The sequence below is a fragment of the Microbacterium paulum genome, assembly GCF_015707995.1.
GTDB lineage: Bacteria > Actinomycetota > Actinomycetes > Actinomycetales > Microbacteriaceae > Microbacterium > Microbacterium paulum.
In genome coordinates this window covers 1-115,343 of record NZ_JAAGRY010000001.1, presented here as the reverse complement: position 1 = coordinate 115,343, position 115,343 = coordinate 1, and the positions used below count along the sequence as shown (strand labels likewise).

At 66.6% G+C, this 115,343-nt stretch carries 109 protein-coding genes, 1 tRNA gene and 1 pseudogene (1 of these 111 running past the window's edge); 57 read left to right on the top strand and 54 right to left on the bottom strand.

Annotated features, from left to right (window positions below; all coding sequences use genetic code 11):
* The 8 genes from G3N18_RS00545 to G3N18_RS00510 all read right to left on the bottom strand — a co-directional run.
* Positions 1-1,731, bottom strand: the 5' portion of a protein-coding gene (locus G3N18_RS00545) for a hypothetical protein (RefSeq protein WP_196382373.1). The gene continues 48 nt to the left of window position 1, outside the view; 1,731 of the gene's 1,779 nt are visible here — the first part of the coding sequence; its start codon is at positions 1,729-1,731; its stop codon lies beyond the left edge, outside the window.
* The gene (locus tag G3N18_RS00540; protein WP_196382372.1) at positions 1,731-2,423 is read right to left on the bottom strand and encodes a prepilin-type N-terminal cleavage/methylation domain-containing protein; all 693 of its coding nucleotides are present in this window, start codon (positions 2,421-2,423) and stop codon (positions 1,731-1,733) included. Before G3N18_RS00540 ends, G3N18_RS00545 begins: the two co-directional genes overlap by 1 nt.
* Positions 2,420-3,772: a carboxypeptidase regulatory-like domain-containing protein gene (locus G3N18_RS16400; RefSeq protein WP_196382371.1), complete on the bottom strand. Its 1,353-nt coding sequence runs from the start codon at positions 3,770-3,772 to the stop codon at positions 2,420-2,422. The genes G3N18_RS00540 and G3N18_RS16400 overlap by 4 nt, the downstream gene beginning before the upstream one ends.
* Positions 3,773-3,870: 98 nt before the next feature.
* Entirely contained in the window at positions 3,871-4,329 is a 459-nt protein-coding gene (locus G3N18_RS16380; RefSeq protein ID WP_196382370.1) for a type II secretion system protein, read from the bottom strand.
* 137 nt (positions 4,330-4,466) lie between these two features.
* Complete coding sequence (locus G3N18_RS00525; RefSeq protein ID WP_196382369.1) at positions 4,467-5,711, bottom strand: type II secretion system F family protein; 1,245 nt, start codon at positions 5,709-5,711, stop codon at positions 4,467-4,469.
* 2 nt (positions 5,712-5,713) lie between these two features.
* A complete protein-coding gene (locus tag G3N18_RS00520) occupies positions 5,714-7,345 on the bottom strand; it encodes a type IV pilus twitching motility protein PilT (protein WP_338038081.1) in 1,632 nt (543 codons plus the stop codon).
* A gap of 113 nt (positions 7,346-7,458) precedes the next feature.
* Complete coding sequence (locus G3N18_RS00515; protein ID WP_338038080.1) at positions 7,459-9,285, bottom strand: GspE/PulE family protein; 1,827 nt, start codon at positions 9,283-9,285, stop codon at positions 7,459-7,461.
* Between the two features lie 603 nt (positions 9,286-9,888).
* The gene (locus tag G3N18_RS00510) at positions 9,889-10,185 is read right to left on the bottom strand and encodes a DUF1905 domain-containing protein (RefSeq protein WP_196382368.1); all 297 of its coding nucleotides are present in this window, start codon (positions 10,183-10,185) and stop codon (positions 9,889-9,891) included.
* Between the two features lie 105 nt (positions 10,186-10,290).
* Here G3N18_RS00510 and G3N18_RS00505 point away from each other — a divergent pair, with 105 nt between their 5' ends.
* Positions 10,291-11,793, top strand: a complete 1,503-nt coding sequence (locus tag G3N18_RS00505) for an HNH endonuclease signature motif containing protein (RefSeq protein WP_338038079.1) — start codon at positions 10,291-10,293, stop codon at positions 11,791-11,793.
* A 161-nt stretch (positions 11,794-11,954) separates the two neighbouring features.
* Here the strand turns inward: G3N18_RS00505 and adhE are convergent, their stop codons facing one another.
* The gene (gene adhE / locus G3N18_RS00500; RefSeq protein ID WP_196382367.1) at positions 11,955-14,672 is read right to left on the bottom strand and encodes a bifunctional acetaldehyde-CoA/alcohol dehydrogenase; all 2,718 of its coding nucleotides are present in this window, start codon (positions 14,670-14,672) and stop codon (positions 11,955-11,957) included.
* A gap of 154 nt (positions 14,673-14,826) precedes the next feature.
* On the opposite strand from adhE, the gene G3N18_RS00495 reads away from it, so the two are divergent.
* Entirely contained in the window at positions 14,827-16,218 is a 1,392-nt protein-coding gene (locus tag G3N18_RS00495; RefSeq protein WP_206692814.1) for a flavin monoamine oxidase family protein, read from the top strand.
* 51 nt (positions 16,219-16,269) lie between these two features.
* Positions 16,270-16,695 carry a class Ib ribonucleoside-diphosphate reductase assembly flavoprotein NrdI gene (gene nrdI, locus G3N18_RS00490; RefSeq protein WP_196382366.1) on the top strand — a complete coding sequence of 142 codons (426 nt, stop codon included), beginning with the start codon at positions 16,270-16,272 and terminating at the stop codon, positions 16,693-16,695.
* A 41-nt stretch (positions 16,696-16,736) separates the two neighbouring features.
* Here the strand turns inward: nrdI (G3N18_RS00490) and G3N18_RS00485 are convergent, their stop codons facing one another.
* Positions 16,737-17,210 (bottom strand): MarR family winged helix-turn-helix transcriptional regulator, encoded by a 474-nt coding sequence (locus G3N18_RS00485; RefSeq protein WP_196382365.1) that lies wholly within the window; start codon positions 17,208-17,210, stop codon positions 16,737-16,739.
* 48 nt (positions 17,211-17,258) lie between these two features.
* Here G3N18_RS00485 and G3N18_RS00480 point away from each other — a divergent pair, with 48 nt between their 5' ends.
* Positions 17,259-17,954 (top strand): NADPH-dependent F420 reductase, encoded by a 696-nt coding sequence (locus G3N18_RS00480; protein WP_338038077.1) that lies wholly within the window; start codon positions 17,259-17,261, stop codon positions 17,952-17,954.
* Between the two features lie 28 nt (positions 17,955-17,982).
* A complete protein-coding gene (locus tag G3N18_RS00475) occupies positions 17,983-19,020 on the top strand; it encodes an LLM class flavin-dependent oxidoreductase (protein ID WP_196382363.1) in 1,038 nt (345 codons plus the stop codon).
* A 6-nt stretch (positions 19,021-19,026) separates the two neighbouring features.
* Here the strand turns inward: G3N18_RS00475 and G3N18_RS00470 are convergent, their stop codons facing one another.
* A complete protein-coding gene (locus G3N18_RS00470) occupies positions 19,027-20,004 on the bottom strand; it encodes a zinc-binding dehydrogenase (protein ID WP_196382362.1) in 978 nt (325 codons plus the stop codon).
* A gap of 59 nt (positions 20,005-20,063) precedes the next feature.
* Entirely contained in the window at positions 20,064-20,450 is a 387-nt protein-coding gene (locus G3N18_RS00465; protein WP_196382361.1) for a DUF1304 domain-containing protein, read from the bottom strand.
* Positions 20,451-20,549: 99 nt separating this feature from the next.
* On the opposite strand from G3N18_RS00465, the gene G3N18_RS00460 reads away from it, so the two are divergent.
* The 3 genes from G3N18_RS00460 to G3N18_RS15935 all read left to right on the top strand — a co-directional run bounded on the left by G3N18_RS00460 (position 20,550) and on the right by G3N18_RS15935 (position 22,379).
* Positions 20,550-21,158, top strand: a complete 609-nt coding sequence (locus G3N18_RS00460; RefSeq protein WP_196382360.1) for a TetR/AcrR family transcriptional regulator — start codon at positions 20,550-20,552, stop codon at positions 21,156-21,158.
* Between the two features lie 93 nt (positions 21,159-21,251).
* A complete protein-coding gene (locus tag G3N18_RS00455; protein WP_338038075.1) occupies positions 21,252-22,148 on the top strand; it encodes an epoxide hydrolase family protein in 897 nt (298 codons plus the stop codon).
* 18 nt (positions 22,149-22,166) lie between these two features.
* A complete protein-coding gene (locus G3N18_RS15935) occupies positions 22,167-22,379 on the top strand; it encodes a hypothetical protein (protein ID WP_230403652.1) in 213 nt (70 codons plus the stop codon).
* A 58-nt stretch (positions 22,380-22,437) separates the two neighbouring features.
* On the opposite strand, the gene G3N18_RS15930 is transcribed toward G3N18_RS15935, so the two are convergent.
* The 3 genes from G3N18_RS15930 to G3N18_RS00445 all read right to left on the bottom strand — a co-directional run bounded on the left by G3N18_RS15930 (position 22,438) and on the right by G3N18_RS00445 (position 24,761).
* Positions 22,438-22,698, bottom strand: coding sequence for a hypothetical protein (locus tag G3N18_RS15930; RefSeq protein ID WP_230403651.1), 261 nt, complete (start codon positions 22,696-22,698; stop codon positions 22,438-22,440).
* Positions 22,683-23,615 carry an MFS transporter gene (locus G3N18_RS00450; protein ID WP_338038072.1) on the bottom strand — a complete coding sequence of 311 codons (933 nt, stop codon included), beginning with the start codon at positions 23,613-23,615 and terminating at the stop codon, positions 22,683-22,685. The genes G3N18_RS15930 and G3N18_RS00450 overlap by 16 nt, the downstream gene beginning before the upstream one ends.
* A gap of 444 nt (positions 23,616-24,059) precedes the next feature.
* The gene (locus G3N18_RS00445; protein ID WP_196324998.1) at positions 24,060-24,761 is read right to left on the bottom strand and encodes a GIY-YIG nuclease family protein; all 702 of its coding nucleotides are present in this window, start codon (positions 24,759-24,761) and stop codon (positions 24,060-24,062) included.
* A gap of 326 nt (positions 24,762-25,087) precedes the next feature.
* Here G3N18_RS00445 and G3N18_RS00440 point away from each other — a divergent pair, with 326 nt between their 5' ends.
* The gene (locus G3N18_RS00440) at positions 25,088-28,051 is read left to right on the top strand and encodes a PKD domain-containing protein (protein ID WP_196382359.1); all 2,964 of its coding nucleotides are present in this window, start codon (positions 25,088-25,090) and stop codon (positions 28,049-28,051) included.
* A 342-nt stretch (positions 28,052-28,393) separates the two neighbouring features.
* On the opposite strand, the pseudogene G3N18_RS00435 reads toward G3N18_RS00440, so the two are convergent.
* Both G3N18_RS00435 and G3N18_RS00430 read right to left on the bottom strand, forming a co-directional pair.
* Positions 28,394-28,771, bottom strand: a pseudogene (locus G3N18_RS00435) (integrase core domain-containing protein); the annotation flags it as partial.
* 626 nt (positions 28,772-29,397) lie between these two features.
* Positions 29,398-29,745, bottom strand: a complete 348-nt coding sequence (locus G3N18_RS00430; RefSeq protein WP_196382358.1) for a hypothetical protein — start codon at positions 29,743-29,745, stop codon at positions 29,398-29,400.
* A gap of 239 nt (positions 29,746-29,984) precedes the next feature.
* On the opposite strand from G3N18_RS00430, the gene G3N18_RS00425 reads away from it, so the two are divergent.
* The 4 genes from G3N18_RS00425 to G3N18_RS00410 are packed head-to-tail and all read left to right on the top strand — an operon-like array spanning position 29,985 to position 32,168.
* Positions 29,985-30,476 (top strand): transporter substrate-binding domain-containing protein, encoded by a 492-nt coding sequence (locus tag G3N18_RS00425; protein WP_206692812.1) that lies wholly within the window; start codon positions 29,985-29,987, stop codon positions 30,474-30,476.
* Positions 30,473-31,444: a cation diffusion facilitator family transporter gene (locus tag G3N18_RS00420; protein WP_338038071.1), complete on the top strand. Its 972-nt coding sequence runs from the start codon at positions 30,473-30,475 to the stop codon at positions 31,442-31,444. The genes G3N18_RS00425 and G3N18_RS00420 overlap by 4 nt, the downstream gene beginning before the upstream one ends.
* Positions 31,445-31,491: 47 nt before the next feature.
* Complete coding sequence (locus G3N18_RS00415; RefSeq protein WP_206692811.1) at positions 31,492-31,734, top strand: hypothetical protein; 243 nt, start codon at positions 31,492-31,494, stop codon at positions 31,732-31,734.
* On the top strand, positions 31,731-32,168 hold the full coding sequence (locus G3N18_RS00410; RefSeq protein WP_196382356.1) for a PIN domain-containing protein: 438 nt from the start codon (positions 31,731-31,733) through the stop codon (positions 32,166-32,168). The genes G3N18_RS00415 and G3N18_RS00410 overlap by 4 nt, the downstream gene beginning before the upstream one ends.
* 37 nt (positions 32,169-32,205) lie before the next feature.
* Here G3N18_RS00410 and G3N18_RS00405 read toward each other — a convergent pair whose 3' ends face one another.
* Complete coding sequence (locus G3N18_RS00405) at positions 32,206-32,835, bottom strand: hypothetical protein (RefSeq protein WP_196382355.1); 630 nt, start codon at positions 32,833-32,835, stop codon at positions 32,206-32,208.
* Between G3N18_RS00405 and G3N18_RS00400 the strand changes: the two genes are divergently transcribed.
* Both G3N18_RS00400 and G3N18_RS00395 read left to right on the top strand, forming a co-directional pair.
* Positions 32,836-33,183: a hypothetical protein gene (locus G3N18_RS00400; RefSeq protein WP_196382354.1), complete on the top strand. Its 348-nt coding sequence runs from the start codon at positions 32,836-32,838 to the stop codon at positions 33,181-33,183.
* A gap of 153 nt (positions 33,184-33,336) precedes the next feature.
* On the top strand, positions 33,337-34,221 hold the full coding sequence (locus G3N18_RS00395) for a hypothetical protein (protein ID WP_196382353.1): 885 nt from the start codon (positions 33,337-33,339) through the stop codon (positions 34,219-34,221).
* Positions 34,222-34,880: 659 nt separating this feature from the next.
* Here the strand turns inward: G3N18_RS00395 and G3N18_RS00390 are convergent.
* From G3N18_RS00390 to G3N18_RS00370, 5 genes are all read right to left on the bottom strand, one after another.
* Entirely contained in the window at positions 34,881-38,657 is a 3,777-nt protein-coding gene (locus G3N18_RS00390) for a YobI family P-loop NTPase (RefSeq protein ID WP_196382352.1), read from the bottom strand.
* Positions 38,658-38,931: 274 nt separating this feature from the next.
* Entirely contained in the window at positions 38,932-40,026 is a 1,095-nt protein-coding gene (locus G3N18_RS00385; protein WP_196382351.1) for a BsuBI/PstI family type II restriction endonuclease, read from the bottom strand.
* Entirely contained in the window at positions 40,023-41,774 is a 1,752-nt protein-coding gene (locus tag G3N18_RS16395) for an Eco57I restriction-modification methylase domain-containing protein (RefSeq protein ID WP_196382350.1), read from the bottom strand. Before G3N18_RS16395 ends, G3N18_RS00385 begins: the two co-directional genes overlap by 4 nt.
* A 125-nt stretch (positions 41,775-41,899) precedes the next feature.
* Positions 41,900-43,186 carry an RNA-binding domain-containing protein gene (locus G3N18_RS00375; RefSeq protein ID WP_196382349.1) on the bottom strand — a complete coding sequence of 429 codons (1,287 nt, stop codon included), beginning with the start codon at positions 43,184-43,186 and terminating at the stop codon, positions 41,900-41,902.
* 127 nt (positions 43,187-43,313) lie between these two features.
* Positions 43,314-45,320 carry an ATP-binding protein gene (locus G3N18_RS00370; RefSeq protein ID WP_196382348.1) on the bottom strand — a complete coding sequence of 669 codons (2,007 nt, stop codon included), beginning with the start codon at positions 45,318-45,320 and terminating at the stop codon, positions 43,314-43,316.
* Positions 45,321-45,667: 347 nt separating this feature from the next.
* On the opposite strand from G3N18_RS00370, the gene G3N18_RS00365 reads away from it, so the two are divergent.
* Both G3N18_RS00365 and G3N18_RS00360 read left to right on the top strand, forming a co-directional pair.
* Positions 45,668-46,375: a hypothetical protein gene (locus G3N18_RS00365; RefSeq protein ID WP_196382347.1), complete on the top strand. Its 708-nt coding sequence runs from the start codon at positions 45,668-45,670 to the stop codon at positions 46,373-46,375.
* A 39-nt stretch (positions 46,376-46,414) separates the two neighbouring features.
* On the top strand, positions 46,415-46,915 hold the full coding sequence (locus G3N18_RS00360; RefSeq protein ID WP_196382346.1) for a hypothetical protein: 501 nt from the start codon (positions 46,415-46,417) through the stop codon (positions 46,913-46,915).
* Positions 46,916-47,216: 301 nt separating this feature from the next.
* Here the strand turns inward: G3N18_RS00360 and G3N18_RS00355 are convergent, their stop codons facing one another.
* From G3N18_RS00355 to G3N18_RS00335, 5 genes are all read right to left on the bottom strand, one after another.
* Positions 47,217-47,546 (bottom strand): hypothetical protein, encoded by a 330-nt coding sequence (locus G3N18_RS00355; protein ID WP_196382345.1) that lies wholly within the window; start codon positions 47,544-47,546, stop codon positions 47,217-47,219.
* Between the two features lie 203 nt (positions 47,547-47,749).
* Positions 47,750-51,238 carry a MobF family relaxase gene (mobF, locus tag G3N18_RS00350; RefSeq protein WP_206692810.1) on the bottom strand — a complete coding sequence of 1,163 codons (3,489 nt, stop codon included), beginning with the start codon at positions 51,236-51,238 and terminating at the stop codon, positions 47,750-47,752.
* 372 nt (positions 51,239-51,610) lie between these two features.
* Complete coding sequence (locus G3N18_RS00345; protein ID WP_196382343.1) at positions 51,611-52,453, bottom strand: hypothetical protein; 843 nt, start codon at positions 52,451-52,453, stop codon at positions 51,611-51,613.
* A gap of 12 nt (positions 52,454-52,465) precedes the next feature.
* The gene (locus G3N18_RS00340; protein WP_196382342.1) at positions 52,466-53,338 is read right to left on the bottom strand and encodes a hypothetical protein; all 873 of its coding nucleotides are present in this window, start codon (positions 53,336-53,338) and stop codon (positions 52,466-52,468) included.
* Between the two features lie 156 nt (positions 53,339-53,494).
* Positions 53,495-54,463, bottom strand: coding sequence for a quinone oxidoreductase family protein (locus G3N18_RS00335; RefSeq protein ID WP_196382341.1), 969 nt, complete (start codon positions 54,461-54,463; stop codon positions 53,495-53,497).
* A gap of 84 nt (positions 54,464-54,547) precedes the next feature.
* Here G3N18_RS00335 and G3N18_RS00330 point away from each other — a divergent pair, with 84 nt between their 5' ends.
* Entirely contained in the window at positions 54,548-55,555 is a 1,008-nt protein-coding gene (locus G3N18_RS00330) for an aldo/keto reductase (protein ID WP_196382340.1), read from the top strand.
* On the opposite strand, the gene G3N18_RS00325 is transcribed toward G3N18_RS00330, so the two are convergent.
* The 9 genes from G3N18_RS00325 to G3N18_RS00285 form a co-directional block, all read right to left on the bottom strand.
* A complete protein-coding gene (locus G3N18_RS00325; protein ID WP_196382339.1) occupies positions 55,552-55,905 on the bottom strand; it encodes a 4'-phosphopantetheinyl transferase family protein in 354 nt (117 codons plus the stop codon). The genes G3N18_RS00330 and G3N18_RS00325 overlap by 4 nt on opposite strands.
* 338 nt (positions 55,906-56,243) lie before the next feature.
* A complete protein-coding gene (locus G3N18_RS00320; protein ID WP_196382338.1) occupies positions 56,244-56,750 on the bottom strand; it encodes a MarR family winged helix-turn-helix transcriptional regulator in 507 nt (168 codons plus the stop codon).
* Positions 56,751-56,814: 64 nt separating this feature from the next.
* Complete coding sequence (locus tag G3N18_RS00315; RefSeq protein ID WP_196382337.1) at positions 56,815-57,828, bottom strand: 3-hydroxyacyl-CoA dehydrogenase NAD-binding domain-containing protein; 1,014 nt, start codon at positions 57,826-57,828, stop codon at positions 56,815-56,817.
* Positions 57,825-58,529 (bottom strand): HAD family hydrolase, encoded by a 705-nt coding sequence (locus G3N18_RS00310; RefSeq protein WP_196382336.1) that lies wholly within the window; start codon positions 58,527-58,529, stop codon positions 57,825-57,827. Before G3N18_RS00310 ends, G3N18_RS00315 begins: the two co-directional genes overlap by 4 nt.
* Complete coding sequence (locus G3N18_RS00305; protein WP_196382335.1) at positions 58,526-59,758, bottom strand: beta-ketoacyl-[acyl-carrier-protein] synthase family protein; 1,233 nt, start codon at positions 59,756-59,758, stop codon at positions 58,526-58,528. The genes G3N18_RS00310 and G3N18_RS00305 overlap by 4 nt, the downstream gene beginning before the upstream one ends.
* Positions 59,758-60,009 carry a phosphopantetheine-binding protein gene (locus G3N18_RS15920; protein ID WP_196382334.1) on the bottom strand — a complete coding sequence of 84 codons (252 nt, stop codon included), beginning with the start codon at positions 60,007-60,009 and terminating at the stop codon, positions 59,758-59,760. The genes G3N18_RS00305 and G3N18_RS15920 overlap by 1 nt, the downstream gene beginning before the upstream one ends.
* 25 nt (positions 60,010-60,034) lie before the next feature.
* Positions 60,035-61,033: a beta-ketoacyl-ACP synthase III gene (locus tag G3N18_RS00295; protein ID WP_196382333.1), complete on the bottom strand. Its 999-nt coding sequence runs from the start codon at positions 61,031-61,033 to the stop codon at positions 60,035-60,037.
* Positions 61,030-62,115, bottom strand: a complete 1,086-nt coding sequence (locus tag G3N18_RS00290) for a beta-ketoacyl-[acyl-carrier-protein] synthase family protein (RefSeq protein WP_196382332.1) — start codon at positions 62,113-62,115, stop codon at positions 61,030-61,032. The genes G3N18_RS00295 and G3N18_RS00290 overlap by 4 nt, the downstream gene beginning before the upstream one ends.
* Entirely contained in the window at positions 62,112-63,101 is a 990-nt protein-coding gene (locus tag G3N18_RS00285; RefSeq protein WP_196382331.1) for an AfsA-related hotdog domain-containing protein, read from the bottom strand. Before G3N18_RS00285 ends, G3N18_RS00290 begins: the two co-directional genes overlap by 4 nt.
* 247 nt (positions 63,102-63,348) lie before the next feature.
* On the opposite strand from G3N18_RS00285, the gene G3N18_RS00280 reads away from it, so the two are divergent.
* From G3N18_RS00280 to G3N18_RS00250, 7 genes are all read left to right on the top strand, one after another.
* A complete protein-coding gene (locus tag G3N18_RS00280) occupies positions 63,349-64,896 on the top strand; it encodes an FAD-dependent monooxygenase (RefSeq protein ID WP_196382330.1) in 1,548 nt (515 codons plus the stop codon).
* Positions 64,897-64,927: 31 nt separating this feature from the next.
* Complete coding sequence (locus tag G3N18_RS00275) at positions 64,928-66,367, top strand: MFS transporter (RefSeq protein WP_206692809.1); 1,440 nt, start codon at positions 64,928-64,930, stop codon at positions 66,365-66,367.
* 10 nt (positions 66,368-66,377) lie between these two features.
* Positions 66,378-67,046, top strand: a complete 669-nt coding sequence (locus tag G3N18_RS00270; RefSeq protein ID WP_230403649.1) for an NADPH-dependent F420 reductase — start codon at positions 66,378-66,380, stop codon at positions 67,044-67,046.
* Positions 67,047-67,072: 26 nt separating this feature from the next.
* Positions 67,073-67,489: a GlcG/HbpS family heme-binding protein gene (locus G3N18_RS00265; RefSeq protein WP_196382328.1), complete on the top strand. Its 417-nt coding sequence runs from the start codon at positions 67,073-67,075 to the stop codon at positions 67,487-67,489.
* Positions 67,490-67,672: 183 nt separating this feature from the next.
* Positions 67,673-68,509, top strand: a complete 837-nt coding sequence (locus G3N18_RS16390) for a helix-turn-helix domain-containing protein (protein WP_196382327.1) — start codon at positions 67,673-67,675, stop codon at positions 68,507-68,509.
* A 473-nt stretch (positions 68,510-68,982) separates the two neighbouring features.
* Positions 68,983-70,059, top strand: coding sequence for a DNA-methyltransferase (locus tag G3N18_RS00255; protein ID WP_087137369.1), 1,077 nt, complete (start codon positions 68,983-68,985; stop codon positions 70,057-70,059).
* A 110-nt stretch (positions 70,060-70,169) separates the two neighbouring features.
* Positions 70,170-70,850 carry a metal-dependent transcriptional regulator gene (locus G3N18_RS00250; protein WP_087137371.1) on the top strand — a complete coding sequence of 227 codons (681 nt, stop codon included), beginning with the start codon at positions 70,170-70,172 and terminating at the stop codon, positions 70,848-70,850.
* Positions 70,851-70,855: 5 nt separating this feature from the next.
* Here the strand turns inward: G3N18_RS00250 and G3N18_RS00245 are convergent, their stop codons facing one another.
* Genes G3N18_RS00245 through G3N18_RS00225 form a run of 5 tightly spaced genes read right to left on the bottom strand, consistent with a single transcriptional unit; the run spans position 70,856 to position 74,422 of the window.
* Positions 70,856-71,548, bottom strand: coding sequence for a metal-dependent transcriptional regulator (locus G3N18_RS00245; protein WP_087137374.1), 693 nt, complete (start codon positions 71,546-71,548; stop codon positions 70,856-70,858).
* Positions 71,549-71,559: 11 nt separating this feature from the next.
* Positions 71,560-72,435, bottom strand: a complete 876-nt coding sequence (locus G3N18_RS00240) for a metal ABC transporter permease (protein ID WP_196382326.1) — start codon at positions 72,433-72,435, stop codon at positions 71,560-71,562.
* Positions 72,435-73,175: a metal ABC transporter ATP-binding protein gene (locus tag G3N18_RS00235; RefSeq protein WP_206692824.1), complete on the bottom strand. Its 741-nt coding sequence runs from the start codon at positions 73,173-73,175 to the stop codon at positions 72,435-72,437. The genes G3N18_RS00240 and G3N18_RS00235 overlap by 1 nt, the downstream gene beginning before the upstream one ends.
* Positions 73,172-74,113 carry a metal ABC transporter substrate-binding protein gene (locus G3N18_RS00230; RefSeq protein ID WP_275952049.1) on the bottom strand — a complete coding sequence of 314 codons (942 nt, stop codon included), beginning with the start codon at positions 74,111-74,113 and terminating at the stop codon, positions 73,172-73,174. Before G3N18_RS00230 ends, G3N18_RS00235 begins: the two co-directional genes overlap by 4 nt.
* A 45-nt stretch (positions 74,114-74,158) precedes the next feature.
* Positions 74,159-74,422 (bottom strand): hypothetical protein, encoded by a 264-nt coding sequence (locus G3N18_RS00225; RefSeq protein WP_196382403.1) that lies wholly within the window; start codon positions 74,420-74,422, stop codon positions 74,159-74,161.
* Between the two features lie 171 nt (positions 74,423-74,593).
* On the opposite strand from G3N18_RS00225, the gene nrdI (G3N18_RS00220) reads away from it, so the two are divergent.
* The 27 genes from nrdI (G3N18_RS00220) to G3N18_RS00090 all read left to right on the top strand — a co-directional run bounded on the left by nrdI (G3N18_RS00220) (position 74,594) and on the right by G3N18_RS00090 (position 100,070).
* Positions 74,594-75,097 carry a class Ib ribonucleoside-diphosphate reductase assembly flavoprotein NrdI gene (gene nrdI / locus G3N18_RS00220; RefSeq protein WP_196382324.1) on the top strand — a complete coding sequence of 168 codons (504 nt, stop codon included), beginning with the start codon at positions 74,594-74,596 and terminating at the stop codon, positions 75,095-75,097.
* The gene (nrdE, locus tag G3N18_RS00215; protein WP_121657691.1) at positions 75,094-77,250 is read left to right on the top strand and encodes a class 1b ribonucleoside-diphosphate reductase subunit alpha; all 2,157 of its coding nucleotides are present in this window, start codon (positions 75,094-75,096) and stop codon (positions 77,248-77,250) included. Before nrdI (G3N18_RS00220) ends, nrdE begins: the two co-directional genes overlap by 4 nt.
* 32 nt (positions 77,251-77,282) lie before the next feature.
* The gene (gene nrdF, locus G3N18_RS00210) at positions 77,283-78,308 is read left to right on the top strand and encodes a class 1b ribonucleoside-diphosphate reductase subunit beta (RefSeq protein ID WP_087138240.1); all 1,026 of its coding nucleotides are present in this window, start codon (positions 77,283-77,285) and stop codon (positions 78,306-78,308) included.
* Between the two features lie 47 nt (positions 78,309-78,355).
* On the top strand, positions 78,356-78,931 hold the full coding sequence (locus G3N18_RS00205) for an NADPH-dependent FMN reductase (protein WP_087138242.1): 576 nt from the start codon (positions 78,356-78,358) through the stop codon (positions 78,929-78,931).
* 136 nt (positions 78,932-79,067) lie between these two features.
* Positions 79,068-79,781 carry a helix-turn-helix domain-containing protein gene (locus G3N18_RS16385; protein WP_196382323.1) on the top strand — a complete coding sequence of 238 codons (714 nt, stop codon included), beginning with the start codon at positions 79,068-79,070 and terminating at the stop codon, positions 79,779-79,781.
* A 65-nt stretch (positions 79,782-79,846) separates the two neighbouring features.
* On the top strand, positions 79,847-80,350 hold the full coding sequence (locus G3N18_RS00195) for a hypothetical protein (RefSeq protein WP_143822699.1): 504 nt from the start codon (positions 79,847-79,849) through the stop codon (positions 80,348-80,350).
* A 180-nt stretch (positions 80,351-80,530) separates the two neighbouring features.
* On the top strand, positions 80,531-81,889 hold the full coding sequence (locus G3N18_RS00190) for a hypothetical protein (protein WP_196382322.1): 1,359 nt from the start codon (positions 80,531-80,533) through the stop codon (positions 81,887-81,889).
* Positions 81,890-82,134: 245 nt separating this feature from the next.
* Positions 82,135-83,022 carry a bifunctional DNA primase/polymerase gene (locus G3N18_RS00185; protein ID WP_087138250.1) on the top strand — a complete coding sequence of 296 codons (888 nt, stop codon included), beginning with the start codon at positions 82,135-82,137 and terminating at the stop codon, positions 83,020-83,022.
* A 77-nt stretch (positions 83,023-83,099) separates the two neighbouring features.
* Positions 83,100-83,834 carry a DUF2637 domain-containing protein gene (locus G3N18_RS00180; RefSeq protein WP_338038067.1) on the top strand — a complete coding sequence of 245 codons (735 nt, stop codon included), beginning with the start codon at positions 83,100-83,102 and terminating at the stop codon, positions 83,832-83,834.
* Positions 83,827-84,273, top strand: a complete 447-nt coding sequence (locus G3N18_RS00175) for a hypothetical protein (RefSeq protein WP_143822701.1) — start codon at positions 83,827-83,829, stop codon at positions 84,271-84,273. The genes G3N18_RS00180 and G3N18_RS00175 overlap by 8 nt, the downstream gene beginning before the upstream one ends.
* A gap of 262 nt (positions 84,274-84,535) precedes the next feature.
* On the top strand, positions 84,536-85,384 hold the full coding sequence (locus G3N18_RS00170; protein ID WP_087138254.1) for a hypothetical protein: 849 nt from the start codon (positions 84,536-84,538) through the stop codon (positions 85,382-85,384).
* Complete coding sequence (locus G3N18_RS00165) at positions 85,381-86,502, top strand: ParB N-terminal domain-containing protein (RefSeq protein ID WP_087138256.1); 1,122 nt, start codon at positions 85,381-85,383, stop codon at positions 86,500-86,502. The genes G3N18_RS00170 and G3N18_RS00165 overlap by 4 nt, the downstream gene beginning before the upstream one ends.
* On the top strand, positions 86,489-86,953 hold the full coding sequence (locus G3N18_RS00160; RefSeq protein ID WP_087138258.1) for a hypothetical protein: 465 nt from the start codon (positions 86,489-86,491) through the stop codon (positions 86,951-86,953). Before G3N18_RS00165 ends, G3N18_RS00160 begins: the two co-directional genes overlap by 14 nt.
* Before the next feature lie 76 nt (positions 86,954-87,029).
* Entirely contained in the window at positions 87,030-87,728 is a 699-nt protein-coding gene (locus G3N18_RS00155; protein ID WP_087138260.1) for a hypothetical protein, read from the top strand.
* 13 nt (positions 87,729-87,741) lie between these two features.
* Positions 87,742-88,908 carry a M23 family metallopeptidase gene (locus G3N18_RS00150; protein WP_087138263.1) on the top strand — a complete coding sequence of 389 codons (1,167 nt, stop codon included), beginning with the start codon at positions 87,742-87,744 and terminating at the stop codon, positions 88,906-88,908.
* Between the two features lie 76 nt (positions 88,909-88,984).
* Positions 88,985-89,284, top strand: a complete 300-nt coding sequence (locus G3N18_RS00145) for a DUF6112 family protein (protein ID WP_087138266.1) — start codon at positions 88,985-88,987, stop codon at positions 89,282-89,284.
* An 86-nt stretch (positions 89,285-89,370) separates the two neighbouring features.
* Complete coding sequence (locus tag G3N18_RS00140; RefSeq protein ID WP_087138268.1) at positions 89,371-89,694, top strand: DUF6112 family protein; 324 nt, start codon at positions 89,371-89,373, stop codon at positions 89,692-89,694.
* Between the two features lie 36 nt (positions 89,695-89,730).
* Complete coding sequence (locus tag G3N18_RS00135) at positions 89,731-91,155, top strand: TrbL/VirB6 family protein (RefSeq protein WP_183086099.1); 1,425 nt, start codon at positions 89,731-89,733, stop codon at positions 91,153-91,155.
* A 181-nt stretch (positions 91,156-91,336) separates the two neighbouring features.
* Complete coding sequence (locus tag G3N18_RS00130) at positions 91,337-92,800, top strand: SCO6880 family protein (protein WP_196382321.1); 1,464 nt, start codon at positions 91,337-91,339, stop codon at positions 92,798-92,800.
* Positions 92,801-92,857: 57 nt separating this feature from the next.
* Entirely contained in the window at positions 92,858-94,381 is a 1,524-nt protein-coding gene (locus G3N18_RS00125) for an ATP-binding protein (protein WP_196382320.1), read from the top strand.
* 77 nt (positions 94,382-94,458) lie between these two features.
* Complete coding sequence (locus G3N18_RS00120; protein WP_143822628.1) at positions 94,459-94,890, top strand: hypothetical protein; 432 nt, start codon at positions 94,459-94,461, stop codon at positions 94,888-94,890.
* The gene (locus G3N18_RS00115; RefSeq protein ID WP_143822627.1) at positions 94,887-95,432 is read left to right on the top strand and encodes a hypothetical protein; all 546 of its coding nucleotides are present in this window, start codon (positions 94,887-94,889) and stop codon (positions 95,430-95,432) included. The genes G3N18_RS00120 and G3N18_RS00115 overlap by 4 nt, the downstream gene beginning before the upstream one ends.
* Positions 95,433-95,513: 81 nt before the next feature.
* Entirely contained in the window at positions 95,514-97,280 is a 1,767-nt protein-coding gene (locus tag G3N18_RS00110; RefSeq protein ID WP_196382319.1) for a type IV secretory system conjugative DNA transfer family protein, read from the top strand.
* Between the two features lie 89 nt (positions 97,281-97,369).
* Positions 97,370-97,861, top strand: a complete 492-nt coding sequence (locus G3N18_RS00105; RefSeq protein WP_196382318.1) for a single-stranded DNA-binding protein — start codon at positions 97,370-97,372, stop codon at positions 97,859-97,861.
* A gap of 121 nt (positions 97,862-97,982) precedes the next feature.
* On the top strand, positions 97,983-98,654 hold the full coding sequence (locus G3N18_RS00100) for a hypothetical protein (protein ID WP_196382317.1): 672 nt from the start codon (positions 97,983-97,985) through the stop codon (positions 98,652-98,654).
* Complete coding sequence (locus G3N18_RS00095) at positions 98,651-98,860, top strand: helix-turn-helix transcriptional regulator (protein ID WP_196382316.1); 210 nt, start codon at positions 98,651-98,653, stop codon at positions 98,858-98,860. The genes G3N18_RS00100 and G3N18_RS00095 overlap by 4 nt, the downstream gene beginning before the upstream one ends.
* Entirely contained in the window at positions 98,847-100,070 is a 1,224-nt protein-coding gene (locus tag G3N18_RS00090) for a tyrosine-type recombinase/integrase (protein WP_196382315.1), read from the top strand. Before G3N18_RS00095 ends, G3N18_RS00090 begins: the two co-directional genes overlap by 14 nt.
* A 190-nt stretch (positions 100,071-100,260) precedes the next feature.
* On the opposite strand, the gene G3N18_RS00085 is transcribed toward G3N18_RS00090, so the two are convergent.
* Positions 100,261-100,334 (bottom strand) — tRNA-Pro (locus G3N18_RS00085).
* Positions 100,335-100,519: 185 nt separating this feature from the next.
* Here G3N18_RS00085 and G3N18_RS00080 point away from each other — a divergent pair.
* From G3N18_RS00080 to G3N18_RS00070, 3 genes are all read left to right on the top strand, one after another.
* A complete protein-coding gene (locus G3N18_RS00080; protein ID WP_196382314.1) occupies positions 100,520-101,098 on the top strand; it encodes a GNAT family N-acetyltransferase in 579 nt (192 codons plus the stop codon).
* A 49-nt stretch (positions 101,099-101,147) separates the two neighbouring features.
* Complete coding sequence (locus tag G3N18_RS00075) at positions 101,148-101,510, top strand: S4 domain-containing protein (RefSeq protein ID WP_196382313.1); 363 nt, start codon at positions 101,148-101,150, stop codon at positions 101,508-101,510.
* 91 nt (positions 101,511-101,601) lie between these two features.
* A complete protein-coding gene (locus G3N18_RS00070; protein ID WP_196382312.1) occupies positions 101,602-102,348 on the top strand; it encodes a lysoplasmalogenase family protein in 747 nt (248 codons plus the stop codon).
* On the opposite strand, the gene G3N18_RS00065 is transcribed toward G3N18_RS00070, so the two are convergent.
* On the bottom strand, positions 102,314-102,733 hold the full coding sequence (locus tag G3N18_RS00065) for a ribosomal maturation YjgA family protein (RefSeq protein WP_338038065.1): 420 nt from the start codon (positions 102,731-102,733) through the stop codon (positions 102,314-102,316). The two genes, G3N18_RS00070 and G3N18_RS00065, sit on opposite strands and share 35 nt — an antisense overlap.
* Positions 102,712-103,614 carry an NUDIX domain-containing protein gene (locus tag G3N18_RS00060; protein ID WP_196382311.1) on the bottom strand — a complete coding sequence of 301 codons (903 nt, stop codon included), beginning with the start codon at positions 103,612-103,614 and terminating at the stop codon, positions 102,712-102,714. Before G3N18_RS00060 ends, G3N18_RS00065 begins: the two co-directional genes overlap by 22 nt.
* Positions 103,615-103,805: 191 nt before the next feature.
* Here G3N18_RS00060 and G3N18_RS00055 point away from each other — a divergent pair, with 191 nt between their 5' ends.
* Both G3N18_RS00055 and G3N18_RS00050 read left to right on the top strand, forming a co-directional pair.
* Positions 103,806-105,662, top strand: coding sequence for a ribonucleoside triphosphate reductase (locus G3N18_RS00055; RefSeq protein ID WP_196382310.1), 1,857 nt, complete (start codon positions 103,806-103,808; stop codon positions 105,660-105,662).
* Entirely contained in the window at positions 105,637-106,377 is a 741-nt protein-coding gene (locus tag G3N18_RS00050; protein WP_196382309.1) for an anaerobic ribonucleoside-triphosphate reductase activating protein, read from the top strand. Before G3N18_RS00055 ends, G3N18_RS00050 begins: the two co-directional genes overlap by 26 nt.
* Positions 106,378-106,409: 32 nt before the next feature.
* Here the strand turns inward: G3N18_RS00050 and der are convergent, their stop codons facing one another.
* The 9 genes from der to G3N18_RS00005 all read right to left on the bottom strand — a co-directional run bounded on the left by der (position 106,410) and on the right by G3N18_RS00005 (position 115,249).
* A complete protein-coding gene (gene der / locus G3N18_RS00045) occupies positions 106,410-107,933 on the bottom strand; it encodes a ribosome biogenesis GTPase Der (RefSeq protein ID WP_196382308.1) in 1,524 nt (507 codons plus the stop codon).
* Positions 107,923-108,621 (bottom strand): (d)CMP kinase, encoded by a 699-nt coding sequence (gene cmk, locus G3N18_RS00040; RefSeq protein WP_196382307.1) that lies wholly within the window; start codon positions 108,619-108,621, stop codon positions 107,923-107,925. The genes der and cmk overlap by 11 nt, the downstream gene beginning before the upstream one ends.
* Complete coding sequence (locus tag G3N18_RS00035; protein ID WP_196382306.1) at positions 108,618-109,739, bottom strand: prephenate dehydrogenase; 1,122 nt, start codon at positions 109,737-109,739, stop codon at positions 108,618-108,620. Before G3N18_RS00035 ends, cmk begins: the two co-directional genes overlap by 4 nt.
* Positions 109,740-109,748: 9 nt before the next feature.
* On the bottom strand, positions 109,749-110,570 hold the full coding sequence (locus G3N18_RS00030) for a pseudouridine synthase (RefSeq protein ID WP_196382305.1): 822 nt from the start codon (positions 110,568-110,570) through the stop codon (positions 109,749-109,751).
* Complete coding sequence (scpB, locus tag G3N18_RS00025; protein ID WP_196382304.1) at positions 110,567-111,193, bottom strand: SMC-Scp complex subunit ScpB; 627 nt, start codon at positions 111,191-111,193, stop codon at positions 110,567-110,569. Before scpB ends, G3N18_RS00030 begins: the two co-directional genes overlap by 4 nt.
* Positions 111,183-112,016: a segregation/condensation protein A gene (locus tag G3N18_RS00020; RefSeq protein ID WP_196382303.1), complete on the bottom strand. Its 834-nt coding sequence runs from the start codon at positions 112,014-112,016 to the stop codon at positions 111,183-111,185. Before G3N18_RS00020 ends, scpB begins: the two co-directional genes overlap by 11 nt.
* On the bottom strand, positions 112,000-112,833 hold the full coding sequence (locus G3N18_RS00015; protein ID WP_196382302.1) for a ParA family protein: 834 nt from the start codon (positions 112,831-112,833) through the stop codon (positions 112,000-112,002). The genes G3N18_RS00020 and G3N18_RS00015 overlap by 17 nt, the downstream gene beginning before the upstream one ends.
* 120 nt (positions 112,834-112,953) lie before the next feature.
* Positions 112,954-114,039 (bottom strand): hypothetical protein, encoded by a 1,086-nt coding sequence (locus G3N18_RS00010; RefSeq protein WP_196382301.1) that lies wholly within the window; start codon positions 114,037-114,039, stop codon positions 112,954-112,956.
* A gap of 1 nt (position 114,040) precedes the next feature.
* Positions 114,041-115,249 (bottom strand): aminotransferase class V-fold PLP-dependent enzyme, encoded by a 1,209-nt coding sequence (locus G3N18_RS00005; protein WP_196382386.1) that lies wholly within the window; start codon positions 115,247-115,249, stop codon positions 114,041-114,043.
* Between the last annotated feature and the right edge of the window lie 94 nt (positions 115,250-115,343).

Below are 115,343 nucleotides of genomic sequence, written 5' to 3'. Positions count from 1 at the left end.
CGTCGTGACGCCGTAGGTCGTCGTCGTCGGATTCAAGAATTTCGGCGGTGCCATGTACTTGAAGCGAGTGTCGTAGTTGTAGTCCTTTGCGAAGCCCGCCGAGCCACGCCGGACGACACCGCGATACTTCTGAGCGATAGCTCCGTTGACGGTGAGCTGACCGCGGGAGGAGCCGACCGCGTAGTTCTGCACCTGGAAAGTGTGCGCGACCGAGAGGATGGCGGCATCGATGCGGCGGTTCTGCGACGTGTCGATGAGGTTCCCTGCGGCGTTGGCCGGGTTCCACACCCAGACGGCGTTGTTGCCGACGAGGCCCAGGATGTCGCGCTGGTCGTCGACGTACTTCAGGTTTCCGACGACGAAGATGAAGTTCTCCGCGGCGACGGTGGCGGCGCCGGCGAAACTCCCCTTGACGAAGACATCGCCCGCGCGGCAGCCGTACGTCGTCGTGGTGGGCGGCTTCTCCGTCGTGCTCGTGCTGGGCGTCGTCTGAGGGTAACCGCTCTTGACGGTTCCGCTCTCGAGCTTCCACCCGCTGTTCGTGGTGCACGTGAAGTTCTTCGGCCAGGTCCCCGCCGCCGTGTAGTTCACATCGGTGGAGATCGAGGGCACGTTCTGCACATAGATGACGTTGTTCTCGGGAACGGCGATCGTCGCGCCGTTCACCGACGTGAGGGCGGTGATCGACCCGCAGGCCGCGGGGGTCGATCCCGTCGTCGCCGCGGCGTTCCCGATCCGCGTCTTCTTGGTGAAGGGCGACTTGACGTTCATCGTGCCGTCAGCGAGGAACGTGATCTGGGTAGGGCCCGTATAGAGGCATCCCGGTCGCGGGACATCCGTCGCCGTGAGGTCGGAGCGCGTCTCTTTCTTCAACTCGGCATTGGTGGCGGGCATCGGCATGTTGCCCGTGTGCGCGGGGTAGCCGGCGAGGGCGAACGTCGGCGCGGTGCACAGGGTGCCGTTCGAATCGCGCCGCACATAGAAGGGACTGCGCGTGTCGGCGCTCGTGACCGGGCCCGTGAACGTCGAACCGCAGGCGCGGAGCGTGTCGTTGGTGTGGACAGGTCCGCCCTGGGTGTCCGTCTCGCCGAAGGCGATCTCATTGCAGGTCGTTCCCATCGGGCGACCCTCGTAGCTGTACTTCATGACGGTCTTGGCCGAGTCGGTGTAGCAGCTGGCGTCAGGCACGCCCACGACGGCGGGATCCTGGACCTCGTAGTCACTGAAGTACAGGAAGTCGATGAACCCTTGCTGTTTGAGGTCGGCGACGATCGTCCGCGTCGCCTGGCCCACGCGCCCCGTCGCACGCAGGCGGATGCGGCCGCTCGTCGAGTACTTCGAGTTGTCGACCTCGTAGCGGTACTGGGCGCGCGCGTCACTGTCGGACACGGTCGCCCAGGACCCTGCGGTTCCGACGCCGAACGCGGGATTCACGGGCGACGTGGGAAGCACGACCGAGCTCCCGCTGCTGAAGGGGGCGGCCGAGTTTCCGAAGCGGTAGTAGGTGGTGTCGACGGCGAGCCGGCTCTGGTACTCGTCGATGCCGGCATAGGCGGCCGCGAGCGCGGCGTTCCAGTCGGCGTCGGTGCGCGCCTGCCGCATGCCGTTGACCGACACGACGACGAGCATGGACATGAGCATCGCGAGGATCATGCCGACGCCCACCACGAGGATGAGGGCGGCGCCGGTGTCGTCGCCGCGGGGCAACCGCGCAGCACGGATGCGGATCATCATTTCACCTCCACGCGGGCGACCCCGAGGTTCGGCAGGCCCACCATGTTCTGGATCGAGACCGGCGCGACGCGTCCGCTCCCGTCGGATTGCACGCGCATCGTCACCTGGACGCTCACGATGTTGCGGATCTGCGCAGCGGAGAGACTGGAGTTGGAGGCCGGCAGGAGCTCGCCACCGTTCTTGTCGAAGTAGCGGAACAGCGGACTCGAGGCCGTCGCGGGGAGCAGCGAGCGCGCGACTGTGCGCGCATAGGTGGAGGTCGTGTTGAACTTCCAGTACGTGCCGTGGTCGTGGTACGCGGTCCAACGCGTCTCCACGAGCTCGTTCCCGCTGTTGCGCGCGAACTGCACCCGGAGCGGTGCAGGGTCGGCCGACGATTCCGCGTCGATGAAGGAACGCATGAGGATCTTCTCCGCTCCGGCGTACTCGAAGACGGCCTCGTTCGTCGCGACCCCATAGACGGGGATCTCCGTGCCTGCGCGGAGGATGCGGGTCACCTCGTTCATCGCGGTGGAGGCGAGTCGGCTGTTGTCGACGGAACCCTGCTGGTCGTTGAACGACCGCGTCGTGCTCACGAAGAGCGTCACGATGAGGGCGATGAGGATCGAGGAGATCCCCATCGCGACGACGAGTTCGATGAGCGTCATCCCCGATTCGCGGCCCGCGCCCGTGGCGCGCCGGGCGCTCACGGCGCGACCCGCGGGTCGAGGGTCACGACGGTGGCCGCGCCGGTGCCGGTGACGGCGCCCGTCGTGGCCGGCGTGATGCCGCTCTTGAGTTGCGTGCCGAGGCTTCCGGAGGAGCTGCCCCGGTACAGCTTCCAGGTGCCGTAGGGAAGAGCGATGGTCGCGGTGCCGGAGGAGATCGTGCCGTTCGCGAAGGTGTACGTCGGCTTCGGCGAGTAGCCGCAGCCGGGGTCGCCGGCCCCGCCGCCGGCATAGACGGCCGTGAGGTAGGGGTTGGTTGTGCCGGTGAGCCCCGTCAGGCGCACGACTCCCATCGCGACGGAGGCGTTCACCGTGCCGCCCGGAGCGCCGGCGACTGCATCCGGGCGCTTCCCGACGAGCGGCGGCGCCTCGAGCCACTCCCCGGGGTCGGGGGCGAGGCAGGTCTTCGTCACATCCTCCGCGGGCGGCGCGTAGCCGCCCGCGACCAGGCTGTACCCCGACGGGATCGGGTAGAGCGAGAAGGTCTTCGGGTTTCCGGTGGTCGCCGGTAGCTGGGAGTTGCCGTACGTCGACATGGCGGTCGTCGTGAGGTTCGTCGGCAGAGCGACGGCTCCCACCACGTTGTTCGCGTAGGTCAGGCGGAACGTCGTCGCCTTGTCGTACGCGAAGCTCGCCTGCGAGGTGCTCCCCGCCGATACCGTGACCGTCGCCGTGGGGGACGCGAGGTGCTGTTCGTTGACGTAGTTCGACTTCGAGACGCCGACGGTGTAACTCGCCGCCGGAGGAACCTTGAGAAGATACGCACACCCGTCGCTGTCGGTCGTGACCGAGGCGACGCCGTTCGAGGGGCTGAGGCTCACGGTGGCACCGCTCACGCCGACACCGGCGGAGTCGATGACGCTCACGAGCACCGTGCCGCGCGAGGGATCGTTGATCTTGCTGCTCGGGGCGAGAGACGTATCACTGTAGACGGGCCGTGCGCCTGCGGCCATGTTGTCCCAGGTCACCTTCACCGTCACCTGGCGGTAGGCGAGCGCGTCGGTGGATCCGGTCGTGTCGCAGGAGGCCGTGGCGCCGGATGCGGTGGCCCACGTGGACTCGACGTCGACGTGGAAGGTGTCGCCGTTGAGAGTGATGTCGCGCGTCGAACTCGTGACGTCGAAGACGTCCTGGGAACGGATGAGGTCGATCTGCTGCGAGGCGAGGTTGGCGGCGACGATGCGGGTGCGCGTGTCGCGGGTAGTCACGAGTCCGGCAGTGAGCGTCATGAGGAACCCGGTCGCGATGATCGCGAACACGAGCATCGCGACGACGACCTCGATGAGGGTGAAGCCTGCGTCCTCGTTTCGGGCCGAGAACTGTTCGTGCACGAGATCCTCCCTCCGTGTCGCACCGTGGATAGACGTTGTGCCTGCGCGGGCGGAGCCGCGCAGGCACAACGTGGGTCAGGCCGTCAGGCCGAGCGGAACTAGTTCCAGGTGCTCTTGCCGTCCGTGCTGGTGAACTTGTAGGTCTTCGATGCGAGTTCGCTCGTGTCTGTGCGGGAACCAACGATCTCGTAGGTGTTGCCCGTGACCGTGACCGTGACCGTGTTTCCGTCGGACACCGTGAACTTGCCCACCTCGGTGGTGGTGCCGCTTCCCGTGGTGATCGAGCCCGAGTTCGGACCCACAGTGGAATCAGGAATCGTCAGAGTCGAAATGCTGCCGTTGTTGCTGGTGGCAGCCGACTCGACCGCGAGTGCAACATTGCGAACGTCGGACTCGACCGACGACTTCCAGGCACCCTCCCGCATGTTCAGGAAGACGGGGATGGCGATGGCGGCGAGGATGCCGATGATGATGACGACGACGAGGAGCTCGATCAGGGTGAAGCCCTTCTCGCCGTTCTCCTTCTTGGCCATCGTCTGAGCGACGAGCTTGTTCATGAAGATTCCTTCGATTCCAGGGGGATGGTGCGGGGTACTGCGGTCGTGCTCCGACCTCCGGGGATTGGTCGGCATCCGTGATGCTAGCGGTTACGGAAGTAAATGAGAAGTCTTTAATGTGAAAATTGTGAAAAAAGTTACATGTTCTGGATCGACTGGAAGACCATGAACATCGGCATGTACAACGCGACGATCATGAAACCCAGCAGCCCGCCCATGAAGACGATCATCAGGGGCTCGAGCATCGCGGTGAGCTGCGAGCTCATGGTCTCGACCTCGTCGTCGTAGAAGTCGGCGGTCTTCTCGAGCATCTGGTCGATCGAGCCCGACTCCTCGCCGATCCCGATCATCTGCACGAGCATGTCGGGGAAGATGTCGGCTGTGGCCATCGACTCGGCGATCGGCCGGCCCTCTCGGACACCCGCCTGGACGCTGTCGAGCGAGGAGGTGATGACGTAGTTGCCACTCGTCGCACCGACGATCGACAGCGACTGCAGGATCGGCACGCCAGACGCCAGCATGGTCGCGAAGTTGCGCGTGAACCGCGTGAGCGCGATCTTCTTGTTGAGCTTGCCGAAGACCGGCACCTTGAGCTTGATCGGATCGACGACGCGGCGCACCGCCTCGGTGTTCTTCGCGCGCCCCCACCAGATCGCGAACGCGATGCCCGCGACGGCGACCACGGGCACGACGACCGGCATCGCGTTGGAGAGGTTCACCAGCAGCTGCGTCGGAGCCGGCAGCTCACTGCCGAGATCCGCGAACATCTTCTCGAACACGGGCACAATGAAGATCAGCATCGCCGCGACACCCAGGAGTGCCACGATGAGCACGACCACCGGGTAGGTGAGCGCCGCCTTCACCTTGCTGCGGAGCTTCGTCTCCGCCTCGAAGTTGTCGGCGACCATCACGAGCGATTTGTCGAGGAAGCCGCCGGTCTCGCCCGCCCGGACGAGGTGCACCATGATCGGCGGGATGACGAGGGGGAACTCCTCCAGCGCGGTCGACAGCGCCGTGCCGCTCTCGACCTTGGTGGCGATCTCCCCGACGGTGCGTTTCAGCTTCGGGTTGTCGATCTGGTCGCCCACGATCGACAGGGCGCGGAGGATCGACACGCCCGCCCCGACCATCGTCGCCAGCTGCCGGGTGAGGAGCGCCAGGTCCTTCAGCGAAGGCCCGCGCTCGAGCCCGGGAATCGTGATCTCCTGCTGGAGGCCGGTCGCCGCGCCCTTCTCGGCGAGCTTGTCGGGGATGACTCCCCGCGCCTTGAGCTGTTGGATCGCGGATGCCTCGTTCGAGGCATCCAGCACGCCCTTGACCTTCGAGCCCGACGCGTCGACGCCGGTGAACGTCCACTGCGGGGTCTTCGCGACCGTCGCCATCGTCACATCCCTCCCGCGGAGTCGCCCGCGACCTGCCGACTGCCCTCGGGCAGCACGTCGCCGGCGGCACCACGACCGAGGCCGCGGTTGCGCACCAGCTGCTCGAACTCGGTGAGCTCCTGCGCGAGATCGCGGGCCTGAGCGTGCTCGATCTCACCGGCGAGCACGAGTCGGGCCAGGTCCTGATCGAGTGTGTGCATGCCGATCGAGTTGCCGGCCTGCAGCGCCGTGCGCATCTGGTGCGTCTTGCCCGCGCGGATGAGGGCCTGAATCGCGGGCGTCGAGAACATCACCTCGGTCGCGACCGTCCGCCCCCGACCGCCCGATCGCCGGATGAGCGTCTGCACGACCACTGCGCGGAGCGTCGCCGCCAACTGCGTGCGCACCTGCGCCTGCTGGTGCGCGGGATACACGTCGATGATGCGGTCGATCGTCTGCGAGGCATCCTGCGTGTGCAGCGTCGCGAAGACGAGGTGGCCCGTCTCGGCGGCGGTCAGCGCCGTCGAGATCGTCTCGAGGTCGCGCATCTCGCCGACGAGGATGATGTCGGGGTCTTGACGGAGCGCGTGCTTGAGCGCGTCGGAGAAGCTGTGTGTGTCGGCGCCGACCTCGCGCTGGTTGATGATGCCGCGCTTGTGGTGGTGCAGGAACTCGATCGGGTCCTCGACCGTGACGATGTGCGCCGCACGGCTCGCATTCGCCTTATCGATGAGCGCCGCGAGGGTCGTCGACTTGCCCGAACCGGTCGGACCGCACACGAGCACGAGCCCGCGCGGAAGATGGGCGAGGTCGACGAGCTCGGGCGGCAGACCGAGCTGCGCCACCGACTTGATCTCGGTCGGGATGATGCGCATCGCAGCGCCGAGCCCGCGCTGGTCTTGGAAGATGTTGACGCGGAATCGCGCCACGTCGCCGACCGCGTAGGCGAGGTCGAGTTCGAGGTCTCGCTCGAACGCCTCGAGCATCTCAGCCGGCACGAAGCTCTCGATGACCCGACGGATCCGCTCCTTGGTCCACTTCGTCGTGCCGGCGACCGACTTGAGCTCGCCGTCGACGCGCACCACCGGTGTCGACTCGGCGACGAGGTGCAGGTCGGATGCCCCGAGAGAGAGCACCGCCCGGATCGACGCGACGAACTCGGGGTCGATGTTCGGGTTCTGGCGACGCAGCACCTCGTCGACCTCGGGCGCCCGCGCGGCGACGGCGTTGTGCGACTCGACGCTCGGGGCGACGGGCTGCGCCGCATAGGCGTGCGCGCGCCGTGCGCCGAGCGCGTCCGGTGCGGCGGCATTCTGCACGAGCGGGGCTGTCGGCCCGTTGTGCGGGGCGGGAGCGGAAGCCGTCGACGCTGCGGGGGGCGCGGGCGCCGTCGGAGCGGCTTGCGGCTCGATGACGGCGGTCCCGAAGATCTCCGCCACGGTGCGATCGACGTCGTCCTGCGATGACACGACGTGCACGCCCGCCGGCGCGCGCGTCGAGGCATCCGTCTTCACCGCGGGCGCCGCGTGCGGAAGCGTGATGCCGGGCACACCGTCGAGGAACGACCGGAGGTCGGCGTCCACCTCGCGTCCGCCGAACAGGTCGTCGAAACGCGAACTTGCGCTGGGGTTGAAATGACCTCGGTCATCGGTCACGGCGTCCTTCTTTCTCTCTCCCCCAGGTGCCTTTCCCCCAGATCTCTGTGCCCCAGATCTCTGTGCCCCACTGCTCTGTCCGGCGCTCCGCAGCGCCGGTGTCCGTGTGACCGCTAGAGGGTGACACGCAGAATCTCCTCGATCGACGTGTGCCCGAGCAGCACCTTCGCCCACCCGTCCCCGCGAAGGCGGGTCATGCCGGTGGCCTCTGCGTACCGAGCGATCTCAGCCGCGGGAGCGTTGCGTGACGCGAGTCGCTCGATCTCGTCGTCGACGCCCATCACCTCGTGCAGCGCGATGCGCCCCCGATACCCCGTGTTCGAGCATTGCGGGCATCCCACGGGTCGATGCACGAGCGGCAGCTCTCCCGTGATGGGCAGCCCGAGGACGCGCAGCTCGGTCTCGGTCGCCTGCACCTCTTCTTTGCAGCGGCCGCAGAGCCGCCGCGCGAGTCGCTGCGCGACGACGGAGTCGAGCGCCGACCCCACGAGGAACGGCTCGACGCCCATCTCGATGAGACGGGTCACCGAGCTGGGCGCGTCGTTGGTGTGCAGCGTGGAGAGCACGAGGTGACCGGTCAGCGACGACTCGATCGCGATCTTCGCGGTCTCCTCGTCGCGGATCTCACCGATCAGGATGACGTCGGGGTCGGAACGCAGGATGGAGCGCAGCGCCGCGGCGAAGGTCATGCCCGCCTTGGTGTTCACCTGCACCTGGTTGATCCCGGGCATCCGATACTCGACCGGGTCTTCGACCGTGATGACGTTGACCGTCGGCTTCGAGATGGTCGCGAGGGTCGTGTAGAGCGTCGTCGACTTTCCGGAGCCGGTCGGACCGGTCACGAGAATCATCCCGTACGGCTTCGAGAAGCTCTCGGAGAAGACCCCCATGTTGCGCTCGAGCATGTTGAGGTCGGCCAGCTGCAGGCTCGCCACCGGCGAGTCGAGCACACGGGCGACGACCTTCTCCCCCCACACCGTCGGCAGCGTCGCGACGCGGAGGTCGACCGTGCGACCGGAGTGCGACACCGAGATGCGACCGTCCTGCGGTCGGCGCCGCTCGCCGATGTCGAGCTCGGCCATGACCTTCAGGCGGCTGATCACGCCGGGGATCATCGAACGGGGCACGCGCTGCACGGTCGTGAGCACACCGTCGATGCGGTAGCGCACCCGCAGGTCGTCGCGGCCGGGCTCGATGTGGATGTCGGATGCCCGGTCGGTGATCGCCTGGCTGATGATGAGGTTCACGAAACGGATGATCGGGGCTTCGTCGGTGCCCTGGTCGCCGACGTCCTGCGTCCACGGGTCGGACTCGGCCTCGGGTGCCGCGAACGCCGACGTCAGCTCTTCGACCTCGGAGTCGACGCGGTGATAACGGTCGATCGCCGCCAGGATGGCCTCGGGCTCGGCCACGACCGACACGATCGGAGCCCGCACCATCGCGGCGACGTCGTCGAGCACGACCACGTTCTGTGGGTCTGCCAGGGCGACCACGATGCGATCGCCCGCGCGCGAGATCGGAAGAACGATGCTTCGCCGAGCCATCGAGTCGGGGACGAGCGCCACGACCGACGCGTCAACGGCGAACTCGGTGAGGTCGACGTACGCAAGACCGAGTCGCGCCGCGAGCGCGACGGCCCGTTCGCGCGGGGTGGCGGGCTCCGGTGCGGGCAGCGGGTCGGGCTCGGGATGTTCGCTGAATTGCGTGTCGCTTGAGACGCTGTCACGGGGACTCTGTTGCGTGGCATCCACGGCGGCAACCGTCTCGCCGCTCATACGGAGCAATTCTTCGGCGTCTTCAGCCTGCCGCGTCGTCGAAGCGAACGACGCCAACCAGTCGATGGCGCCGTCATCGCCCGCACCGTGAGATGAATCGGCAGTCTCTTCTTCGACGGTGTGAACTGTGGCGGGTGCCTCCTGCAGCACCGCCTCGGTCACCACCGGCGCCGCCTGCGTAGTCGAGCGATCTTCTACCACCGGTTCCGGCGTTCCGTCTCCCTCGCTTTGCGGGACGGAACGAATGCGGGTTCTCCGCGGCAGGGGGGCAAGAGGCTCCGCTTTGGGCGCGGTCGCACCGTTCGACGGCGTGCCGATGGATGCCGGGCGATGAGGCGCCGGAAGGTCGAGCGCTAGCCCCGAGCCGGTGAGCAATGCCTGCCAGATGGCGTCATCGGCCGGGCCGTCTTCACGCAGGCCACCAGGCGCCTCGCTCAGCATGGCAGCACACCGATCTCTCTGGAGAGGTGAGTTGCGCCGCGGCGGGCCCTCCCTGCCGGTGCGCAGAAAGCATCGCTGAACATCGACGTGCCTTTCGATCTGCGAACACGGCACTCGGCACCGCACACGATCCGGGGGGTCTCGTGTCTCGAAGGGCAACCTACCGGGGGGATAGGAGAGCACCTGCACCGAGGTGAGGGAACTGCTGAGGCCCGCCGCGAGGCTCGCCTCCAGCAGTAATCATGAGAGATTTCTCATGTCGGTGTCAACATGAAACGCAGGACTCATGTTGCTGATGTGTAACAACTGTGTCCGACTCGCCCCGCCTCACACATCGAGCACGTCCAGCCACACCGAGACGACCCCCTCTGTGCCGATCCCCTCGGCCTCACGCACGGCGCGCTTCAGCGGCAGCACGTAGGCGCCCTGCGCGGCATCCGGAAAGATCGACGTGCGCCACGTGGACAGCCCGATGCGCGCTTCGACCCTGACCGACCCAAAGCCGCGGCGCGGTCGCGGGATCTCGGCGATCTCTGCGCTCAGCGGTGCGGGCAGTGCGACGAAGATCCACTCCTGCTCGCGCGACTGCCAGCGGAAGATCTCGCCCTCGAATTCGATCTGCACGCGGCAAGCGTAGCGCTGGTTGTGTCATATGTATGTGCGAGTTTTTATCGCCATTACTCTTGCCGCTGTAGGATTAATGCACTATTTTGGGAGGTAAGAAATCCCGTGCGTGCCTACCGTTTCTCGGGATCCGACCCTTCGGAGTACCCGGAGCGGGGGTGGATGGTGCACGCGCAAGACTCACATCAGGCAGACGGCCAGTGGCCCGTTCTCGACGCCCTCGTCGACCGCGTGCTCGATGCCCGGCGACAGATCGCCGCCGCCCAGGCCGCCGAGGCGCAACTGCTCGCCGAAGCCGTCACCATCATCGCCGACCGCACCGACACTCTCCGCCAGCACGCCTCGCAGGCCGGTCGCACCTACACCTCGACGGGCGACCTGCCCCTGCGCGAAGTTTCGCTCGAACTCGGCGCCGCCATGCGCGTCTCCGACCGCACGGTGCAGGCGCGCATCTCTGACGCCCACGCCCTCACCACCGACTTTCCCGCCACCTTCGCCGCCCTCTCGACGGGCCAGATCGACGCCGGGCACGCCTGGGCGATCGTCCGCTCGGGCATCGGCCTCACCGACGAGGTGCGCAGCCGCTACGAACGACTGGCCCTGGATGCCGCGGCCACCGAATCGACCACCCGCACCGCCCAGGCGGCCAAGGCGATCGCCGCCGCCCTCTGCCCCGAGGCCTTCGCCGACCGCGCCAGCGCGGCGGCCGACGAGCGCGACGTGCGCCTCTACGACCTCGACGAGGGCATGGTGCGCCTGATCGCCGACCTGCCCGCTCCCCTCGGGCAGGCGATCTACGACCTGCTCACCTCGCAGGCTCGCGCGGTGCTCGCGACCGACCAGACCCCCGACTCCCCCATCGACCCCGCCGACGGGGGCGCAGGCCCCGACCCCGCCGGCGACAGCGCCGGTCTCGACCCCGCCGAGGATCCCGACACCGACACGCTGCGACTCGAGACCGGGCCACGCGCGGCGGCCGAGCCCCGAACCGGTGCCACCGACGCGCGCACGCTCGCGCAAGTGCGCGCCGGCCTCTTCTGCGAACTGCTGCTCACCGGCATCCCTTCCTCGTGCGGTGACGACGACCTGTTCGCCCACATCACCGCGCAGATCCAGGTCACCGTGCCAGCACTCACCCTCGCCGGCGACCCGTCCGGCGGGCCCGCGTTGCTCACCGGCCACGGACCCATCGACCCCGACATCGCCCGCCGCCTCGCAGGCCTCGCCCCGGGGTGGGACAGGGTGTTCACCGATCCCTACTCGGGTGAAGTGCTCGCCGTCGACCGCTACCGGCCCAGCGCCCAGATCAAGCGCTACCTCGCCGCCCGAGACGAGCGCTGCCGCGCGCCCGCCTGCACCCGGCCCGTGCACCGTTGCGACTGCGACCACACGGTCGCCGCGGCCGACGGCGGGCCCACCGAGGCAGAGAACCTCGCCCACTTCTGCCGGCGACATCACACCGACAAACACCAGACCGCGTGGCGCGTGCGACAGCTCGGCCGCGGCATCATCGAATGGATCGGCCCCACCGGGCGCCGCTATGCCGACCGGCCACCCGCCGTCGTGCGGTTCGTCCCCCTGATCGATGACTCCCCGCCACCGTTCTGACGCCTCCCGCGACCACGCAGAACGACCTCAGCCCCTCCCACGGCCTACGGCTGGATGAGCGGCGCACGACACCACCGCCCCCACCGCCCCACCCGGGCACGACGAAGGGGGCCGGGTATGCTCCCCCGGCCCCCTCTGTGCCCCGCGGCGGGGCGAATGCGTCAGGCGTTCGTCTTGCGACGGGCTCCCTTCGCGGCCTTGACGGTCGTCACGGTGCCGGTGACGGCATCGCTGGCGACCTCGGCGCCCTTACGGGCGGCCCGCACCTCGTCGAACGAGGTGCCGTAGTACGCCGCTTCCATGAGCGTCTCCATGTCGGCGATCATCGGCATGCGCGGGTTCGCCGGCGCGCACTGGTCGCCGTAGGCGGCCATCGCGAGGTCGTGCAGACCCGAGATGAACGTCGCCTCGTCGACGCCCTGCGCCTGGAACGACCGCTCGATGCCGACCTTGTCGCGCAGCTCCTCCACTGCCCGTGCGTAGCTCTCCACGCCCTCTTCGGGGGTCGAGGCCGGCAGACCCAGGTGCTTCGCGATCTCTTGGAACCGCTCGGGCGCGATGTAGCGCTCGTACTTCGGCCACGCGTTCAGCTTCGTCGGCACCTGGCCGTTGTAGCGGATCACGTGCGGCAGATACACCGCGTTCGTGCGGCCGTGCACCAGGTGGTACGTCGCACCGGTGACGTGCGCCATCGCGTGCACGATCCCGAGGAACGAGTTGCCGAACGCCATACCCGAGATGGATGCCGCGTTGTGCATCTTCTCGCGGGCCTTGATGTCGTCGGCATCCGTCGACCCGGGCTGGGCCTTCGTGCTGCGCTCGATGTTCTCGAAGATCAGCTTGATCGCGTGCAGGCACAGGCCGTCGGTGTAGTCGTTCGCGTACACCGAGACGAACGCCTCGGTGGCGTGAGTCAGCGCGTCGAAGCCGGCATCGGCGACCAGGAATCCCGGCAGCACACGCGTGAACTCGGGGTCGATGATCGCGACCGACGGGGTCAGCGCGTAGTCGGCGAGCGGGTACTTCATGCCCGTCTCGTCATCGGTGATGACCGCGAAGGGAGTCATCTCGCTGCCGGTGCCCGACGTCGTCGGAATGCAGACGAGCTTCGCAAGCTTGCCGAGCTCGGGGAACTTGAACGCGCGCTTGCGCACGTCGAAGAACTTCTCGCGCATGTCGGAGAACTCGATCTCGGGGTGCTCGTAGAGCAGCCACATGACCTTCGAGGCATCCATCGGCGATCCACCGCCGAGCGCGACGATCGTGTCGGGCTGGAACTGGCGCATGAGCTCCGCGCCGGCCTTCACCTCCGAGACCTTGGGCTCGGGGCGCACCGTGTTGATCAGCTGCACCTGCACGCGGTTGTCGCGCCGGTTCAGCACGTCCATGATCTTGTCGACGTAGCCGAGCTTCGTCATCGTCTCGTCGGTGACGATCGTGACGCGCTCCACCCCGCGCATGTCGGAGAGGTAGCGCACGGCGTTCGGCTCGAAGTAGGTCTTCGCCGGAACCTTGAACCACTGCAGGTTGTTGTTGCGACGACCGATGCGCTTGACGTTCAAGAGGTTCACCGCCGAGACGTTGTTGGAGACCGAGTTGTGACCGTACGAGCCGCAGCCGAGGGTCAGGGAGGGCATGAAGGCGTTGTAGATGTCGCCGATGCCACCGAGCGCCGACGGGCTGTTCTCGATGATGCGGACGGCCTTGACGACCTTGCCGAACTCGGCGATGACGTCTTGGTCGTTGGAGTGGATGGCACCCGAGTGGCCGAGGCCGTCGAAGTCGACCATCTGGCGGGCCAGGTCGATGCCTTCGGCAGGGCTCGAGGCGCGCAGCACCGCGAGGACCGGGGCGAGCTTCTCGCGCGTCAGGGGCTCCTGCGGGCCGACGCTCGCGACGTCGGCGAGGATGATCGAGGTGTTCTCGGGCACCGTGAAGCCGGCGTGCTCGGCGATCCACTGCGGGCTCTGGCCGACGACGGCGGGGTTCAGCTTCGCGCCGGCGCAGTTCTCGCTGTCGGCGGTGACGCCGAAGATGAACTCCTCGAGCATGCGCTTCTCGTCCGCCGACGCGCGGTAGGCGTGCAGGCGCTCGAACTCGGCGAGCGCCTCGGCGGCGATCGGCTCGTCGAGGATGACGGCCTGCTCGCTCGCGCACACCATGCCCATGTCGAACGACTTCGACAGCACGATGTCGTTGACGGCGCGACCCACCTTCGCGGTGCGCTCGATGAACGCGGGCACGTTGCCGGCGCCGACGCCGAGGGCGGGCTTGCCGCACGAGTACGCGGCGCGCACCATGGCGTTGCCACCGGTGGCGAGGATGAGCGCGACACCGGGGTGGTTCATGAGTTCGCCGGATGCCTCCATCGACGGCTCCTCGATCCACTGGATGCAGTTGGCGGGGGCGCCGGCGGCGACGGCCGCGTCGCGCACGATCTTCGCCGCGGCGACGGAGCAGTTCTGCGCCGACGGGTGGAAGCCGAAGACGATGGGGTTGCGGGTCTTCAGCGCGATGAGCGACTTGAAGATCGCGGTCGAGGTGGGGTTCGTGACCGGGGTGAGGGCGCAGATGACGCCCACCGGGTCGGCGATCTCGGTGATACCGGTGATCTCGTCGTGGCTGATGACCCCGACGGTCTTCTGGTTGATGATCGAGTTCGTCACGTGCTCGCACGCGAACATGTTCTTCACGGCCTTGTCTTCGAACAGGCCTCGGTGGGTCTCTTCGACGGCCATCGTGGCCAGATCGCCGTGGTGGTGGAGGGCTGCGACCGACGCCTTCTTGACGATGTGGTCGACCTGCTCCTGCGTGAAGGATGCGTATTCGGCGAGCGCTTCTTGTGCGCCTTCGACCAGAGCATCGATCGAGGTGGACATAGTGGGGTTCTCCTACCCGGCGCGGACGCTCTGTCCGCGTCATTGCTTCCGGGTCCGAGAGCTCTCGGGCCTGTCTGGAATCCAGTATGCCATATGTGGTCTGACCACACAAGCGACGGATGCCCCGCGTGAAGGCGCGCAGTAGGCTCCGAGCATGTCGAATCCTGTTGCCGACAACGGTCGTGTCGTGACCGACATCGACACTCTGGTGGTCGGCGGGGGCATCGCGGGACTCACCGCCGCGCGACTCCTGCAGGGGGCCGGGCAGCGGGTCATCGTGCTGGAGGCGCGGGATCGCGTCGGCGGCCGCGTCTTCACCGATCGCTCGGACGGGTACGTCACCGACCGCGGGGCGTCGTGGATCCACGGCATCGCGGACAGCCCCGTCGCCGCCGCAGCGGCGGCGTTCGGCATGCCGACGGTGGAATTCACTGTCGGCGGCTATCAACCCGACAGTCGCCCGATCGCGCACTACTCCCCCGCAGGCATCCGGCTCACGGGCGCCGAGGCCGCGCGGTACGTGGCCGACATCCACGCAGTCGACGCAGCGCTGGCGGGGATCATCGCCGCCTCGAGCGCCGACGCGTCGTACCGCGACGTCACCGAGGCGGCTCTCGCCGAGGTGTCGGCCGACCAGGGGTGGGAGGGCGACCGCGCGCAGCGCGTGCGGGAGTACCTCGAGCACCGCAGCGAAGAGCAGTACGGCGCCTGGATCGGCGATCTCGCGGCGCACGGACTCGACGACGACCAGATCGACGGCGACGAAGTGGTGTTCCCCGAGGGCTATGGCGCGCTCGCGTCGGGGCTCGCCAAGGGCCTCGATGTACGGCTCGCTCACGTCGTATCGCGGGTCGTCTGGGACGCCGACGGAGTGACGGTCGACACGTCTCACGGAACGTTCACTGCTCGCGATGTCGTGGTCACCGTGCCGGTCGGCGTGCTGCAGTCGGATGCCTTCATGATCGATCCCCCGCTGCCCGAGCCGGTCGCGGGGGCACTCTCACGACTCACGATGAACGCGTTCGAAAAGGTCTTTCTGCGGTTCGACGAGGCGTTCTGGGACGAGGGCGTCTACGCGATCCGCCAGCAGGGGCCGGAGAGCGTGTGGTGGCACTCCTGGTACGACCTGACGCCGCTGCACGACGCCCCCACCCTGCTGACGTTCGCGGCGGGACCGGCCGCCGTGGCGACGCGCGACTGGACGGATGCCGAGGTCGTGGCATCCATCATGGTGCAGCTGCGGCGCCTCTACGGCGACGGCATTCCCGAACCCCTCGCCGTGCAGCGCACGGCCTGGCAGGACGACCCCTTCGCGCGCGGGTCGTATGCGTACATGACGCTCGGTTCGACCACCTCCGACCACGACGCGCTCGCGACACCCATCGGCGGGGTGCTGCACCTCGCGGGCGAGGCGACGTGGACCGACGACCCGGCGACCGTGACGGCCGCCCTGTGCTCCGGGCACCGGGCCGCCGAGCGAGTGCTCGGGCGGCCTGTACCGATCAGCGGGGCGTGGCGGACGGCGGGGCGACGTGCGGGCGATTAATCACGGATGCCTCGCCGCGCGTCGGCGCGCCGGCGCACGCACACTGGTGTCGTGGCATCCGTTCCCGTGTACTACTTCTCGTCGGTGTCGAACCTCACCGGCCGGTTCGCGGAGCACCTCGCCGAGCGCACCGGTCGCGCCGTGTTCAACCTCGCCGACTCGGCCGTGCGGCGCGGCGAGACCGATGGGCCGTGGGTGCTGCTGACCCCGTCGTACAAGGCCGGGAACGCCGACGAAGTGACGCTGCCCGCCCCGGTGAAGGCGTTCCTGCGCTCCCCCGCGAACCGGCGGTCTCTGGTCGGCATCATCGGGTCGGGGAACCGCAATTTCGGCGAGTACTACCAGGCCGCCGCGCGCGAGCTCGCCGCCGCGTCGGGCCGGCCGGTGCTGTTCGAGTTCGAGCTCTCGGGAACCCCCGAAGACGTGGCGCGGTGCGCAGAGATCCTCGCCGCGCTCGATGCGGCGCTGACGCGCTGACGCGCCGAATCGCTGACGCCCCTGACGCGCTGACGTCCTGCTCAGTGGTGCGTGGGGCCCGTTTCGTCGTCGAGCGCGGCGAGCACGAGGCCCGCGATCTCGCCGAGGGCGTCGAGGCGAGATGCGCCGAGGGTCTCGACGACGTAGCGCTGCACGAGCGCGTCGTTGACCTCTCGTGCGCGCCCGAGCACGTCGCGGCCGACGGCGGTGATCTGCACCATCGACGCGCGCCCGTCGTCGTCGCACCCCGCCCGGTCGACCAGCCCGCGCTGCTGCATGCGGCGCAGTTGGTGCGAGAGGCGACTCTTCTCCCACTCGAGGCCGCAGCGCAGTTCCATCGCGCGCACCGAGGTGGCGCTCGACTCGGCGAGCGCGCACAGCACCTCGAAATCCGACTCCGAGAGTCCGGTCTGCTGCGTCAGCTCGCGGCTCATCAGCGCGGCGAGCCGCGCACGCATGCGCTGGTACTGCTGCCATGAGGCGGCGGTACCGGGAGCGAGGGTCGAGGCATCCATGATCCGATGATAGATGACATATCAACCAAAGTGGGTATAGTGGTTGACGTGTCAACCACGCTTAACCCCTACCGAGAGATCACCGTGACCACGATCGCCGTTTTGGGCGCCGGGCGAGTCGGCTCTGCGATCGCGCGGACCGCGATGGATGCCGGGTTCGAGGTGAACCTCGCCGCCTCCGGCCCCGCCGAAGACATCGCATTGCTCGCCGAGATCGTGACGCCGGGCGCCCGCGCGATGACCGCCGCCGACGCGGTACAAGGCGCCGACATCGTCGTCGTGGCGGTGCCGCTGCACAAGCACCGCACGATCGATCCGACGGGCCTTCGCGGCAAGATCGTCGTCGACGCCATGAACTACTGGGCCGCCGTCGACGGCGCGATCGACCAGTTCGACGCCGACCCGCGCACGAGCAGCGAGATCGTCGCCGAGCACTTCGCGGGCGCCCGGGTCGTCAAGGCCTTCAACCACATCGGCTATCACGACCTCGAAGAGCACCGCCTGCCGCGCGGCGCGACCGGCCGGCGCGCGCTGGCCGTGGCCTCCGACGACCGCGCGGCCGCCGGCGAGATCGCACAGGTGATCGAGCGCATCGGCTTCGACGCGCTCGACGCCGGGCCGCTCGTCGCGGGCGCCGCACTCGAGCCCGGTACCGAGATCTTCTCCGGCGCGTTCGACGCCGAAGCGCTGCAGCACCGCCTCGACGAGGCCGCTGCCCTGGCATCCACCCCCACCCTCCCCTGATCCCCCTCCACAACGAAAGAGCATTCCCATGGAAATCGGCGCCTACAGCTTCGGCGACACCCCCCGCACCCCCGACGGAGAGCTCGGCTCGACGTCCGACGCGATCCGCAACCTGTTCGACGCGATCGTGCACGCCGACAAGGTCGGCCTCGACTACTTCGCCGTCGGCGAGCACCACACCCTCGAAATGCCGGCCTCGTCGCCCGGCGCGCTGATCAACGCCGCCGCCGCCGCGACCTCGCAGATCACGCTCGGCAGCGGTGTCGCCGTCATCAGCACCGACGATCCGGTGCGCCTGTACCAGCAGTTCGCCACGGCCGACGCCGTCTCGGGCGGCGGTCGCATCGAGATCACCGCCGGCCGCGGATCGTCGGTCGAGTCGTTCCCCCTCTTCGGCTACGATCTGCGCGACTACGAGCGCCTCTTCGAAGAGAAGCTCGACCTGCTCACCACGATCAACCGCGGCTCACCGGTCACCTGGTCGGGCTCGGTGCGCTCCGCCCTCGACGAACTCGACGTGGTGCCCCGCCCCGTGCACGGACGCCTGCCGATCTGGGTGGGCACGGGCGGCAGCGCGCCCTCGTCGGTGCGCGCCGGGCGGCTCGGACTGCCCGTGTCGTACGGCATCATCGGCGGCGCACCGCACCGGTTCGCGCCCCTCGCCGAGCTCTACCGTCGCACCGCCGCACAGGCCGGGCACACCGGCGACGACATCAAGGTGTCGGTCGCGGCACTCGGTATGGTCGCGCCCACCAAGCAAGAGGCGCTCGACCGCTTCTACCCCGGCTGGCTCGCGATGAACGCCGAGATGGCGGCCCGGCGCGGCTGGCCGGCGCCCGACGACGAGGCCTTCCTCGCGCAGGCGCACGCGCCCGGCGCGTACTACGTCGGGGACCCCGACGACGTCGCCGAGCGCATCGCGCACCTGCACGGCTACATGGGCCACATGCGCCACTTCTTGCAGATGGACTTCGGCGGTCTACCGCAAGACACGCTGCTCGAATCGATCACCCTGCTGGCGACCGAGGTCAAGCCGCGCGTCGAGCGTCTGCTCGCGAAGAAGTAGGAACGATCAGGGGCGCAGCAGCAGCTTTCCCACGCGGCCGGGCTCGAAGTTCGCCCGCACCGCGAGGGAGGCCTCGTCGAAGGAGTGCACGGCGGCGACCGGCAGCGTGACCGAGCCGTCGCCCACACCCCGGATGACTTCCCCGATGAGCGCGGCGCGGGCCGAGGCATCCATGGCGCGGCTCACCTTGCTGCCCCAGAACCCCTTGACGGTGACCTGGCGGAAGATGACGCTCCCCGACGACAGCGACATCGTGGGCGAGGCCATCGCCCCGAAGACGACCAGGGTGCCGTCGTCGGCGAGAAGCGAGAGCACGTCGTCGCTCGCTGAACCGCCGACCGAGTCGACACCGGCGACGATCGGGGCGCCGCCGGTGATCTCGATCACGCGGTCGCGCCACGCGTCGTCGTCGGTCGCGACGACACCCGAGATGCCCGCCTCGGCGAGCTCTGCGATACCCTCGGCGCGGCGCACGAGACCGAGCACGTGAACTCCGCGCGCGGCGGCGAACTGCGCGACGAGTCGCCCGACGGCGCCGTTCGCGGCGTTCTGCGCGATCCACTGGCCGGGCGCCACGTCGAGGTATTCGAGCAGGCTCAGCGCGCTGAACGGCATGGAGATGAGCTGCGCCGCAGCCTCATCGTCGATCCCGTCGGGAACGGGCACGAGCGCCGCGGCCGGGGCGACGAAGTACTCCGCCCACACGCCGAAGGTGCCGCCCGTGACGACGCGCTGGCCGGGCTGCAGGGTCGTGACACCCTCGCCCACGGCATCCACCACACCGACCGCCTCGGTGCCCGAACGGGCGGGCAGCTCGGGCTTGAAGCCGTACGTGCCGCGGATCGTCCAGAGATCGTGGTTGTGGATCGACGCGAGCACCGTGCGCACGCGCACCTCACCGGGGCCGGGTTCGGGGGTCTCGACGTCGGCGACGTGCAGAACCTCGGCCGGGTCGCCGAACGTGTCGTGGATGAGTGCGCGCATGAGGGTGGCTTCTTTCTGGGAGGGGTGGTCTCGGTGCGGGTGTTCTCGGCGGAGGTGGCTCAGACGAGCAGGCCGATGACGATCGCGGCGACGGAGAGGAGGGGCAGGAAACCCTGCGTCACCGCCGCGCGGCGCTTGTCAGGCGAGCTCACGAAGAGCACGAGGGCCGCCGCGAGCATGGAGCCGGTTCCGGTGAGGGCGAGCGTCAGCCCGACGGCGGGGGCGCCCGCGGCGGTGACGATCACGCCGAGCAGCGCCGCGGTCGCGAGGAAGAGGTTGTAGAACCCCTGGTTGAACGCGAAGGCGCGGGTGGCCTCGCGCTCCGCATCGGGCACGCCGAACGTCTTGCGGGCCTGCGGGCCGTCCCAAGCGAGCGACTCCATCCAGAAGATGTAGATGTGCAGCAGTGCGGCGAGCACGGTGAACACGAGTCCGACGGCGATCATTGAGGCTCCTCGAGGCGGGTGGTGGACGGCGGGCGCTGGTAAGCGTAACGACCGTTCTAATATATACTGGAACGGTCGTTACGCAAACAGGAGGCCGAGATGGGACGCACGCGCACCTTCGATGAGACGGATGCCGCGCGCTCCGCGCTCGAGGCGTTCTGGGATCACGGACTCGAGGGCACGGCGATCCCCGACCTCGAGAAGGCGACCGGGCTCAGCCGGTCGAGCATCTACCACAGCTTCGGCAGCAAACGCGGGCTCTTCGACGCCGCCGTCGACACCTACCTCGACCAGATCGTGCGGCCCCGGCTCGCTCCCCTGCAGGCCGAGCACGTGGCATCCGACGCCCTCGCCACGTACCTGCGCGGCTTGCGCGCGGCGATGGCCGACCCCGCACTCCCTCTGGCGGCGCACGGATGCCTGCTGCTCAACACCGCGACCTCCCCCGTCGCCCCGGGCGACGCCCTCGGCGAGGTCGTGCGCGACTACCGCCGCGAACTGGCCGACGCCGTGTCGCGGGGCGTCGCGGCGGCCCGCCCCGACCTCGACGACGGCGCGGCGGCGACTCTCGCGACCGCCTGCACCGCCCACGTGGTCGCCGCGATGACCCTCGTGCGGCTCGACCCCGAAGGGGCGCTCGCCCTGCTCGACAACGCGCTCGCGTTACTCGGTGAAGAGCGCGCGCTGGTCATCCCCGCGACCGCGTGAGTCCGGCGCGCCGCGCCGGTGGCCTCCGAGGGTACGGTCATGGCAGGAGGGAGATACGCGTGAACGACACGACCCCCGCCCATCCGCCCGTTTGTGGCGGCGGTGCCCGACGAGGCGATCGACGACCTGAAGGCCCGGCTCGCCCGCACCCGGTGGCCCGATCCCGAAACGGTCTCGGATTGGTCGCAGGGCGTTCGCTCCGACAACCTCCGTCGCCTGCTGCAGAGGTGGGAGCACGACTACGACTGGCGCGACTTCGAGAGTCGGCTCAACGCCCACCCGCAGTTCCTGACCGAGATCGACGGGGTCGACATCCACTTCGTCCACGTCCGCTCGCCGCACACCGACGCGCTGCCGCTGATCCTCACTCACGGCTGGCCGAGCTCGGTCATCGATTTTTTGCGGCTCATCGGTCCGCTCACCGACCCGGTCGCCTACGGCGGTTCGGCCGATGACGCGTTCGACGTCGTGATCCCGTCGCTCCCCGGATTCGGGTTCTCCGGAAAGCCCACCGAGACGGGGTGGACCGTCGGTCGCATCGCGGATGCCTGGGTCGAGCTCATGCACCGACTCGGCTACCGGTGGTCCTGGGCCGCGCAGGGCGGCGATTGGGGCGGCGCCGTGACCAGCGCGCTCGGCGAGAAGCGGCCCGACGGGCTCGTGGGCGTGCACCTCAACACGCCGTACGCGTTCCCGCAGACGCCACCCGCGCACCTCTCGCCGGCCGAGCAGCACGCCATGGACACGCTCGCCTTCTACAGCGGACCGCTCGGCGGGTCGAACCACCTGCAGGGTACGAAGCCCCAGACGCCCGGCTTCGCGCTGGCCGACTCACCGGCCGGCCGGGCGGCGTGGATCTACGAGAAGTTCCAGTCGAAGACCGACAATCGCGGCCTCGCCGAAGACGCGATCCCGGTCGACGAAATGCTCGACAAGATCTCGCTGTACTGGTTCACCAACACGGCCGCATCGTCGGCGCGGATCTACTAGGAGAACCGCACCGCCACCATGGCCGGCCCCCGATTGTCGCTGCCCGTCGCCGTGACGGTGTTCCCGCGTGACATCCCCCTTCTCCCCCGCACCTGGATCGAGGATGCCTACAGCAACCTCATCCACTACGGCGAAGCCGAGGCGGGCGGGCACTTCGCCGCATTCGAGCAGCCGCAGATCCTCGTCGACGAGATCCGGACGGGCCTGCGCAGCGTTCGGAAGGGCGCCTGACGGGGCCCGGTGGGCGCGCTGCGCTGACGACGCGCGCCCACCGGGACGTCGGCCGACCTCAGGCGTGCCGTGCGGCGCGGCGGATCAGCAGCGCTCCGACGATGCTGGCGACGAGGGCGATGACCGCCATGCCGATCATCACCGCGCCGAACCCGTCGCGGTACGCGGCCGTGGCGATGTCGAAGACGGCGGCATCGGGACGCACCCCGTCTTTCGCGTAGGTGCCGACGCTCGCGAGTGCCGAGCTGACCGCGGCATCCGTCATGCCCGTCGCGTGCAGGCGCGAGGTGATGCCCGCGATCGTCACCTGGGTGACCACGACGGTCGAGACCGCGGTGCCGAGCGAGTAGAAGAGCTGCCCGAACGTCGTGCGCGAGCTGGTGACGGGGGGCCGTAGAACTCCGCGGGCGCTTCGCCGAGCACGAGGGTGCCGTAGGGCAGTGCGGCGGCGGTGAGACCGAGGGCGACGAGGATGCCTGCGGGCACGAACGCGAGCGGGGTCGTGGCATCGCGCACGAAGAAGGCGAGGGTGAAGCCGGCCGCCGTGAGCAGGGCGCCCAGCAGCAGCGAACGCTGTGCGGTCATGCCGCGGGTCATGAGGCGGCCGAGCACGATGGCGCCGACGATCGAGGTGACCGAGACGGGAAGCTGCCAGATCGCGACCGAGCTGGGCGCGAGACCGAGCACGTACTGCCAGAGGTTCGAGAGCTGCAAGAAGGCGACCGCTCCCCCGGCGTTGAAGACGAACCCGGCGCACAGGGCGGCGAGAAAGAGCGGGCGGCGAAAGAGCGCGACGGGAAAGAAGGGGTGCGCGACGCGGGTCTGCGACCACACGAACGCACCGAGGAGCGCCAGTCCGAGAAGCATCGCGCCCCACGTGAGGGGGCTCGTCAGCGACGAGGCGAGCTGCGAGACCCCGTAGAGGAAGACGACCATGCCCGAGGCGAGCGCGAGCTGGCCCCAGATGTCGCGACGCTCGGTGACGCTCGGCGGCACGGCGGGCAGCAGCGCGAGCACGGCGGGAATGCTGAGCGCCGACAGCAGCGGCACGAGCATGAATGCGAACCGCCAGTCGACGCCGGCGAGCATGCCCCCCGAGAAGGTGAACAGCACGCTGGCGGCGCCCGAGCAGGCGGCGAAGGTGGCGACCGCGGCGGGCAGGCGCCCGGGCGCGGCGAGCACCTGGATGTAGGCGAACGCGGCCGCGTAGACCGCGCCGAGCCCGACGCCCGACACTGCCTCTCATCGGCGAGCGAGGGCAAGGGCACGGAGGGTCCACGACGACGACGCCGACTTGCGGTCGGAAGTCAAGTGGAAGGCATGGCATTGTGTGCACGGGTGAACGCCAACGACGACGCGCTCTCGTTGCTGGTCGAGCATCTTGGCGCGCGCCGCGACCAGGGCACGACCAGCCAGGAATAGGGATGGGATGGGGGTTTTCGGGCAGGTAGTCACCGCGGCTCCATGTCGTGAAACAGGAACGACCGCGGGTAACAGCGGTACTTTGTCGCGGTTGCATCAGATCCGCGGCATCACGTGCCCCAAGTCGTCATCTCGCCACCCTGGCCGGTTTCCCGCGGGTCTCGTGCGAGCGATCTAGTGAGAAGGATCGTAGCGGCCATTTGGGCCCACGTGCCACCTATTGGGAAACGCAAGGTGGTGTCAGACGGCGCGACTGGGCTATCGAGCGAGTCGACTGCGTACGTGAGCCACCTGAGCGGCGCTCAGTGGATCCCACGAGCTACCCCGAGGATGGTCCGGGAATCCTTCGCGGAGTACTCGCCGAACTGCCTTGCCGCCGTCCGTTCGATCGAGTTCGAGGGTGAGTTGGGCGACTGTCACTGTGTCGAACCCGCCGACGTTCGTGATCGGTTCAAGCAATGCGGACTCACGCGTAACAGTTCCCGACGATCGGGAGGCAACCCGGTTCCAGATCTCGTGCGCCCTGAGCACTTCCACTGCCTCGCTCTCGAGCGAGAGGGCATCGGCCCCCGTCTCGCACTCGGCCCACCGAACTTCGACGTCCAGCCATCGGATCGCGTCCTGAGCCCAAATCGACGCTCTCACGGGGTTGCCGGCTCGGACATCCTCGAGATGCTTCTCAACGAAGGCCGCATCTGCGAGTGCGCGGTCAAGCGCGGCTTCACCGAACCCGCTCACGGCGCCCTTGCCGCGGCGGTAGATCGAAAGACGTCCGCGGATACCCTGGCCCCTGCGCTCACCAGCCATTCCCACATAGACGATCAAGCCGTCTCGTTTGCGCATCTGATACACCCCGGGCACCAGTGGTGCGTGCGGTGCGGCGATCTCGAATGACTTCCAATCCGACCACATTGCGAGGGCGTCAACCGCTGCGTATGCAGCTACCCGATCAATCGTCACGGCACCATCATCGCGTGGGCCGCCGACAAGGACAGGAAGGGAACCCGGTGACACCGCGCCTGCGGCGTCGACCACGGGGAACTGATGATGCCCGCCAAGTGCCTTCAGCGCGCACTGCCCGCTTGCGGATCGCATCGAGGATGTCGATTCGCTGAAGTCGGTCCGTGCGGGAATCAGACGTCCCGTGAGTTGACGGATCCATAGGTCGATGCGTCGAAGTGATATATCGCATGAGAACGCTTTAATCTTTCCTGCCGCGTGCAATAGCGTAACGGTCAATCTGATCGCGAATTACTGGGGGCACGGTGCGGTTCAAGCGGATGACGGTGGCGGTTGCGGCTTCGATCGCGCTTGTGTTGGCGGGAGTTCTCCCCGCCAGCGCCGCCGATGAGGCTGAGTCGGGTAGCACGTCGAATGTCGTCGGCGACCCCGAGTACAACGTCCTCGGTGAGACGCCGACGCAGCCGGACGCTCGCGCGCGCATGTCGGTTGCCACGCCTACACGGATCACGTTCTCGGAGAACCCGGTCGGCACCTACGTGCAGAGCCTTTATGTGGCCACCCACGGCGTTCAATTCGGTCCGACTGCTTTCATCGCCACCGACGGAGCTAACCCCACCAGTCCGGTACTCAGCGGTTCTCCCCGATTCCAGGGAGACATCACGGGGACGTTCGTTAACGCCGACGGCCCGTTCACTGTTGATCACTTCAGCGTGGACATCGGCTACTTGGATGCCGCGAACGCGGTCTCGATCCGCGCATTCGACTCCCGCGGCCTGGAACTGGTCACCGTGCCGGTGAGTCTCACGGGCATCGTGACAGTGAACGTGACCCACCCGAATATCGCAGCGTTCCTCGTCTTCACATCCGGGTCCGAGCCTGCAGGCTGGGCGATCGACAACCTGACGTTCACTGCTCCCAGCGGCGACCCGTTGAATGATGCGGGTGCATATGTTGCCCTTGGTGACTCGTATCAGTCGGGAGAGGGCGCAAAGTACGGTCCTGACGGCGCTGAGTTGCCCTATATCAACGACACCGACACGGATACAAATCGCTGTCACCGATCGGTGTGGGCGTACCCGGCGCTGCTCGAGTCGCGCGGGCTCACTCCCGAGCTGAACTTCCGCGCTTGCTCGGGGGCGATCATGAGCGACTTGTCGGTTGGCTATTCTGCCGACCGCCCGCCATACGACGACGGTGTCGCCCAGCTCGACGCCCTGAGTGACGACACCGAGTTGGTGACGGTGGGCATCGTGGGCAACGACCTCAACTTCTCCGGCACGGTCGAGTCGTGCGTGAAGTACTCCATCGCGAACAACATCGACACGGAGAAGCAATACGACTACAGCTGCGCGACCAATCTTGGCTCGGAGGTGGCGGACGGCATCGAGGATCTTCGCGATGGAGCACTCCGCGACCGACTGCTCGGCCTGTACGGCGAGATCCGCGAACGAGCACCGTACGCACGCGTCGTCGTCGTCTCCTATCCGGAGTTCTTCCCCGAGGATGGCCACACCGGCAGCTGCGGGTGGGTCGCACGGCCGTCGGACCAGGCATGGATGAACTATTCGATCCGCAAAGCCGACCGTATCATCGGGGTTCTCGCCGACGAAGCCGGGTTCGAGTACGTCAACATGGATGATGTCCTCCGCGGGCACGAGCAGTGTACCGAGGAAGAGGCTATGAACGGGATCAAGGGTGTGATCTGGGCGACCGACCCCGGTTCTTACCACCCGAACCGACTCGGCCACGAGCTCATGGCCGACCGTATTCAGGGGCAGATCGAACTCGACGAACCGTCGACCCACATCATCGGACCGAACGTCACTCTGACGCAGAAGTTCACCTTCTCGGGGCGCAGGGTCACCGTCAACGTCGGATGGCCGGGCAGCGATGTCGTCACGACCCTGATCTCACCTTCGGGTGTGCGCTACACCCGTGACGACGCACGGGATGCCGCACACACGAACGGGCCGACATGGGAGACCTTCACGATTGAGGACCCCGAGCCCGGCGAGTGGACGATCGAGATGTTCGGCGCTGATGTTGACCCCGAGGGCGAGCCGGTGGACCTCGTAGTCACCGACACTCCGGACTGGAACGCCGAGCCGGTCGCTGACATCAATGTCACCCGGATCGACGACGACACCTACCGCTTCGATGCGACCGGTTCCACCGACGCCGATGGCGAGATCACGGGCTACGAGTGGGACTTCGGTGACAGCGTGACCATGGTCCCGGGCGCCGTCGTCGAGCACACCTTCGCGCCGGGCGACTTCAAGGTCGCGCTGGTGGTCACCGATGACGACGGCGGGCTCGACCTCACCACGACCGAAGGGACCATCACGGTCGCCGAACCGAATCGTGCCTCCGACATCGTCATCCGATCAGGGACGCAGTTCACCAATCAGCTGCAGATCACTGGCGACACCTTCATCGACGGAAACCTGCAATGCAACAGCGCAGCCACGATCGACGGGCGGCTCACGGTGGCTGGCACCCTCCACCTCACCAACGACTGCGCGATCGAAGGCGACGTGATCGCGACCGGAGATGTCACCCTCGACAGCCGGAGCAGCATCACCGGCGACCTCACCTCCGCCGGGTCGATCCAGATGCAGTCCAGCTCCACGGTCACCGGAACCATCGCAGTCACCGGCGCACTCACGATCATCGACGGTGTCAGCGTCGACGCGCTCATCGCGTCGGGACACATCGGGGCCGTCGAGCTCCAACATCCTGTCCTGACTGTCACCGGGCCGGTGCAGGAGGCGACTGAGGTCGCGACGACGACCATGTGGCGGCAGTGGCTGAACACCCTCGCCCGGCAGAGTGGCGCACCGCCGTGGAGCCCAGGCCTTTCTGCCTCGCCCGGTTGCACCATCGCCCCCTGGACAATCAATGCCGCAGACGTGGTGGTCACCGAGTCTCTGGCGATCGACGCGCGCCGCACGGCGACGGGATGCTCGGCCATCCAGATCCAAGGCACATCTCTCACGCTCTCGTCCGACCTGACCCTTTACGTCGACTCGTTCGCCGCCAGCAACGGACTGCGCGTGCGCTCCGCGGATGGCGACGCACACCGGTTGCGAATCATCGTCACCGATGGCGACCCGTCCTGCGCGAACAACACGATCCGCCTCATCGGCGACACGGACATCGACCCGCTCATCAACCTCGACCTGACAACTCCCGGTGGCGTGAACATCCACGGAAACGCGTCGCTGAACGCCCGAATCGATGCCGGCTGCTTCGCGACGAGCGGAAAGGTGAGACTGGGTGTCAGCTGATCCACCGCGCAGCCGGAGTCGGGCGCGCAACGCCCTCCATCTGCTCTGGGTACTCCCTCTCGCCGGGGTGCTGTCGATGTTCCCCATCGCACTCGCATCGTTCAGCCTCTGCGGGATCGGCTGCTACTCACCCGGGTTCATCCGATACGAAGAGTTGCCGCTGGCGGTCCTGATGTGCGCGATCGGCGGACTCATAGTGTTCCTCGCCGTGCAGCTCGTCCCGTGGACACAGCGCGCCTGGACCAGACTGCTCGTCTCCATACCCGCGGGCCTGCTTTGGGGAGGTATCTGGCTCCTGCTCAGCCTCCACGCGTTCGACCCGATGTCGCCCATCTTCGGACGCTAGATGTACTTCCCCGTGACGTTGTGAACGCGGGCTGAGGGGGTCTGGCCGCCGATCCCGGTGTGGGGTCTGTGGTGATTGTAGTGATGCAGCCAGGTCTCGTAGGCCGCGGCTCGCTCTGCTTCGCTGGCGTAGGGCTTGGCGTAGGCCCATTCGGCGGCGAGGGTGCGGTTGAAGCGTTCGACCTTCCCGTTGGTCTGCGGCCGATACGGCTTTGTCCACTTGTGCTTCACACCGTCGCCGAGCGCGTCCGCGAACGCGTGTGACCGGTAGCACGCGCCGTTGTCTGTCATCACGGCGGTGACCGTGACTCCGAGGCTCGCGAAGAACGCGTTCGCGCGGGTCCAGAACTCTGCCGCGGTCTCAAGAGCTTCGTTCCGTATGCCTCAAGGACCCGGCTCGATTCGCACGCCTGAGCGCCGGAGAGCAGTGGGCACTCCATGGCTACTTCGTTCCGGAGCACGACCTCTCTGACAATCATCTTCTCGCCTACCGCCGCGAAGCGGCCGCGGCGGCGACGCTAGCTGGCAACGCCTCGAGCCCGAAGCTCGGCAGTCACCGTCCGGGCGTCGTAGCCAACGGCAGTAGCGATCTTTCGGAACGAGACTCCTTCGGCGTACAGCTCAACCGCACGAGTGAACGCGTGCTCGTTCATCCCCTTTGGTCTCGTGGGCACGCCCGCGCGCTTACGCACGTTCTGGATCGTCCACTCCGTGACACTGAAGTCTCGGGCGATGTCGACAGGGCGATCGCCAGCTTGGTAGCGACGGAGAATCTCGTCGCACTGCGCGGGCTTGAGCTTCGAGAAGGACGTCCGAGCCGGCTGGTCGCTCGCAGGGGTACGCTCGACTCGTTCGGAAGTCGCTCGCTGACGGAGGTCGCGGATTCTCTCCACCTCTGTTCGAGAATTCAAGTAGCGTCCTAGCAGGCGCACACTGTGTTGAGACAGTACTGAGAGAAAGCCCGCGGGAATCCGCGGGCTTTCGCCTTGTCCGGGCCAGTCCTACTCCTCGTCGATCAGCTCGAGCAGCTTGTGCAGTTCGTCGCGGATCTCCGTGTGGCCGTACTGTCCTGCGCGGCTCTCGCCGGAGATGACACCGGAACGGTGGACCCGGGTGAAGTCGCCGAACGGGAAGGAGTAGGCCTCCTTCGTGTGCGGGTCGGCGTCCTTGTCGATCCCCAGGTGCCAGTGGCTGTACTGCGTCCACCCATGATCGTCGATGAAGCGGTTCTCCTGCGCGGCCGTGGGAGCCGCCTCGGACCAGGCATCCCGGTCGTCGCGGACGACCTTCCCCTCGCGGACCAGGGCTCGGGCGTTGCGCAGCGCCGGATGGTTCAGCTCGATCGCCATCATGCGCTCCTCGGGGCGTGCGGGTGCCGGTGCATGTCGCGGCCGTCCGCAGGCCTGCGCATGCTCGTGTTCATCGTGCGGGTATCCATGCCTTCACGGTACGCCGGTCGCGGCGCCGCGGACAGAGTCAGCGCCCACCTTCGGGTGGGTCGCAGGCGCACATCGGATGCCGCTGTCAACCCCCCCGCCGCCGGGCGCGCGGGCGCCGTAGTGTCGGTGCACACGAGCGGAGGAGCGCCATGACGGAGCAGGGCGTGCTGTGGCGCCGCGCGGTGCGGGCAGGGGCCGGGATCCTGGTGGCGCTCGCGCTCACGGGATGCGGCGTCGCGATCCCCGCCGATCCGGACGGGACGCTCGAGACCGTCCGATCCTCCGGTGTGCTGCGGGCCGGAGCGTCGCCGAGCGATGACGTGCTGCGGCTGGAAGACGGCGAGCCGTCGGGTCCGCTCGCAGACCTCGTCGAGGGGTTCGCGCGTCAGCAGGGGGCGTCGGTGGAGTGGACCGTCGGCAGCGAGGAGACGCTGGTCGACCAGCTCGAGCAGGGGGAGCTCGACCTCGTCGCCGGCGGCATGACGGACGCCACGCCCTGGGTCGACCGGGTCTCGGTCACCCGCGGCTACTCCGGGATCGACGGTGCGGACGGCCGCTCGCTGGTGTTCCTGCTGCCGCTGGGGGAGAACGCGCTGCAGTCCGCGCTCGAGGCGTACCTCGACCGCGAGGTGGCGCCGTGACACGGTTCGGGCGTGCCGACCTGCCTCCGGAACAGCAGCGGGCACTGCGCAGCGCGATCCGCTGGGAGGTGTTCACGATCTGCTACACGGGCGTGACCATCGTCCTGATCGCGCTGGTCGTCGGCGGATCGCAGGCGATGAAGACGGCCTGGATCGAGGACATGCTCTCGCTGATCCCGCAGTTCGCCTTTCTCATCGCGCTGCTGTTCATCCGGCATCCGCCTTCGCGAGGGTTCCCGTTCGGTCTGCATCGCGTCATGGGCGTCGGGCATCTCGTCGCAGGCGTCGCACTGCTGGCCGTGGGCGGCAACCTCGCCATCGAATCCGCGGTGGGCCTCATCAGCGGCGAGCATCCCGCCATCGGGACGGTCCGGGTGCTCGGCCATACGATCTGGCTGGGATGGTTCATGGTCGCCGTGATGACGGTCACGATCATCGGGCCGTTCTTCTACGGCAACGCGAAGGCGAAGCTCGCGCCGGTGCTGCACAACAAGGTGCTGTACGCGGATGCCGACATGGCGAAGGCCGACTGGACGACCACGGTCGCCTCGATCGTCGGCGTGCTCGGTGTCGGTCTGGGCTTCTGGTGGCTGGACGGCGCCGCGGCGCTGTTCATCTCGCTCGGCATCATCTGGGACGGCTATCGCAACGCGCGAGCCGCTGTGTTCGACCTCATCGACCAGCGCGCACGCACACACGATGACGCCGAGGTGCACCCGCTCGCCGAGCAGATCGCCCGTTCGCTCGAACGCCAGTCGTGGGTGCGCGAGGCCGGGGTGCGGATGCGCGACATGGGTCAGGTGTTCCACGTCGAGGCGTTCGTCGTGCCGCGACGCGACCGGGTGTCGACCGCGAAGATCGATGCGGCGCGGCGCGCGATCGCGGAGCTGGACTGGAAGATGCAGGACGTGTCGATCGTCGTGGTCACCCGCCTGCCGGAAGAGGTCGCGACCGCGCACGCCGTCTGAGGCGTCCGGATCATCAGCCCGAAACCTGCACATGCTACTGTATGAGCATGAAGACGGAGCGGCTTCAGGTGCTGATCGACACCGTGCAGCGCGAGCGTCTGGAGACGACCGCGGCGGCCCGCGGTGTGTCCGTCGCGCACCTGGTGCGCACGGCGATCGACGTCGTCTACCCGCCCGACAGCGATCGGCGTCGCGCGGCCGCCGCCGCGATCCTCGACGCCGAGCCGATGGACGTGCCGGATGTCGCCGAGCTGCGCGACGAGCTCGACGCGTTGCGAGGGCGTCGGTGATCCTGCTCGACACGACGGTGCTCCTGTACGCCGTCGGGTCGGATCACGCGCTGCGCGCGCCGTGCCGTGCTCTCGTCGCCGCGATCGGCGAGGGCACGGTCGCCGCGACGACGACGGTCGAGGTGCTGCAGGAGTTCGCGCACGTGCGCGCCCGGCGTCGTAGTCGGGAGGATGCCGCGGCGCTCGCCGAGCGGTACGCCGCCCTGCTCGCGCCGTTGATGGTCGTCGATTCGGACGACTTCTCGCGCGGCATGAACGAGTTCCGTCAGCACGAGGCGCTCGGCGCATTCGACGCCGTGCTCGCGGCGGCGGCACTGCGGCGCGAGCACATCACTGCGCTGGTCTCTGCCGATCGGGTGTTCGCGAGCGTTCCGCTACTGCGTCATCTGGACCCCGCGGCATCCGACTTCTCGGCGCAGGTCGGACTGGGGTGAGTCCGCGTCGCGTCATCCTGCGGCGCGTGTGCGTGACTCATTCCCCCGGCAGATCGACGCTGTCGGCGTAGACCAGTCTGCGCTCGCGCAGGGCGAACGCCGCGACGACGGGCGCCCCGAGCGCGTCGGCCTGATGCAGCTCGTACTCGGCGATCCGGATGCGCAGGCGATCGCCCGCCTCCGCCTCGGGCATCCCCACGACGCCCGCCCACTCCGCATCCGCGTAGTCCTCGCGGCGCAGCCGGCCGAGCGTGAGGCGGACGGGCAGTCGCACGGGGTCGTCGACGGCGACCCAGTCCAGGTCGCTGGTGGCACCCGCGGGCAGCCGCTCGACCCAGGCCTCCACGCGCCGCGACGCATCGATGCGACTGGCGGGAGTGGGTAGGGTCACCGCGTGCGCGGCGATCCCGACCGCCCCGCCGAGAGTCACCACGACGGCGCGTCGCGCGGGTTCGAGGACGAACGTGGCCTCCCGCCGTGGCAGCAGCTGCACGAAGTCGGCCTTGACCACCTTCGAGATCTCCTGACCGTCCAGCGAGTGCGGCTGGTATCGCGCGAGCGCGAGCTGCACGAACGGCGTGTAGGCGTCGCCGGGCTCGACCTGCAGATCGCAGAACCACAGCCGACGCTCCGGATCGAACTCGGGCTGATGTCCCACGACGGTCACGTGGTCATCGAGCTCCGACAGCCGGACGCGGCTGCCCACCGCCGTGCGCAGCGGGAACTGGTGGATGTACGGGCCGGAGGCAGCCGCCGCCGTTACCGCAAGCTGGATCTGTCGTTCGACCAGACCTACGTCGGCACTCCCACGACCCGTGGGTTCTCGCACAAGACCATCAAGAACAAGATTGCGCTCGAGCGCAGCACGAACGACTTCGGCAAGATTTCTCCCGGCCCAGTCGACGCGTTCGCGGGGTGGCACGTCAGCAACGGCGAGCGCACCGACTACGCGCGAAACGAAACCGACCAGACCAATCCGAAGGACAAGGGCAATGCCGGAAAGGTCTTTGACTGAGGGTGGGTCGCGAACCTTGCTGTCCGAGTCGACTCCGAGGCCCCCGGCAGCAGGCGGTTCCCCACTCTCGTCGTCGCCGCCAGTCTCAGCATCCCCAACCGCGAGGTTGCGGAAGAGGCTGTTGACCTGCTTCGGTCCGCCGCAATGCTGGGGATGGAGCCCGGAGTCGCCGACGCTGACAAGCAGTACTGGGCCAATAGCGTTCCCGGGCGGTTGCTCAAGCCGGCCCTTGAGACCGGCTTCACTCCATCTACGGAGTATCGGGTAGACAGACTCGGAGTTCGCGGAGGACAGCACGGCGCGCTCGCCGTGGAGGGAGACATGTACTGCCCCTCCACCGAACCTGAACTCCTCTCAGCGACCGTCGACGTTCAGAAGGGCGTCATTGACATCGCGACCTACAAGACGCGCATCAAGAGCCGCAAGGATTTCGCGCTTCACGTGAAAGAGAAGGCGAAGTCGCCCGGGGGAAAGGTGATCCTGAGATGCCCCGCCCTCGGGCCCAGTCCGACAGTCACCTGCCCACCGCGCGAAATGATGCTCTCCGCAGCCAAGAAGGCACGCCCGCACATCGAGCCGGAAACGCTCGAGCAGGAGTTCCTCGACAAGATCTGCACGCAGGACTCCGTGGCATTCGATTTTTCCGCCATGCAGCAGCCGGCACAGGCATTCGACTACGGAACCGACGAGTGGGAAAAGTTCCACCAGCATGCGCGGAACACGGTCGAGTCAGAGAACCAGCAACTGAAGGCATCCGGCGACGAAGACATCGAAACCGCCGGCCGCCGCCGCGTCCGAGGAATGAGCGCTGCGCAGATCATCATCACGCTGCTGCTCGTCAACCACAACATCCGGAAGATCGCCGCGTTCTTGGACGATGAGCAGCGCCGCGAGCGCAAGACAGCGCCACCGGCACCGCTGCGCCGCCGCGAACGCTGGGCGAACAGATACACAAAGACGACCGGAAGCGGAGACATCCGCGTCTACAACACCAAAGTCCTCAAGCGCACCGCGGACCCCCGACCGCTTCGAACGTGACAGCGCACCCTGCACCCTGATTTCACCGCCGCCGAAAGAACGGCATACTCACCCGCTGGACCGGACGACGTCCGGCGACCCAGAAATCGGCACGAACACGTCTCGAAAGCGCGCTCCCGCCGACGTTGAACCCCGGTGAGCATCGGAAAAAACCTCACAGCAACCCGAAACACGAAGGGCCCCTGCGTATATGCAGGGGCCCTTCGTGTTTTCCGACTAGCTCGAGCTGTTTTGCTATCAGTTTTGCCAACAGCCCTCCGGTCGGGATGACAGGATTTGAACCTGCGACCCCTTGACCCCCAGGTAGACGGTTCAGCCCAGTTCCTTGATTTTCCGGGCTTCTCTGCCCCTCAGAAGGCCCTATTTCATGTCATGGATTGCATGGTTTGCATGTATCAGGTCCCGGCCAGGTCCCGGCTCTTGGTAGCCATCCACAGATCGGTCAGAGGTTTACGTGGGGTTTACGTATGGGTCCAGAGCGGGCTCCGCTCTCTATCAGGTGCGCGCTTCAGCGACTCAGGTAAGTCCCTGCAGTGATCGTTGACATCTCGCAGGTTGCTCTCTCGCCTCAGCGAGAGGTCCGAGCGATGACGCCCCTCTGGGATCACTGCATACGTTCTGCAATCGGGACTCACGAAAGGGCCGCAGCGCTTACAGCATTACTGTTGAATCGCCGGCGCGTGTTTCAGATTTGCCTCGAGCTTCGTTCCGTGCCTCAAAGTGGACCCCTCTTTCGCTCCGGTGTGCGTGATCCCCGCTAAGCGGGCGAGCACAGCCCGATGGTCACCGTCGACGTCAAAGCGCACAACCCCACTCCCGCCGACAGCGAGCCGTCGGTAGTCCCCGCCCATCGCGTGCAAGAGCGTCCTCAGTTCGGTTGTTGACAGCCCTTCGCTTTGAGTAGCCGCGAGTTGTATGAGTGCGCGGCGGGCAGCGCCGGAGTGGCGCAGCGCGTCAATCCGCGCGAAGTCAAGTTGTTTGCCTTGCCGTGCAAGCACGTTGGCGACGGCAGTCGCGTCTGTCGCGGTTGCTCCTGTGAGCAGCTCCACGAGTTTCGCTGTTAATGCGTTCCGTGTCTCCGCCGACACCTTGTTGCTAATCAACATGGCAGCGAGGTGACGGGGCGGCATGGTCGTTACGTCTGCGAACTCGGCGAAACTCTGTGAGGCCTGCATGGCGCTCTCCAGGTTGCGCCAGTCCGAGAGCAGTTCGGCAGAGAACGTGTCTGGGACGTCAGCCAGTAGACCTTCGCTGAGGAGGAGACCTACAAGCTCACCATCGTGTGCTCCAACGTGCGTGATCGGGAGCACGCCGGGCTGGAGCGATTTGACGAGTGCGACGCGCGTCGAAGGGTCAGGGAGCGAGTCTTTCGCGGAAAGTAACGTGGCGGCCAGCGCTGTCTTTGCTGCTTGAGTAGTTTCTGCGCTGGTCGTGATCTGTACGCGCTCGGTGAGGAACTCGCCGAGCGTGGCGTCGAGTCCGTGTTCGTTCACGTAGCGGTCGACGTTTTCGAAAGTCTCATCTGTTCGTCTGAATTCCACGAGCGCTGTCCATGCTGATGGCTCGACGCTCTCGAGATTCGGAACGGTGCATGCGTCCGCCGTGGCAGGGACGAACTCGTCGAACCAGTCGTTTCCCGATGATGTGGCTATGTCGTTGAGGACAGCGGTGAACTGGGACGGATCCTTGATCGGCGTAGCTGGCGGGTCGAGCTTCTTGAGCGCGTCGAGGTAGTCGGGAACGTGGCTAAGCATGTGTTCGTAGATCTGCTGGCCTTCCGCCCGTGAGCGCAAGGCATCGAGCGGTACGTCGTCAGCTCCGCCGATCGCTCGCAGGTTCGGTGCAGTTACCGGATAGATGCTCAGCGCTGTCGCTGCGTTGATGGCGGTGTCGTTGAGTGGGGTGAGATCAAAGATTGTTGCGTCGGCTTGTGCGAAGACGGCCATCACGGTTGCTGCGCGCTCGGGGTTCCGTGGAGCGGTAACGGTGGAAAGCTGCGGGTAGTTGGCAGCGAGGAAGTGTCCAGTTTCGGGATCGAGATCATCACGCTCGCCCGAGCCGATGGTGTCGAGGACGGCGTCCACCAGCTGGAGTCGGGAGGCTGGGGCGATGTCCACTTCCGAGGTGGTGAAGTGGAGTGCGTCCTGCCAGGTGGGCGCCATCATCGAGGTGAGAGCGGCGGCCTGGTCACCAGTTGCCCGTTGCAGGAACCGGCTCAGGAAGCTCCGTTCTGCCTCGCCCCACCTTGCAGCTAGATGATCCGCGACCCGCTGTGCAGCCTGAGGTCGGTGCGAGAGGAGGTAGGCAACGATGTCGAGGTTGTAGATGCTCGGATCGTCAAACAGGTCTGCGTCGTCATTATCCGCTTGCTGTTCTGTGAGTACTTGAGCAACGTCCAGTTCGTTCAGCTCATATTCGATGATGGGCGTGCCTGGTTCGATGGCCCTGGAGATGAACTCGGTGGCGTTGAGCCCGACGACTTTGCCGTAGAACGTCGATGCGTACCTTGCGAAGTGTCGCGGAAGGTAACCGTGCGCGATGAGGTCGGCCACGAGGTCGCTCGGTGCGTATTCGTGGACAAGGTCAGCAAAGTTGACGCGGGTGGAAGCAGGCGAGTTGGGAGCTTCTGACGCCGCACCCGCTGAGTGGTTCCCTGCACTGTTTGGGGCTGCGCTTGCTGCTGCAGTAACAGTGAGGTCGGGCCGCACGTGCAGTTCGGCCCAAGTGTGGTGTCTCAGGAATCGGATCTCCGATTCGGTGGACGCGATCGCGTTGTTGAGCTCAACCACATCAGCTGTTCGCCACGAGGCGGGGTCGATCGGCACGTCTAGAAGTTGCGACAGCAGATGGCGTCCTATCGTCGCTGTCTTCGTCTGTCGCTGACTGAATCGATCGGCCTTAGTGAAGAAGGTCAAGGTCAGCTGCTGCCCGTCAGCGATCTGCTGCCATCCTGCCAGGTTCGCCAGGTTGTCGTCGGACAGAGGACCACTGAATTGGACGCGTTCGGGGGCGATGCCTTGCGCGAGTTCGAAGAGTTCAGAGCGCCGCGCGTCCAGCGCATCTGCCGTCCGTCGCAGGCGCAGATCGAGAGCGGCTCCGGATTCGAGCTGGGTTCGTAGTCTGGTGAGTTCGCCGGTGAGGGTTTCAAGGTTCTCATCGACGAGAGTGAGCCATCTGGCGTTGAGGTCATCCAGCGGGCTGGTCTTCAGCCGGATCTTCTCGTAGGTATCGGGACTCGTTGCGCGCACGAGCACGAGGGAGAAGATGATGTCGTGGCTGATGTCGGGCATCGGCGCCCGGGCGGAAGTCATGAGCCGGTCGAGGTGAACTTCGAATTCGTTCCGGATCGACAAGAGTGTCCGCATGTCAGCAACATGTCGCGCCGCGAGCCGAATAAGTGCCGACGAAACCCCCGGGGCACCCTCGCTGGACGCGAGGTGCGGTCGCATCGTGTCCATCATGAGGTCTCGGGCGTTGTCGGCAGTGACGAACGGGACGATGGGGATGATGACGTCGAAGTACTTTGCTCGATTGGCCTTATCGATCTCAAGCGTGGGCGGTGTGTCGATCACGGCCGGCTGGTTCGCTTCGGGATCTCTCGCCGTCTTCTTCGCTCCGATGCGTCCGAGAACGCTGTCCCGGATCGCGTAGACAAAGATCACTCGGCGGCCGATCTGGCGGGAGTTGTTAATGAGGGTATTGAGCGCGCGCAGGGTGTCGAAGACGACGGCATCGTCGAAGCGATCGACGTCCTCGATGAGCACGATGCGGGCCCTGCTGACCTGGAAGAAGTACATGATCTCGTCGAGATACTGATCGAAGTAACTCGACGATGTCGGGGCCAGGCTGACAGTGACTGCTCCGGCTTTCAGACCGGCTTGGAGCGCGTATTTACCAGCGAGCACCCACCACGCCGCGGTAGTGACGAACGTGACCAGCCCAGTGGCGGTGATCCAGAACCACAGCGCGGACCAGCCGACCTCGTCGATCCTCTGCGTGATCACCGGGTGCCACCCTGCAAGGAGCGCTACCACCCACGCGAATCCGACAGCGATAGCCGCCGTGATCGCCACCAACAGCCCCGTGCCCGGGCTGGGCCTAGCAGCGCGAGGGAATCGCGACCGGGGTGTTTGCCCCGGCGGCAGCCGGTACAGAAGCTGTTTAACGAGCTCCTTCTGAATCTGGTTGCTCTTCTCTCTTTCGGCAGGGTTCTGAACCTGAGCAGGAGGGATCAGGTCAGGATCAAGCGTCGAGAGCGAGAGCTCCACGATGTGTCGGCGTCGCCACCATGACCGGCCGAGGGCGCGGAGCACGCTGGACTTCCCCGAACCATAGGAGCCAGTGAGAGCGATGCTGCGCGTGTCCGGGTGACGCACCGCCCGTTCAAGGAGGTCGAGGTAGACCTGGTGATGCAGGCGCTGGTAGTCGGGCGCCAAAGCCTTGAGTGGGATGGTGTTACCGGGCCTCGATGGTCGACGGGGCCGAATCTGTTGCCGCTCGAGGCGTCGAGTGGTAAGAGCGACCCATCTGCGTCTAAACCAGTTGCCGTCACCAACCGGAGTTTGAGACGCGGTCCCATGACCGTCATCAAGCGGCGACGCTGTCGGATCATTCTCGGACATGCGGGCCACTATCCGTGGCACGCTGCAACGAACGAGGAGGCGCGCGCGGCGATGCGACCGGGGCGCGAGGGATTCGTTCGCAGTGCGATCACTTTGAATCGTCCCTGCGGACCCCAGGGATCGCATACCAAGCGAGTTCGTGGTTGGGCTCGTCGGCGAAGTATGCGTAGGTGCCTGCTGCGAGATCCTTCAGGCGCTTTCTCGCAGCAGGGTCGTTGCGCGAGCTGAACGCGGTGAGGAACCGGCATCGCTCGGTGTCAATCCCTTGCAGTTGTGCCCACTCCAGGAAGTCCCGCTTGCGGGCTTCGTTGATTTCCCCGTCGGTGTTGACCGCCTCGATGAACCAGAAGTCGACCGTGCTGTCTGCGACGTCGGCGATCAGCGCGTCGGGAAGAAGACTGGAGACGTTGATGGTCACGCCGAGGTATGAAAGGAGTTTGGCGTCTGCTGTGAGTACCTTGTCGCCTGGCTCGCTGACGGAGACCACGTAGGGGTTGCGTAGTCGAACGGGCGCCCAGTTCTCGATGACGCCTTTGAGAATCAGGGACGCGCGGCCGACTTCGAGAGTCCGCGTGCCGGCATTGTTCGGGAGTGTGACTGTCACGGCGTGGCTCGCTTGTTCGCCTTCGAGCGCAAAACGCACTCGAAGCTTCGCTGCCGGAGTCAGGTGCGCCTCGCGCCACTCCGCGGCGGCGACCCCCATCTCTGATCCGCTCAGTCCGGGCTCGAACAAGTCAGCGAAGTGTGGCTCCATCGTCCAACGCCCAGCGCCGGAGGTCTTCGGAAGATCGAGACGCTCGCGGAGCGCGCCGTGCTCCCGCCACTTACGGAACGTCTCGTCGCGGAGAGTCTCTCGGGAGTTGTCTGCGTATCCCGGAGTGTCTGGAACGCCCCATGACTGCAGGAGGCCGGAGAGCGCCTTCGCCCCTTTCGCTGCTTCATCACGCCATGCGCGCCGGTCCTGGTCGCTGTTCTGTTCCCGCATGATCTCGGACATCCAGGTCACCATGGATGGGCGCGCCCAGAAGAGGCTCTTCGGGTGGTCGGCGACGGCGTCGACGTATATCAACGCGGCAACAGCAGCGCCAGCGAGCGGGCTGGACATGACGGCATCGAACGCCGTGCGCGGGAAGATGACGAGAAGACGTTTGGTGGCCTCTTCGGCCGTGATGACCGGCCTCATTTCGCCGGCTGCTCCTGAAGACCGTATGTCGGGGCAACGGCTCGCTCGAGTTCTTCGTCTGAGAGCATCTCCCATGCCTTGAGCGTCTCGGCATCGGGAAGGGTGATCGACTCGAGCTCGTAGGCGGACAGCGCGACCGAGCCGGAGATGCAACGGACCAGCTTGTCGAGGGTGGGTGTTGAGAGGATTCTGGTCAGCAGGCGGCGACTCAGCATCTGCTCGTCGCCGACCGGCCGGATGATGTTGACGTGGTTTTCAACGACGACACCGCCCGAGACGCGAGCCAAGTCCTCTTCGGTGAGTTCGGCCACGACGAGTCGTTTCGTCTGCTCTGGTGCCGTGGTCCGCTGTACGAGCACTACCGGAGTGGTCAGAAGCATTACGTGTCGATCGCGCTCTGAGTGCAGCGCCAGGTATCTTGTCGAGGCGCGCCTCACGTCGCGGTGCACAGCACCGCCATCGATATCGGCTGCCCACACGATCTGGTGGCGCCCGTTCGCGGGCCGTGCGAAGAGATCGTCCTTTCGCCGGTTCCAGACCAGTGGCCCCGTGCTGACCTTCCAGCCCACGCTCGAGAGCGTGTTGGGAAGCTTCGCGGCAGCAGCCGCCACGGGAGCCAGGTCCGAGCGGCGAGGAAGGATCCAGGGGTTGCCCCCGGTTGGCGAGGCGATCGTCGCGACTTCCTCCACGGCCGAGCCGATCGCTCGTACAGCCACTTTGCGCACACGCCGGCGTGTGAGCGTCGCCAGGCAGGTCTCCTGAAGGACGGAGGTGAATACTCCGGAGCGATCGGCGACGAAGGCCACACTCTCCAGTCGTAGCTGTGACGTCAGATAGACCCGTAGCGGTTCGAAGTAGCGCCCCGCGGTGAACGATGTCGGGACGAGAGCGGAAAGGACACCGTTGGCGTCCAGCGACTCGGCTCCGACAGCCATAAACATCCCGTAAAGGTTCGCGTGTCCATACAGCGACTTCGCGAACCGAGCACGGTCGGCCTCGCTCAGGCGCACGCGCCCATAGGGCGGGTTCATGAGTATCGCGCGTGCGGGTGCTCGATCCGGCGCAAGGCCGTCGCCGACATGCGCGAGGGCCGGCAGCGGCCGCCTGTGGGCCTCTGGAATGCGGGCGAGCGTTGGAAGCATCTCCGCCGCAAGCACAACGTTCGCCACCCACACTGCGGCCGGATCTGAGTCGATACCCTCGATAACAGAGGGCAGACGGTTCAAGACCAGGCGTGGATCGATCGTGGCGCTTGCCGCGAGGTGCTCCCGCAGCGCTGGCAGCAACAGGGCGCCCGCTCCGCAGGCCGGGTCGCGCACGAGGCCCGGCAACTGCATCACTGGCCGCTTCATTTCGAGAGCGGCTTTGGTCATCGACCAGAGTTCCCCCGCCAGCTCGTGCGGAGTGTAGTGACGTCCATGCCGTGCTCGAGTCTCGGACGCAAGCGATTCGACGTATGCGGCGCCAACCTGTTCAGGGGTGAGAAGCGCCCAGTCCGGCTCGAGTGGCGGGGTTTCCCCCAGCACGAGCGGCGGTGTCACGTCGACAGCAAAGTGCACATCCGTCCACTCGTCTGCAAGACCTGCTCGTGTCGCTCGAGCCGACCACCACGCGGGGATGGCCGCCAGCACGGCGGCGGCGACCGGCGTCAGTTCAGCAGCCGGATCCGCTGACCCAACTAGTCCCCGCGACCCGCGAGGACCGAGAGGTCGCGCGAGAAGCTGAGTGACGTTGGCAGGGGTGCTCACGTTCCCAGAGTATCTGGGGCATCCGACACGAGCCAACGACGCACCGGTGGCAGACGCACCGGGTCGATCCCATACCCGAAGCTGTTAGTCGGATCGGAGCGCGGGGATCTGCCTGGGGCGTACCACTACGGCTGTTCCGGCCCGAAGGCTTCGATTTGGATGCCCTGGAGGAGTTCCCGCGTCGCGCCCCTCCAGTTGAAGCGTTGCAGGAGATCCAGGGCGGCATCGACGGCGAGTTCTCTCGGGTTCGTGAGTCCTTCTTCCGGAGTCAGGAGGATCTCGTAGTCCCAGGCGTCGTCGTTGTAGGCGTAGGTGCCGTGGAGACCGGAACGGTTCCGGTGCGCGGCCACCAGGACAAAACGGTGAATGTTGTGAAGGGCGAGCTCGATGCTGATGCGCTCGCCGGCGAATTGTGACCGCTGTAGTCGGCCAGCGAACTCGATCACCTCAGTGAAGTGGAGAACTGGCACCCAGATCGGGAGGTAGCCGTTGATCGGCTCCCGGTCATCGAGGAAGCCGTCAGCGTCGGGGCCGAACTCTTCGATGGCGCGGCAATCGAGAAACTGGCCACTCTCGAAGAACTGCCACGTCTCAGGGTGCATGCTGTCGTTCTGTTCACCCACCCAATCCCGCCCTGATGTTGGGCGCTGCACCCACGGGAAGGGCCAACCGCGCCAACGAACGGTGGCATTCTGCACCGCCGGGATCAGCTCAGGGAACGGAATCTGCCGCGCGCTGAACGTCTCTGGGTGGATGGTGGTGACTAGTTGCGGCGACGTCGCGTTCAGGTGGAAGCCGCTGCTCCGGGCAATCTGCACCTGGGCTGCGAACTCGTCACGAGCCGCGGTAGTCTCTGCTTGGCTCAGGTGCACGCCCGCCTTCTGTGCGGTCTCGAGGAAGCGAGCAAGTTGCTTCTCGGTGGCCAGTGCGATCACTTCTCGCAGCTCGTTCTGCGTCATGGATGTGGAGCTCTCGGGTTTCGCCATCGAGCGGGTGTAGAGCTGCCTTGCGACGATGCGCTTGGGGTAGTCCTTCTTGCTGAGAATCGGGATCTCAGAGAACTCCGCTACTTCGATGATCGCGACGCAACGACCATCCGGCAGTTCGCCGCGGCCAAGCTGGATCCGGACCGGCGGATCGGCGTAGGCGTTGATCTGATCCGTCACATCGTCAAACGACAACCATTGCTTGAGTTGCTCGTCGCTGAGCCCGGTTCCCGCGGCATCGATCCCGTCCTCGCTGAGACCGACGATGACGTAACCGCCATCTCGCTGATTCGCAAGTGCGAGGACGGCGCGCGCTACGTTCGCGAGGAATGCCCTGTCGGTGCGATCGCCCGCGCTCTTGAACTCGACTCCACGCTGCTCGTATCCGGCTTCGATGATCGCCGCGAGCTGTTCATCATTGAGCACGTTTTTCCTTTCGGCACCTCTGCGGCCGCATCTTTTCTGCTCGACCAAAGGTATCGGCGGAGAGATGCATGCCAAATGTCACGTCAGCGAGGACTGTGTGCCTCACTGTACCCAGCGGTGCCGACCGCTAGTTGTTCCCGCCGCGGGGCTCCTCGTCAGCGGCCAACTTGTCGGGGATCAGCTCCGAATACTCTTCACGGATGAATGCCAATCCTTCGGCAAGCGAGGGGTCGAACTCGAGAGAGCTGGTCACGAAGTCCAAGCGTCTCTTGTTCTCGTCGATGATGTCTCGCCAGCGGCGCACGTACGCTCGCACGGTCGGACGGCCGGGCTTTTTGTCGGGTTCGAAGACCAGTCCAAGTTCGCGGTCGGATCCGATGATCGAGTTGTCCATGACACCGTCGTAGTCGGTGACCACGAGGATGACTTCCCAAACCGAGCGATCGCTCGCGAACGCGGCGTTGTCGGCGACGACGTTGATGTAGTCCTCGATCTGGTTCCGCTCGGTGCGTCCAGCAGTGATGCCCGGCGCCTTCAGCTCGATCACGAGATGACGGATTCGGTCGTGCTCCTTTGCCTTGACGGCGAGGTGGAGATCTATTCGTCCACTCTTGCCGTCCCATCGTTTGACGGGCTCGGCCTTGCCTGTCGGCAAGCCTTCGAGCTTGAGGTGCGTCCGCAGCATCTGTGTGAGCCCTCGCTCACTATTCATGAAGTGGTATTCCTCGCCGAAGATCCAGAGCTCGTGCTCGAGAATCTTGTGGAGGTGGTCGCGTTCGCCAACCTTCTTCGAGTCGTCTGGGTCGAAGAGCAGGTGCTCGAGCCCGGCGAGAAACTTCGTGCGACTTGTCACGAGGTTGGCGGCTCGGATCACACCTGCGAGCGTTGTCTCGCTGAGCAGCTTGGTGAGTGCCTGTCGATCTTGCTCAGTGAGGGCGACGAACTCGCTGACCAGCAGGGCCAAGTTCTCCGGATCAGTCTTCAACGCATCGCGAAGAAGGTTCAGGGTCAGCTGTGCTCCGTCCTTTCGCTTCGGGATCTGCGGCACGAGGGCACTAGACACGATGTCGAAGACAGCTCGCTCGGCCTTGTCGGCTTCAGTCGTAGGCTCCGCCTCGTACGGGTAGATACCTTTCGACTTCCACTCGTCGATTTGATCGCGACGGCGCGAGCGACGGCGCGAGGCGAAGTGCTCGCGGACGGCAGTCTTGGTGGCTCGCCACACGGCGCCGGCCGGGTCTGGAGCCATCTCGCCGAGTCCGAGCTCCGACAGCGAGTCGACGTCGAAGCCGTTCCAGGTGACGTAGGCCGAGTAGGCCGTCTGGCTCTCGAGTTCGGCCCCCGACATTTCGACGACGAATCGCTCCGCGTCCTCACCGAAGTAGATCGCGCGATGCTTGCCCGTGCGCCATTCGATGATGCGGATTGAGAGCACAGCGTTCTGGTTGATGTCGAGGCCGACTTCGACAGTGGTGTCATCCAATATCTCATCGCTCGGGTTGAGCTTTGAGCCGTCGAAGATCACCGTCAGCGAGTCGTCGTTGAGGAGCACTGGAGCGAAGTGAGACGTAAGAGTCGCGAGAGTCGTGTCGCTGAGAAGGGAGTTAAGGCTGCGGTCTTGTTCGTTCAGAGCGGTCACGACCGTGCCGGTCGTCGTCTCGGTCGAAGGTGAAGCTTCCCAGCTGAAGGGTTCTGCCCGCTCTTTGACGCCCTCGATGACGATACGTTCGCTCTCCCCGGTCATGTTGACACTCTCGCTCGCCCACGTCACTCGTGAGCCGAGCGCGAAGGCGCGTAGGCGGCCCTCGCCGAGCTTCCCGTGAAGGCCGCGCTTGTCGTTCTTGGAGCGGCTGGCGAGCGCCTTCCATGACCCCCCAATACGCCCGAATGTGGCTTGCACCTCGTCCGACGTGATGCCGTGGCCGTCGTCCTCGACGGTCACACGCTCGATGGCGTCCAAATCGGTTCGCGCCAATTGCACGCGAACAGTGTCGGCCTCGGCGTCGATGGCGTTCCAGACAAGCTCGACGACAGCGCGAACGGGATCGCGCTCGCGCGCCAGGCGCGTGACCAGATCGCCGCCTGCTGATAGTGGAAGGTCCCTCACCAGACTCACTGTAGGGCCAACGCTCATGCTGAGCCCGTCGACTCAGTCAGGGAAGGGCGGCTCGTCGCCCCACATGCCGGAGCCGCCACGTTTTCCTGCACCACTGCCTCCGCGGTTCGCCGATACCGACGGGCTCGCTATCCTCGAGGAGTGCGTGGAGCGATAGACAATGCGCTCCCCCACGATCGTGCCCGCGTAGCGTCCCGAAGGGTCGAATACGTAGTCGCCCTTGATCCTGCCCACGTATGTTCCCGAGCGCGCAAATAACTTGTCACCGCTACGTCGAAGCGGACGGCCATTCTTTGTGTATAGGTCTGACACGGGATCATCGTGCCTGGGACCTCCGACATTGGCCGACGAAGTGAGGAGTCTCGGTGCCCCTAACTGAGGAGCAGAAGGAAGCCCGGGCCGCAAAGCGCCGAATGACGGCCGCGCTGAAGGCGGAATGGCGAGCGCACCGCGACGAGGCGAAGCGACGGGACTGGCAGGAGAAGGAGATGTACCTGACTCGCGAGCAGGCCGCGGCTGGCGAGCCGTGTCGGGGCTGCGGACTCCCGATCATCGATGGCCTCGGGAACTGGCCCGGGACGATGTACCTGACGGCGGAGCAGAGGGTCGAGTACGAGGCCGATCAAGAGCGCTATAAGGAAATGCATTCGGACTGCGACGCGCATCGGTGGAGTATGTCTGGGTCCAGGGCGACACACTGTGGCTACTGTTGCCCGCCCATCCCGATGTCGCGCGAGCAATTCGACCACATCCACCGCATCTTCACGAGCAGTCCGCGCCGCGAGGAGGAGCTTGACATTTGGGAGCGCACACTGACCTGCGGTCATGTCGTCGAGCAGAGCGTGCACCACACCAATCTGCATCCGAGCTTTTCGACGGCATTGTGTCCGGAGTGCCAGATGACTCGTGGCGTCGTTACCTCGACGAAGACGGTCGAGGCCTCCGCGCGGAAGGCGGAGGCCGAACGGAAGCATGATGACCGAGTCGCCCGGGCTGAGCGGGAACTCAAGATGGCAGAGAAGGCCGCCGTGGAGGCCCGGAAGAAGCTCAATGAGCTACGGGTGAACAGGTAGCCTAGGAGGCGAATCCGGACGTCGAGAAGAGGGGGTAGCGTGGCTATTAGCAGCGGTGATGAGCTGGCCGAGACGGTTGGCGAGTCGAGCGTTGAGAGCATCCCGGAATCCAAGTACCCCGACGTCGTGGCCTTGATTCCAGAAATGTCGGACGAGCTACGCGCCGAGTTGTTCGAGTTGGTTCCGGGACTCCTGCAGTTCTCGCTCGATGCGATGAAAGCGACGGAGGAGACGCTCAAGACGACCCTCGCCGCGAACGCACAGGATCAGGCGGAGTTGAGCGCCTCGTTCAGCGAGTTGCAGGCCATCGCAAAAGGCCGTCTTGACCGCGATGGCATCAGCGAGGAACACGAACGTTTCCTCTTCGAATACCTCATGAAATTGCAGGACACGCGGGTCGAGAGCAGTCGCGAAAACAAGCAGTTCATCGCGAACGAGGCTGCTGCTGCCCGTCGGGCGAAGATGTTTCAGTCGTCGCTGCCTGTGCTCGAGATGGCGATCATGGCCGGCGCACGGATCATGTTGACCCGCGGACGCTGATAGGCGATGAACATCTCGTCCGGGATCTTCCGGATAGCAAGGCCGTTCAGGTCTGCGCCCCGCCGTTTTTTCGCGCTGGTCAGTGAGTACCGACGTCCGGCTGGACCTGCGATCTGTGCGCAGTGAGGTGCGTGCGGGAGTGCGCTGAGCCCTTCGACGGGGAGATAAAAGGAACTTCCCGCATTCCACACGAACAGGAACAGCCCTCCCGCGGTCGGGTCAGAACCCTGCGGCGGGTTGAGCTCGCTGTGGAATTGCATGCAGGGCATCCAACAAGCGTGAGGCTCTCCACAGACTGGCGTTAACGTGGGACGGACGAACGCGCGCGTCGTTCATGCAATCTCGCTCCTGCGAGGAGCACAAGGCTCCACGGCCCGAAGAGGATGAGCTTCAGCGCGTTCCACAGGGCGAGGAAGAACAGGAGGTAGAGCCACTTGCTCCACCCTTGTTCGATGAGTCCGGTACAGGTCACAGCGATCAGCAGGTAGATGACGCCGAGGAGCATCGCGGGGATGCCCCATTTGAGGCCGCGACGGGTGCGGAGCACGTCGAGGAGGATGTTGGTGGGCATCCATCTGCGGAGGAAGACGCGGGTGTGGACGCTGGCGTTCCAGAGTCGATTCAGGAGCATGACATGGGCCTCACTTTCGCACGCAGGACAGCGGTGGTGTGGCTCGGTCCTGAGTGGTTGAGTGCCCGAGGTACCTCTCGAACGGTCTGCCGTTCCCTGCTTCTGAGGGGTTGGCGCGTGGTTGCTCCTGCCACCGCCAGGATACCCAAGTGCTCAGCGAGAAGGAAGGGCGAGCACTTTGAGGCGCTCCAGCGTCACAGTGCTTAGAGGGTCCGCCCGCCCGGTCGCTGCGGGGACTCTTGGGGCTCGCTAGCGTCCTGTTGAAGGCCGGTGAGCATGTCTCGGGTGCGTTCGTAGTCGATGCGTTGCGCATCGTCGACGGGTACGGGCCCCAGTGGGCTGGTCGAGGTGGTGCTCCATCGGTCGCGGTACGCAGCAACCGCACGGACCGCGACGATGCGAGCCTCGGCGTCGAGGACGTCGAGTCCTGCCGTCCAGGGAACAGGCTGTTCGAGCGCTGCTGTGGTGAGAGCGTTAAGGCGTTTGACCATGAGGTGTTCGCGTTCTTCGAGCGCTCGCTGCATCTCGAGATCAGTGATGCCAGTAGCTCGCGGGACAACACCAGCGATGAGCCCTGCGACTCGGCGAGCGCTGGGAGGGTAGGTGCTGGTGAGCTTTTGGATCCGGTACCGCAGCATCGACCCGAGATCATCGACCTCGTCGAGGTTTCCTGCGTGCACGACCCGTGGCAGGAGGTTTTCGATGTCGTGGCCGGCGGCTTCGAGACGCCGCAGCTCGGTGGTCAGGACCCCGAATGACTCGGTCTGGACGAGTTCATCGACCGCTTCGGTGGTGAGGCCACCTTGCTCAAGCAGGGCGATCCATCGGTGTTGCTGAGCTTCTTGGGCGATGGTGTCGTATTCGGCAGCCAACTGCGCCAGCGATCCCCCCGCTTCGTGCTCAGTGGTGATCGTGTCGTGGGCGGATTGTTCGGCACCGACGTGTTGCAGAATGCCGTAGAGGATGCTCCTGGCAGTCATCTGCAGGTCGTCACGGTGTTGATGTTCTTCGAGGTGATGTTGGTCGGTGGCGATGTAGGCGTGGTTGGATTCCCGGCCGCGAGTCATCGCAACGTAGAAGGACTCGCGGGTCATTTCTGGTGACGAGACGATCGCGTGCGCGGTATCGACCGTGGAACCTTGTGCGCGGTGCGCGGTGATCGCGTACCCCAGCTCGACATGTTCGCTCACATACGCGGCAGGAAGGGTGATGGTGGTGCGCCATTTGGAGTGGGCGCGGCGGACAGTGAGAGATCCGTCATCGTTCGCGCGGGTCACGGTCCACCGGTCGCCGTTCTTCACCCACCCTCGCCCTATCGCGAGTCGCCGATCGTTCTTCCGGGTGATGACCAGGTCGCCACGGGAAGCCTCGTTCCCGTCATGGAGCCGTACGCCGTCGAGAGCGACGTCACCGGCGAGAATGCGGTCGGTGCGGGCGCGGGTGTTGAGTTCGGAGACGGTGTCGAGGGTCTCGGCCACCAATACCGATGCTTTCCCTTCGGCTTGGTCGGCGCGCCATGCCTGATATGCCTGCTCGAGGATGTCCTCGTAGCCGCCGGGGGTGATGAGGTCGTGGTCGAGGTAGGTGTCGATGACGTCGGTGTCCCCGATCCGCAAGCCGAGGGAGGCGTGTTTCTCCCACTCGTTGCGGAACCGCCTGACGTCGGTGAGCTCCGGGGCATCGTCCCGGTCACGGACGACCATTCCGAACGCCCCACCCGCATCCACGGCCGCGAGCTGCGCCCAGTCGCCGACAAGGAGTACCTTCGCGCCGGCCTCGGTGGCGTGGGTGGTGATGGTGTCGAGCGCGAGGGTTCCGGCGAGGGAGGCTTCGTCGATGATGACGAGTTGACCGGGTGTGAGGTTCCAGTTGCCGTGGCGGTGTTCGTGGAGCCACTTCGCCGTGTTCTCCGTCGAGATCCCCAAATCCCCGGCCAGGACATCAGCGGTAGCCGCAGACGGCGCGAGACCGATGACAGCGCCCGTGCCGTGGCGTTTCTCCCACGCCCGCCGCAACGCGGACATCGTCGTTGTCTTCCCCGTCCCTGCCGGGCCGACCAGGACGTCGAGGGTGCGGCCGGAGACACCAATCTTCGCGATCGCGCGCTCCTGATCCGGTGACAGCACATGCCCGTCTCGGTTCTTCGTCCGCGCTGCCTGCTCAACCCATGCCAGCGGCACCGTCGGCGCGCTCCTGTCGTTCGACGCGGCGAGGAGACGATCCTCTGCCGCGAGCACCTGTTCAGACGAGAACACGGTCGCGGCTTTCGGGCGGAACACGCTCGACCCATCTGGGCGGCGGAACGTCGGCGGGCTCGACGCGAGCTCCGGCGGGCTCAACTGCAGAGAGACACGTTCTGCGGCGTCGACGATCTGCCGGGTGATCTGGTCACGGTCGGTCGCGGACGCGAACCGAAGTCCCATCGTCTGCCGGACTACCTCGGCGTGGAGGTTCCACCGTTTCCACGTTGACCGCCGATCACCCACCCGCGCCACCACGTCCTCGGCAACCTGCTCGAGATCGCCGAGGGGGATGTCGTCCGCGCGCAGCAACGGTTCCCCAGCACTCCCGGCCAGGAGGGTTGTGGCCCACGTCGGAGCGTCCTCTCCGAGAAGTTCGGTGGCGCGGTCTCGCCAGCCGGTGGTGAGGTCGCGCAGCGACTGGTGCTGCTTCGGAGGCCGCGTCTCCAACGTGGCCTGTTGCCGGAACTGCCACAACAACTTCGGAGACGGCTGCCTCCCATGTTTGACCACGTACTCGGCGACGAGGCGGTCCTTGACCTGCTCGATATCACGGGTGCGGGAAGAGAACTTGTCCATCAGCTCCTGCGGCACCCCGGCGATCTCCCACGCCGTCGACCGCCCCGCACCACGCTCCCGCGCCTCCCACCCCACGTCGAGCATCGCTGTGAGGTGGTCGGAGAGGACCGCGTTGTAATGTTCCGACAACCCCGTCACCGCAGCATGGATCGCCCGGGAATCGAGGGTCCGCCACTTTCCGTCATGAACGGCCTGGACACGGTTCGCGACGACGACATGGGTGTGGAGCTGCGGATCCGATGCTCTCGAGTCGTAGTGATCGTACGCTGCCGCGATCACACCTTCGACTTCGACCTGGGCGACTGCGCCCCGCGGCCCTTTCGCGCCGATCCGGGTCATCGCGACATCGCGCTCGAACAGCGCGATCACATCTTGGATCGCGGCGTGATGCGCCTGGGCAATCAGTGCCTGTATCCCACCGTCAGCGATCGCCCAGAGCGTCGAGACGGACTTCGGGACTGAGAACGTCAGATCGAACCCAGCCACCGGCGTGCCCGTCGGCTTCGCCGCCTCCTCGGCCGCGATCAGAGCGGTCTGGATCGCACGCTCCTCGTCGGTGAGAGTGCCGGAGAGTTTCTCGATGCGACGATCGACACGTTCCGCGGCGGTGGCGAATTTCCGGTACGGACGCCCCAGTTGCTCGACGCTGTTCGGGTCCTGCCCGAACCCCATCAAACGCCGCAACTGCTCCTCGCTCACTACCGTGCCCGCGGCCACGCCCCCGGGGAGCCCGACGAGCCCGGATCCTGTCCATGTGCCAGGAGGCGTGCCTGATTCGAGGTAGTACCTGGTCAGCGCAGAGGCGGCGTCACGGTCCCCATCCCCCGCCACAACAGAGTTCAGCAGATACCGGTATCCATCACCGGCGGTCATCACCCTGATTGACACGGTCACACGCTTCAGGTGCGACGCGGCGCTTCTGCGTGACTTCGACCGAGGACGAGGTGCACTCGGCGATGCTGTCGCGTCTCGTCACCCGGTCAGACTCGGTGCGTCGCCATCGCTGGCGGTGACCGCGCAGAGCAGCCACGCACGCGTGGGCACGGCGAGATCACGGGGATTGAAACCGACACCGTTGCACGGCGCGTTGGTCCCCGAACGGAGAGAGACGGACCGGGAGAAGGTAAGCAATCCCGGGCCGCAAGAGACGTAGTGGCGCCCAGACGAGACTGACTTGACCGTGCCGTCCAGCTTGCACCGAGCTCGCACGCTGCGGGAAGAGAGGGGGCCAGCTGGGCGGTCGACTTAGCTTCCCGGCGCTGGTTTGCGTAGAAGGGCGAGATGGTGCGGGCTCTCGATCGTCACCCAGGGCGTGCCGTTCTCGGTCTCGCCAAACCCTCCCTCGACGATGAAGTCGAACGAGTACTCGGAGCTGGGATCGAGGTCGGCGAACTCTTCGACGTGTGCGCGCTCGAGCGTCTCCCGGATATGTGTGTCCGGTATCCGCACGGCGGGGAGGTTCTCGTGCCGGAGGCCACTGTTGATCCACCCGTAAGGAGCCCGGACGATCGGACCCCAGACGATGCGTCGACGACCTGACGTCGGGACGTAGTCAGAGACGTGGGTGCAAGCGTCCCGGACAGTGCTCTGGGCGCCGTCGGATAAGGTCAGCGGCATTGTGGACGTCCTGAATGCGGGGTCATCGCGCAGCCGCCGAAGGAGCGGGCGAAGACCGATCGAACTGGCGTGGGTCTGGCGATTCCCGTGTCGAGGATCGTGCCGAAGGCCGGGCCGCGCACCGGTGGGTCCGTCGGAGTCAGTGGTAGAGGCCCCGCCGGGATCGGAAGTGTCGAGTCGGAGTACAAGCTCGCTGGCATCGTTCCAGATGGCTTCGTCTTCTCTCCTTTCCGCCTCGAAGGCGGCGCTCTTCGTGTCCGGGGACTTCTCCGCGCAGGTTCCGACGTGGTCGTGCGAGTAGAACAACGCAGGCTGCCCGTTGACGCTCTGGGAGCGGAAATGAACGGTCGCTCCGCAGGACCGGTCAGGGCAGGTCAGGCGTCCGCGATAGGTTGCCCGCTCTGCGGGGCTATAGCGCGCGAGTGTGGCGGCGCTGATCTCGCCTTGGCCGTCTACGCGGGCTGTCTGCATGAGGTTTCCTCGTCAGGGATTGTGTGTGGTCGAGCTGGGCGGACTGACGGCGTAGGCGTTTCGGATCCACGTTCGCATTTCAGCGGCGACGGAATCCTCGAGGGCCTCTCGGAACGGGCCGTTGAGGAGCGGCCAGACACAGTGCTTGACGACCACCGGGTGTCGGTCCGGATCAGGACAAATGATCGCGCCAATCAAACGGACGTACTTCATCGCTGCCTCCTCCCCCATCGACGTGATCGCTGCGACGACGGCTTTGAGCGCCTTCTCGATGAGCGCACCCAGCCAGTCATATTCATCGATCTCGAATGCACGGGCCACGCCTGAGCGCTGCCGGTAGATGTCCGTGACCTCGGCCTCGTCAGTCCGAGACTCGGAAGTGGCCTCACGCAAGAGCTGCATGACGCGGGCCACAAGGATCTCGGTGGATGCGTTCGCGAAGTCGCCCATCTCGTCGTACACGCGGCAGATCGCCGCGATCACGACGCACCACAGGTGGCGACTCTTCTTTTCGCGCGGTCCTGCGTTGGAGAGTCGCTTCTCCATCTCTTCGGCGATCCCGTCGGAGATCTCGGTCGCGAGAATCTCCACGGCATCGATCTCCCTGTCGCTCTTTACTTGATCGATGAGGGCGAGAACCAGTTCCATGATGACGCCGGTGAGCGCGGGCCGCCGTTCTCTAAAGGTGCTGTTGACAGTTGTCTGGTTGGCGGCCGGTACGGTGTTCTCCCATCGTCGGGGCTCAGCCCAGTGCTTCGCCTTTGTGCGGGTGGTCTCAGCTGTCGTGCGCAGACCCGCGATGAGGACACCGCCGTGCCGGGCGCCGCCACAGGGGCATGCACAGGTGTAGCTGGTGGCAGTCTCGCAACTCGAGGTGTGGCTCATGGATTTCGCGGTTCTTTCGCTGGGGGGACATGAAGCGTACGGTCAGATTCAGTGCTCCGATCACTTTCCGCTCTTGATCGCGTCCGCTGCTACGACGGATGCATCTGCTGTCCGAGGGGGTCTCGAGCCTCGGCCAATCCCGAGACCCGTTCAAACTTAGAACTCGTGTTGGAAGACGGTCTTTCCGACGGTGCGTCCGCCGCGCAGTTCTGTCAGTACAGCCGGTGCCGACTGGATCGGCACGGTGTCTGCCACATGTACCTTCACGGCGCCGTTGGCGACCAGGTCGAGCGCGCGGCGGAAGAAGTCGCCGACGACCGCGGGTTTGGTGGCCGCGAAGGCGCCGAGGTTGAAGCCGATCACGCCCTTGCCTCCGAACCAGAGGGCATTGCTGCTGATCTGCTGGTCGCCGGCCTGAGCGGCATCGCCTACTGCCAGCAGCCGCCCGCCGAGACGGAGCAGGTCGATGCAGGTGGAGCGGGCGGGGCCGCTGACCGGGTCGGCGATAACGTCGAACTGGTCGGCGGACTGCTCAGCGAGGTCCTTGCGCAGCCACACCTCGTCATATCCGAGATCGAGGGCTGCCTGGCGCTTCTCCTCGCTGCCGACGACACCCACAACTCGTCCGGCTCCGAGGTGCTTGGCGACCTGGCCAAACTGCGATCCGAGCCCTCCGGCGGCTGCCTGAACCAGGACGCTCTCACCTTCGGTGAGGCGGGCGACGAGTTCGAGGGCGATGAGCGCGGTCGTGGTGTTCGAGGGCACCGCAGCGGCCTCGGAGATGCTGAGGCCCTCCGGAAGAGGAGCGACGAGATGAACGTTCGTGACGGCGACCTGTCCGTAGGCACCGCCGCCGTTGATGGTCAGTGCTGCGACGTCCTGACCGACGGTGAGTCCTTCCGCGCCCTCACCCAGCGCACGGACCTTGCCCGATGCCTCAATGCCCGGCACCCACGGCACCGGGAGGTCGGGAACCAATCCTTCGGAGAACAAGGCTTCAACGTAGTTCGCGCCCGCGAAACGGACGTCGAGCGAGACCTGGCCCGCCGCGGGGGTGGGCTCAGGGGCGTCGCCATACTCCAGAGTGCCCGGTCCTTCGTAGCTGGTGATCTGAACTGCCTTCATAATCGGTCTCCTGTATTTGCTTCATGTATGCCTGCTGTATCGTATCAGGTCTCTGCTATTGGATGCCACGATGAAGGAGGACGCATGAAGAAGCGTGAACTCGGCTCGACCGGCCGCGATGTCACCGCCCTGGGGCTGGGCTGTATGGGGATGAGCTGGGGCTATAACGAGAGTGGCCGAGACGATCAGGAGTCCGAGGCGGCCATCGTCGCGGCTGTGGACGCAGGTGTCGACTTCTTTGACACGGCGCGGATCTATGGCGACGGCCACAACGAGCGACTCGTCGGTCGCGCCCTGGCGGACCGTCTGAATGTGGTCATTGCGACCAAGGGCGGGATCGTCGTCGACGACCTGGAGGCGCGCACGATGCATCGGGACGGGTCGCCGGAGGTGCTTCAGCGGCAGATCGACGAGAGCCTGCGGAATCTCGGGCGGGACGTTCTGGATCTGTACTACTTGCATCGCGTGGACCCGGACGTCCCTCTTGAGGAGAGCTGGGGTGCATTGGCGGAGGCCGTCGAGGCCGGAAAGGTGCGCTGGCTCGGTTTGTCGGAGGTCAGCGTCGACCAGGCTTCCCGCGCTCAAGAGATCCACCCGGTGACCGCGATCCAGTCAGAGTTGTCGTTGTGGACCCGCGACGCCCTCGGCGAGGGGTTCTCCGCTAAGAGCGCCGGTTTTGCCGGAGGGGCAGATCAGGCGTCGGGTGACGTTGTCGCATGGGCTCGCGATCACGGCGCATCGATCGTGCCGTTCGCCCCGTTGGGTCGTGGGTTCCTCACGAACACCCTCCGCCCCAGCGATTTCGAGGAGGGCGACTTCCGGAAGACGAATCCGAGATTCGCGTCGGAGGCGTTCGAGCGCAACAGCGCCATCACGGGCACGGTACAGGAGATCGCTCGCACGCATGGGGCGACGGCGGCCCAGGTGGCCCTCGCGTGGGTGCTCGATCTGGGAGAGCACGTCATCCCGATCCCGGGGACGCGACGGAGCGCTCACCTGGCGGAGAATCTCGCCGCGATGGAGGTCAACCTCGTAACGTCCGAGCGGACGCGCCTGGATGACGTCCCGGCCGCGGTGGGCTCGCGATATTAGGGTGTTGAAGATTGCGAGACCCCGTCGACTGTGGCGATTGCCAGCAGGGGCGGGGTCTCGTTGTTCCACGCGACGGCCAGTAGTGAGTCGGTCATGAGCTCGCGATGGACGACTGCGTACTCTTCGCCGCCGGTTACGCGCCACCGCGCGGAGCCCGGAATATGGGTGAGATGGCCGATAGGCAGACCGATGCCACGGCCGTCGGCCTTGGCGATCGCTTCGTATGCGGTCCACGCAGTGAGCGCCTCGTGCTCGGCGAGCGGCGCGAGAAGTTCGACGACGGCCGGCGGGACGCTCCGGGAGCAGGGTTCAACGTCGATTCCCACCGGATGCTCAGCGGTGAAAGCCACGGCGACAGTGAGGTCGTCATGGGAGACGGAGACCCGGGGCCACCCGCTGGTGCTGTACGGGCGTCCACGACCATCGCGTCGCAGGTCTGCCCGGCGAGGCTCGTTCCAGGCGCGGATGCCTGTGCGGAGTATCCAAGCTGCAGCCAGAGATCTGTGTCGGAACGCGGGGCGTTTCCGCGCAGCATGCCGCAGGTCGTCCTCGTGCACGTCGATCCCGGTCACGAGCTGGAGGGACTGCTCATCGGAGAGGATGAAGGCGGCAACGTCGACGCACGCCCGACGAACCAGCCGGATGGCGTGGGTCAGGCGCGCGTCGACGTCACGCGCGAGGCGTGCATCTATGCCTCCTCGCCTCGCAGCACAACGGCGACTCGGCGGAGCAGGCCGCGTAGCTGGTCGCCTTCTTCGACGGTGAATTCGTCACGGAGGCGTTGCTCAACATTGCGGGCGCCTTCATCGGCACGGAGCACTAGGGCCTCGCCCGCAGCGGTAAGCGTGACAACATTGACACGACTGTGAACATCGGAGGGCACCCGGTCAATGAGGCGCTTGTCTTCGAGCTTGGAGAGGACGTTGGCCATCGTCTGCGGCGTGACCAGTGCCGTGCGCGCGAGTTGCGCGGCCGACTGGCCAGGCACGTAATACAAGGCCATCATGGTTGCGTACTGGGCGACGCTGAGATCGTAGTCGCGAAGGGCCACGGACTTCTCCGCGATGATCGCTTGCTCGGCCAGCTTCACATACGTGCCGAGCCGTGCGTCAAGATCTTGCGCGAACGCCTTCTCGCCGCGTCGGGGGGGTGAGAGCTTCGGATCACTCCATTGAGATGTCTGAATCGCAGGCATCTTCCTAGCATACAGTCCCTGTCGCAAGACAGAAGTATGACACGTCGTGACGAGGTGCACATCCTCAAACCCCATCGTTCAACGCCGCAGGAAACATGTGGCCAGATTTGTTGCCGAGCACGCCACGGTCGACCAACGCCTGTAGTGCACACGCTGGCCGCAAGTCTGGCCGTTCAAGCCTTTGGTGAAGGGACGTTTGAATGGCGAGGACGACGTCGCTGCCGATGATGCCTGCCAGGCGCGCCGGGCCGACCGGTAGACGGTAGCGTCGCCGGATATCGAGATCGATCTCTCGGAGCGGTGCTCCCCGATCCACAAAATCGAAAACTGCATTGAGGTAGGGAATGAGCACGCGGTTAACGATGAAGCCGGGCGTGCCGGGAACCTCTACGAGGTGCTTGTTGAGCTGAGCGGCAAGCTGGCGCGCCCGTCTCTGGTGACTTTGCGGCGCGGGCCCTGCCACGAGCTCGACGAGCCGATTCCGATCGGCCGGATTAAAGAAGTGCAGCCCTACGAGTCGGCGGGGGTCCGCCAAAGCAGAGGCAATGTCGTCGACGGCGAGGCTGGACGTCGTTGTCGCCAAGACGATGGCTTCTGGCACCGCTCGCTCGACCTCGGAGAGGACCCGCTGCTTGCCTGCGAGATCTTCGCTGATCGCCTCGACGATGATATCTGCACCTGCGAGCGTTTCGAGATGGGGACTCGAAGCGACATGCGCGGTGGCGCCGGAGACGTCTCGAAGCACGGCATTGCTCGCCGCCGTTGCGCGCTCCGGATCGCGGGCCACGATGGCCACGTCGATTCCGGCACGCAGAGCTGCACGCGCAATGCCCTGGCTCATGGTGCCGGCTCCGATCAGGCCGAGTGTTCGTATCGGAGGCACGTCAGTTTCGTGCTGCTCGGGGCGAGAGGCTGTCTCCGGCTCGGCCGCCCCGAAGATGGAATACGGGATCCCGCAGCCGAGATACATTGCATCGGCGATCACGGGCATGGGCACGCCGGTCTCGTCGTGGAGCTCATTGGCTGCGTTGAGTAGGGTCTCGATGAGCTGATCACCGTATGTGTTCGCGTTGCTCACTTGTGTCCTTCCGTCTCGGTTCGCTCATCGGCGGCGATGGTGGGCCACCGCTTCTCGTGAGCGATTCGGATCAGTTGCGGGTCGGAGCCCACCACCACGGCGTGGCCGACGGCGGTAAGCATAGAAAGGTCGGAAATGTGATCGCCGTATCCCCAGGTCTGGTCCGGTCGGAGCCCATAGCGGGCCGCCGCCTCTTCGACGACGAGTCGTTTGCCCTCTCCAATGCGTGAGCGCACGATCTCCCCGGTGAGGACACCGCCTTCTTCCACGAGCTCGGTGCAGAAGACCTCGCTCGCATCCAGGAAGGACGCGAGTGGATCAAGGCACGGGTGGAAGGAACCAGACACGAGGAACACCAGCCGGCCGGCGCGGCGGTGCTCGCGCACCGCGTCAAGGGCAGCTGGAATGAGAAAGCCGGGGCATTGGATGTGCTGTTCGAACCAGGCCCGTCCGGCTCTTGTCAGGTCAGAGAGCTTCTGCCCTGACCAGAGCCGGTAGTACGCCCGGTTCCCCTCCTCGCGCGGCAGCCCAGCGACGGTGCGCTGGAACCGTTGCCAGGGCGTGGGCAGGCCGCGGGCCTGATCCTCGAAGTAGTAGTCGAGGAAGGACTGCATGGACTTCATATCGATGAGGGTCTCGTCGACATCGAAGAAGGCGGCGCTCCCAGTCTCGGTCGGCTCCGTAGCGACGAGTCGGATCATGGCGTGAAAACCACCGCTGCGTTGTGACCGCCGAATCCTGCCGAAACCGATAGCACCGCACCGGAGTCCAACGGCCGTGCTGAACCGGTGACGACATCGATTGGGATCGCCGGGTCTACGTCGCTGGTGTTCGCGGTGGGCGGGATCTGCCTGTGATAGACAGTCAAGGCCGCGATGGCTCCCTCGATCGCTCCGGCGGCGGCCAGTGGATGACCGGTGACGCCCTTGACCGACGTAACCGGAACCGTGTCACCAAAGAGTCCGTGCAGTGCGCCGCCTTCGGAGGCGTCGTTGAGTGGGGTCGACGTGCCGTGCGCATTGACGTGGCCGATGTCTCCGAGCACGAGCCCGGCGTCGCCTTCCACCGCCTCCCGGATCGCCGCTTCCAATCCTTGCCCGTCAGGTCGGGGTGCGGTGACGTGATGCGCGTCCGTGCTGGCCCCATACCCGGCCACATGGGCGTAGACACGCGCGTTGCGGGCACGGGCATCTCCGTCGCGTTCGAGGATGAGCGCGGCGGCTCCTTCGGCGGGAACGAAGCCGCCGCGCTGGCTGTCGAACGGTCGTGAGGCTTCGGACGCGTCGACGGATGGATCGACGAGCGCTCCCATGTTGGCCAGGCCCGCGAGGATGGTCGGCGAGAGGGCGCTCTCCGATGCGCCGACCACGACGAGGTCGCATCGTCCGTCGCGCAGGAGCTGCCGGCCGTGCCCGATGGCCGTCGCACCGGAAGCGCATGCGGTCGCCACGACGTGAGCTGGCCCCCGGATGCCGAACTCTATGGAGAGAGAGCCCGCGACCATGTTGGGCATCCACATCGGAACCAGCATCGGCGAGACCTGCTCAGTCCCCTCGGTCAGCAGAGCCTCCGTGGCGGTTTCGAAGGTGTCGGTGCCACCGAGAGAGTTGCCGAACACGAGACCGATGCGCGAGGCCTCGATAGCGTCGAGTTCGATCCCGGAGTCGTTGATCGCCTCGCGGACGGCGATGATCGCCAGTTGCACAAACCGAGCCAGCCGCCACGCCTTGGACGCGCCGATGGCCTTGCGGACATCGAAATCCGGAACCCGAGCGATGGGTCGACGCTGTCGATGACGGGCGATGCTCTCGTGCCTGGCTGCGGTTCCGACCCCGGCGAGGATGGTTGCCCAGTTCGCGTCTTTCCCGATCCCGGCTGGGCTGATCATCCCGATGCCGGTGACGGCGACATCAGGCAGGACCTTGCCCATCAGGACTCACCCTTTCGCTCTTCGATGAGAGCGACGGTCTCGTCGAGGGTGTGCTCGGGAAGGATGATGCCCTGCTCGATCGAGACGTGAAGCTTTTTCTGCAGATCTAGGAGCAGTTCGACGAGGGCGAGCGAGTCGAGTCCGAGCTCGTCGAGGGTGACTGCACCGTTGGTGGTCTCCTCGGCCGGGACGCCGAACTTGTCGGTGAGGATCGAGATGAAGCCGTCGCGGATGGTGTTGGTGTTGGACACGGTGTTTCCTTTCGTTGGGTCTTACTCAGGAGGCCGAGGAAGTCAATGCGGGGGCGTTGATCGCGGCCGCACCCCAGGTCGCGCCGCCTCCAAAAGAGGCCATGGCGATGCGTTCGCCCGGCCGGATGTGACCGCGGCGAAGCGCATCGTCCAGTGCGAGCGGAATCGAGGCGCCGGCAGTGTTGCCAACGTGTTCGAGATGGAGGCTGACCTTGACTGCGTCGATGTCGAGGCGGTCGGCGACGGCATGAAGGATGCGTGCGTTCGCCTGGTGACCGACGAAATGCGCGATGCTGTCGGCATCCCAGCCGACGGCGTCGAGCGTCTGACGGGTAATCTCCTCCATGTTGAGCACCGCCTGTAGGAACACGGCCTGGCCCTGCATATGGAAGTAGGGGTCATGCGTGTCGTCGGCGCCGTCCAGCGTGGTCGGGTTGCCGTTAGCGGTGATGAGATCGGCGAGCGCACCGTCGCTACGAAGCCTGATGTCGTGCACGGCTCCGGGTGCTTCCGGATCGCCGGCTTCGACAACCACGGCGCCCGCTCCGTCACCGAATATCGCCACGGTGGCGCGATCTGTAGGGTCGAGCAGGCGGGTGAACGTCTCAGAGGCAATGACAAGGCTCCGCTGCGAAGTGCCGGCCAGGATAGCGTCGCGCGCGGTGCGGAGGGCGAAGAGGAATCCACTGCAGACCGCGGCGACATCGTAGGCCGGGATGGTTCCGAGGCCGAGACGGTAGGCCACTTCGGGGGCAACCGCCGGGCAGGCCCGATCTGGGGTAGTGGTCGCGAGGATGAGTTGGTCGATCTCGAGATCGGAGCCGAGGGCTTCGAGCGCTTGCTGGCCCGCTGCAACGGCGAGGTCGGCGGTGGTCTCGGTCGTGGCGACGTGACGCTGACCGATGCCGGTCCGCTTCCGAATCCACTCGTCGGATGTGTCCAGGCGCTGAGCGAGCATGTCGTTGGTCTCCACGTGCGCGGGCACAGCTGAGCCTGTGGCGGTGATGACGGCGGCGAGGGTCATGGTGCGAGTCCTGCTTTCATAGAGGTGTCGGCAACAGAGTGGGCGGTCGCGGCACCAAGTACGCCGAGTTCGACCGCGATGCAGGAGACAGTGAAGCCGCCTCCAGCGCAGACAAACAGGCCGATATCGTCAGGAGCGTGGTTCTCCTGCGCGAGGAGATCATGGACGTTGGCAGGCGTGTCGCCGGCTCCGAGGTGGCCGGTGTCATCGCCGAGGTAGACGATTTCAGCATGCGTGAGGTCTTCGACCGCGGGCACGTAAAGGTCGCCGATGACTTTGCGTCCCACGCGCGGCAGTGCGAGGTAGCGCAGCCGCGGCGAGTCCAGGCTGACGCCTGCATCGCTGACGGCAGTGCGGATGACGTGCTGGAGTGCGTCTCGCATGCTCGTGTTGAAGGCATCACCTCGTCCTGACCGGAGGTAGGCCTTCTTCGTGCGTCGCACGTCCAAGATGTCGCCGTGCTGACCTGGAGCCCAGGTGTAGGGGTCATTTCCGTGGTGCAGGCCTTCGCCGTCAAGGACGGTAGTCGCAGCACAAGCCAGGAGCTGGGGGTGGCCGGGGCGAGGCTCGGTGGTTAACACGAGCGCCGTGCCGGCGTCGCCATACCAGAGGAATGAGTCGCTGTTCCAGCGGTCGAAGTCTCCAGCGAAGATGTCAGCGGTCGTCACCAGGGCAGTAGTCGCGTCAGGATCGCAGAAGAGCCGTGCGACCGCAATCTCGATGGCCGTCTCACCGCCGTTGCACATCGTCTGCACGCCGACAGGCAGAGCGTGGACGGCTCCGATCTCATGGGCGATGTGATGAGCGGGCGACCAGAAGTCGTGGCCCTGGTGGTGGATCCATGCGTGCACGAGGATGTCGATGTCCTCACCGTGAATCTCGGCTCCATCGAGCGCGGCTCGAGCCGCGCCGATCGCCAACCGGGGAGCTCCCGGTTCGGTCGCGGCAGGTAGCTGGCGGGCGCCGACGGTCTCGGCGACCAGACGCGCCACCTTGCCTTCCTCGAGAGCGGTCGTCGTGGTGACCGTCGGGGCCAGGGCGGTGCGAATCCCCGCGATGGAAATGTCCGGCGGGATCTTCATGGCCGGTCCTCCTTCCGACTGGTGTTGGCGATGGGAGTGTCGAAGGTCAGGATGATTGACGCTGCGGGCTGCGAGTCCTGACTGATCTGGACGTCGGTCGTCAGGGGCAGACTCAAGCTCTGCGGTTCCCGGACGGCTGCGACGAGATGAGTAGATGTGTCCAGTTCGACATAGGTGCTGAAGTCTCCGTCGACCTCGGCGAGCAGGGAGCCAGCCCCGGGCGCGGACGGGCAGGTCGCATGCACCAGCTGGCGCGCGGCCTCGACCATAACCATCGCGGGCGCATGATCCTGGGCGTGGTCGAACATGCTGCGGTTGTGAAACGGCAAGCGCAGCGTGGCGTGGCCACCGCTGGCGGTAACCGTTGGGGGGCCGATGGCCACGTTGTCCTCCCGCGTGCATCCCACCTGGCTTGGATCAGCTGCGACATCCTCGGGCGCTCGCATCGTGCTGGTGGGCATCGGAGATCCGCCGCGTGCCCCTGCGCGGAGGAACTGGTAGGCCTCCCTGCCGACGTAGCGAACGTTCAGTTCGAGGGTGCCCACGAAAGTCTCCCCATCGGTTGCGGTGTAGACCGATACGCGCGTGGTGCCGCCGGTGAGTGTTGCGCGCATGCGCTGCGGCTTCTCCAGCGAGACCTGCATTCGCAGGTCGACGGCCTCGATCCCGTAGCGCGGCCGAGACGCCACCGGGAACGAGGCCCGCCATCTGGTGAGGATGAACTGCCGGTCCTCGGCGACGTTCCAGAAAAGGTGTGCCGCTGCGGTGGCCGCCTGACGACAGGCCTCCATGAGTGTGAGGATGTCGACCAATCCATAGCGCATGGATGCGCTGTCGCAGAAGTAAGCGTGCGAACTCGGCAGCTGCGCCAGAAACGAGCCGGCAGCTTCCTCCACGTCGGTGAGGAAAACCTCGTGTACCTGCGCCCGGTGCACGACCCTCCGGTCGATCGTTCGGGTGCTCCTGGCGATTGCTGAACTTGTCATCAATCATCCCCCTTCGTGCCAACTTGACCGCCGCTCAGAGCGACAGCTGCTGACTAGTCAATAACCTAAAGCTGTTATATATCAATCAACTGATAGTCCACAGCTTTTAGCCATGTGTCAAATCATGGGCGCAACACTGTCATGCCGCCACGCGAGACGGCGCATCAGCCCTGCTATCATGACAGCCTACGATTACGTAACAGGCCTCTGCTACTGTTGTGTGCTGTCGAGCGAGCGAGGGATGTCAATGAACGAAGTGGACGTGGTGATCGTCGGTGCGGGTCCAGTCGGCCTGTACCTCGCCGCTGACCTTGCCCAACGCGGCGTGTCTGTGCAGATGGTCGACAAGGCGCGCAGGCCGGTGCGGCACTCCCGCGCCTCCGTGGTGTGGCCGCGACAGCTGGAGCTGCTGCACGGAGTCGGCGTCGCCGACGAATTGATGGATCGAGGCCGTGCGATTGAGGGGGTGGCCTTTCATTCCGATCGAGGAGAGCTAGGCCAACTGCGGTTCTCCACGATCCGCGAAGCGCCCTATCCGTTTGGGTTGGCGGTCTCCCAGGAGATCACCGAACGGGTGCTCATCGACCGTTACGAGGCGCTCTTCGGTCCGCTGCGACGCGACGGTGAACTCGTGGGGCTCGCACAGGACAATGTGGGCGTCGACCTGACTGTGCGCACCGATGCTGGAGAGAACGATATCCGCGCGCAATGGGTCGTCGGAGCCGACGGTGCGCACAGCACCGTCCGTGAGCTTGCCGGGATTCAGTTCACCGGCCCCTCGGGTGCCGCGCGATTCGCGATCGGCGACGCCGGCATCGAAGGCACGCTGTCCACGCGGATGTTGCACTACTTCTACTCCAACTCCGCCGCCATCGGTATCTCCCCGTTCACCGAGGAGACGATGCGGATCGCCGTGTCGATGCCGAGCGACGCCCCCGAGCCAGACCGGGCCTTCTTCCGCCGCGTCCTCACTGAGAACACGCGCCTGGTCACTGATGTGCGCGAACCTGACTGGTCGACGGCATTCGACGTCCGCTTCCGAACAGCGGAGCGGTTCAAGAAGGGGCGCGTCCTGCTTGTCGGAGATGCCGCCCATGTCATGAGTCCGGCGGGCGGGCAAGGGATGAACACCGGTCTTCAGGACGCGGCCAACCTCGGTTGGAAGCTTGCGCACGTGCTCGAGGCCAGGGCGTCGGAGGGGCTGCTTTCCAGTTACGATTCCGAACGTCGCTGGGCGGCAGGACGGGTCGCGGCGACCTCCGGCAGGCTCGCGCGATGGTCTGCAGCCCGCGGCCCGGCCCTAAGCCGCAAGCGCGACGCCGAGATCTTCCTCGCGACGCGGAAACGTCAGCGACCGAATCTCGTCGATGTCATCGCTCAACTCGACACGAGGTATCCGATCGCGGGCGCATCCTCGCATGGATCCCGGCTCGGCGCACGATTCCCATCGTTCACGGGCCACGTCCCGGACCGCGCACCGTGGTCAAGCTGGCCTGTCCACGATGCCTACGGATACACGCTCTTCCTCTGGCCCGGCACCACTGAGCCCCGCGCGTGGGAGGACATCGTCGCGTCCCTTGCGCAACGGACGCAGCATGTCGTCCGCGATCTGGCGCGCACCGCCTCGCCCGCCTCGTCGCCGGGTCTGGGACGTCGAGCTCATTACTTCCTCGTGCGACCCGATGGGCACGTCATCGAAGAGGGGCGCTTCGCTCGCCCCGGCGACATTCCGTCGCGCGTCATCGGCGGCGCGAGAGCCGCACGACCGCAGCACAACGACAAACACGAAAGGTAGACACACCATGCCGACCTCGGCTTCTACACAATTGACCGCTCGCGAACGGTGGAAACTCCTCGTCCTACTGAGCGCAAGCTTCATCCTCGCCGTCGACTTCTCCGTCCTCAACGTCGCGCTCCCCGAGATCGGACGCGACGTGGGCATCCCGGTGCAAGATCTGCAGTGGATCATCACGGCGTTCGCTCTCCCCGCAGCCGGATTCGGACTGTTGTTCGGACGGCTGGGCGACCTGGTGGGACGGCGCCTGTTCTTCATCGCGGGCATATGCCTGCTGGGCCTCGGCTCCCTCATCGGAGGCATCGCCGACACCAGCTGGCTGCTCATCGCCGGACGCATCGTCCAGGGCTTCGGCGCAGCCGCGGTCGCACCGACGGCGCTGTCGTTATTGACGACCTCGTTCGAAGAAGGTCCCCGCCGCTCACGCGCCCTGGGCATCAACGGTGCTCTGATCTCAGCGGGCTTCACCGCCGGGGCTCTTCTGGGCGGTGTGCTCACCAGCGGATTGAGCTGGCGTTGGGCGTTCTTCATCAACATCCCGATCGCCATCGTCGTGGTCATCCTCACCCCGATCCTGTTCGCTGAATCGCGGCCCAACGAGCGTCCCCGCCTCGACCTCGCTGGCGCGGTGCTGATCAGCGCTGCTCTGGCCTCGCTCGTGTTCGGCCTCACCGTCGCCGGAGAGACCGGGCTGAGCGTGGTCGATCCCTACCCCTGGCTCGCGGCGGCCGTCGTGCTCCTGCTCGTTTTCGGGTGGGTCGAATCGCGCGCGCAGGCACCGCTGGTCCCAGTCCGGATCCTCCGGAAGCGCACCGTCGCGTTCGGCAACCTCGCGGGCTTGACGACATTCTCGATGATGTCCTCCCTGACCTACCTGCTGACCCTCTATCTGCAGGATGTGCTCCTGCTCAACGCTGTCCTGACCGGGATGGTGATCGCGGTCATCGGCATCGTGTCCGTCGTCGCCGCGAACTTCACCCCGCGGATCATCGGCAAGTTCGGGCAGAAGGCGCTAGTCGTTGCTGCGCTAGTCCTCCAGGGCGTCGGATCGATCGTGCTCGCCTTCGCGGGTCCGAACCTGGCCTCGCTCGTGCTCGTCCTGACGGGTATCGTCATCGGAGCACTCGGACACATCGGTTCGATCGTCGGCTACACCGTCACCTCAACGTCAGGACTGCCCGATAACGAACAGGGCTTGGCCACCGGTCTGACGACCACGAGCCAGCAGGTCGGCCTCGCTCTCGGAACGCCCACCATGGCGACCGTCCTCGCCATCAGCATCGGAAATCGTGCTGCCGATGACCCCGCGGCACTCCTGGGCGGCCTGACCACCGCTATCGCCGCCAACGGCATCGTCGTGCTCGCCGTTGCAGTCGTCGTCGCGCTATTCCTTCCCGGCACCTCCGCCACAGCCACGGCATCGAAAGCGACGGACACGGTGACCGAGCCCGCGACCGCCAAGAGCCAGTGAACCCACTCGAATGGAGATAGCAGCCATGACCAAATCAACGATCAGCGTCATCGGTGCCGGACGTATCGGCCAGGCCATCGCAGGACTGGCAGTGCGCCAGGGACACCCCGTCGTGCTCAGCAACAGCCGCGGGCCCGAAACCCTGCAAGCCGTCGTCGACGAGCTCGGTCCGTTGGCCAGCAGCGACACAGCCGCAGGGGCCGCGGCCCAGGGCGACATCGTCGTGATCGCGGTGACCTTCGACGCGATCGAATCCCTCCCCGTCGCCGACCTGACCGGAAAAGTGGTGCTCGACGCCACCAACTACTATGCGCCCCGCGACGGAGTCATCCCCGCAGTGGAAGGCGACCGTGTTCCGACTTCGGTACACGTCCAGCGGGCATTGCTGGGAGCACACGTGGTCAAGGCGTTCAACCACATCGTCTGGTCCGACATCCCCGCAGATGCGCGGCCTTCGGATGCCCTGGGCAGGCGCGGGATCGCAGTGGCAGGCGACGACCTGCCCAGCAAGCAGCGAGTGACCGAGTTCGTTGACGAGATCGGATTCGACCCGGTCGACATCGGAGCGCTTGACGAGAGCTGGCGGATTCAACGGGGAAGCCCGGGATGGATCACGAACTACTCCGCCGAACAGCTGCTCGAGAAGATCACCGAAGCCAACTCCTGGCACAACGCCTGAAGCCAACGAGAGAAAAGGAGACCCGCATGACCCCGCTGACACTCGAAGACGCTCGCCGCATCAGCGACACGGCCCTAGCCACCGCCATCCAACACGGATGGCTCATCAGTGTGGCCGTCATCGATCGGCACGGCAACCTCGTCCACTTCGCCCGACAGGATGGCAGCACTCTCGCCAGCGTGGTGTCTTCCCAGTCCAAGGCCTGGACCGCCGCCGCTGTAGGAGCCTCGACCCACGAACTCCAAGCAGCGGCCCAGCCAGGCCAGGCCGTCTATGGTCTCGCCCACGCGGGTGGGCCGGGCCGTCCGATGACGGCTGTGCCCGGCGCGGTGCCGATCCGTTCCGCGAACGGGGAACTCCTGGGTGCCGTGGGCATCGGCGGTGCTCCCGCGCCAGCGGACGACCAGCTCATATCCGAGACTGCCGCGAAGATGCGTCCGTAGCAGAACGCGAAACCTATGGGACTTCGCAAGAGGTCGTCGATGCTGGCGATCTCAGCTTGATCGAGTCATCTCTCCACGCTTAAAGCCATAGCTCCCATGATGTTCTTGTCAACGCGCGCATCTTTCGACGCAGGCGTCCCCTTGCAAGTACGAGACGTCACGTCGAGTGACGCGACCGAGCCAGTGGCCTCCGAGGCACTCAAGATCGTCTTCGTAATGTCGGGCTGGGCGGAGGTCTTCACGGCCGAACAGACCGTGTCTCTCGCGCAAGGCGCAGTCCTCACGATCCCTCCGAGGCTCGAATGCTACGGGGTCCCGGCCGGGTGGACCCGCACTATCACCCTGTACGCCCAGCCCGATTTTGCCGGCGATCACATTCGCTGGGTGCGCGCCCGTCACCCACTCGTGCATCATGTTCGCCGTGCACTCCAGGAAGATTCAGGTCTGCAACGACTGCAACTGCCGACATCGACCATGACAGCGCTCACGCCGCAGCTGGTGCGCCTGGCCCAGTTGCCTGCCAGCGCAGAGCACCAGTACGCGATGTTCTCAATCGTCGTGGACTTGTTCGCCGCTACAGCACCCTTCTCAGCCGAAGGGCATCGAGCGCCGGTCAGGCCCCGCGACGAGGTACTCAAAGCGATCAACCTACTGCAGAAGTCGCCGGAACGTCGGTGGCGAGCTGAGGAACTCGCACAAGCCGTTTCGCTGTCGCGGGCGCAGCTCAACCGACTATTCCGCGACCAGATCGGTATACCTCCTGCCGCTTATCTGAGCAGGCTCCGGGCAAACCGCATGGCGGAGCTTCTGTCCACGAAACGCGTAACTGTCGCGGAGGCGGCAGCGCGAGCGGGATGGGAGAGACCGGAGATCGCCACTCGTACGTTCAAGAAGCAGTTCGGGATGAGCCCACGCGACTACGCCACGATCGCACGAGCTCAACGCCCTGGGACCGAAGATCTCGCTGAACGCGTGAGCCGGCCCACGCATACTCGGTCCAGTGCTCGGCATCCTCAGTAGATTCGATGCGTTACGCACGCTCATATAACGGTGGTCTTTCATTGAGTGAGTTGCGCCGTGTCAGGAGTTGGCGCGGCCTGCGTCATCACTGCGGGTCATGATCAGAACGTTCGACGCGCCGCTCTGCGGTCAGTCGTGACGGCAACGATCCCGACTCGTCAGATCTCTGAAACTCCGCGGCAGAACAGTTCGCCGTGGGCGCAGCCAACATGGGTGACAGGATCGCATCAGATGCGATTCGTCATCGTCATCCGTTGATTGCCGATCGTGTGTGGGAGAAATCTGGCAGTGGGAATCAGCGACGCCCAGGCACCTCGTGGAGCTCTGATCTGGCGCGTGGGCGCTGACTCTCGCGTGGCGTCCACGCTGGGGCTGTGTGGGCTCGACTTCGTCGGTGTGGCTCGTACCTGCCGGATGAGCTTGTTCGTCGCACACGAGCGCGGACAGGCCCCGAACAGCAGGGAGCCACCGTCATGCCCGACTCCACCCCGACGCCCGCCGCGCGCCTGACCGAACTACCCAAGCCGGTGTTCGCCGATGAACGGGCGACGCTCTATCTCGGTGACGCGGTCGAGCTCCTCCCGCTCCTGCCCGAAGGGAGCATCGACGCCCTGGTCACGGACCCGCCCTACGGGTTGAGCTTCAACGGGCAGGCATGGGATGACGCATCCGGGTTCCGGGAATCCCTTTCGCACATCGACACAAGTGAGATGAGTGCGCCGGAGGTGTTCGAGACGTGGTGCACGGCGTGGGCTGCAGGAGCATTGCATGCGTTGAAGCCGGGTGCGTATGTTGCAGCGTTCGGTGGTGCACGCACTTGGCACCGGATGGTGCGCGGGATCGAGAATGCGGGGTTCGAGATCCGCGACCAGATTGCATGGCTACACACCACCGGAATGCCCAAGAGCATGGACCTCTCGCACGCCATCGACAAGCACCAGGGCATGCAACGCACCGACCGGGTCGTGCAGACCACTGATCATGACGGGGTGCTCGGCGCGACCCGCACGGTCCTGTCCAAAGGCACTCCAGTGACCGAGGACGCGCAGCGGTGGGAGGGGTGGGGTACGGCGTTGCGGCCGGCATTCGAGCCGATCATCATCGCCCGCAAACCCCCGGAAGGAAACCTCGTCCGCAACGTCCTGCGGCACGGCGTCGGCGGGATCAACATCGACGACGGCAGGTTCGCTGACGGCCGGTGGCCGACGAACGTCGCGTTCGACGCTGGCCAGGCGGATGCGTTGGATGTGTTGACGGGGACGTGGCAGGGCGAGTCGCTGTCGCGGAAGTTCCCGATCTTCCGCTTCGACCACAAGCCCTCCACATTGGAACGACCCCGCGCGTTCGGGGTATCGCACACAACCGTGAAGCCGTTGGCGTTGATGCGCTGGCTCGTCACGCTGGTGGCCCCGCCGCACGGAGTGGTGCTGGAGCCATTCGCTGGATCCGGGGCGACGGTGGAAGCAGCGGTCAGCGATGGCTATCGCGTGCTGTGCTTCGAGAAGAATGCGTCGTATGTTCCGCTGGTCCAGTCACGGCTGGACCGGTAGCCGAGCCGTGGTCGGGGGGGGTCTGGCGACGAACGACCTTGCACCATCTCATCTCCGTACTTTCGAACGGTGCCGTGTCGTAGTTGGATGTTCGGGGCTATTCTGAGGTCATGTCCGTCTCTGAGTTGTCCGCGAGCACCCAGAACTATTTGAAGGCTGTGTGGGGTCTGACGGAGTGGTCGTCGGTGCCGGTGACGCCGACGCTGATCGCGGAGCGAACAGGGTTGAAGCTCTCTTCGGTCTCGGATGCTGTCCGTAAGCTCTCTACGCAGGGTCTTGTCGAGCATGCTCCTTATGGTTCGGTGGAGCTGACGGAGACGGGGCGCTCCTACGCGCTGGCGATGGTGCGTCGGCACCGGCTGATTGAGTCGTTCCTCGTCAGTGTCTTGGGGTACTCGTGGGATCAGGTGCATGACGAGGCTGAGCACCTTGAGCATGCGGTGTCAGATTTCATGATCGACCGGATTGACGAGTTTTTGGAGTTCCCCGCCCGCGACCCTCATGGTGATCCGATCCCATCCGCTGACGGGACGGTGCATATCCCGGAGGCGACGCAGCTGACCGAAGTCGGGGCGGGGCACCGAGTGGTGGTCGAGCGCATTTCGGACTCGGACCCGGCGCTCCTGCAGTTCTTCGAAGAGCATGGTTTCGTAATCGGATCAACGCTGGAGATCGGCGAAGGTGCCCCGTTCTCGGACGCACTGGACGCGCGAGTTAAGGGATCGGACACCTCGGTAGCACTGGGGCGTTCGGCGACAGATGCACTCTATGTGTCTGTCGTGGCTAGTTGATGCTGTCACCGCGCAGCTTCGTCGTGGAGTGATGCATGGAGCACGCCTGCTCCGGCAGGGAGCAGCGTGCCATGCCATTCCGCCGTGCGGACCTCGATGATGTCGACTTCCGCTGTGCAGGCCTGGATGCGTAGCCATGTGCCGGGGCGAAGGTGTCGCTCGTCGAGGAAGACCAGTGTTTCGAGTGGCGCGTCGGCGACGCGCGTGATCCTCACGGGAGCCCATCGCGGGCGTGCGAGTTCCCGCAGACGGGCATCTCGGCGGGATTCGATGTGACCGTCTGGGGTGGGGATGGGTTGCCCGTAGGGGTCGTGGGTGGGCTGGTCGAGGGAAGCCTCGATCCGTTGGAGGAAGCGCGGTGAGCTGCTCGCTTCCAATGCGTCGGCATTGGTGGCGAGTTCACTCCAGGGCAGGTCGAGGACGTCGTGGAGGAAGCATCGAAGTATCCGGTTCGCCCGCAGTGCCCGCATCGCTTCGAGGTGTCCCCAAGGGGTGAGGGAGATGCTCTTGTACCGTTCGTGGTCGACGAGGCCGTCATCGACGAGTCGCTTCACCTGTTCGGACACGCTCCCCGGCACGAACCGCAGCGCACGGGCAAGGCCCGTCACCGTAACCGGAGCGTCACTGTTCTCAGTCAGGGACCAGATCGCACGGAGATAGCGTGCTCTGGTCCTTGACCGGTCGCTCTTGCCGCGCATGCGGGATGCCACTACTGAGCGGAAGCGAGTGCCCGACGGCGACGTGTGCTCATGACCCGGGTTCCGATGAGACCGTGCCGGGGGCTGAAGAGGTAAACGAAGGCGAACACGGCTCCATGGGCGAGGACGACCATGCCGCCGGAGGCGGTGTCGAGGTAGTAGCTCAAGTACAGGCCGATGACGGCGCAGGCTGCGGAGATCGCGGGGGCGATGACGAGCATGCGTCCGAAGCGGTCCGTGAGCAGGTATGCGGTCGCTCCCGGGATGATGAGCATCGCCACGACCAGGATGACGCCGACGGCCTGGAGGGCGACGACGGCGGTGAGGGCGAGGAGGCCGAGGAGCGCTGCACCGAGGATCTTCGGGTTCAGTCCGATCGCGTGGGCGTGGGTGGGGTCGAAGGCGTAGAGGGTGAAGTCGCGGCGTTTGGTGACGAGGATCGTGAAGGTGATCGCGCCGAGGATGATGACCTGGGTGAGGTCGGCCCAGGACACGCCGAGCAGGTTGCCGAAGATGATGTGGTTCAGGTCGGTCTGCGACGGGGTGACGGAGATCAGCACGAGCCCCAGAGCGAACAGGGTGCTGAACACGATCCCGATCGCGGCGTCCTCTTTCACCCGACTGGTGTCTCTGACCGCGCCGATGAGGGCGACGGCGAGGAACCCGAAGATCACCGCGCCGAGGGCGAAGGGGGCGCCGACGATGTAGGCCAGGACCACTCCGGGGAGGACGGCGTGGGAGACGGCGTCGCCCATGAGCGACCAGCCGATCAGGACGAGCCAGCAGGAGAGCACCGCGCACACGATCGAGGCGATCAGGGTGGTCGCGAGGGCGCGCACCATGAAGTCGTAGCTGAGGGGTTCGAGGAAGAAGTCGATCAGGTTCATCAGTTGTCGCCTCGGTTCAGGACGTCCAGGCCGAAGGCCAGGGCAAGGTTGTCGGGCTGGAGCACCTCGTTCGGGTCGCCGTGCATGAGCACGCGGCGCATGAGGAGCACGGCCTCGTCAGCAAGGCCTGGCAGGGCGTGGAGGTCGTGGGTGGAGACGAGGATCGTGGTCCCGTCGTCGGCAAGCTCGCGCAGCAGCCGGGTGATCGTGGCCTCGGAGCGTTTGTCGACCCCGGCGAACGGCTCATCCAACAGCAGAATGGTCGCCCCCTGGGCGATGCCCCGGGCGACGAAGGCGCGTTTCTTCTGGCCGCCGGAGAGCTGCCCGATCTGCCGGTTCGCGTACTCGGTGAGCTCCACCCGTTCCAGCGCGTGATCGACGGCGTCGTGGTCAGATCTTTTCGCGTGGCGGGTGAATCCCATGTGCCCGTAGCGGCCGGTCATGACGACATCGCGCACGGTCACCGGGAATGCCCAGTCGACGTCCTCGCTCTGCGGCACATAGCCGACGATCCCGGACTTGCGTGCCTTGGCCGGGTTCTGGCCGTTGACGCGCACGGTGCCGGAGTCAGGGCGCAGCAGCCCCATGATGGTCTTGAACAGGGTGGACTTCCCGGATCCGTTCATGCCGACGAGTCCGCACACGCGTCCTGCCTGGATGTCGAGGGTGGCGTGGTCGAGGGCGAGGACCTCGCCATAGTGCACGGTGACGTCGTGCACCGAGATCGCTGTCGTCATCAGTTGCGTGCCGTCAGCGCGTCGATGATGGTGGTCGCGTCATGGCGGATTAGTTCCAGGTAGGTCGGGACCGGGCCGTCCGCTTCGGAGAGGGAGTCGACGTACAGCACGCCGCCGAACTCGGCATCGGTTGCTTCGACGACCTGCTGCATCGGGGCGTCGGACACGGTGGACTCGCAGAACACCGCTGGCACGTCGTTGTCGCGTACGAACTCGATGGCAGAGGTGATCTGCTGGGGGGTGGCCTGCTGCTCGGCGTTGACTGCCCAGATGTACTTCTCTGTCAGCCCGGCGTCCCGGGCGAGGTAGGAGAACGCGCCTTCACAGGTGACCAGCGCCCGCTGGTTATCGGGCAGGACCGACAGCTCGTCGACCAGCTCGTCCTGCACGGTCTGTAGCTCGGCCTTGTACGCCTCGCCGTTGGCCTCGTATTCGCTCGCGTTGTCGGGGTCGAGGTCGCTGAACGCGTCGACCATGTTGTCGACGTAGGTCTGCACGTTCACCGGGCTCATCCACGCGTGCGGGTTCGGCATCCCGGCGTAGGCGTCCTCGGTGATGTCGATGGCCTCGACTCCCTCGCTGACGACGACGTGAGGCACGTCCATGCCTTCGACGAGCTGTCCGAACCACGCCTCGAGATTCATCCCGTTGTCGAGGATGAGGTCGGCCTCCGATGCTCTGCGGATGTCGCCGGGTGTGGGTTCGTAGCCGTGGATCTCCGCCCCGACCTTCGTGATCGACTCCACCCGCAGATGGTCGCCCGCGACGTTCTCGGCGATGTCCGCGAGAACGGTGAACGTCGTCAGCACCACGGGACGCTCATCGTCTGCTCCTGCATCGTTCTCGCCGGATGTTGCGCATCCAGCAAGAGAGAGCGCGAGCACGGACGTTGCCAGCAGCGGCAGGGAACGGCGGGAGATGAAGCGGGAGTTACGTGGCATGGATGGTTCCTTAGCTGAACGGGTGACGGGGTGCGGGGTGGAAGTTCACGTGAGCGGTGGAAGCGGAGGGCTTGGGGGCGGGCCAGCGCGATGGGATGCGGCGATGAAGTGGTCGAGCTTGTCGGGTGCTTCTCCGCGCAGGTACACGCCGAGCATGCGCAGGAGGTTCAGCATCACCGCTTCGGGGTCGGAAGACGTTCGCAATAGGCGAGCCGCAGCGTCATGGTCGGCGTCTCGCACGGATTGAAACAAGGTGATGGCCTCCAGCCACGCACCCTCATTGCGCTCGTCCACGTGCGTTCGTCCCATGCCACACATCCTATTGTTCGGCCCGCCGTAGTTCCAAACCTTGGCGTGGCGAAGACAAGTGAACCACATCGATGTTATTACTAGATACGCCGCTCCAAACATCGGTGAGGCACAACATGTAGTGGTTGGTGGCGTGGCGCGTCACAGCCAGAGAGAGCGAGGAGGATCGCTATGCCACTCCCACCTGAGTCCCGGCGCGCAGCGCCCTCAGTGCGCGAACTCGCCGCCGCCCAGTCGCCTGATCTCGTGTTCTTCTCAAGCGTGTCGGAGAACACCCGCCGCTTCGTCGACCGGCTCGACCAGCCCGCGGTCCGTATCCCGCTGCGGCCACGAGTGGAGGGGCTGATCCGGGTCGCGCGGCCCTTCGTGCTCGTTGTCCCCACGTACGGCGGAGGCGAACGATCCGGGGCGGTGCCGAAGCAGGTGATCTCGTTCCTGAACGACCCGGCGAACCGTGCCCTCATTCGGGGTGTGATCACGGCGGGGAACACGAACTTCGGCGAGCACTACTGCCTCGCCGGTCCCGTCATCTCTGCCAAATGCCAGGTCCCGGAGCTGTACCGCTTCGAGCTGCTCGGCACCCTGCGCGATATCGAACACGTGAACAACGGCCTGACCCGCTTCTGGGAGCAGGCCTCCGACAATCTGACATCCACCGAGAGGAAGACCGCATGACCATCATCTCCCCAGAAGCCCCCGCTCGCACCGGGATCGGCGCGCGGAAGGACTACCACGCCCTCAACGCACAGCTGAACCTGTTCGCCCCGGACGGGTCGATCCAGCTCGACAAGGACCGGGAAGCCGCCGAGGAGTACCTGCGCCAGCACGTCCACCCGAACACGAGAACCTTCCCGAGCGTGGCCGAGCGCCTGGAGTGGTTAGTTGCGAACGACTACTACGAGCGGGCGTTCCTTGACGCGTACCGTCGGGAGTTCCTCACCGACCTGCACGAGCGCGCCCGCGGGGCAGGACACCGTTTCCAGACTTTCCTCGGGGCGTTCAAGTTCTTCACTTCCTATGCGCTGAAGACGTTCGATGGCACCACGTACCTGGAGGGTTTCAAGGAACGCGTGGTCGCCACCGCACTCTTCCTCGGTCGGGGCGACGAGGCGCTGGCGACCCGGCTGGTGGATGAGATGCTCTCCGGCCGTTTCCAGCCTGCGACCCCGACGTTCCTGAACGCGGGCAAGGCGCAGCGCGGCGAGCTCGTGTCCTGTTTCCTGCTCCGCCTGGAGGACAATCTCGAGTCCATCGGACGGAGTGTGAACTCCGCGTTGCAGCTGTCCAAGCGCGGGGGCGGGGTCGCGCTACTGCTGACGAACCTGCGTGAGACCGGGGCGCCGATCAAGCAGATCGAGAACCAGGCCTCCGGCGTCGTCCCGGTGATGAAGATCCTCGAGGACAGCTTCAGCTACGCCAACCAGCTCGGTGCCCGGCAAGGAGCCGGAGCCGTGTACCTCCACGCGCACCACCCGGACATCCTGCGGTTCCTGGACACGAAGCGCGAGAACGCGGACGAGAAGATCCGCATCAAGACGCTCTCCCTCGGCGTCGTGATCCCCGACGTCACCTTCCAGCTCGCGAAGGAGAACCGGGACATGCACCTGTTCAGTCCCTACGACGTCGAGCGCGAGTACGGGAAGCCGCTGTCGGATCTGTCGGTGAACGATCACTACGACGAGCTGGTCGCGAACCCGCGGGTGCGGAAGAGCACGATCAGCGCACGGGAGTTCTTCAAGACCCTCGCCGAGCTGCAGTTCGAGTCCGGCTACCCGTACGTGCTGTTCGAGGACACCGTCAACCGCGCGAACCCGCTGCAGGGCTGGATCAACATGTCCAACCTCTGCAGTGAGATCCTCCAGGTGAACACTCCCTCCCGATACAACGCGGCGATCGGGTACGAGCAGGTCGGCCGGGACATCTCCTGCAACCTCGGCTCCCTCAACATCGCCCAGGCCTTCGCCTCCCCCGACTTCGGGGCGACCGTCGAGACTGCGGTGCGGGCACTGACGAGCGTGTCCGACCAGACCGACATCGACGCGGTGCCCTCGATCGCGGCCGGGAACGACGCATCGCACGCGATCGGTCTCGGGCAGATGAACCTGCACGGGTTCCTCGCCTCGCAGCGCATCCGTTACGGCAGCGAGGAGGGCATCGACTTCACCGACATCTACTTCCTCGCCGTCACCTACCACGCTCTGCGCGCCTCCAACCGGATCGCCATCGAACGCGGTGCGGCTTTCGCCGGGTTCGAGACTTCCGCCTACGCCGACGGCTCGTACTTCGATAAGTACACCGAGCGCGAGTGGCAGCCCGCCACCGAACGCGTCCGCGCCCTCTTCGCCGAGGCAGGCGTGGCGATCCCCACCCGCGATGACTGGGCGCAGCTGCGGGAATCGGTGCGGCAGCACGGCATCTACAACGCCTACCTGCAGGCCATCCCGCCGACCGGATCGATCTCGTACGTGAACAACGCGACCGCGTCGATCCATCCGATCGCGGCGAAGATCGAGATCCGCAAAGAAGGCAAGCTCGGCCGCGTCTACTACCCGGCCCCGCACATGACCGACGACAACCTCGAATTCTTCGAGGACGCCTACGAGATCGGCTACGAGAAGATCATCGACACCTACGCCGCCGCCACCCGCCACGTCGACCAAGGCCTCTCCCTGACGCTGTTCTTCCGCGACACCGCGACCACCCGCGACATCAACAAGGCACAGATCCACGCCTGGCGCGCCGGGATCAAGACCCTCTACTACATTCGCCTCCGCCAGCCCGCACTCGAAGGCACCGAAATCGAAGGCTGCGTCTCCTGCGCCCTTTAACCCCAGAATCCGATCTTCCCGAAGGAACCCCAATGCCCCTCACCGACACCACGCGCCCGATCACCGAGATCTCCGTCACCCCACCGGGCTACCGGCACGATCCGGCAGCGCGCCTGCGGCCCATCAACTGGAACCGCGTAGGAGACGACAAAGACCTCGAGGTGTGGAACCGGCTCACCGCGAACTTCTGGCTCCCCGAGAAAGTGCCCCTCTCCAACGACCTCCCCGCCTGGCAGAAACTCACCCAGGAAGAGCGCACGCTGACCATGCGCGTGTTCACCGGGCTCACCATGCTCGACACCGTGCAGGCCACCGTCGGCGAGATCTGCCAGATCCAAGACGCCCGCACCGAACACGAAGAGGCCGTCTACACCAACATCGCCTTCATGCAGTCCGTGCACGCGCGCTCCTACTCCTCCGTCTTCTCCACGCTCACCTCGACACCAGAGATCGACGACGCCTACCGGTGGGCCATCGCCAACGACCTGCTCCAAGAGCGGTGCAAGAAGGTGCTCGCGCACTACTACGGGGATGACCCGCTCAAACGGAAGGTCTCCTCCACGCTGCTGTCATCGCTGCTGCTGTACGCGGGCTTCTACCTGCCGCTGCACTTCTCCGTCCACGCGACCCTCACCAACACCGCGGACATGATCCGGCTCATCCTGCGCGACAAGGCCGTGCACGGCTACTACTCCGGCTACAAGTACCAGCGCGGCCTCGAAACCCACACCGCAGCCGAGCAGGAACACATGCGCGAGTTCACCTACGCGCTCCTCGAAGAGCTCTACGAACTCGAACTGCAGTACTCCGGCGAGCTCTACGAACCGCTCGGCCTCATGGACGACGTCGCCGTCTTCGTCCGATACAACGCCAACAAAGCACTCATGAACCTCGGCTACCCCGCCCGCTTCACCCCAGAAGAGACCGAAGTCAACCCGGAAATCCTCGCCGCCCTCGCCCCCGGAGCAGACGAGAACCACGACTTCTTCTCCGGATCCGGATCCTCCTACATCATCGGCAAAGCCGTCGACACCAGCGACGACGACTGGGACTTCTAACCGGCCGTCACTCCCACACATCCACCCCAGAGAAAGAGAATCACCCCTTGAGTAAGAACGTCTCCGTCCTTGTCGGCAGTCTGCGCCGCGGCTCCGACGCACGCAAGATCGCCCACAATGCCATCGGCTACTTTCCCGAAGACTACGACGCACGCATCGTTGAGATCCGCGACCTTCCTCTCTACGACTTCGACTACGACGATCCCGACATCACCGACAAACCCACCCCGCCGGAATACACCCAGTTCCGCGAGATCATCAAAGCCTCCGACGGCGTGTTGTTCGTCACACCAGAGAACAACCGCACCATCCCCGCCTGCTTGAAAAACGCCATCGACATCGGCTCCAAACCCAACAGCGATGTCGCCTGGAAGAACCTGCCCGCAGGGATCATCAGCCACTCCGTTGGCCGCATGGGCGGGTACAGCTCGCAGAAGAACCTCCGGCTCGCACTCTCATACTTCGACATGCCCACCCCCGGACAGCCCGAGGTCTTCCTTTCCCAATCACCCACCCTTTTCGGTGAGGATGGGAACATCTCGCAGGAATCGACCGTGCAGTTCCTCCGGGACTACATCCTCCGCTTCGCTCGACTCATCGAAGGTCAGAACTCGGTGCGTTGATGCGATGCCTGCATCCCCGGAAGCACGAGCGCAGGCTCTGGGCGCGCGTGATAATCCCTTTCCACTGTCGGTAAAGCGCGTGCTCCACTCCGCCTCGACGGGTCGGGTTGCTGTCGACGCGACCAAGGTGATGATCGTGAACTCGGGCACCACGACGCTCAGGCACGAGACCGGTGAAGTCGATCTTGCCGCAGGGCAGGTCGTGCTGCTCCCTCCAGGCCGCTGGTATGCGGGAGAACCCGCCGGTCTAGTCATCACCACCACCGCATACATTGACACGGCATTCCTTGAGGAGCAGGAGCGCTGGATCACTCAGTCCAGCGCTCCTGCTCCTCTTGTGCTTTCAGATAGTCACCGGTCAGACCCGACCGTGCTCGACGTGCCTTCCACAGTGTTCCCGCACGTGAATGCTTCCCTGCAACGGTTGATCGACGGTGAACGGCACCATTTGCCGACACTTCGCCGCTTGAGTCTGGCAGTGGACCTGCTCGATATCCTCACGCGACCCGTCCCCGAGCACTCGCCCGAACACCCCTCGGTACGCCACGCAATGGCGTTGCTCATGAACGATCTTGGCCGCGCGTGGACCATGGATGTTCTCGCCGACGAGGCCGCGATCTCTCGATCGCAACTCGCCCGACTCTTCACCCGCCACGTCGGCACAAGCCCAGCAGCGTTCCTTCGCAACGAACGTTCACGACGCATGGCCGACCTTCTACGCTCAAGCAGCGACACCGTCGAAACCATCGCACGTCGCGTCGGATGGACCGACCCCAGCCACGCCTCACGCGCCTTCCGTCAGGTACACGGTCTGTCCCCGCAGCAGTATCGGCAAATTTACCGACGATAGACGACTGCCCGATACCAGTGACCGCCAACTGGGTCCTACCTCACAGGTACGCCGACCACGCCATCGTGCGCGCGAACCTGCGAGGGAAGGAACCACCAGCATCGACGTCCACGAACGCTGCGGATCCTCGGCGCAAGATAAGCCCGCCGAGCGCCCTGTCTCTCGGCATCATCGTCTGGACCGATGACCCGGAGGTCGAGCCGACCGTGATCGCCGACCGGAACCCGGTCGCGTTGGCGCGGGCGGTGGCGGTCACGATCCACGAGATGCTCGAAGACTCTGAGGCATATGCCGGGGCGACGGAGTTCCTACAGTCGAATCCGCCGCCGCCGGATTGGGTACTGCCCGAGGACGTGGATGCGTGGTTGGAAGCGCTGCGGGAGGCGACGCCGTACCCGGCGTACTCGTTCCACCACGTGCCCCTGACGGGCGGCGCGGACGGAACGAACCACACCGTCATCAACCGCTATCTGCAGCACACGTTGCAGGAACGTGAGGATGCTCTCACCCCTGACTCGTCGCCGAGCGCCGTCGCTGGCCACTCGTCAGGGCGTCACCTCGCACGCTGACCCGGTTGCGGGGTTTGACGTTTCGGCGCATGTTTTTGATGGTTCGACGCGTCTTTGCCGGGATGCCTCGACCTTGACACGGTCTTGTGCGTACCTCTGGAACAGCACCACCTGTGGCACCTGAGCGTTCAGGTGCGGGTGCGTGTTCTGTGTATCCGAGTGTGATTGGAGTTTTTCGTCATGTCCGATATCACGCTCCCGCCTTTGGGGTATTCGCCTGAGCCGCCGCGCCCGCATCGGGTGGTGATCGCTTTCGATGTCCTCGCCCGCACTCAGGCTGAGGCGCAGCACATGGTCGACGAAGTGCTGGTCGAAGAACTCGCTGGTCCTCCCGAACAGCTCCGCACAGGCGGTGACCGGGTGTTCGGCGAAGAGTTCGGCGACGACGTCCCGCACATCCGCTCCTGGATACCCGCAGCCGAGGCCTCGTCTACCCCGCCGGTCGTGGTGCAGTCGCCGGGGTGGGAGGCGTTCGAGGGGTCGGGGATCCCGGAGATCGTGGCGGAGATGTTCCCACCCGAACCGCGCGTCGGTGACTTCCGCCTCCCAGACGGCAGGCCCGACCAGGAGGGTTTCGAGGACGCACACGAGCAGTGGCGGGACGAGTGTCTCTCGCTTGCCGTGCAAGCATCACGTCTCCCGGAGACTTTGGATCGGTTGGAGCAGGCCGAGCGGGTCCGGGACGGCCTCATCGACCTCCTGGAGCGGGAGCGGTTGCCGGTGGAGCCGGTGAAGGAGGACTATCTCGTCACGGTCGCCCCGTCGTTCGAGGGCGAGTACGACGACATGCGATTTAGATCCGACCACGCCCAGTGGCGGTCCGAGTTCACCGCGACCGCACAACGCCGCGAACACGCCCTGCAGGGACTCGTCGCCGAGGGCGGTCCGCGGACGTCGTTCCTTCCGGAGCGGTTTCACCGCGAGTGGGTGCCGTCGGATCTGATCGCCCTGCAGACCCTCCGCGTCCTCGTGGAACGGGAGAAGGCCGGGGAAGGCAGGCCGTTGTTGGACCGGCGGGAGCGGGAAGAACTGGAGGCGATGTTATTCGCCGCCGACCCCGACGTCAGCGTTCCTGATCCGGATGATCCGGTCGGTGTGCCGATCTACGAGGGGCCGGCGTCGGAGGCGCATGCGTGGATCGTCCCCGGCGTCTACGACGCGACCGGGATCGCCGGAGAAGGCCAGTTCCGACTCGTCGTGGGCCGCATCCCCGTCGGCGATGGGGCGACGGCATCGGCGGCGTTTCCACCCGTTGAGCATGACGGTGCCGTGGTGAACGAGATCGCCCGCATCCTCGAGCAGGACACCGAACAGCTCAACCCGGCCGTGGTCCTTGATCGGATCAACGCCGCAGTCCTCGCTACCGGTCGCACTGGCGCCGCTCCCGGGGACATTCGCCCTCTCGAGCAGGCGCTGACCAGGCTGGAACGCGGGGCACTGCTGAGCGAGTTACTCGCGGAACGAGAGCAGCACCTGAGCACCGATCCTGACGGCCCCGAGCCGCCCTCCCCGGGTCGTGATTCTGGCCGAAGCCTGTAGCAGAGGGCCGCCGTTGGCCGGTGGAGGCGGGTGCCGGTGTGTTTGACGATTTGGCGCATGTTCTTGACGAAACGGCGCATCCTGCCCCGGAACGCTCGTGGCGACCATGCGAGTTCGGGTAGGGGTTGAGGTTCAGAAGGGATGCTCAGAGCGGAGATTCTGCTGGCAGCACGGCTGCTGCCCGCACCTTCCCAGTGACACCGCGCACGAGCCCCGGCCCGTGCCGTGTACTGAAGGAGGTGCGCATGGTCATCACCGACCCCGAAGTTTGGCCGATGCCCGCGGAGCTTCCTGGAGTGCTCGCGCACGCTGCCTCCGTCTACGCTGCGGCGGGCATCCCGGTGTTCCCGTGCGCGCCCGGTCAGAAGCGCCCGCTCACCGTGCATGGGTTCCGTGACGCCACCACCGACCCCGCGCAAATCGCCGCCTGGTGGGGACGGCATCCGGAAGCGAATATCGGCATCCCCACCGGGACCGTGATCGGCGTGCTGGACGTGGATGTACACGCCACCGGCAGCGGATACCCGATCCTCCGCACCCTGCAACGAGAGGGGCTGATCGGCGGGTGGGGGCAGGCCGTGCGCTCCCCATCGGGTGGATTGCACTTGTACTACCCGACAGCCCCAGACGCTGCTCAACGATCGTGGTCGCGGGGGCGGGCGCATGTGGACTTCCGCGGCACCGGCGGCTACATCGTCGCCCCACCCTCCACCATCACCTCCGGCCACGGGGACCGCCGCTACGAGGTGATCGCCCGGGGTCGTCGCCCGCGCCCCGTTGACGCGGATGCGATCCGCGAGCTGCTGACGCCTCAGCCAGGGCGAACACTCCGCCCGGTCGATCCGGCGATGCTGCGGGAGCGGCCGGTGGAGCATCTCGCGGCCTGGGTCGCCGCGCTACCGGAGGGGAACCGGAACGCGGGACTGTTCTGGGCGGCATGCCGACTTGCTGAGGCCGGCCTGCCCGAGCTCGACACTCTCGGTGCGCTCGAGCCTGCCGCGTCCGCCGCCGGCCTCGAGGCGCGGGAAATCGCGGCAACGATCCGCTCCGCCCACCGTGCCACGACGATCGCTGAGGCGCCGGACGATCCTGTCGCGCAGACCGTCCGATCCTTGTCGGGGATCGGGAGGTAGCGGTGACCGGCCCGGCAGTGACAGCTCGCGTCCCGCGCGGTCTTGACCTGCGCCCGGACGGAGTTCCCATTGCTGGTGTGTCGCGGTTCGTGGTCCTGCTCGCAGTCACCGGGACGATCCTGCTCGCCCTGGGAGCGTTCTGGCTATCGTTCACCACCCTTCGTGACCTCGCCGTCCTCTCCGGGATCCCCGAGGGGCAGGCGTGGATGTGGCCGCTGATCGTGGACGGTGTGATCCTGGAGGCCACGATCAGTGTCGTCGCGCTGCGGGATTCCGCCCGCACCGCGAGGCGGGTCGCGTGGCTCCTGCTGGGCGCAGGTGCCGGAGTGAGCGTGGCGGCGAACATCACCCACGCGGTCGTCGCCGCCGATACCCGCGTCCCCGCCCTGATCGCCGCGCTGGTCGCGTCGGTACCACCGCTGGTGCTGCTCGCGATGACGCATCTCACCGTCGAACTCACTCGCAACACCGCATCGTCTCCGACCATTCAGGAGCCGAGCATTCGACCACTGGTCCCTACCGAGAGCACGGTCGCAATGACCGACACCCTGGATCGCTCCGAGCAGGACGCGATACCCAAGCCGCAGGAGATAACGGTGGCGGCGCCGCCGGAACTGAGCGTCACCGAACAGCCGTCGAGATCCCGTGGAGGAAGTGGGCAGCAGGGAGACGCGCGTGCTCGGGCGCTCGCGCTGAGTGCGGAGGGTGTGTCGAAGCGGCAGATCGCCGCGCAGCTGGGCGTGCACCCGACCACGGTCGGCCGATGGGTAAACGCACCTGACCGGCAACAGGACGGAGACTCCCATGACTGACCCCACCACCCCCGACCACCAGCACGTCGACCACCAGCGCCTCGCGGATCACGACCAGCGGACGGGTGCGAGCAAGCACACCGATGCGCCACCGACATCGACGCCAACGGGGGCGGCTGAGGATGCGCGGGCATCGGAGTTCGCTACCCACGGCGATCCCACGCTCGTCCGAGGAGGAGGCGCCAGTCCGGTCTCGCCTCGTCCGGGCGTGCAGTGGGTGCGTCCCACGGATGTCGCCGCCCGCGCCGGGGCCGTCGTTTTGGACCGTGGTGCGGAGCTGAACATGCGCCTGCGTGATGCGGTGCTTGACGGGGTTCGTGAGGGGCGTGCGCAGTTGCAGGAGCGTCTGGCCCGCCGCGAGGAGGCCCTGGACCCAGATTCGAGCAGTCCGACAAATGCGCGGGAGCGTGTGGTCGGGAGAACGGGGGTGAGCCGGTGATCGCTGCCTGTCCCGGCACCACCCGAGTGCCGCACGACACCCACACCCCCTGACCACGTATCGCGCCGTTCCGGTTGCTCACGGTCGCACCGGACGGCACCGCACAGACCCGCGCACGCTGGGCGGGTCTGCTGGTCTCCTCATGCCTCCGCACGGCCGTGATGCCTGCGGTGGGCGGTGCTCGGTGACTCCAAGGCGGGGTTCGTCGGGATGGGTGTCGCACCTATCTGTTGACGGATCTCATCACGTTTCAGGAGTCGCTATGAACCATCACCCATCCACCCGTCCGGCAGTCGCGTCACCGCTGCCGGACTTCACCACGAGCGAGGGGCTGCGCGAGCTGCTCACGGAATTAAACGAGCACAACGCCTGGGCGAACAGCCCGGTCGCTGCCGAGCTCATGGTCTACGCGACACGGAAGTATGCGCCGATCGCGAAAGCCTGGCGGCGCGATCCCGCCGACGCCGCCTACGAGGCATTCCTCGCGATGCGGCAACCGACCACGCTGCGCGCGGATGATCCGTGGGCGGTAGTCACGCGTGCGGTCGCGCTCGGCATCGCCGCCGAGGTGCACGCCGACCGTAACATGACCAGCCAGGACAAGGCGCGGCGTCCGTCGAAGAGACCGGCGGAGGAGCCGATGCGGGCCGGGCATTACGAGGAGTTCTTCTACGACGTCCACCCCCACGCCCACACCCTGTACGCGAGGGACGACGGCGGGGAGGATCGGTCGGTGGATCGGGTGATCCGCGCGACCTGCGTGTTCCTCGTCCTCACCGACTGGCCCGCCCGTCCCGTTGAGCAGGCCGTGGACTACATCGCCCACCGCATCACCGGCCTGTCCTCCGGGACTTCCGCGCTCGAGATCGTCGCCAAGGAGCTGCATATCGCGATCCGCCTCGGATACACCCCCGACGAATGGGCCAGCCTCGTCCGCCTGGTCGTCGGCACCAAGACAGGGAAACGGAAGGCCGGGGACTACGGGCTGTTCGCCCGGGTGCTCCTCGGTGACGACGTCGCCGACCTCCTCCGCGACGAGACCCTCGTGACAACCTCCCGCCGGATGGCGTCCATACCTGACGGGCAGGAAGGCAAGGGAGGTGCGTCATGAGTCGGGGTCATTTGGTGTTGGAGCATGCGACGGATCAGATCATCGATGGTCACTCCTACCGGCGTGACCTCGGCGACTTGGGGGAGTTGACGGAGTCGATCCGCCGGTTCGGGTTGCTGTCACCGATCGTGATCACCACCGGCAACGTCCTCATCTCCGGCAACCGCCGCCTCGCCGTCATGCGCACCCTCGGACACCGCACCGTGCCCGTATGGGTTGTGCAGGGAGTCTCCGACAAGCTCTCCACCGTCCTCGCGATCCAGGACGAGAACACCCTCCACAAGATGCTCACCCCCATCGAACAAGCAGAACTCTACGAGGAACTCAAGCAGCTCTACGCCGAAGAAGCTGAACGGCGGGAGACTGCGACCCGGTTCGGTTCCGAGACCCGGGATGAACGGATCGCGCAGGCCCACGATGCCGCACCACAGGGTGGAATGCACGGGGGTGTTGATTCAACACCCCCGCAGCAGACGAGCACCACGGGCGGTGGGAAGACGAGAGTGCAAGCCGCGAAAGCCGTGACCGGGCGGGACTCTCACTCGATGCTCGATCAGGTCGTGGAGCTCAAGCAGATCGCCGCGTCCGACAACGAGCATCCCGAGGTGCGGCAGGCCGCTGCCGAAGCGCTGCTCGAGTTGAACACGGATGGGAAGGTCAACGGCCGCTATCTGCGAGTGAAGCTCCTCCAAGCCCTGAACACCCTGCAGCGATGGGCGCTCGACCCCGACGAGCCCGACGCGGTCCGAGAGGCGGCCGCAGCGGAGCTCGAGTTGGTGAAGGCGCAGGAGCATCCCAAGGATGCGATGAAGGAAGCAACGCGGGCGTTGGGGAGGGTGGGTCAGTTGCGGACGGATGCCGCAGCTCTCGCGCCGCGGGAGGGGTGGAAGGACGCGGACCCGTTGCTGCGGCAGAAACACGCCATCCGCAAGCTCGTTGATCTGCTGCGCCGGGAGTACGGCTGGTGGGACCGCTACGAACCGGCCGACTTCGGAAGATATGCCGACGAAGAGCAGTGGGAACTCGTCGAGACCTACATCACCGAAGCAGGCCGGTTCCTCGACCAGGCCAGCACCGCACGTATGACGAGCGAGGACGGCGCTGATGCCGACGTTTGAGGACTCGTCCCGGGACGCGGACGAGCTGGCGGAAGCCGCGCGCGGGCTGGCGTATGCGACCCGGCAGGTCGAGACCCCGGAGGACACTTATGAGGTGCTCGGGTCATTGCATCTGACGTTGTCGCGGATCCAGCAGGGGCTTCAGCAGCTCGCGGCCTGGCACGACCGGCATTCCTCGTTCGCTGCTACCGACGACGGTGACTGGGCTGCGGGGCACGATCACGCGGTCAAAGCATCGGGGTGGTTGTCGATCGCCGCTGCCTCCACGGAGCAGGTGGTCCAGCTCGTGATGAAAGCTCACAGTGAGAACGGGCGGATCGCCTGGCAGCCCGAGGCCGCACCGACACGATCTGTGGGGCTCGCTGAAGCACTCGTGGAACGGGAAGCTGCCCTCGACCCCGACCCCCCAGCAAGCGGACACACCAACCAGAGCAGGGGCCTCTCGCGCTGAGAGCGGAACGGACGGCGGGCGGGCGGCGCACCTATCGGGTGACCCCGCCCGCCCCTCTATTGGAAGGCCCCACTTCATGTCTTCTCCTCACACCGACGACCAGCAGCGTCGTCGTCGCCGTCTGATCATCACCCTCACCGCGACCGGTCTCGTCATCGCGGTGCTCGCCGGTGTCGGCATCTACGGCCTCGTCACCGGCCCCCACGGCAGTGAGGATCCCGGGGAGCGCACACCCACCTCGTCCACGGCACCGCTCGACCCCGTCGACCCGACTGGGCAGCCGGGCGAAGCCGATCTGCCGGCCTTGCCGCGCACGAATAACCCCGAGACCTACGTGCGCGCGGTCGCTGTGGCGTTGTTCGACTGGGATACCTTTACCCTCCTGACTCCTGCTGATCACCGGGGTGTGTTGATCGAGGACGCGGACCCGTCCGGCACGGAGACGCCGGGGCTGATCGCGGACATGGACGGGTACTTCCCGTCGGCGTCGACGTGGCGGGATCTTGCCGAGTACCGCACCCGCCAACACATTGAGATCGACCGGGTATTCGTCCCCGCACAGTGGGAGGAAGCGGTCGCCGCCTCCGGCGGGCACCTCACCGACGGCACGGTCGCGTACACGGTCGAAGGCATCAGGCACCGGGACGGCGTCTGGTACGACGACCCCGTCCAGAGCGAGCATGCGGTGGCGTTCACGGTGTTCGTGTCCTGCCAGCCTGTGTTCGACCGGTGCCATCTGCTGCGCCTATCCGAACTCGACAACCCCCTCCGATAGGCCGGGGCACGGGATGAAGAAGCTCCTTGCTGCCGCAGCCACGTTTATGCTGCTCGCCCCGATGCTGGGGCTGCTCAGCATTGGTCTGCTCGTGAACCCGGCCGTCCTCAACCAGGGGAACTGCATCGCCAGCGGTGTGATCCTCGGGCCGATCCCGGACTCGCTCCAGGTGACGATGAAAGACGGGTACACGTTCACTCTCAACAAGCAGCAGCTCACCCACGCCGGGACGATCATCACCGTCGGAGCGAATACTCCTGGGGTGGGGCGGGACGGGATTTTGATCGCGTTGATGGCGGCGCTGACGGAGTCGACGCTGCGGCAGCTCGCCAATACCGGCACCTACCCCGAATCCGGGAGCTACCCGAACGACGGGAACGGCTCCGATCACGACAGCTTGGGTCTGTTCCAGATGCGCCCGCAGTCCGGGTGGGGCACCGTTGCCGAGCTCATGGACACCACCTATCAGGCGCGGGCGTTCTATGGCGGACCCGATGGACCGAATTATCCCTCACCGCGGGGGCTGCTCGATATTCCGGGGTGGCAGCAGATGGACAAGGGCGAAGCCGCCCAAGCCGTCGAAGTGTCCGCCTACCCGGACCGGTACCAGAACTACGAGCCCGTCGCCCGCACCATCCTCGACACCCTCACCCGCAACAACAGCGGCGGGAGCGGTGTGCCCGGGGACACGAACATTCCCGAGACGAGCCGGCTGGTGTTCCCACTGCCGACAGGCAGCTATGTGCACACGTCGTCGTTCGGGCCGCGGATTGACCCCATCACTGGTGAGGCGCGCCTGCACTCCGGCACGGACTGGGCAGCCCCCGACGGCACCCCGATCTTTGCTCTCGCCGACGGCCTGGTCACCTATGCGGGGATGGTCGATGGGTATTCGGGGCAGATCACTATCGAGCACACCATCGGCGGCGAAAAGGTCGCGACGAAGTACATCCACATGTGGGCACACGGCATCCACGTCACCACTGGCGACAGGGTCACCGCCGGCCAACACATCGGCGACGTCGGCAGCAGCGGCCACTCGACCGGCCCGCACCTGCACTTCCAAGTCCACCCTGGCGGCGCGAACGCCCCCGCCGTCGACGCTGAACCGTGGCTCGCAGAACGCGGTGTCGAGGGCATCGACGCCCCGGTCGGTGGCGGGCCAGGCTGCACCAGCTGAGCTGAGCGGGGCCTGGCGGGGTGGGTGGCGCACCTGACCGGTGCCCACCCACCCCCGTTGTCGTGAGGAGAACCGTATGCCTGCCATCACCTTGGCCCTGCTACAGGCTGAGAACGTCTACCCCGATCTCTCCAGTGTCGGAGGCCGCTCCACCCTCATCGAGATCGTCGGCGCGCTGCTCACGATCGTGTTGATCGCCTCGGTGCTCATGCTCGTCGTCTCCGGGATCGTGTGGGCAGTGTCCTCCTCCGCCGGGAACCCGCAGACCGCCGCGAAAGGGAAAGTCGGCGTGTTCGTCGCCCTCGGAGCCGCCGCCCTCGCAGGTGCCGGAGTGGCATGGATGAACTTCCTCCTGAACCTCGGAGACACCCTCTGAGCCTCGTCGCACGTTCCGGCATCGCACCTGTCCCAGTGACCCCGCACGACCGGGTACGGGGCGATCGCTTGTGAAGGAGCCCACCCATGCTTGCCGTTCTCGACACTCTCACCACCATCGCCGTGGTGCTGCCCGCGAATGTGGACATCACCCCGAACGACTCTGGACTGCCCGGTATCGCCGCGCTGCGCACGGTGGTGGGTGCGGTGATGACGATCGGGCTGATCCTGTCCGTCCTTGCCCTTATCGTCTCCGCCGTCGTGTGGGGCTTCGGCTCCAACTCCTCCAACCCGCATCTGGCGTCGAGGGGAAAGGTCGGGGTGCTGATCTCCTGCGGTGCGGCGATCATTACCGGCGCGTCGGTGACGTTGATCAACTTCTTCTGGAACGTCGGCCAGACCGTCTCCTAACCATCACCATCTCGACCCGTAGAAGGGAGGGGTGTTGTGGCTGGTATCTGTGACGTCCCCATCATCAGCAACGTCTGCGACGCCGTCGGCGAAGGTGCAGCCACCCTCGTCGCTGCACCATTCGACTGGCTCGCCCAAGCGATCGGGCACGCTGCGTCGTGGATCTTCCAAGGCGTGTGGGCGCTGCTTGACTCGACCACCCTGGTCGACATCACCGGGGCCGGCTACATCGGCGTGTACAACGTGATGTTCGGGATTGCGATCTTCGTCATGCTGATCTTCTTCTGCCTGCAACTCATCACCGGCCTCATCCGCCGCGACCCCACCGCCCTCTCCCGCGCCGCCCTCGGCCTCGGGAAGTCGGTGCTCGGGTCGTTCCTCGTCATCACGCTGACGGCAACACTGCTCGAGATCGTTGACCAGCTCTCGATTGGGATCATCCAGGCGACCGGGACGACGTTGGAGGAGATGGGTGGGAAGATCGGGGTCCTCGTCGCAGGTCTCACCGCGATCAACCTCACCGCCCCCGGTGCCGGGGCGATCATCACCATCTTCCTCAGCTTTTTAGCGATCTGCGCGGCAGCGATCGTCTGGTTCAGTCTCCTCATCCGCAAGGCCCTGATCTTGGTCGCCGTGGTGATGGCACCGATCGCCCTGTCGGGGGCGAGTTGGGATGCGACGAAGGGCTGGTTCGGGAAGTGGGCCAGCTTCGTGCTCGCGTTGATCTTCTCGAAGCTCGTGATCGTCGTGGTGTTCCTGGTGGCGATCAATCAGGTCAACGCGCCGATCGATATGGATCTCAGTTCGATTGCGGATCCGATCGCGGGGATTGTGCTGATGTTCATCGCTGCGTTCGCGCCCTACATGGTCTACAAGTTCATCTCCTTCGTCGGCTTCGACATGTACCACGTCATGTCCGCGGAGCAGGAGTCCAAGCAAGCCATGAACCGGCCCACGCCTCTCCCTGGGAAACCGGACGGTGGTGGGCCGCAGAAGATCCTCGACGGCGGGGACGGCGGCAAGAACGATGGTGGTGGAGGGAATCCGCCGCCCCCTCCAGGGGGTGGGCCCAAACCCTCGCCGGGCGGCGGAGGTGGTGCCGGAGCGGCGGGGAGCAGCGCAGGCGGTGGTGCTGCCGGAGGCGGTGCAGGAGCGGGGGCCGGGGCGGGTGCTGCAGCGGCAGGTCCGGTCGGGATCGCCGCAGTCGCCGGGGCGAAGATCGCCAAGGGCGCAGCGGAGGCCGGCCCGAAGCTCGGCGACGCGATCGGCCGCACCGCAGACGGCCACGCCGGAGCCGCCAGTGAGGGGCAGTCCGCGCCGCCACCACCTGACCTGTCAGTCCCGCCCACCCAGCCCACCACACCGGCGCCGAGCGCTCCTGCGCCAAAGCCGCAGGCACCGCCCGCGAACAACGGTGGCAGCGGGCAGACTCCGCCGCCGAAGCCGACGCCGAAGACCTGACCTGGAGACGATCCGCACCTGAGAGGAGATGATGTTCCGTCATCCGGGCGGTGGCCCGTGAACAGCACACCCCTGGTGGTCAGCAGCGACCTGAGCCCGGGGTGGTTCACGGGTCACCGCCTGCTGTGCTGTCCGTACCTGACCGGCGACCCCGATCCGTTCGCCTGTTCAGGAGCACCCTATGGCCAGCACTGCGTCCACCCGCACCGAGTTCGAACTGTCAGCGGTTAAGTTCTCCCGCCTCACCAAACGCGGGATCCTCCTCGGCCTCTCACTCCCACAAGTCATCGCCCTCTCCGTCGCGGTTACCGTGTTCATCGCCTCCCTTTACACCGGAGGCCCGGCCGCGTTGTACACGTCCCCGATCTGGGGCACCGGCGCTGCCCTCGCCTGGGTACCGGTCGGTGGGCGGAAGCTCGTCGAATGGGTCCCGATCACCCTGCACTGGGTGCTCCGGCAAGCCCTCCAGCAGACGAGGTATCGACGTCGGATTGTGAAGCCACGTCCCGCGGGAACCCTCGCGTTGCCTGGAGATGCGGCGCCGTTGCGTCAGTACGAGGATCCCGAGAGCGGGGCGGTGATGGTGCATGACCCGCACGGGCAGACCCTGACGGCGCTGGTGGAAGTCACACACCCCTCATTCATCCTCCTCGACCCCGGCGAGCAGGAACGCCGCGTGCACGCCTGGGGCCGTGTCCTGTCCACCGCGTGTCGGTCCACCCGGATCGCCCGTCTGCAGGTCCTGGAGCGCACGGTCCCCGACTCCGGGTCGGGGCTCGCGCAGTGGTGGGCTGAGCACGGCAATGACGATGACTCCTGGGTCGCGACGACGTACCGGGAGCTCATCGACCGGGCAGGCCCTGCCGGGGAACGCCACATCTCGACCATCTCCCTGAGCTTGGATATGCGCGCTGCGTCCCGTGCGATCCGCACCGCCGGCGGCAGCCTCAAAGGTGCCGCGGTCGTGTTGCGGCAGGAGATGGAGACGCTCACCACCGCGCTCCGCACCGCAGACCTCAAACCCTCTGACTGGTACACGCCAGGGCAGCTCGCCATCGTGCTCCGCTCCGCCTACGACCCCGCGATAGCCGCGACCCTGGAACGATCCGGCGAGATCGGACAGGACCTCGCCACCGCAGGCCCGGTCGCGGTCGAAGAGACCTGGGACCAGCTGCGCTCCGACTCCGCGCATCATGCGGTGTTGTGGATCAGTGAGTGGCCGCGCTCACTCGTCTACCCAGGGTTCCTCGCACCCGTACTCCTCTCCAGCGGGATCCGGCGGGCGTTCACGCTGCTGTGTGACCCGATCCGCTCCGATCAGGCAGCACGGGATATTCGGAAGAAGAAGACCGAATACATCAGTGATGCGGCGCAGCGGCAGAAGGTCGGGCAGATCGAAGACGCCCAGCAGTCCGCCGAATACCAAGACGTCCTCCAACAGGAAGCCGACCTCACCAGCGGACACGGCGTCCTCCGCTACACCGGACTCCTCGCCATCTCCGCGTCTACCGCCGATGAGCTGGAAGCTGCAGTGTCGGCGATAGAGCAGGCAGCGATCCAAGCGTCGTGCGAAACCCGTCGCCTGGTCGGGCAGCAGGCACAGGCGTTCGTCGCGGCAGCGCTGCCGCTCTGCCGAGGCATCTGAGACATGAGGCGTACCTGACCGGTGTCACTGCACACTCCGCCGGAAGGCCACCATTTCATGGGACTGCACACCAGCCCGAAGAAGCTCTACTCCACCGTTCTCGTCGAAGACGGCACAGGTCGGAAGAACCGCAAGACCCGGGAACGTGCCGCCCGGCAAGTCATCGCCCGGGAGAACGCCGAGCAACGCGCCGCTGAGAAGGCGAAGCTCGCCGCGGAACGAGCCGAGGCACGCTCGACGAACTACCTCCCCCGGAGCGGCGAGCCAGGTCCCGCGGGATTGCGGTCGTATCGGGGGTTTCGGGTGCCCGCGCATCAGGACACCTCCGCGGCGTTGCAGGGCGCGTACCCGTTCCTCGCCGAAGGCGGCCTCGGCTCCCAGGGCGTGTTCGTCGGGCAGGACATGTACTCCGGCGGATCCTTCGTCTACGACCCGTGGGTGCTCTACCAGCGCGGCATCATCACTGCCCCCAACCTCGTCCTCGCCGGCATCGTCGGCAGTGGGAAGTCGTCCCTCGCCAAGAGCCTCTACACCCGGTCCATCCCGTTCGGTCGCCGCGTCTACGTCCCCGGCGATCCAAAGGGTGAGCACACTGCCGTTGCGGAGGCGGTGGGCGGGAAAGCGATCGTCCTCGGGCATGGCCTGTCGAACCGTCTCAATCCGCTCGATGAGGGCTACCGGCCCGGCGGGCTCTCTGACGCGGAGTGGGCGTCCACGGTCGCTTCGCGTCGCCGGGATTTGATCGGTGCCCTTGCCGAGACGGTGTTGGAGCGGTCGTTGTCGCCGTTGGAGCACACAGTCATCGATATCGCCCTCCAAGCGGTTGTCGCGAGTAACGATGTGCCGATTCTGCCGATGGTCGTCGACCGCATCCTCACTCCCGACCCCACAGATGACGACCGGCTTGCCGAGGACGGGCGCATGGTCGGCCACGCGCTGCGCCGTCTCGTTTCCGGCGACCTCCAAGGCCTGTTCGACGGACCCTCCACAGTGACGTTTGATCCGACGTTGCCGATGATCACCCTCGACCTGTCCCGCGTCGTCGAAAACTCCACCCTCATCAGCGTGCTGATGACCTGCTCGTCGGCGTGGATGGAGTCCGCGCTGTTGGACCCGAACGGCGGGCAACGGTGGGTGGTCTATGACGAGGCGTGGCGGCTGATGTCGCATCCGGCGTTGTTGAAGCGGATGGACGCGCACTGGCGGCTCGCCCGACATTACGGGATCGCGAACCTGCTCATCTTTCACAAGCTCACCGACCTCGACAACGTCGGCGACCACGGCTCCGCCATGCGCTCCCTCGCCAACAGCCTGCTCGCGAATGCGGAGTCGCGGATCATCTACCGGCAAGAATCCGACCAGATCGGGACCACCGGGAAGACCCTCGGCCTCACCGGCACCGAACAGAAACTCCTCCCGTCGCTTGGGACGGGGCAGGGGCTGTGGCGGATCAAAGAATCGTCATACGTCGTCCAACATCAGTTGCACCCGGAGGAGTTGCGGGCCTTCGACACCACCCAGCGGATGACCCAGAAACCCCGGGAATTCAGGGATCCTGGACGCTCCGGAGACCTGTCTTGAGCGTAGACGGACCCGCCCCGGAACACTCGGATCCGGGTCATTCGGGCGGGGCGTCGGAGGAGGATCTGGTGCGGAGCATGATGGCGCTTGATGACGGGTTGCAGCGGATCGAGCAGCAATCGCAGGACCGGTTGATCCTGTTGTATGAGGATCCGGAGACGTTCGGAGCCGGGCATTTCGCGCTGTATCCCCTACACAGCTCCTCGCCGCGGTTCGCGATCGAGGAGCAGTACCCGCCCGGGGTCGACTGGTCCGATGAAGACCGTGTCCCGGTGTCCTGGACGTGGGCATCCGAAGCGCAGCTTCCACAGCCGGATGGGAGCTGGCCGTGGGTGACACTCTCGGAGGGTGAAGTCGCCTCCGCGGACTACGAGACGCTGCTGCACATCACGAGCGGGTGGGCGGACGCGCTGTGCGAGCTCATTGCGCGGGAGGAAGCCCTCACCACTGAACCCGTCGTTGGTGACGGGGCGGGGCGTTCGGGGCCGGGTCGCACCTTTCTGGCATGACCCTTCGACGCCGTCGCCAGAACAGCAACCAGACACATTCCGTGGCCCCAAAATCGGGGTTGGTGGTGCCTGCGGTGCTGCCGCAGATTCTCCTCGAAGCCGTGAACGCGGACACTCTTGTCGTGACCGTGAACGGTAACCGCCTTGCCGCTACCCCGATCCGCCGAGACGAGATCACAGCCACGGTGACGAAGCTCGTCGGGCGCTTCGGATCACCAACCCGGGTGGAGGTGCGAGAGATGGACGGCAGCGTCCACGCAGACATCCTTACGCCACCTGCGCCGGAGCCGCGGTCGCCGTTCGCTCCACCAGAAGACGCCGCACCCGCACTGGTAGCACTGCCGAGCCTTCTGGAGTTCACCGCGGACGGGTTCGTCCCCGGTGAAGACGTCGCCCTCGCGCTGATCCTCCGGCACAGCTCCGCAGGCCCGACCGGTTCCGCCCGCGCGCTCGTCGACCGCGGCGAGACCCCTCGCGCGACGGGTGAGGTGATCTTGTTGGGGCGGATCTCTGGCACCACTTCGGTGCAGCGGATCGACTGACCGCCCGCTTATCCGCTCGCCGTCGTACCTGTTGTCCTGACCCCGCGCGTTTGTCTTCTTCAGGGTCAGGAAGGTGCCGACATGTCTGGTCCTGTGCAGGCGAAACCCGCCAACGACCTCTTCATCAACCTCGCCCTCGGAGCCTTCATCACCGCCGCCGTGTTCACCGGGCTGCTGCGGGTGGCAGGCTCCGTGGCCGCGTTCCTCACCGGGCTGCCCGAACCGTCCGGGGGTTTCGCTTCCGGGATCAGCGTTCTTGCCACCCCCGCAGACCCGGGTGCGGCGCTTGGCGCGGAAGGCCTGAACCCCTTCGTCTACTGGGCAGTCGTCACCGTGTTCCTCGGTGCGCTCGGAACAGCGGGGTTCTTTTTGGTTCGGGCGGTTCACCGTTCCCGGTCGAAGACGGACCCGCACCGCCTTGCCGGGACGGCGACCGCGGTCGAGGTCGCCCGGGTCGCGTCACCGAAGGCATTGGTGAAGAAGGCTGCGACGTTGCGGCCCTCGCTGACCGGGACGCCGGCGCCGGGAGACGTCGGGTATCTCCTCGGCACGGGGAAGGGTGGACAGGTGTGGGCGACGGTTGAAGACTCGATCCTGCTGATCGGCCCACCCCGCTCGGGGAAGGGGTTGCATGTGGTGATCAACGCGATCCTCGACGCACCCGGCGCCGTCATCACCACCAGCACCCGCCCGGACAACCTCGCCGCGACGTTGAAGGCACGCGGGAAGAAGGGGAAGGTCGCGGTGTTCGACCCTCAGCAGCTCGCCCCAGGGCTCCCTGCGGGGATGCGGTGGTCGCCGGTGCGGGGCTGCCAGGACCCGCTGACGGCGATGATCCGCGCGAAGGGCCTCGCCACCGCCACAAGGTTCGGCGGGGTCCAGGACGCCGGGTTCTGGGAAGGGAAGACCACCACCGCGATCCAAACCCTTCTCCATGCCGCCGCCCTCGACGGTAGGGATGCGAAGACCCTGTATCAGTGGGCGCTGAACCCGACTCTCGCTGCCGACGCTGTCCGTATCCTCTCCTCGCATCCGGGAGCTGCGGAGGGATGGGCGGACTCCTTGGATGCGATGGTGCAGGCAGACCCGCGGACGAGGGATTCGATCTGGCAGGGTGTGTCCCTCGCGTTCTCGGCGCTCGCCGACCCTCGCGTCCTGGACGCGGTGTCGCCGGGGCCGGGTGAGGAGTTCGATCCGGAGGCGTTTCTTCTCGGCAACGGCACGCTCTACCTCCTGGCCACGGGAGCGGGGGCTGGGGCGTCGTCGGCGCTGGTGGCGGCGTTCATCGAGGACCTCGTTGAGACGGCGAGGAAGATCGCCGCCCGGTCGCCCGGCGCACGTATGGATCCGCCGCTGCTGCTGGCGTTGGATGAAATCGGGAACCTCGCGCCCTTGCCCAGTCTGCCGACGTTGATGGCGGAAGGCGGCGGTACCGGCATCACCCCGCTCCCGGTGCTGCAGTCCCTCGCTCAGGCGCGGGAGAAGTGGGGTGAGAATCAGGCGAACGCGATCTGGGACGCCTCCATCGTGAAAATCATCCTCGGCGGAGCCTCCAATAGCCGAGACCTGCAAGACCTCTCCACTCTGATCGGCGACCGCGACGAGACCACCGACTCTGTCACGACGGATGCGTATGGGGCGCACTCGTCGCAGCGGTCGATCCGGCGGGTGCCGATCCTGCCACCCGACGTCCTCCGCACGCTTCCGTTCGGCACGGGCGTCGTGATGCTCCGCACCGCCCGCCCCATCATCACCAACCTGCGCCCGTGGCCGTCCCGGGCCGATACGAAACAACTCCGCACGGACCGGGGTGAGGTCGAGCAGGCGCTCCAGGGCGGTGCCCGGTAGCACCCGGCGTGTAGGTCGGGGGCGTGGTCGTACCTGTCTGGTGAGCCCGCGGCTGCGGGATTGACATGGACATGTTGGGAGATATCACGATGACCATCCGCACGAAGGAATCCCTGTCGGGGTTCGTCGCGTCCGACCCGGAGCTGACGTTCACCAGCAAGGGCGACGCCCGCCTCTACGCCCGGATCGGGCAGCCCCAGGCCCGGGTCGAAGACGACGGGACGTTCACCCCGTTGGAGCCGACGTTCACGGACCTGGTGATGTTCCGGCGCTCCGCGGAACTCGCGCACGAGCAGTTCCAGAAGGGTGACAACTTCCTCGCCGAGGGCGAGACCCGCACCTACACCAGTAGCGACGGCACCGAACGTGAGCAGTTCGTCGCGTCCCGGATCGGACACGACAACAACATCACCCGCTACACCGTCGACCGCACCCCGCCCGAACGAGAAACCCCCCAGCAGGAGGCCGCGGTGCGGGAACAGGTGCAGCAGGCCCTCGCCGACCGCGAAGCACAACTCGACCCGGAACCACCCGCCGCGACCAGCGCTGCGTCCGTGCAAGGCGACGCGGTCGCCCGATAAGCCGCGGGTACGGCGACCAGCCACCCCACCACCTCCGTCTGGTCGCCGCACCCGCCTCCTTCCTGCGCCGCATCCTTCGCGGCTCTCCTTCTTCGCCTCGCCACGTTCCGGGAGTTTTCTGATGACCACCAACAGCCCCACCCCACCCGATCTGCCCGACGCGGGTTCGACCGTGTCGGAGCCTGACTTCGATGGGATTGATCTGTCCGAGCTCCCCGCAGACGTCGCTGAGAAAGCGAAGCAGTTCGCGAAGCAAACGTTCCAGGCGGACCTGGCGAAGTCGCTCACCGCGGTGGCACGCCCGATCAACTGGCGCACCCTCCCACCCACCGACCTCGAGCACGAGCTTCTCGAGCTGAACGGATGGGTCGACTGGCTCCGCCACGCCTACGGCCTCCCCGCACAAGTGGTCCCGCCGATGTGGCATCGCCACCCCGAGCTCCTCTGGGAGCTGTCCGCCCTGCGCCAGCACTGGCTGTTTTGCTTCGACCCACAAGCCAAAGGCAACCAGGCCCTCGCCTGGCACCACGACTTCAGCGTCGCCCGCGAACGATTGCGGGACTGGGTCACGATCTCCGGCACCCGCCTTGACCGCGACCGCCCCACCCGCATCACAGTGTGGCCCGGCGGAGAAGCCGAAGACTGGACAGAACCCGACACCACCGAACGCCCCGTCGCGAAGCGCACGGACGATTTCCTCGCGTTCGTCGAGGAGCAGGTCAAGGCCCGGATTGCGGAGCAGGACGCGACGATCCGGGAGATCGTGAACATCGATTGGAGCGAGCAGTCATGACCGAACAGACCGGTGACGTCCTCGTTTCACCGCTGCGGGACAGCCGGGAGATCGCGGCGTTCCTGCGGGTGTCGGAATCGACGCTGTCGAGGTGGCGGGCCGAGAAGAAGGGGCCCCCGTTCATCCGAATCGGTGGCGTGACCCGGTACCGCATCGAACAGGTCGAGCGCTGGCTCGCCTCCCTCGGCACCGATGAGCACGCCTGAACCGACCGCACCTCTGCCGGTGCCGCCGATCGGGGTGAAGGTCACCACCGACCTTGAACACCGTGCCTCGGGGATCCGTGCTCGCGCCCGCTGGATCGACCCCCACACCCGCAAACGCGTCACCCGCGCGCTCGTCGTCCCCAACGAGAACGCCGCCGAAGAGTTCTTCCAGTACCTGCAGGCCTCCGCCGAACTCGGGATCGACAAACGCATCCTGTTCTCCGACTACGTCGAGATGATCGGCGACCGATGGCAGCGAGGCCTGGACCCGACCTCCACCGTCGACGGCTACAAACTCGGACTCCGCCTCCGCGTCCTCCCCGCCCTCGGACATTTGCCACTGTCGCAGATCACGGCCGGGATGATCGACCGCACCATCGACCAGTGGGAAACCCAGCACTCCGCGTCAACCATCAAGAACACCATCGCACCCCTCGTCCGCGTCCTCGACGAAGCCGTCCGCGACGACCTCCTCCCCAGCAACCCCGCCCGCAACCGGTCCAGACGCTCCCTCGGGAAATCAGCCCTCAACCTCAAGGAAGACGACCAGTCACCGCGCGTCCACGCGCTCAAAGACCTCGCGACCCTCTCGGCGCTGGCAGACCGATGTGGGGAGGCGCATCAGAGCTACTCCGACTTCGTGATGCTCTGCGCGCTCCTCGCCGCCCGCGGCTCCGAGATCTCCGGCCTTCAAGTCGGCGACATCGACTGGGATCAACGGATCGTCACGATCCGCCGCCAAACCTACCCAGGCGCAGGCGGCCTTGTTACCAAGCAGACCAAGGGACGAGACATCCGACACGTCCCCATCCTGCACGCGCTCACCCCCGTGCTTGAGCGCCTGACCGCCGACCGCGAGCCCGAGGAACGACTACTGACCGGACCCCGCGGCGGGGTGCTCACTACCGCCTCCGTCAGGGACGCGACGAAGTGGGATCAGCTCGTCACCGATCTTGAACTGACGAGCCTCACCCGGCACGGGCTCCGGCACACTGGAGCAACCTGGCTCGCCGACGCCGGCATCCCGCTCCACGTCCTCCAAGGCATCCTCGGGCACAAGTCCATCGAGACCACCCGCGGCTACTTGCACCCCGACACCCGACACCTCACCGACGCTGCCGCTCGCGCGAATGCGTTCCTTGACGGACAAGAAAACGCCACCCGCGAGGCTCCTACCAAGACCCGTCGGACAGCCGCACCCGGGCGATGAAACGGTCGCGGATCGCAGTGAAAACGGGCTCCAGGTCCCGGCCAGGTCCCGGCTCGTCACAACAGTCGCAACTGGGGGTCTCGAAGGGCATCAGCCTTCACTGGCGGGATGCTTCCATAAACCCCTCCGAAGAGGACCGCAGAAACGACGAAGCCCAGGCGAGAAACATGCTCTCACCTGGGCTTTTCTGTCGGGATGACAGGATTTGAACCTGCGACCCCCTGACCCCCAGTCAGGTGCGCTACCAAGCTGCGCCACATCCCGTTGTTCACTTTTCGGCCGGAAACAGTCGTTACCGCACTTGACCCCCAGTCAAGTGCGCTACCAAGCTGCGCCACATCCCGGTCCGTCGTCCGCACGCGGACAACTCCCCTATCCTAACCGGTTGCACTGGCTCTCGCGAACCGAGCCGCATGGCGCGTGTCGGTACCCGCCACTAGTGTCGGCGCATGACCGAGATCCGCATCGCAGAGGCATCCGTCGACCGCTTCGACGACGTCGAGCACGCGCTCACCGGCGGGGGCGACGGCGCCTCGTGCTGGTGCCAATGGTGGATGCTGCGCGCCAAAGACTTCAGCGCCAGCTCGCGCGACGAGCGGCGTGAGCTACTGCGCAGCGACCTCGAAGCGCCCGTCGCCTCGGCGCTCCTCGCCTACGTCGACGGCGAGGCCGCCGGATGGGTCAAGGTCTCGCCGCGGCCAGACCAGCCGCGCCTGTCCCGCACGCGCAATCTGCAGCAGTCGCCCGAACCCTTCGACGACGCCTCGGTCTGGGCGATCACGTGCTTCGTGGTGCGGCGCGAGCACCGGGGCGCCGGTGTCGCGAACCGGCTGCTCGCTGCCGCCGTCGACCACGCACGTGCGCACGGCGCCCGCGTCATCGAGGGATACCCCATCGACACCGACAGGACCAAGGCGTCGTCGAACGATCTCTTCCACGGCGCCCTCTCGAGCTTCGCCGACGCCGGATTCACCGAGGTCGCCCGCCCCGCTCCGGCCCGACCGATCGTCTCGCTCACCCTCGCGTGACACCACCCACATCCCCGTGCCGGCGTCGCGCGGTGCGAGAATCGACAGCGTGAGCGAAGGATCGGTGAGGGTGGATGCCTGGCTGTGGGCCGTGCGCGTCTACAAGACCCGCTCCGCAGCGACCACCGCCTGCCGCGCCGGCCACGTGCGCGTCGGTGGCGAGAAAGCGAAGGCCTCACAGTCCGTCAAAATCGGCGACGAGCTGCGCGTGCGGATCGCAGGCTTCGACCGCATCCTCGTGGTGCGGCAGCTGCTCACCAAACGCGTCGGCCCGCCGCTGGCCGCTCTCGCCGCCGAAGACCGCACCCCCGTCCGTGAACCGGTCGCGCTCCTCGCCGTGCGCGACCGCGGCGCGGGGCGACCGACCAAGCGCGAGCGACGCGAGATCGACCACCTGCGCGGCCGCGACTGAGCCCGCGCCGCCGCCGACCCGCCCGAGCACACCCGACTCACTCAAGCAACCAGCCGCTCGCCCGACCGACCCACCCGCGCAAAGGAGCGCCATGACGACCCCCGCATCCGGACCTTCCGCCGGCGCTCTGCCGCGACGCACGCCCAGTGACGAACCCGTCCCCTGGCGCACCCTCGCCCTGTTCGTGCCCTACCTGATCGTCCTGGTCATCCATCTCGTCGCCCTCGCGGTGGGGCCGGCGACCCTCGTCTACCCGACCAAGCTCGCCCTCATGCCCGCGCTGGCCGTCGGCGTATCGGTGGTATCCCGCGGCCTCGCGCGACGGGCGCGCGCCACGATCGCGCTGCTGCTGCTGGCGCTCGCCGTCTCGTGGCTCGGCGACGGCGCGGCCTGGTTCTTCCCTTTCCTCGCCGACGAGCTGCCCGCGATGCTCGCCTGCTTCGGCGTCGCACACGTGCTCTACATCGTGCTCTTCGTGCGCCTGGCGCGCGGCGCACGCCCCCGCGCGCGTCTGCCGCGCTGGACACTCGTCTATGTCGTCTGGTGGGTCGCCATGATCGCCGTGCTGTGGCCGCACCTCGGCGCACTCGCGATCGGCGTCGCGCTCTACGGTCTCGTGCTGGGCGGCACCGCCGCGGCGGCCAGCCTCGGATCGCGGGCGACCGCCCTCGGCGGGATGCTGTTCCTGGCATCCGACACGCTGCTCGCGCTGCGCCTGTTCCTCCCCGGCGCCGCCGACGTCATCGGCGACGTCGCGGTGATGGCGACCTACGGGCTCGGGCAGTTCCTGCTCGCCGCGGGCATCATCGCCCTGCTGCGCCGCGGCTCCGCACGATGACCCCGTCGATCGCGACGCACACAGCGGCGGCGCACACGTAGACGACGAGATCGCGCGCGTCGAACCCCGATCCGAACACGAAGCGCAGCGGCGGCCACGCCGCGCCCCACCGTGCCGGCAGGCCGGTCAGCTGCAACAGCTCGACCGCGATGCACCAGCCCGCCGCGAGCGATCCGACGATCAACGGCCGACCGCGCGGCCACAGCACGACGATGCCGAGGTAGATCGCACCGGTGTAGAGCGCGTCCCCGGCGATGTCGGTGACCGTCGACGCCGGGAACCCCTCGTGCACGACGAGCCCCGCCGCGACGACCAGAACCAGCAGCACGATCGCCGCGATCCGCCGCCGGGCGGGCCGGCGGGTCAGAGCAGATCGCGCAGCCACGACACCGATCGAACGGATGCCCCGGATCGCTCCAGCCGTCCGGTGAGCTCTCGGTCGCTCGTCACGGCCGTGACGGCGCGGCCCTCCGCGCGCAGGCCGTCGGCGACCTCGACGATCGCGTCGTCGCCGGCGCCGGCAGCCCTGACGATCCGCACCGCACCCGCCGCATCGCCCTCGACGGCGCGCGCGTCACCCTCCACGACGAGCACGATCTCGGGGAACCACACGTTCTCGGGAAGCTCGAGCGCCGCGGCATCCACCCCGCGCTCCGCGAGGGCGGCGAGCGCGTCGCGCAGCCGCGCGGCGGCACCGGCGCGGTCGCGCCACCAGCCGTCGGGCACCGAGCCGACGACGTTCGCCGCGTCAACGACGAGCGTGGGGCGCACGGGCAGCAGGGCGCGCAACCGCGGCCACGACGCCGCGAACCCCGGATGCAGCAGGTACGACTCCACGTCGTCGACCGGCACCCACGCGAGTTCGCGGCTCTCGGGGTCGCTGATCACCGGTTCGAACGGTGTGGTCACGTCGGCGACGAGCGTCGAGTATGTCCACACGCCGATGTCGTACACGCTGATCAGCCGCGGCGCGACGGCCGCGCGCGGCACCCCCGCCTCTTCGGCCGATTCGCGCAGCGCCGCGTCGCAGGCCGACTCTCCCTGGTGACGCGCGCCGCCCGGGAGCCCCCACGTGTCGCCGTGATGACTCCACGCGACGCGGTGCTGCAGCAGCACCCCGCGCGCCGCGTCGACGGCGAGCAGGCCCGAGGCCCCGAACCGCCCCCAGTACTTGGTGCCGTCCCCGGCCACAACCCACGCGTCGCCCGGGTCGCGCGGCCCGTCGGGGCGGCGCGGCTCTCCGGCGGCAGGAGGAACGATGGTCACCGCTTCAGCCTGTCACAATCGGGCCCCGAGAGCGCCCGCCGCGTCACGACGCGTCTCCACACCGACCCGAATCCACGCGACACACCACATATGGTGCCGTTTCGCACAAAGCACCCCAGATATGGTGTGGTCATACCACTTCGCTCGACTCGTGACCCGACGCGAGCGCTCGACACCGAAAGCAGGCCGCCATGCCCTCTGCCCGCACCGCCTCCACCACGGCCTCCGCCACGGTCTCTGTGAAAGAGACGATCGACGAATACCTCGCCCGCGCGGATTGGCGGGTCAACGCCAACGCGAACCAGGGCTATTCACTCGGTGGCATGGTGCTGAATGCGGCCGGCAAGCTCATCGCCAACTACTGGCTCGACGAGGTCTACGCGCCCGAGGCGGGGCTCGCGCATCGCGAGGGCGACCTGCACATCCACGACCTCGACGTCTTCGCCGGGTACTGCGCCGGATGGTCGCTGCGCATGGTGCTCGAGCAGGGTCTCGGCGGGGTGCCCGGCCGCGTCTCGAGCGCTCCCCCGCGCCACTTCTCGAGCGCCCTCGGGCAGCTGGTCAACTTCCTCGGAACGCTCCAGAACGAGTGGGCGGGCGCGCAGGCGTTCTCGTCGTTCGACACCTACCTCGCCCCCTACGTGCGGCGCGACGGCCTCACCTCCAACGAGGTGCGGCAGCAGATGCAGGAGTTCATCTTCAATCTCAACGTACCGAGCAGGTGGGGCACCCAGACCCCGTTCACCAACCTCACCTTCGACTGGGTGTGCCCCGACGACCTCGCCGACCAGCGCCCGCTCATCGGCGGCGAGGTGCAGGACGTCGCCTACGGCGAGCTCGCGGCCGAGATGGCGATGATCAACCGCGCGTTCATCGACGTGATGACCGAGGGGGATGCCGACGGGCGGGCCTTCACGTTCCCGATCCCCACCTACAACATCACCCGCGACTTCGACTGGGAGGGCGAGAACGTCGAGGCCCTCTTCGCGATGACCGCCAAGTACGGACTTCCCTACTTCCAGAACTTCGTGAACTCCGACCTCGACCCGCACATGATCCGGTCGATGTGCTGCCGGCTGCAGCTCGACCTGACCGAGCTGCTCAAACGCGGCAACGGCCTCTTCGGCTCAGCCGAGCAGACCGGCTCGATCGGCGTCGTCACGATCAACTGCGCGCGCCTCGGCTTCGTGCACTCCGCCGACGAGGCATCCGCCCTCGCGCGCCTCGACGAACTGCTCGACATCGCCCGCGACAGCCTCGAGGCCAAGCGAGAGGTCATCGCCCGGCACCTCGAGGCGGGCCTGTTCCCGTACACGCAGCGCTACCTCGGCACCTTCGACAACCACTTCTCGACGATCGGCGTCAACGGCATCAACGAATACGTGCGAAACCTCACGCGCGATGAGCACGACATCACCGACGAGGCCGGGGCAGCCGCCGCGATGCGCCTGCTCGACCGGGTGCGAGAGCGCATCGTCGCCTTCCAAGAGCAGACGGGCCGCATGTACAACCTCGAGGCGACCCCGGCGGAGGGCACGACCTACCGCTTCGCGAAAGAGGACATCGCGCGGTTCGGCGACGCGGGCATCCGTCACGCCGGAACACCCGAGAACCCCTACTACACGAACTCGTCGCAGCTGCCGGTCGGTTTCACCTCCGACCCGTTCCTCGCGATGGCGCTGCAGGAGCCGCTGCAGCAGAAGTACACCGGCGGCACCGTGCTGCACCTCTACCTCGGCGAGGCGATGGAATCGGCGCGCGCGTGCCGCGACCTCGTGCGCCGCTCGCTCGAGCGCTTCCGCCTGCCGTATCTCACGATCACGCCGACGTTCTCGATCTGCCCGCGCCACGGCTACGTGTCGGGTCATCACGAGACGTGCCCCACGTGTGCGGCCGACTGCGAGGTGTGGACGCGGGTGATGGGTTATTTCCGGCCGATCTCGGGGTTCAACATCGGCAAAAAGGGCGAGGCTTCGGAGAGGACGTACTTCGTCGCACCCGCCACCTCGCCGAAGGAGGCTCATGGTCCGCGCAGCCGTCGCCAGTGAGCTGAACATCGCGGGGGTCACCGCGTTCTCGACGGTGGACTGGCCCGACATGCTCGCGGCGACCGTCTTTCTGCAGGGATGCCCGTGGAACTGCTTCTACTGCCACAACCCTGCACTCATCGACCCGCGAGCCCAGGGCGAGACGTCATGGAGCGACGTCGTCGACCTGCTCTGCGACCGCATCGGACTGCTCGACGGGGTCGTCTTCTCGGGCGGTGAGCCCACGCTGCAGCGCGCACTCGTGCCCGCGATGGACCTCGTGCGCTCACTGGGGTTCAGCATCGGGCTGCACACCGGCGGCGCCTACCCGGGCCTGCTCGCCCAGGCGCTGCCGCACGTCGGCTGGGTGGGACTCGACATCAAAGCACTGCCGGGCGGGTACGACCTCGTGACCGGACGGCCGAACAGCGCCGAAAACGCGTGGCGCTCGCTCGAGCTGGTGCTCGGCAATCGCCTGCTGCGCGAGGGCACCGATCATCCGCTCGATGTCGAAGTGCGCACGACGGTGCACCCCGCCGCGATCGACGACACCGGGCTGCGCGAGCTCGGCTGCCGCCTCGCCGACGCGGGCGTCGAGCACTGGGCCGTGCAGCGGTTCCGCGAGACGGGCGTGCGCGCGCCGCTCCCGCGGGTGACGGTGGATGCCGAGGCATCCGCCCCGCTCACCCTCGCCGACCTGCCCGTCGAGCGCTTCTCGAGCCTCGTCGTGCGCTGACGCGCGTGCGCTGACCGCGAGGCCGCCCCGCGTCAGCGCTGTCGGCGCTCGCGCACTCGCATGTTCGTGATGATCGGCGTTCCTTCGAAGCCGAAGATCTCGCGCAGCCGCCGCTGGATGAACCGGCGATAGCCCGGGTCGAGGAACCCGGTCGTGAACAGCACGAACGTCGGCGGGCGGGTGGAGGCCTGCGTACCGAAGAGGATGCGCGGCTGCTTGCCGCCGCGGAGCGGGTGCGGGTGCTCGGCGACGAGTTCCGAGAGGAATGCGTTGAACTTGCCCGTGGGAATGCGCTGATCCCACGAGGCGAGCGCGGTCTCGAGCGCCGGCACGAGCTTGTCGAGGTGCCGTCCGGTGCGCGCCGAGATGTTGACGCGCGGCGCCCACTGCACGTGCGCGAGGTCTTGCTCGATCTCGCGCTCCAGGTAACGGCGGCGGTCGGCGTTCTCCATGTCGTCGTCGTTCAGGCGGTCCCACTTGTTGAACGCCAGCACGAGCGCACGGCCCGACTCGAGCACGAGGTCGATGATGTTGAGGTCTTGCACGCTGATCGACTGCGACACGTCGAGCACGACGACGGCGACCTCGGCCTTCTCGAGCGCCGCCGAGGTGCGCAGCGACGCGTAGAAGTCGGCGCCCTGCTGCAGGTGCACGCGGCGACGGATGCCGGCGGTGTCGACGAAGCGCCACAGCCGTCCACCGAGCTCGACGATCTCGTCGACGGGGTCGCGCGTGGTGCCGGCGAGCTCGTTGACGACGACGCGCTCCTCCCCCGCGGCCTTGTTGAGCAGCGACGATTTGCCGACGTTCGGCCGGCCGAGAATCGCGACGCGGCGCGGCCCGCCGAGTTCGGCCTTGGCGACCGCAGAGACCTCGGGCAGCACCTTCATGACCTCGTCGAGCAGGTCGGCGACGCCCCGCCCGTGGATCGCCGAGACGGGGTACGGCTCACCCAGCCCCAGGTTCCAGAGGGCCGCCGCTTCGGGCTCCTGCCGCGCGTCGTCGATCTTGTTCGCGACGAGGAAGACCGGCTTCTTGGTCGTGCGCAGCAGGCGCACGACGGCCTCGTCGGTCGCGGTGGCGCCGACCATCGCGTCGACGACGAACAGCACCACGTCGGCGAGGTCGATCGCGACCTCGGCCTGCGCGGCGACCGAGCGGTCGATGCCCTTGGCATCCGGCTCCCATCCGCCCGTGTCTACGAGGGTGAAGCGGCGGTCCATCCACTCGGCTTTGTAGGTCACGCGGTCGCGGGTGACGCCGGGGGTGTCTTCGACGACCGCCTCGCGGCGCCCGAGGATGCGGTTGACGAGCGCCGACTTGCCGACGTTCGGCCGTCCGACGATCGCGACGACCGGCAGGGCGGGCAGCATCTCGACGATCTCGCCGCCCGCGGTGAAGCCGGCGAGCAGTTCGGCGTCGTCGTCGTCGAGGTCGTAGTCGGCCAGCGACGCGCGCAGCGCCGCGGCGCGCGACTCGGCGAGCTCTTCGTCGAGGCCCGCCATCTTCTCTTCGAGGCGGTCGGGGCCGCCTTCGTACTCTTCTTCAACGGCCATCGTGGTTCTCCTGTGTCGTGGGGGCGGTCACCGCGGCGGCGAGCTGCAGAACGGCCTCCACTGTCTGTGCGAAATCGAGATCGGTCGAATCGACCACGCTCACGCCGTCGGCGGCGGTGAGAAAGTCGACGACCTGGCTGTCCGCCGCGTCGCGGCGGTGCAGGGCGGTGGCGACGGCGGCAGCGTCTTGGCCGGTGAGCTCGGCGCTCCGCCGTGCGGCGCGCACCTCGGACGCCGCGGTCAAGAGGATGCGCACGGGCGCGTCGGGCGCGACGACCGTGGTGATGTCGCGGCCCTCGACGACGACGCCGGGGCGGCCCGACTCGCGAACGAGCGTGCGGAACAGGTCGTTGACGCGCTCGCGCACCGCCGCGACCCGCGCGACGCCGCTGACGGCGGCGCTGACGCGGGGCTCGCGGATCGCCTCCGTGACATCCGTGTCGGCCACGCGCACCCAATAGTCGTCGGGATCGAGCGAGATCGCGTAGGGGAAGTCGGCCGCCGCGTCGAGCACGGCTGTCTCGTCGGCGGTGTCGGCGCCGCGGTCGAGCACGTGCCACGCGAGCGCGCGGTAGGCGGCTCCGGTGTCGAGGTAGCCGTAGCCGAGGCGACGGGCGGCCTCTTTCGAGACGCTCGATTTGCCCGAACCGGCCGGACCGTCGATCGCGATGGTGAGGGTCGTGGTCATGAGGGCAGGCTCGCGATCTTCCAGCCGCGGGCGGCGAGGCCCTCTTCGGCGTGACGGACGGCCCCCGGAACGACGCTGATCTCGGCGAGGCCGAACTGTGCGCCGGGCGAGTGCTCGAGGCGCAGGTCTTCGACGTTCACGCCCAGTTCGCCGAGCTCGCCGAACAGGCGGCCAAGCTGGCCGGGGGTGTCGTCGACCATGACGACGAGCGACTCGAACCGGCGGTTCTGACCGTGCTTGCCGGGCAGACGCTCGACGCCGTCGTTGCCGCGGCGGATCGTGTCGGCGACGGCGCGGCGCGCGCCGGGTGCTTCGGGCTCGCGCAGCGCCTCGGCGACGGTGCGCAGGTCGAGGGCGAGCTGGTCGAGCACGTCGACGACGGGGGCGGCGTTCGCTCCCAGGATCTGCACCCACAGCTCGGGCGCCGACGCGGCGATGCGCGTCGTGTCGCGCACGCCCTGACCGGCGAGGCGCAGCGAGCCGTCGGGCGCGTCGACGAAGCGCCCGGCGAGCAGGGATGCCACCAGCTGCGGTACGTGCGAGATGAGCGCGACCGCGCGGTCGTGCTCCTCGGGGGTCATCTCGATCGGCGTCGCGCCGAGATCGAGCGCGAGCCCTTCGACGACCGCGAGGTCGGACGCGGGCGTCTCGCCGTCGCGGCACACGACCCACGGCCGGCCGACGAAGATGTCGGCGCGCGCCGAGATGGCACCTCCCCGTTCGCGACCGGCGAGCGGGTGCGAGCCGATGTAGTGGGTGAGGTCGACCCCGCGTGCCCGCAGCGCGTGCAGCGGTTCGAGTTTGACGCTCGCGACGTCGGTGACGACGGCGCGCGGGTGGGCGCGCAGCTCTCGCTCGACGACGTCGGCGACGACGTCGGGCGGGGTCGCCACGACGACGAGCACCGGGTCGTCGTCGTGGGCGGCGGGGCGGCCCGCACCGTAGTCGACCGCGAGACGCAGCTGAGCCGGCGATGCATCGGCGAGCGCCACGTCGACGCCCAGGCCGCGCAGGGCGTGCCCGATGCTCGCCCCGAGCAGCCCCGCGCCGACGATGCGCACGGTGCCCGCGGTGCGCGCCGCGCGCACGCCGACGCTCGCCTCGATCGAATCGGTCACAGTCTCCGCCTAGAAGTCCCCGGTGTCGGAATCACCGGCGTCAGATCGGCCGGTGTGAGAATCACCCTGCGGCGAAGGCGCCGCGCGGCGCGCCGCCGTCAGCAGGGCACCGCGTTCCACTGTAGTCAACTCGCGCGCCCGGCCCGCTGGGAGCGTGCCCAGGTGCAACGGCCCGAACTGCCGTCGCACGAGCTCGACCACCGGGTGCCCGACCGCCGCCATCATGCGGCGCACGATGCGATTGCGGCCCGAGTGCAGGGTCAGCTCGACGAGGCTCGTCCCGCGCTCGCCCGTCGACGAGGCATCCAGCAGCCTCGCCTTGTCGGCCGCGATCGGGCCGTCGTCGAGCTCGATCCCCTTCGTGAGGGTCGCGATCGTCTGCGCGGTCACGCGACCCGACACCTTCGCGATGTAGACCTTCGTGACCCCGAACGAGGGGTGCGCGAGCACGTGCGCGAGGTCGCCGTCGTTGGTGAGCACGAGCAGTCCGCTCGTCTCGGCGTCGAGACGCCCGACGTTGTAGAGGCGCTCGTCCCACTCTTTCGTGAAGCGGCGCAGGTCCGGGCGGCCCTGTTCGTCTTTCATCGACGAGACGACGCCGGTCGGCTTGTTCAGCATGATGTAGCGCTTCGTGGCATCGAGCTGGACCGCGGTGCCGTCGACGTCGACGAGGGCGGATGCCGGGTCGATGCGCGTACCCAGTTCGGTGACGACGCGCCCGTTGACGCGCACCCGGCCCGCGACGATGTAGTCCTCGCACACGCGTCGCGAGGCGACCCCCGCGTTCGCGAGCACCTTCTGCAGGCGAACGCCCTCTGCTGCCTCGGTCATGGCAGCACCTCCGATTCGAATCCTTCGGCGCCGTCGTCGAGCAGCGGCGAGATGTGCGGCAGCTCGTCGATCGAGTTGATGCCGAGGTTCACGAGCAGCGCGTCGGTCGTGCCGTAGTTGATCGCGCCGGTGTCGGGGTCGGTGAACACCTCGGTGATCAGGCCGCGGGCGACGAGCGTGCGCACGACCGAATCGACGTTGACGGCGCGGATCGCGGCGACCTGGCTGCGGGTGACGGGCTGCTTGTAGGCGATGACGGCAAGGGTCTCGAGGGCCGCCTGCGACAGGCGGCTGGGCGCCTGGGCGTTGACGAACTCCGACACGAGGTCGTCGTGCTCTTCGCGCACGTACAGCCGCCAGCCGCCGCCGACCTCGCGCAGCTCGAACCCGCGGCGCGGCGCGCCGGTCTCGCCGTCGTAGTCGCGCACGAGAGCGTCGACCGCCTGACGCACGGCGGGAACAGGCGAGCCCACCGCCGCGGCGAGCGCGACGAGGCTCTGCGGCTCGTCGACGACGAGCAGGATCGCCTCGATCCGCCGGGCGATGTCGACCGGCTCCTGCGAGCGCGCGGGCGAATCGTCGGTCACCGCGGGGTTTGCGGTGAGAGAGGGGTCAGCGGTCATAGTCGGCTCCCAACGAGGCGAGGTTCTCTTCAGACCAGCGTTCGGCGGTCCAGCGCAGGGTCAGCTCGCCGAGCGGCTCGAGCTGCTCGAACGAGAGGGCGGCGTGGCGGTACAGCTCGAGCACGGCGAGGAAGCGCGCGACGACGACGCCGGTCTGCGTCGTGCCGGCGACGAGCTCGCGAAAGCTCAGTGTCCCGGCGCTGCGCAGCAGCGTCACGACGACGGCGGCCTGCTCGCGGATCGACACGAGCGGCGCGTGCAGGTGGTCGAGCCCGACGTGCGGGATCTCCTTCGGCGCGAAGGCGAGCAGAGCGATCGCGGCGAAGTCCTCCTTCGACAGGGTCCACACGAGCTCGGGCACCGCCTGCCGGTACTTCTCGTCGAGCCGCACGGCGCGCACGTGGCGGCGGTCCTCGCGGCGCAGGCTCCGCTCGAACCACGCCGACACCTCTTTGAACGCCCGGTACTGCAGCAGCCGGGCGAACAGCAGGTCGCGCGCCTCGAGCAGGGCGACCGACTCGGCGTCGACCAGCTCGCCCTGCGGCAGCAGACCCGCGACCTTCATGTCGAGCAGGGTCGCGGCGACGACGAGGAACTCGGATGCCTGTTCGAGCTCTTCGTCGGCGTCGAGGCCCTTGAGGTACGAGATGAACTCGTCGGTCACCCGGCTGAGTGAGATCTCGGTGATGTCGAGCTCGTGGTTGCCGAGCAGAGTCAGCAGCAGGTCGAACGGGCCGTCGAAGCCGGCGAGCGAGACGCGGAATCCTTCCGCGCGCTCGGCGGGCGCAGCCGGTTCGGTCGCGGGCTCAGGCGACGGCGCCACGGGCGACCAGCTCCCGCGCGAGCCGCAGGTATGCCTGGGCCGCCGCGTGCTCGGGCGCGAACTGGGTGATGGGCACGCCCGACACCGAGGCATCCGGGAACTTCACCGTGCGGCCGATGACGGTCTCGAGCACGTCGTCGCCGAATGCCTCGACGACCCGCTCGAGCACCTCTCGCGAGTGCAGCGTGCGCGGGTCGTACATCGTGGCGAGCACGCCGTCGAGCTCGATCGCGGGGTTCAGGCGGTCGCGCACCTTGTCGATGGTCTCGATCAGCAGCGCGACGCCGCGCAGGGCGAAGAACTCGCACTCGAGCGGGATGAGCACGCCGTGGCTCGCGGTCAGGGCGTTGACGGTGAGCAGGCCCAGCGAGGGCTGGCAGTCGACGAGGATCACGTCGTACTCGCCCGACACCTTGCGGAGCACGCGCGAGAGGATCGTCTCGCGGGCGACCTCGTTGACGAGGTGCACCTCGGCGGCCGACAGGTCGATGTTCGCGGGCAGCACGTCGAGGCCCGGGGTCGAGGTCTGCACGATCACCTCGTGCGGATCGCGCTTGGTGTCGAGCAGCAGGTCGTAGATCGTCGGCACGTCGTGCGTGGCGATGCCGAGGCCCGCCGACAGGGCGCCCTGCGGGTCGAAGTCGACCGCGAGCACGCGGCGGCCGTACTGGGCGAGAGACGCGGCGAGGTTGATGGTCGTCGTGGTCTTGCCCACGCCGCCCTTCTGGTTGCAGAGCGAGATGATGCGGGCGGGCCCGTGCGAGGCCAGCGCGGGTGGGGTCGGGAACCCGTGGTAGGGACGACCGGTCGGTCCCATCGGAACGTCCTCCGCTCCGGCCTTTTTCGTCCCCCGCGACTTCTCCGCCACCGACACTCCTGCTTTCTGCCGTCCTTCCCAGGACTCCGCCCTGCGATTCTCGCACAGGCGCCGTGCGCGCTACCCGAGACGGGCCAGAGTGTCGGCGTCTCGCACCCCGGCGTGCAGCCCGCCGCCCGCGATCAGCGTCGGGATCGAGACGGTGCGGATCTCGTCTTCGACGGTCGCCCGTGTGCGGGTGAGCGCCGCGGCGACGTCATCAGATCCCGACAGCGCGTCGATTTCGTCGACCGCTTCCGCGCTGTACCCCGCGTCGACGAGCCACTGCTGCAGCTGCGCGCGGGCGCCCGCGGCATCGGCCCCGTTCATCCACTCCTGCCAGCCCACGCCGCCTGAATCGGTGCCGGTGAAGAGCTGTTCGAGGATGTACCAGTCCCCCGTCATCCGTCCCGCGTCGCCGCCCTCGCCGTGCGCGGCTTCGTAAGCCTGCACCGCGGCGAGATACGACGCGACGAGCGGCGAGTTCGGGAACTTCGATCCGAGGCTCGACGTGATGGGATACGCGAGGTAGGCGAGGTTGTGCGTCTCCGCGAAGCCGGATGCCTCGATGTTGCGGAACAGCTCCGCGCAGAACCGGCACCCGGGATCGAGAACCTCGAGCGCGACCGGCAATCCCTCGCGGTACCCGCCGAGGTAGGTCGCGTCGGGCGAGACGTAGTCCGCGGCATCCCACGCCTTCATCCGGCTCGGAACGGCCGCGATGGTCTCGCCGAGCGACGAGAACTCGTCGCCGAACGCTCCGACCACGTTCCCCTCGCCGATCGACTGCCAGAAGTCGGGGGCGCCCCCGATCGAGCAGGCCTCGGCGGCGAGCGCGCAGGCCTGCGTGTCTTGCTTGTCGCACGTGCCGTAGACGAACAGGTTCAGGCCGCTGCGACCGAGCAGATACAGGCTCACGACGAGGCTCACCACCATGAGCGCGGCGATCACCTCGATCGCGATGGATGCCGGTCGCACGAGACGCGGCGCACGCACCGCCAACGGCGCGAGCATCGAGTTCTTGACGTCTTCGCGAAAGGTCGTGTCGCAGGGGCGCAGCGTCACGCGTCGCCACGCACACCCCCAGGCCGTGCCGAGGAGCCGGCGGTACTTCGCCGACACGGCCGACAGCACGAGCACGACGAGGAACGCGATGATGCAGACCACGTCAGAGCCCCGCCATCATCGGTGCCATGCGCGCGAGCGTGCGGTCGATGTCGGCGTCGGTGTTGTGCGCGCCGATGCTGAACCGCACGAGCGGCCCCAGGCCGCGTCTCTCGATGAGCCAGTGGTGCGCGCAGAACGACCCGCTGCGCACCGAGATGCCCGCGCGGGCGAGGAAGGTCGCGAGGCGGTGGCCGTCGACGCGTTCGGGCAGCACCGAGATCACGGGCGTCGGCGCAGGGCCGATCAGCTGCAGGTGCGGCAGCGCGGCCAGCCCTTCGTACAGGCGCGTCGCGAGGCGGTGCTCGTGCACGGCGAGCGTCTCACCGTGCGCGCTGCGGAACCCGCCGAGCCACTCGATCGCAGCGCCGAAGCCGATGATCTCGGCCCAGGCCTGCAGCCCCGGCTCGAGTCGCGAGTGCGGTTCGGGCAGCAGCGTGAAGTCGTCTCGCGAGACGGCGCTCACCTGACCGCCGCCGACGATCACCGGGTCGAGCGACAGGAGCAGCTCGTTCGTCGCGATGACGGCGCCGAGCGACGGTCCGTACATCTTGTGCGCCGAGAAGCAGATCGCGTCGGCGTCGAGCCCGCGGAGCGCCTCGAGGGCGTGCGCTGCCGCTTGGGCGGCGTCGACGATCACGATCCCGCCCGCGCGGTGCACGGCGGCGATCAGGTCGCGAAGGCCCGGTGTGACCATCCCGATCACGTTGTCCATCGCCGAGACCACCACGACGGCGTCACGCCACTCGTCGCCGTCGGCGAGGAGTGAACCGTCATCGCCGCGCTCGAGCACGATCCGCGGGATGCCCGCGCGCCGAGCCGCGGCGATCGTCGACAGGAACACGGCGTTGTGCTCCGTCACCGTCGTCACGATCCGCGCGAACCTGCCCTGCGGCAGGCTCGACAGCAGCAGGCCGAGGCCGTACGTCGTGTTGAGCGTGAAGGCGCACGAGTACCGCCGCGGCGAGACGCCGACCGCGGCGAGTGCGCGCTCTCGGGCAGCCTGCACCTGGGCATCCACGCGGCGCCCGGCGTCGTACTTGACGCGCCCGCCGCACGCGCCGGTGTGCAGGTAGTAGTCCTGCACCGCATCGATCACCGGCTGCGGGCGCGGCGTCTGGCACGCCGAATCGAGGTAGACCGCATCGCCCGAGAGGTAGTCGAAACCCGGTCGCCCCGCGCCGTCGTCCGGCTCAGACCTGGATCGTGTCAGATTAGTGCCCCACGCCCGGCCGGAGTGCGGCGATGATGTCGGCGGCTTCCCCCGTTGGCGGGGTGGTCGCGGTGAGTTCGTGTCCGTCGATGGT

Coding starts and splice junctions, on each gene's coding strand:
- nrdF (WP_087138240.1), top strand. CDS start 77,283: ATGCCCCTCACCGACACCACGCGCCCGATCACCGAGATCTCCGTCACC.
- G3N18_RS00430 (WP_196382358.1), bottom strand. CDS start 29,745: ATGGCGATCGAGCTGAACCATCCGGCGCTGCGCAACGCCCGAGCCCTG.
- G3N18_RS00145 (WP_087138266.1), top strand. CDS start 88,985: ATGCCTGCCATCACCTTGGCCCTGCTACAGGCTGAGAACGTCTACCCC.
- G3N18_RS00470 (WP_196382362.1), bottom strand. CDS start 20,004: ATGCGCGCACTCATCCACGACACGTTCGGCGACCCGGCCGAGGTTCTG.
- G3N18_RS00415 (WP_206692811.1), top strand. CDS start 31,492: ATGAAGACGGAGCGGCTTCAGGTGCTGATCGACACCGTGCAGCGCGAG.
- G3N18_RS00245 (WP_087137374.1), bottom strand. CDS start 71,548: ATGCGCGGCAAGAGCGACCGGTCAAGGACCAGAGCACGCTATCTCCGT.
- G3N18_RS00155 (WP_087138260.1), top strand. CDS start 87,030: ATGTCTTCTCCTCACACCGACGACCAGCAGCGTCGTCGTCGCCGTCTG.
- G3N18_RS00305 (WP_196382335.1), bottom strand. CDS start 59,758: ATGGGCAAGGTCCTGCCTGATGTCGCCGTCACCGGCATCGGGATGATC.
- G3N18_RS00055 (WP_196382310.1), top strand. CDS start 103,806: ATGCCCTCTGCCCGCACCGCCTCCACCACGGCCTCCGCCACGGTCTCT.
- G3N18_RS00160 (WP_087138258.1), top strand. CDS start 86,489: ATGCCGACGTTTGAGGACTCGTCCCGGGACGCGGACGAGCTGGCGGAA.
- G3N18_RS00170 (WP_087138254.1), top strand. CDS start 84,536: ATGAACCATCACCCATCCACCCGTCCGGCAGTCGCGTCACCGCTGCCG.
- G3N18_RS00090 (WP_196382315.1), top strand. CDS start 98,847: ATGAGCACGCCTGAACCGACCGCACCTCTGCCGGTGCCGCCGATCGGG.
- G3N18_RS00105 (WP_196382318.1), top strand. CDS start 97,370: ATGACCATCCGCACGAAGGAATCCCTGTCGGGGTTCGTCGCGTCCGAC.
- G3N18_RS00370 (WP_196382348.1), bottom strand. CDS start 45,320: ATGAGCGTTGGCCCTACAGTGAGTCTGGTGAGGGACCTTCCACTATCA.
- G3N18_RS00120 (WP_143822628.1), top strand. CDS start 94,459: ATGATGGCGCTTGATGACGGGTTGCAGCGGATCGAGCAGCAATCGCAG.
- nrdI (WP_196382324.1), top strand. CDS start 74,594: ATGCCACTCCCACCTGAGTCCCGGCGCGCAGCGCCCTCAGTGCGCGAA.
- G3N18_RS00425 (WP_206692812.1), top strand. CDS start 29,985: ATGACGGAGCAGGGCGTGCTGTGGCGCCGCGCGGTGCGGGCAGGGGCC.
- G3N18_RS00225 (WP_196382403.1), bottom strand. CDS start 74,422: ATGGGACGAACGCACGTGGACGAGCGCAATGAGGGTGCGTGGCTGGAG.
- G3N18_RS00030 (WP_196382305.1), bottom strand. CDS start 110,570: ATGACCGAGGCAGCAGAGGGCGTTCGCCTGCAGAAGGTGCTCGCGAAC.
- G3N18_RS00125 (WP_196382320.1), top strand. CDS start 92,858: ATGGGACTGCACACCAGCCCGAAGAAGCTCTACTCCACCGTTCTCGTC.
- G3N18_RS00330 (WP_196382340.1), top strand. CDS start 54,548: ATGAAGAAGCGTGAACTCGGCTCGACCGGCCGCGATGTCACCGCCCTG.
- G3N18_RS00485 (WP_196382365.1), bottom strand. CDS start 17,210: ATGGATGCCTCGACCCTCGCTCCCGGTACCGCCGCCTCATGGCAGCAG.
- G3N18_RS00465 (WP_196382361.1), bottom strand. CDS start 20,450: ATGATCGCCGTCGGACTCGTGTTCACCGTGCTCGCCGCACTGCTGCAC.
- G3N18_RS00320 (WP_196382338.1), bottom strand. CDS start 56,750: ATGCCTGCGATTCAGACATCTCAATGGAGTGATCCGAAGCTCTCACCC.
- G3N18_RS00310 (WP_196382336.1), bottom strand. CDS start 58,529: ATGATCCGACTCGTCGCTACGGAGCCGACCGAGACTGGGAGCGCCGCC.
- G3N18_RS00495 (WP_206692814.1), top strand. CDS start 14,827: ATGTCGAATCCTGTTGCCGACAACGGTCGTGTCGTGACCGACATCGAC.
- G3N18_RS00080 (WP_196382314.1), top strand. CDS start 100,520: ATGACCGAGATCCGCATCGCAGAGGCATCCGTCGACCGCTTCGACGAC.
- G3N18_RS00385 (WP_196382351.1), bottom strand. CDS start 40,026: ATGAGGCCGGTCATCACGGCCGAAGAGGCCACCAAACGTCTTCTCGTC.
- G3N18_RS00015 (WP_196382302.1), bottom strand. CDS start 112,833: ATGGGACCGACCGGTCGTCCCTACCACGGGTTCCCGACCCCACCCGCG.
- G3N18_RS00290 (WP_196382332.1), bottom strand. CDS start 62,115: ATGAAGATCCCGCCGGACATTTCCATCGCGGGGATTCGCACCGCCCTG.
- G3N18_RS00285 (WP_196382331.1), bottom strand. CDS start 63,101: ATGACAAGTTCAGCAATCGCCAGGAGCACCCGAACGATCGACCGGAGG.
- G3N18_RS00280 (WP_196382330.1), top strand. CDS start 63,349: ATGAACGAAGTGGACGTGGTGATCGTCGGTGCGGGTCCAGTCGGCCTG.
- G3N18_RS00270 (WP_230403649.1), top strand. CDS start 66,378: ATGGAGATAGCAGCCATGACCAAATCAACGATCAGCGTCATCGGTGCC.
- G3N18_RS00335 (WP_196382341.1), bottom strand. CDS start 54,463: ATGAAGGCAGTTCAGATCACCAGCTACGAAGGACCGGGCACTCTGGAG.
- adhE (WP_196382367.1), bottom strand. CDS start 14,672: ATGTCCACCTCGATCGATGCTCTGGTCGAAGGCGCACAAGAAGCGCTC.
- nrdE (WP_121657691.1), top strand. CDS start 75,094: ATGACCATCATCTCCCCAGAAGCCCCCGCTCGCACCGGGATCGGCGCG.
- G3N18_RS00265 (WP_196382328.1), top strand. CDS start 67,073: ATGACCCCGCTGACACTCGAAGACGCTCGCCGCATCAGCGACACGGCC.
- G3N18_RS00475 (WP_196382363.1), top strand. CDS start 17,983: ATGGAAATCGGCGCCTACAGCTTCGGCGACACCCCCCGCACCCCCGAC.
- scpB (WP_196382304.1), bottom strand. CDS start 111,193: ATGACCGCTGACCCCTCTCTCACCGCAAACCCCGCGGTGACCGACGAT.
- G3N18_RS00395 (WP_196382353.1), top strand. CDS start 33,337: ATGGAGCCCGGAGTCGCCGACGCTGACAAGCAGTACTGGGCCAATAGC.
- G3N18_RS00525 (WP_196382369.1), bottom strand. CDS start 5,711: ATGGCGACGGTCGCGAAGACCCCGCAGTGGACGTTCACCGGCGTCGAC.
- G3N18_RS00295 (WP_196382333.1), bottom strand. CDS start 61,033: ATGACCCTCGCCGCCGTCATCACCGCCACAGGCTCAGCTGTGCCCGCG.
- G3N18_RS00355 (WP_196382345.1), bottom strand. CDS start 47,546: ATGCTCCTGAATCGACTCTGGAACGCCAGCGTCCACACCCGCGTCTTC.
- G3N18_RS00340 (WP_196382342.1), bottom strand. CDS start 53,338: ATGAGCCACACCTCGAGTTGCGAGACTGCCACCAGCTACACCTGTGCA.
- G3N18_RS00460 (WP_196382360.1), top strand. CDS start 20,550: ATGGGACGCACGCGCACCTTCGATGAGACGGATGCCGCGCGCTCCGCG.
- G3N18_RS00110 (WP_196382319.1), top strand. CDS start 95,514: ATGTCTGGTCCTGTGCAGGCGAAACCCGCCAACGACCTCTTCATCAAC.
- G3N18_RS00185 (WP_087138250.1), top strand. CDS start 82,135: ATGGTCATCACCGACCCCGAAGTTTGGCCGATGCCCGCGGAGCTTCCT.
- G3N18_RS00130 (WP_196382321.1), top strand. CDS start 91,337: ATGGCCAGCACTGCGTCCACCCGCACCGAGTTCGAACTGTCAGCGGTT.
- G3N18_RS00150 (WP_087138263.1), top strand. CDS start 87,742: ATGAAGAAGCTCCTTGCTGCCGCAGCCACGTTTATGCTGCTCGCCCCG.
- G3N18_RS00140 (WP_087138268.1), top strand. CDS start 89,371: ATGCTTGCCGTTCTCGACACTCTCACCACCATCGCCGTGGTGCTGCCC.
- der (WP_196382308.1), bottom strand. CDS start 107,933: ATGGCCGTTGAAGAAGAGTACGAAGGCGGCCCCGACCGCCTCGAAGAG.
- G3N18_RS00175 (WP_143822701.1), top strand. CDS start 83,827: ATGACTGACCCCACCACCCCCGACCACCAGCACGTCGACCACCAGCGC.
- cmk (WP_196382307.1), bottom strand. CDS start 108,621: ATGACCACGACCCTCACCATCGCGATCGACGGTCCGGCCGGTTCGGGC.
- mobF (WP_206692810.1), bottom strand. CDS start 51,238: ATGACCGCCGGTGATGGATACCGGTATCTGCTGAACTCTGTTGTGGCG.
- G3N18_RS00050 (WP_196382309.1), top strand. CDS start 105,637: ATGGTCCGCGCAGCCGTCGCCAGTGAGCTGAACATCGCGGGGGTCACC.
- G3N18_RS00230 (WP_275952049.1), bottom strand. CDS start 74,113: ATGCCACGTAACTCCCGCTTCATCTCCCGCCGTTCCCTGCCGCTGCTG.
- G3N18_RS00165 (WP_087138256.1), top strand. CDS start 85,381: ATGAGTCGGGGTCATTTGGTGTTGGAGCATGCGACGGATCAGATCATC.
- G3N18_RS00240 (WP_196382326.1), bottom strand. CDS start 72,435: ATGAACCTGATCGACTTCTTCCTCGAACCCCTCAGCTACGACTTCATG.
- G3N18_RS00255 (WP_087137369.1), top strand. CDS start 68,983: ATGCCCGACTCCACCCCGACGCCCGCCGCGCGCCTGACCGAACTACCC.
- G3N18_RS00095 (WP_196382316.1), top strand. CDS start 98,651: ATGACCGAACAGACCGGTGACGTCCTCGTTTCACCGCTGCGGGACAGC.
- G3N18_RS00345 (WP_196382343.1), bottom strand. CDS start 52,453: ATGCAGACAGCCCGCGTAGACGGCCAAGGCGAGATCAGCGCCGCCACA.
- G3N18_RS00100 (WP_196382317.1), top strand. CDS start 97,983: ATGACCACCAACAGCCCCACCCCACCCGATCTGCCCGACGCGGGTTCG.
- G3N18_RS00190 (WP_196382322.1), top strand. CDS start 80,531: ATGTCCGATATCACGCTCCCGCCTTTGGGGTATTCGCCTGAGCCGCCG.
- G3N18_RS00250 (WP_087137371.1), top strand. CDS start 70,170: ATGTCCGTCTCTGAGTTGTCCGCGAGCACCCAGAACTATTTGAAGGCT.
- G3N18_RS00115 (WP_143822627.1), top strand. CDS start 94,887: ATGACCCTTCGACGCCGTCGCCAGAACAGCAACCAGACACATTCCGTG.
- G3N18_RS15935 (WP_230403652.1), top strand. CDS start 22,167: ATGGCCGGCCCCCGATTGTCGCTGCCCGTCGCCGTGACGGTGTTCCCG.
- G3N18_RS16380 (WP_196382370.1), bottom strand. CDS start 4,329: ATGAACAAGCTCGTCGCTCAGACGATGGCCAAGAAGGAGAACGGCGAG.
- G3N18_RS00070 (WP_196382312.1), top strand. CDS start 101,602: ATGACGACCCCCGCATCCGGACCTTCCGCCGGCGCTCTGCCGCGACGC.